Source organism: Pseudomonas guineae, from assembly GCF_900113745.1.
GTDB lineage: Bacteria > Pseudomonadota > Gammaproteobacteria > Pseudomonadales > Pseudomonadaceae > Aquipseudomonas > Aquipseudomonas guineae.
In genome coordinates this window covers 111,410-225,214 of the sequence record NZ_FOQL01000004.1, presented here as the reverse complement: position 1 = coordinate 225,214, position 113,805 = coordinate 111,410, and the positions used below count along the sequence as shown (strand labels likewise).

The following is a 113,805-nucleotide window of genomic DNA, read 5'->3' as shown; positions in this document are numbered from 1 at the left end:
CAAGAATACGTTTGACCTTGACCAAGCTGGCCAACGATACCAACTCACCACTGGCCGCCCGCACATAGACCTGGGACAAGTCCTCGGGCTTGCTACGGAACTCCGCCTCAGCCTGCAGACTGACCTGGAATGTGCGGCCATACAGGCTGAAATCATTGACGTAGTAGCTACCAAATGTGGCTTGCATCGCAGTGAACACATCATTCACAGGTACGCCCAAGGCACGGGCCTTCGTACGGTCGAGGTCGATGTAGTACTGCGGTACGTTGGCATTGAAGCTGCTCTGCACCCCAGCCAGCTCTGGACGCTTGGCGGCGGCGGCAAGGAAGGCCTGCACCTTGCTCGCCAAATCGGCCGTGCTGCCGCCGCTGCGGTCCTGGATATAGCCTTCAAAACCGCCGGTGGTGCTCATGCCGGTGATCGGCGGCGGGTTGAAGCTCATCATTACGCCGTCTTTTTGCGTCGAGGCCATGCCCATGAACTCACGCGTCAGGTTACGTGCATCCAGCTCAGGCGTGGTGCGTTCGCTCCAGTCCTTCAGTGGCACAAAGGACACCCCGGCATTGCTACGCACGCCCGACGTCAGAATATCGAAACCAGCAAAGGTCACGACATCCTTTACGGCTGGGTGCGCCATCAATTGCTGAGTCACCTCACCCGTCAACTTCTCGGTACGGGTGAGCGAGGCAGCCGGTGGCAGGAAGTAGGCATTGATGACATAACCTTGGTCCTCACTGGGCACCAGGGAGCTCGGTACACGGTTGAATAGCACCACCATCAGCGCAATCATCGCGCCAAACAGCAGCAACCCCACTGCCGTGCGCTTGAGAAAGAAGCGTACGCCAGCGGTGTAACCATCGGTCAACTTGTCGAATACACGGTTGAATGCACGGAACGGTGCTGCCGGCTCTTGATGCCCAGGCTTGAGCAGCAAGGCACAGAGTGCCGGGCTCAGGGTCAGGGCGACGATGCCGGAAATCACCACCGACACGGCAATGGTGATGGCGAACTGTTTATACATCTCCCCGGCTAGGCCACCGAGGAAGCCCACCGGCACGAATACCGCACAGAGCACCAGCACGATAGCGATAATCGGCCCGGTTACTTCCTCCATGGCTTTGATGGTCGCCTCGCGCGGGCCGACCTTGTCAGTGGCCATTACTCGCTCAACGTTTTCGATCACGACAATGGCATCGTCGACCACGATACCGATGGCCAGCACCATGCCAAACAAGGTCAGCAGGTTGATCGAAAAACCGAGCATGTACATACCGGCGAATGTGCCGATCAACGACACCGGAATCGCCAGCACCGGGATCAACGTGGCGCGCCAGTTCTGCAGGAAGAGGAACACCACCAACACCACCAGCACCATGGCTTCGAAGAAGGTGTAGATCACCTCATCGATCGACACGCGGACAAATGTAGTAGTGTCGTACGGCACCTTGTAAGTCATGCCACTGGGGAAGGTCTTCGATAGTCGTGCAAGCGTTTCGCTCACCGCATCGGCTGTATCCAGGGCGTTCGCACCCGGTTGCAGATAAACACCAAAAGCGGCGTTCTGCTGACCGTTGAGCGAGGTCATCAGCGAGTAGTCCTGCGCACCTAACTCAATCCGCGCCACATCTTTAAGTAGCAGGCTGGCGCCAGTGTCGTCGGTACGCAGAATGACGTTTTCAAATTCTTTCGGGTCGGTGAAGCGGCCCTGAGTAGTCACTGTGTAGGTGAAATCTTGCTCTTGCTTAAGCGGCTGCTGCCCAAAGCTGCCGGCGGCGAACTGCGAGTTTTGCTCACGGATCGAATTAACCACATCGGTCGGCGTCAGGTTGAACTGCGCCAGCTTGTCCGGCCTCAGCCAGATACGCATGGAGTAGTCTTTCGAGCCGAACTGGCTGACATCGCCCACACCAGGTAGACGCTTGAGTTCGTCGATCACGTTGATCAATGCGTAGTTGCTGATGTACACCGGATCACGCGAGCCATCCGGCGAATACAGGGTGACCACCTGCAGGATGTCCGAAGACTTCTTCTGCACTTTTACGCCCTGGCGGCGAACTTCTTCCGGCAATTTAGCCAGGGCAGCCTGCACTCGGTTGTTGACGTCGATGGTGGCTTGATCGGGATCGGTGCCAACCTCAAAGTACACCGACAGGCTCATGGCGTTGCCGCCGGAGTTGGACTGCTGGTAAATCATGCCCTGCACGCCGTTGATCGACTGCTCCAGCGGCGCGGCTACCGTTTCGGCAATCACCTGAGCACTGGCACCGGCATAGTTGGCACTGACCGACACTTGTGGCGGCAGGATTTGCGGGTACTGAGCAATCGGCAGCGAGCGCATTGCCATAAGGCCGGCCAGCACGAGAAGGATCGAAATGACCGCGGCAAATACCGGGCGATCAATAAAGAAGCGTGAGATCACTTGAGACGCTCCTTAGGACTGGCTAGCGGCGGGGGCAACAACTTCTACCGGATTGTCCGGGCGAACTTTCGGCAAGCCTTCAACGATCACCCGATCACCGGCGCTGATCCCGGAAACGATCACCCAGCGGCCCTTGGCCGTATGCCCGGTGGTGACCTGACGCATACGCGCCACGCCACCCTCATCCACCACATAGACAAACGTACCGCCTGGCCCTTGGGCAATCGCGCGCTCAGGCAGGGTCATGGCATTCGGTAGGCTGAGGCCCTTGACCTGTACACGGACGAATTGGCCGGGCATTAGTTTTTGCTCAGGGTTGGCCACCACCGCGCGGGCGCTAACAGAACCGGTACCGCGGTCCACCAGGCTGTCAGTGAAGTCCACCTTGCCTTCCAACGGATAAACACTGCCGTCACCTAGAGTGATTTGCACACTCATTTTGCCGTCCTCCGGCAGTACTAAGCTACCGTTCTGCAGGCCACTGCGGACGCTGGCCACATCGGAGTCGGGGGCAGCAAAGTTGACGTAAAGCGGGTCTAGCTGGGTGATATTGCTCAGCAAGCTAGCATTCGGATCACCAGCCACCATCAGGCTGCCTTCGGAGACGGTTTCCTTACTGGTAATGCCAGAAATCGGCGCTTTCACCGTGGTGTAATCAAGATCGATCTGCTTGGACAACACCTCGGCCTCAGCGGCCTGGATATTGGCTTTGCTCTGCTCAAAGTTGGAGACGGCGTTGTCCAGTTCGCTCTCGCTGGCAAAGCCTTTCTTCTGCAATTCACGGATACGTTTAAGGTCACGCGCGGTCTGGCGGTAGCGTGCCTGCTCCTGCGCCAACGCGCCCTTGGCCCGACTCAGCGCGGCCTGGTAGGTGCGCGGATCAATTCGGAACATCACCTGACCCTGTTTGACCTGACTGCCTTCTAGGTAGGTACGTTCCTGCAGAATGCCACTGACCTGGGCGCGTACCTGAACTTCACGAAAGCCGGCTGTGCGTGCGGAGTATTCAAACTCCAGCGGTAACGCTTCGACCTTTACGGTTTCTACCACCACTTCGGGCGCGCGCGGGGCATCAGCGGCATACAGCGGGCAAGCCAGAACAGCCAGCAACAAGGAACCGGCAAGCGCCGGCAGATGACGGGGAAAAAGCATGGGTGTCTCCGAAAGGACGCAGGGCGCAGCATGTAGGCCGGCAATGCTAGTTACATACATAAGTGTTTGTAAATAGAACATTGCCCTTAACTTCATTACACTTTGTGCTCAGCCTAGCCAGAAATACGCCTGCTGCCATGCGCCGAACCAAAGAAGATGCCGAGAAAACCCGGATTGCTCTGCTTGAAGCCGCCGAAACGCTGTTTCTGGAAAAAGGCGTGGCGCACACCAGCCTGCATCACATTGCCCGGCAGGCCGGCGTAACGCGAGGTGCCGTGTATTGGCACTTTGCCAATAAAGCTCACCTGTTCAACGCCATGCTCAATCAGGTGCGCCTGCCGCCCGAGCAATTAGCTGAGCGCATGCGCGGCTGCCCTAAACACGACCCGCTGCTGACCTTGCGTGAACTGTGCATCGATGCAGTCGCAGGCCTTGCCTTAGATGAAAAGAAGCGGAGGGTCTTCACCATCCTGCTGCGACGCTGTGAGTTCACCGAGGAACTGCGCGAGGCTGAAGAGCGCCACGAAAGCTTTATCAACCTGTTTATCGAACTCTGTGAACAGCAGTTCAGCAGCCCGTCGGTCAGCTTGCGCCTCTACCCAGGGCTCAGTCCGCGCCTGGCTGCGCGGTCTGTACATGCATTAATTGTCGGCCTGTTCCACGACTGGCTGCGTGATCCAGGACTCTTCGACCCACTGCAGGACACCGCACCAATGGTCGATGCCTGCTTTCGTGGGCTGATCCGTGACTGGCCAGCCCAGCAAACCTCACGTACCGATCAGGCTAAACCAGCGCTGTAGCCGGCTTCGGCAATCGCAATAATCAGCTGATCGCTGGGCAGGCTGCTGCCTACAGTTACCTCGCCGCCTTGCAGCTTTACCCTGACATCCGCCGCCGCATCACGCGCCAGCACGGCCTCGGTTACCGCTTTAATGCAATGGTCGCAGGTCATGCCCTCGACCCGGAAAGTATGAACGCGTGTTGCTTGCATCACTAATCACCTGAATTCACCTGTTGAGGTGCACAGTGTCCTCCCTCCCAGCGGGGTCAGGTCAAGCCATAAAAAATGAGCGAGAGGCATTTTTAGCCTGCTCAGCAAAAGCACTAAAGGACGCAGCCATGGATGAGCGTGGCATAAAACAACACTTGACCCTACCAAGGTGGCAAGGTTGATTATGCAGTGAAACCTAATGGAGGCCGTCGCATGTCTACTCTCACCACCTTCGATCTGCCGATTCGCGGCATGACCTGCGCCAGTTGCGCCGGCCGCGTTGAGCGCGCACTGGCCAAGGTGGCAGAGGTCACTGGCGTCAGCGTCAATTTGGCCAACGAACAGGTGCGCCTCGAAGCGCCGGCCGAGAGCCTGCAGCAACTGGTTGCGGCCGTCAGTGCTGCCGGCTACGAGGTGCCCAGCGAACGCCTCGAACTGGCCATCAGCGGCATGACGTGCGCAAGCTGTGCCGGCCGCATCGAACGCACACTGGCGCAGCAGGCTGGCGTGATGTCGGTCAGCGTTAACCTGGCCACAGAACACGCGCAACTGCAGGTACTCCACGGCACTGACCTGGACGCCCTCCTGCAGGCCGTCAGCCAGGCGGGCTACCAAGCCAGCCAGCTCAGCGCCACACAGAACGCGCCAGCCAGCGCCGGCAAACAGCTGCAGCGCGAGCGCTGGATGCTGCTTTTAGCCATCCTGCTGACCCTGCCGCTGGTCATCCCCATGCTCGTAGCGCCCTTTGGGCTGCACTGGATGCTACCCGCCTGGGCACAGTTCGCCCTCGCCACGCCAGTGCAGTTCATCTTCGGTGCACGCTTCTACCGCGCTGCCTGGAGTGCATTGCGCGCCAAGACGGGCAACATGGATCAACTGGTCGCCATCGGCACCAGTGCCGCCTATGGCTTGAGCCTCTATCAATGGTCGGTGGCGCCGGCCGGTGGCATGCCGCACCTGTATTTCGAAGCCTCGGCAGTAATCATTACCCTGATCCTGCTGGGCAAGTACCTGGAAAGCCGCGCCAAACGCCAAACCAGCAGCGCCATCCGCGCCCTGCAAGCGTTACGCCCGGAGCGCGCTCTGCGCCTGCGCGATGGCAGCGAACAGTGGGTGGCCCTCAACGAACTGCAGCTGGGCGACCGCATTGTCGTTAAGCCGGGCGAGCGTTTTCCCGTCGATGGCCAGGTCACAGAAGGTCGCAGCCACGCCGACGAGGCACTCATCAGCGGCGAGAGCCTGCCGCAACCCAAACAGCCTGGCGATACAGTAACTGCCGGGGCGATCAACGGCGAAGGACGCTTGCTGATCGAAACCACCGCCCTCGGTGCGGAAACCGTGCTGTCGCGGATCATTCGCCTGGTCGAAGACGCCCAAGCCGCCAAGGCGCCGATCCAGAAACTGGTGGATAAGGTCAGCCGCATCTTCGTGCCCAGCGTATTACTGATAGCCCTGGCCACACTGCTGGTCTGGCTGGCGCTCGGCGCAGGTATTGAAACGGCCTTACTTAACGCAGTGGCGGTGCTGGTGATTGCCTGCCCCTGCGCCCTCGGCCTGGCCACGCCTACTGCGATCATGGCGGGCACTGGGGTGGCCGCCCGTCACGGCATTCTGATCAAGGATGCCGAAGCCTTAGAGGTCGCTCACTCAGTCAGCCTAGTGGCATTCGACAAGACCGGTACCCTGACCTCCGGCTCACCACGCATCACCCATCTGCAGGCCGTCGACGGCGACAATAAGCAATTGCTGCAACTGGCCGGTGCTCTGCAACGCGGTAGCGAACACCCACTGGCCAAGGCAGTACTCGACCAGTGCACGGAACAGCAGCTGACACTGGCCGAGGTCAGCGATAGCAAAGCCCTATCCGGGCGTGGCATTGAAGGGCGCATTGGTCAGCGCCAACTGGCCCTGGGCAACAAGCGCCTGCTGGAAGAACATTGGCTACAGAATCAGACGTTGATTGCCGAAGCACTGGCCTGGGAGGCCGAAGGCCGAACCCTGTCTTGGCTGATCGAAGTTGCGCCGCAACCGCAGGTACTGGGCCTGTTTGCCTTTGGCGACACCCTTAAGGAGGGCGCCGCAGACGCCATCCGCGCGCTGACTGCGCAGGGTATCGACAGCCACCTGATCAGTGGCGACAACAAAGGCAGCGTCAATGCCGTGGCAAAGGTCCTCGGCATTACCACAGCACATGCCCAAGTGCTGCCGGCAAATAAGGCTGCAATCATCAGCGAGCTGAAAAAAGACGCCGTAGTCGCCATGGTGGGCGACGGCATCAATGATGCGCCGGCCCTGGCCGCCGCCGATGTCGGTATCGCCATGGGCAGCGGCACCGATGTGGCCATGCATGCCGCCGGCATCACCTTGATGCGTGGCGATCCGCGCCTGGTGGCAGACGCCCTGGACATCAGCAAACGTACCTACAACAAGATCCGCCAAAATCTGTTCTGGGCCTTCGCCTACAACCTGATTGGTATTCCACTGGCCGCGGCAGGCTTACTCAACCCGATGCTGGCCGGCGCCGCCATGGCCCTTTCCAGCGTCAGCGTGGTGAGCAATGCCTTGCTGCTGAAGACTTGGAAACCCAAAACCCGCGAAAAAATCGCAGAGTGAGGCGCACATGAATATCGGCCAAGCGGCGAAAAAAACCGGCCTGAGTGCCAAAATGATCCGCTACTACGAAAGCATCGACCTGCTGCCCGCCGCCGAGCGCACGGACAGCGGTTATCGTCAGTACAGCGCACAGGACCTGCACCGCCTGGCCTTTATCAAGCGCTCGCGCGATCTAGGCTTTTCCCTCGCTGAAGTCGGCCAGCTGCTGGCCCTGTGGCAAGACCGGCAACGCGCCAGCGCCGATGTCAAAGCCTTGGCTGCCACGCATATCAGCGAACTGGAACGCAAAATCAGCGAGCTCAGCGGGCTGCGCGATACCCTCAAAGACTTGATGGACAGCTGTCAGGGTAATGACCGCCCGGATTGCCCGATCCTCAAGGATCTGGAGTCCGGCTGCGGTCATGGCGCGGGGCGAAAAAACATCAACGACTCGATCACCTGTTAGCAAGGAGATGGGTAGACAAAGAGTCAACCCACGTCCCGCGCCAGCGCCGCACAGTCCACGGCAAAGTGATCGGTCAGCTCTGGCCAGGGATTCTCCGCCAGGTTGACCAATACGCTGCGCGCCCCAGCGGCGCGGGCGCACTCCAGATCAAAGCGGTAATCGCCGACCATCACTAACTCGCTCGGCGCCACCTGCCACGCCTTAGCGAAATGCAGCAGGCCGCCCGGATCAGGCTTGGGCGGCGCTTCATCACGGCCAATGACATCGGCGACGGCAAAGCAGTCATCCAGGCCGATCGCACGCAAGGTCAGCAGCGCCAGTTCGTGGGCATTGCGAGTGAGGATGCCCAAACGGCAACCACGCTCGCGCAACTCGCGCACCAGCGCAATCGCCCCAGGGGCCGGTGCGGAGGTCAGTGCCAGTTCGCGCTCATGCTCCAGCAACCAAGCATGTTTAGCGGCGGCAACTGCCTCAGGTAATGCGGCCAGATAGCCAAGAATGTCCTCGGCCAACGGAATATCCAGGGCGCGCTTGATCGCCTCGAAATCATGTACAGCCAAGGTCAGGGTGCCGTCCATGTCGAACACCCAATGACGCGCAGCACTCAAGCTCATTTCCAGTCCTCCCGCACACGGGCCAGGCCTTCTTGCGCCACCGAAGCGACCAGTTGGCCCTGACGATTGAAGATACTGCCGCGGGCGAAACCACGGGCATTACCGGACCAGGGGCTGTCCATGCTGTACAGCAGCCAGTCATCCATACGCAGGTTGCCATGGAACCACAGCGAGTGGTCGAGGCTGGCCACCTGCATAAATTTCTGCCACACGGAGACGCCATGCGGCAGCATCGAGGTGGTCAGCAAGTTGAAATCGCTGGCATAGGCCAACAGGTATTTGTGCAGCTGCGGGTCATCCGGTAGTTCGCCCGCGGCGCGAAACCACACATGCTTGACCGGCTCACAAGGCTTCGGGGCAAAAGGGTTGCCCACCGTCACCGGACGAATCTCGATTGGTTTTTCGCTCACTGCACGCTCACGCATGCGCTCTGGCAAGGCATCGGCGATCAGGCGCGCCAGCTCAGTTTCAGATTTAAGCTCTTCCGGCCCAGGTACGTCTGGCATCAGGTTTTGGTGGTGAAAGCCTTCTTCATCAAACTGGAAGGAGGCGCTGCAGGTGAAGATTGGCTTGCCCTTCTGGATTGCCGTCACCCGCCGCGTGCTGAAACTGCCGCCGTCACGGACCCGTTCAACCTGATAAACCACCGGCAGCGTGGCATCACCAGGGCGTAAGAAGTAACCGTGCATGGAATGCACATGGCGCGCGGCCTCGACCGTCTGGCTGGCCGCCGAAACGCACTGGCCAAGCACCTGACCACCGAACAGCTGACGAAAGCCGAGATCTTGGCTAACGCCGCGAAATAGATTCTCTTCGATGGTTTCCAGGGTCAGCAGGGCGACCAATTCATTCAACACCAGACTCATTTAACGCTCTCCTCTAAACCCAGGGACACCACCACGTACGACGGTGAAACATGGTACCCGATTGCACGCCAGCAGCGCCTAGCCGGCGCCACCACTTCCTGGCCAACCGACCCTTGACCCAGATCAGTACAATCGGCATTCAGGTCTACTGCCCCTTGATGATGGCGATCAGCCACGATATTTTGCTGATTTTTTTGTACCCGTTTTACCCCGAGAGCACAGTCCCAGACGGACCTAACTCGCCCCCACTCTTTCGTCATAGCGAATCAGCATGCCCTCTGCGCGCAACCTCTCGGAAATATTTATTCAAACCCTTGAACAGGCTGCCGACAGCGTGGTGGTCATCGACAGCAGCAATAATGTGCTGCTGTTCAATCGGGCCGCAGAGCAACTCTGGGGGCTGGATCGCACTAGCGTGATTGGTCATAACGTCAAGCTGTTGGTGCCTCAAGATATACGCGCACACCATGACGACTACATCGAGGCGAACCGGCGCACAGGCATCAATAAGATCGTCGGTAGCTCGCGCACGCTGCACATCGAACGCGCCGACGGCACGCAGCGCTGGGCGTCGATGTCCATCTCCAAGATCGAGGCCGATGACGAGGTGCTCTACACCGCGTTCGTTAAGGATATAACCGCACAGCACCTGCAAAATGAGCAGCTACGCCTGCTGTCACTGGTGGTCGATCGCACCGACAACGCCATCCTTATCACCGATGCTCCCGGTGAGGTCATCTACACCAACAGCGGCTTCAGCCACCTGTTTGGCTATTCGGCGGAGCATGCCATCAACAAAAGGCCGGCGAACCTGCTCGCCCCTTATATGCCGCCCGACGAAGTTTTGGGCATGCACACTCAGCTGGCTGCCGGGCAGCCCTATAGCAGCGAAACGTTGATCTACTGCGCAGACGGCCAACGCATTTGGTGCCATGTAACGATCAACCCGATATTTGATGCTCAGGGCGTACTGAGCAATACCGTCGCCATGTTCACCGACATTACCCACACCAAGATGCATGAGGTGCTGAACAACCGCATGCTCGAGGCGATCGTGCGCGAAGATCCACTGGAAAGCCTGATGGAAAAGGCCTGTCGCGAAGTCGAACGAATCGCCCCGGAAATCACCACATCAATCCTCGGCGTTAGCACTAACGGGCGTCTCCACCCACTGGCGGCCCCCAGCCTGCCGGCCAGCTTCAGCGAGGCTCTGGAGGGCCTAGCCATCGGCCCCGGCGTGGGTTCCTGTGGCACCGCCGCCTACCTGGGCGAAAGCGTACTGGTCACTGACATTGCCAACGACCCGTTGTGGGCCGACTTCAAAGCACTGGCCCTACCTATAGGTTTACGCAGCTGCTGGTCGACCCCGATCAAGGACAGCACCGGCCGAGTGCTTGGCACGTTCGCCTTCTATTACCGTGAGCCGCGCGGCCCGAGCGCTTTCCATCGGCGCCTGCTAGATGTCATCGTGCACCTGTGCTCGCTGGCCCTGCAGCGCGAGGAAAGCCGCAGCAAGATCCGCCAGCTGGCTTTTTACGACAGCCTGACCAACCTGCCCAACCGCAGCCTGCTGCACGCCAGGGCCGACCAGGCATTGGCCGAGGCCGAGCGCAACAAATCACAACTGAGCGTGCTGTTTGTCGACCTCGACCGCTTCAAGCAGGTCAACGACTCCCTCGGCCATCCGGCCGGCGACGAGCTGCTGCGTGTGGTGGCGCAACGCCTCAGCGTCAACCGCCGCAGCTCGGATATAGTCGGCCGCCTGTCCGGCGATGAATTCGTTCTGGTGCTGCCGCACTGCGACAGCGCGCATGTCACCGAAGTAGTCGAACAGTTACGCCAGACGCTTAGCGAGCCTTGCCAACTCGCCGGTAGCACCCTCTGCCCATCCGCCAGCATCGGCATCAGCCTGTTCCCCGGCGACGGCCACGACATGGGTACCTTGATACACCGCGCCGACATGGCCATGTACCAGGCCAAGAGCTTGGGTCGCGGCCGCTTTAGCTTTTTCAGCCACGAGCTCAACCAGCTCGCTCAAGAACGCTTGGCCCTGGAAACAGCCCTGCGTGAGGCCCTGGAAACCCAACAACTGCGACTGCACTATCAGCCGCAAGTGCGCATGCAGGACGGCCTCCTATATGGCGTCGAGGCCCTCGCGCGCTGGCACCATCCGCTATTCGGCGACATTTCTCCTGCGCGCTTTATTCCGCTGGCCGAGGAATGCGGCCTGATCAACCAACTGGGGCTCTGGGCCGTGCGCGAGGCCTGCCGGCAACTCGCCGCCTGGCGGCGACAGGGCCTGAAAATCCCGGCTATTTCGGTGAACCTCTCACCCACCAACTTCCATAATCTGGACTTGCCCGGGATGATCGCCAGCACCCTGCAGCAGCACAACCTGGAGGCCGGCGATCTGACCCTGGAAATCACCGAAAACGTGGTGATGGACACCAACCCCGCAACCATGAAGACCCTCCACGAAGTCCATGCGCAAGGCGTTCGACTTTCCCTAGACGACTTCGGCACCGGCTATTCAAGCCTTAGCTACCTGCGCCGCCTGCCCATCCAGGAGCTCAAGCTCGACCAAAGCTTTGTCAACGACCTAGAAGAAGACGCCACCAACCGCGCCCTCAGCGAAGCGGTGATTCTGCTGGGAGAGAGCCTGCACCTGACGGTCGTCGCCGAGGGTATCGAATCCATCGGCCAACAACGTATCCTCAAGGATCAGGGTTATCACGTGGCTCAGGGTTACCTGTTCTCTCGGCCCCTGAACGCCGCCGACCTAGAAGCCTGGCTGAGCACCGCAGTAAAGAACTAGCCCCACTCACAACCGCCGGCACCCAGGCGGTGCCGCGCGAGTTGTTACATGCCACTGCCATTGATCTACCACGATGACTACAGCCCGGCCTTCCCTACCGGACACCGCTTCCCAATGGAAAAATTTCGCCTGCTGCGTGACCACTTGGTGCACAGCGGCCTGTGCACAGATGCAGACTTACTGCGCCCTGAACTGTGCCCGCCAGAGGTACTGGCCCTGGCCCATTGCCCGACCTATATCCAGCGCTTTGCCAGCGGTGAACTGACGTATGAAGAACAGCGCCGCCTCGGCCTGCCCTGGAGTCCAGCCCTGGCGCAACGCACCATTCGCGCGGTGGGCGGTTCCTTATTGGCCGCCGAGCAAGCCCTGCAGCACGGCCTGGCTTGCCACTTAGCCGGAGGCACCCACCACGCGCACTTTGATCATCCGGCGGGGTTTTGCATTTTCAATGACCTGGCGGTAATCAGTCAGTACTTGCTGCAAAGCGGCAAGGCCCAGCGCGTACTGATTTTCGACTGTGACGTGCATCAGGGTGACGGCACTGCGCGTCTGCTGGAGAACACCCCGGACGCCATCACCGTGTCCCTGCACTGTGAAAAAAATTACCCGGCACGCAAAGCGCTTAGCGACTGGGACATTCCCCTGCCCAACGGCATGGGCGACGCCGACTACCTAAAGGTGGTGGATGACACCCTGAATTACCTACTGCCGCTGTATCAGCCAGACATCGTGCTTTACGACGCTGGTGTCGACGTGCATCAGAGCGACGCTCTCGGCTACCTCAACCTCAGCGATGCGGGCATCGCCGCCCGTGATGAAGCCGTGATCAATCATTGCTTGGGCCGCGATATTCCGCTGGTCGGCGTGATTGGCGGCGGCTATGACAAGGACCGCGCGGCACTGGCGCGGCGGCACGGAATTCTGCACCACAGCGCCGCCAAGGTCTGGCGGGAACTAGGCCTGGGCAGCGCCTCTTAACAACGAGCGCGGACTAACCAGGCTGGACGCGAAAACCATCCAGCAAGCTGGCCATGTCATCGGCGAGCGCGGCAATCTGCTCATCCGACACATCACGCGTGGCAAAGGCGCGCAGGCCCATGATTTGTGCCTGCAGTAGCCGCGCTAAACGGGCACAGTCCACCTCCGCGCGCAACTCCCCCGCCGCTTTCGCCTGCGTCAAGGCCTCGCACAGGCGCGCTTCAATCATCGCCAGCATGGCATCCACTTTCGCCAGCAGAGCGGCATCTTCGGCATTCACCTCAAGCAGGGTTTTAATCAACATGCAAGCCTGCGCCGGCGCTTGTGCAGCGCCCATACAACAGCCCGCAAGTGCATGTAGGTATCGCTGCAGCCCCTCGATAACACTCGGCGCGCTATCGAGTATTTGACGAAAATCCTCACCGCTGCGCGCGGCATAGGCGTCCAGCGCCTCGCTAAACAAGCCGCTTTTGCTGCCAAAGGTGGCGTAGAGGCTGCCCGGGCGCATGTCCAACGCCCGCTCGATATGCTTCATCGAGGAGGCGTAATAACCCCGCGACCAAAACAACTCGACAGCTCTTTGCAGAGCCACTGGTCGATCGAAACGTGCAGTGCGGGCCATCATCAGTTCTCGGATAAAAGTGGCAGTCTAACCGCCAGAGTGATTATTGAATGATCGCTCAATTTTGACTTGATTGTCTAAAAAACTTCCATTAGGGTGGGCACCTAGTTATTGAGCAATCACTCAAATAAGGATCTCCACCATGACCGCTTTCATTCTGCACGATCAAAACAGCGCACCCGAGGCAGCCAAGCCACTGCTGGAGAAATCAAAGAAAGCCTTTGGCCGAGTACCCGGCTTGCACGCGGTGATGGCCGAATCGCCTGAGCTACTCAACGGCTACCAAGTGCTGCATGGTTTATTCCTAGACAGCAGTTTTGACGCCGACGAAAAAACCGTGGTGTGGCAGACCATCAACGTCGAACACGCTTGCCACTACTGTGTACCGGCGCACACCGGCATCGCCAAGGCGATGAAAGTGTCAGACGAGATCAACAATGCCCTGCGTGATGAGACGCCGCTGCCAACGCCTAAACTGGAAGCCTTACGTGACTTCACCCTGGCCATGGTGCGCCAGCGCGGCGAGCTTGAGGCCGCGCAATTAGACGCGTTCTACGCCGCCGGTTACAGCCAACAAAATGTACTGGAAGTGATTCTCGGCCTGAGCCAGAAAGTCATGAGCAACTACACCAATCACATCGCGCAAACTCCGGTTGATCAAGCCTTCCAGGTATTTGCTTGGGAAAAGAAGTAATTCGATGATGGCCCAGGCACCTGCCGGTAAGCGGCAGTTGCCTGGTCTACTCTGACGCTCTCATTCTTCGCAGACAGTGGATGGCCTTAATGAACGCTGCAGTGGCATTTGATATCTACGGCACGCTGATCGACACCCAAGCGGTGCTCACTCGCCTGAGTGAATTAGTCGGTGACAAAGCCCCTGCGGTGTCCCAGCTGTGGCGGCAAAAACAGCTGGAATACAGCTTCCGCCGAGGATTGATGGGCGATTACTGCGACTTCTCAGTTTGCACCCGTCAAGCCTTACTGTTTGCCTGCCGCCAACAGCAAGTAGACATCAGCGCTGCCGCCGTTGAGCAAGCCATGCAGGCCTACGCCGAACTGAATGCCTTTACCGATGTACCAGCTGGCCTGCAAGCTCTGCAACAACAGGGCATACCGCTCTATGCATTCTCCAATGGCAGCCGTGCGGCCGTGCAGCACTTACTCAAGCGCGCCGGCATCGCTGACTCTTTTACTGGTGTGATCAGCGTCGAAGACGTGCGTTCGTTCAAGCCCGACCCCAAGGTTTATCAACACCTGGTGAACAGCTGCGGCGTAACGGCCAATGAGGTCTGCCTCGTCTCATCGAACTCGTTCGACATTCTCGGCGCTGCTCATGCTGGCCTGCGCACAGCTTGGTTGCGTCGCGACCCACAAACAATCTTCGACCCCTGGGATATTCAGCCCGACATCCTTCTCGACGACTTCAGCGCGTTGGCCAGCCAGCTAAGCGCAGCCAATTAACGACGCGTCGCTAACCCTACCCTTCACCCATTGCCATGGCCTAACAACGACTGGCATTCGGAGCTACTGATGAAAAACATTTCCTTGTTATTGCTGCGTATCTCGCTGGGCTGGCTGTTGGTTATCTGGGGCGCCGACAAAGTGTTCAATGTTGAACACGGCCTGGCCGTGGCCAACAAGTTTTACTTTGGCTTCCTAGCCGCCGAGAGCGCACTGCAAGTCGCCGGCGTGCTGCAGATGCTCGTCGGCCTTGCCGTAGTAGTGGGCTTTGCGCGCCGCTGGGTATACCCAGCGCAATTGCTGCTCAACGGCGCCTCTCTCTTTGCCGTGTTCAAATCGGTACTGGACCCATGGGGCTGGGTATTCACCGGCACCAATGCGTTGTTCTACCCATCGTTGATCATCTTCGCCGCCAGCCTGTTGCTGATTGCCTTGCGCGAAGAAGACACCTGGACGCTGGATAAGCCCTAAACCGCGCACGCCGATCAACGCACAGGCACCACGCTCGCTGCGGCGCCTGTGCGGTTGTGGTTAGATTGCTCACCCACGTCTCGCTTAGCCCCAATGACCACTCGAACGTTAATGCTGACAACCCTGGCCATGCTGGCCTTTGCCGGTAACTCGTTGCTGTGCCGCCTGGCCCTGCGCGACACCGACATCGATGCGGCCAGCTTTACCAGCCTGCGCCTGCTTGCTGGCGCGGTAACGCTGTGGCTGCTAATGCACCTGCGCAAGGCTAACCGCGGCGCTGCAGGCAGCTGGCCCGCAGCCACCGCGTTGTTTGTCTATGCCGCCGCGTTCTCCTTCGCCTATATCAACCTGGATGCGGGTGCAGGGGCTTTAATCTTATTCGGCGCGGTACAGCTGAGCATGCTCGCCTGGGGAATTTATCGCGGTGAGCGCCTGGGGCTCAAGGGCTGTAGCGGCCTATTGCTGGCGTTCGCCGGGTTACTCGTTCTGCTGTTACCCGGCGCCAGCAGGCCGCCTACCGGAGCCGCGTTGCTGATGCTGCTGGCAGGCGCGGCCTGGGGGATTTATTCCTTGCTGGGGCGTGGGGTGAACGACCCGCTGGCCGCAACAACGGGTAATTTTCTGCGAGCTGCACCCTTGGCGCTGTTACTCAGCGTCCTGTTTATCGGCCAAGCCAGTTGGGATACGCCAGGGTTGATCTATGCGTTGCTGTCTGGCGCATTGACCTCCGGCGTCGGCTACGCCATCTGGTACAGCGCCCTGCGTGGCCTGCAATCCTTTCAGGCTGCCTGCGTGCAACTTAGCGTACCGATCATCGCCGCGCTGGCCGGCAGCCTGCTGCTGGATGAAGCACTGAGCGGACGTCTGCTGCTCAGTGCCGCGGCGGTACTCGGCGGTATTGCCCTGGTACTCAGCGCCAAGTACCAGCGCGCCTAGAGCGGCGACTGAATTAGCCGGCCAACACCTTATCCAGCGCCTGCTCCAAGGTCGCCACACTGCGGTCGATATTGCCCAGTTTGTCCAGCCCGAACAGGCCAAGACGGAATGTCTGAAAATCCGCTGGCTCGTCGCATTGCAGCGGCACGCCAGCAGCGATCTGTAGGCCCTGAGCCGCAAATTTGCTGCCGTTCTTGATCTGCCCATCGTCGGTGTAACACACCACCACACCCGGGGCTTCAAAGCCAGGCGCGGCGACACTCTTAAAGCCCTTGCGGGTCAGCATGGCACGCACGCGGTCGCCCAGTTCCTGCTGCTGGTTGCGTACGGTGCTAAAGCCAATGGCCTCTGCCTCGCGCATGGCATCACGAAAACGCGCCAGCGCATCGCTGGGCATGGTGGCGTGATAGGCGTGACCGCCCTGCTCGTAGGCCTGCATGATCTGCAGCCATTTCTTCAGGTCGCAGGCAAAGCTTGTACTTTGCGTCGCCTCAACGCGGGCTTGAGCAGCCTCGCTGAGCATCACCAGGGCGCAGCACGGCGAGGCGCTCCAACCTTTTTGCGGGGCACTGATCAGCACATCGATACCGCAGGCCTGCATGTCCACCCACAGGGTGCCGGAGGCGATGCAATCGAGCACAAACAAGCCGCCGACTGCATGCACGGCATCCGCCACGGCGCGCAGGTAGCCGTCCGGCAGGATCATCCCCGAGGAAGTCTCCACATGCGGCGCGAACACCATCTGGGGCTTTTCTGCGGCGATGGTCGCCAGCACATCCGCCAGCGGTGGCGGGGTAAACGGCGCCTGGCTGCTCTCAGCGACCGGTCGGGCCTTGAGCACAATCGACTCAGACGGTATCTGGCCCATCTCGAAAATCTGCGTCCAGCGGTAGCTGAACCAGCCATTGCGCAGCACCAGGCACTTCTGCCCAGTGGCCAACTGGCGTGCCACCGCTTCCATGCCGTAAGTACCGCTGCCGGGCACGATGGCCATGGCGTGGGCGTTATAGACCTGCTTAAGGGTGCTGGAGATTTCTTTCATCACGCCTTGGAACGACTGCGACATATGGTTGAGGGAGCGGTCGGTGTAGACCACTGAGTACTCGATCAGGCCGTCGGGGTCGATGCTGGGGTAAAGGTCAGACATAAGGGGCTCCAATCAGAAAAGGCTTACCTTGACCGTGCCCGAAGCTCGCCGAAATGACAAGGCCGCAGCCGCCTCGGTTAGAATGCCAGCCCGTTGACCGCCGCGACCTCACCATGACCACAACCGCCCAACAGCCCACCCCTCGCGTTGCCATTATTGGCGGCGGCCCTGCCGGGCTGATGGCCGCTGAAGTGCTGGCGCAGGGAGGTGTGCAGGTGGCGCTGTATGACGCCATGCCCTCGGTGGGCCGCAAGTTTCTCCTGGCCGGGGTCGGTGGCATGAACATCACCCACGCCGAAGCCAAGCCGGCGTTTATCAGCCGCTACGGCCAGCGTCAGGTAGAAGTGGCTGAACTGCTGCAGGACTTCGATGCCGACGCCCTGCGCACCTGGATTAACGGCCTGGGCATCGACACCTTTGTCGGCACCTCGGGGCGGGTGTTCCCCACTGACATGAAGGCCGCACCGCTATTGCGCGCCTGGCTCAAACGCTTGCGCGAGCTGGGTGTGCAGATCCATACCCGCCATCGCTGGCTGGGCTGGGATGCACAGGGCGCATTACGCATCAGCTCACCGACGGGTGAGCTGGAGGTGAGTGCCGACGCCACCCTGCTGGCCTTGGGTGGCGGCAGCTGGGCGCGTTTGGGCTCGGACGGTGCCTGGGTGCCACTGCTGCAGGCGCGCGGGGTGCAGATCGCGCCCTTGCAAGCGAGTAACTGCGGCTTCGATGTCAGCGCCTGGAGCCCGTTTCTGCGCGACAAGTTTGCCGGCGCGCCGCTGAAGAATGTCAGCCTTTGTTTAGCCGGCGCAGCACCGCGCCTGGGCGAGTTCGTGCTCACCGCCGGCGGCATCGAAGGCAGCCTGGTCTATGCCCTATCGGCGGCTATTCGCGAAACCATCAACCAACATGACAGTGCCATCGTGCACCTCGACTTACTGCCACAGACGCCACTTACCAAACTGCAAAGCGCCTTGAGCAAACCCCGCGGCACTCATTCGATGGCCAAGCATCTGCACCGCCAAGCGGGCCTCGACGGCGCCAAGGCCGCCCTGCTGCGCGAACGGGCCAGCGCCGAATGCTTCAATGATCCACTGCAACTGGCCAAGGTGATCAAAGCCCTGCCTATCACACTGATCCTCCCACGCCCGCTGGATGAGGCGATCAGCAGCGCCGGCGGTGTGCCCTTCGAACAGCTGGACGCGCACCTGATGCTCAAGCCGTTACCAGGCACCTTCTGCGCCGGGGAAATGCTCGACTGGGAAGCACCCACCGGCGGTTATCTGCTCACCGCCTGCTTTGCCAGCGGTCGCCGGGCGGCCCAGGGCATGCTCAAGTGGCTGCAACGCCACGCCGAATAAGGCCACCACGCACAATCGCAAACGGCTATGCTAAAAAAACCGCCTAAGAGCGGTGCTCACCCACGCAAACAGGTAGCCCTCGACCTTGATACCTCTAGTGGTCTGCGACGACTCGAACATGGCGCGTAAACAATTGATCCGCGCCCTGCCGCCTGAATGGCCGGTGACCATCAGCCAAGCGACTAACGGCCAGGAGGCCCTTGCCGCACTGCGCCAGGGCTTAGGTCAGGTCATGCTGCTGGACCTGACCATGCCCGTCATGGATGGCTACGAAACCCTCGCGGCGATCCGCGCCGAGGGCCTGGCCTGCAAGGTGCTGGTGGTTTCCGGCGACGTGCAGGAGGAAGCGCTGCGTCGAGTCAAAGAGCTGGGTGCCTTGGCCTTTATCAAAAAGCCTGCCGATCCCGAAATACTGCGCAGTAGCCTGATTGAACTGGGGCTTTTTGATCCCGCGGCCACACCGACCGCGGTGACGCAAACCGCCGTACTCGACAGCCTGAAAGTGAACTTCCGCGACGCCCTGCGCGAGGTTACCAACATCGCCATGGGCCGTGCGGCCGCGCTGCTGGCCAAGGCCCTTGGAGTATTCGTGCAGCTGCCTGTGCCGCAAGTGAATATCTTCGAAGTCAGCGAACTGCACATGACCCTGACTGACGCCATGCACGGCGAACGCATGAGTGCGGTGTGCCAGGGTTTTATCGGTGACGGCATCGCCGGCGAATCACTGCTGCTGTTTCATGACTCAGAGGTGGCCGATATGGCGCGTCTGCTCAACTGGCAGCCCAAGGACGACCTGGAAACCTCCGAAATGCTCTTGGATCTGGCCAGCATCATTATCGGTGCCTGCCTCTCAGGCATCGCCGAACAGATCGACGTGCGCTTTTCCCAAGGCCACCCGCAACTGCTTGGCCAGCACTCCTCCATTGAACAACTGATTAAGCTCAATCAGCGCCGCTGGAAGAAGACACTGGCAGTGGAGGTCAGCTACAGCCTGGAAGCGCATAACGTCCACTTCGACTTGCTATTGCTGTTCACCGAAGACTCGATCAAGCGCCTGACCAACAAGATCAACTACCTGATGAACTAGGCGGTACGCATGCCCGCACAAATTGATATTAAAGAAGTGCACTGGCTGCTCGACATCGTGCAGTGCATCGACGTTGGTGTGATCGTGCTTAATCGCCAGTACCACGTTGAAGTGTGGAACAGCTTTATGGAAAACCACTCCGGCCTAGGCCCGGATGAGGTGCAGGGTAAAGCACTGTTCAGCCTATTCCCGGAAATCAACGAAACCTGGCTGCGCCGCAAGATCGATACCGTGGTGCAACTCGGCACCCGCGCGTTCAGCCTGTGGGAGCAACACCCTTACCTGATGCACTTCAAGAACTACCAGCCGATCACTGGCCAGGAAGACTTTATGTACCAGAATGTCACCCTGCTGCCGCTTGCCGGGGCGACCGGTGATGTCGAGCATATCTGCGTGGTGATCTACGACATGACCGCCGCCGCGACCCACAAGAAGCAACTGGCAGCAGCCCAAGCCGCCAGCCGCGCCTGAAGTTACTTAACGAACTTACCGGGCTTGCCTGCTTTTCCGCCGAAGCTTGGCACCTTGCGCACGGCTTTGACCGCCGGGGCTGCGGGGGCATCGGCTTCCATCCAACGGCCCAAGCTGCCGCCCTTGCCACCGCCGACCACTTTCGGCTTTTTGGCTTTCTTTGACTTTTTCACCACCTGACCACCAGGCAGCGTTTGCGGCACGCGGTGGTCGGGGATAAAGTCCGGCTCGTCGACGCGCGGCAGCACTTGCTGAGTCAAGGTTTCGATGGCGGACAGCAGTTGCACTTCATCGGCGCAGACCAACGACACTGCTTGCCCGACTGCGCCGGCACGGCCCGTACGGCCGATGCGGTGCACATAGTCCTCAGCGACGGTGGGCAGGTCGAAATTCACCACCAGCGGCATGTCGTCAATATCCAAGCCGCGAGCCGCCACATCGGTGGCCACCAGCACCTTGACCTCACCATCTTTAAACCGCTGCAAAGCCCGCTGGCGTGTGGCCTGCGGTTTGTCGCCGTGAATCGAGTCGGCGCTGATGCCGCGGCGCTGCAGCTCGGCATCCAGCTCATCGACGCCTTTGCGGGTTTTCACAAACACCAGCGCCTGGCTCCAGCGCTTGGTTTGATAAAGGTGCAAAAACAGCTCGCCTTTACGCTTTTTATCCACTGGAATCAGCCACTGCTTAACTGATTTGGCCGCCGCATTGCGCGGACTGACCTCGATACTCAGCGGATCATTAAGCATCTCGCCGGCCATGTCGCGGATAGCATCGGAAAAGGTCGCGGAAAACAGCAGGGTCTGGCGCGTTTTCGGCAATACGCGGAACACATTCTCCAACTCGCTGGCAAAACCCAGATCGAGCATGCGGTCGGCCTCATCCAGCACCAGCGTCTGCACCTGATTAAACTTGACCGCTTTCTGTCGGTACAAATCGAGCAAACGGCCCGGCGTGGCCACTAATACATCCACGCCTTTACGCAGCTTCATCATTTGTGGGTTGATACTCACCCCGCCATACGCGGCAAAACTGCGCAGCGGCAGATGCTGACCGTAGGTGATAAAGCTCTGCAGCACCTGCTCGGCCAGCTCACGGGTTGGTACTAACACCAGCGCGCGCACTGAATTACTCGCCACCTCTGGCCCCTCCATCATCAGCCGTTGCAGCACCGGCAGAGCAAAGCCAGCGGTCTTACCGGTGCCGGTCTGCGCAGCGGCCATCAGATCGCGGCCTTGGAGGATCGGCACGATGGCCTGCGCCTGGACGGCAGTGGGGGTTTTGTAGTCGAGGCTGTCGAGGGTACGCAGCAAAGGCTCGATCAGGCCAAGGGAGGCAAAAGTCATAGGGGCTACCACAAAGGGCTAAAAGTCGATGACGCAGAGTTTATCCTGCCTGAGCATGGCCGGCCCGTTTGTGTTCAGCGAACAGCCTAGGCCAAAGCCACAGCGCCCGGAGAAATCCAGGCGCTGTGAGCGTGCATCCAGGCGCCGAATTAAGGTTTGTGCGGCCGCGCAAGGAACTCGTGGGATTGCATTTCCAGCAAACGACTGAGGGTGCGCTGGAACTCGAAGGTCAGACGACCGCCGGTATACAGGTCTTTCAGCTCCACCTCGGCGGAGAGAATCAGTTTGACGTTACGGTCGTAAAACTCGTCCACCAAGTTGATAAACCGCCGGGCCATGTCTTCCTTGGCCACGCTCATCTGCTCGACGTTGGCCAGGATCACCGCGTGGAAGATCTTGCCCAGCTCGATGTAGTCGTTCTGGCTGCGCGGGCCGTCGCACAGCTCGCGAAATTCAAACCAGGCCACGTCATCGCCGACCTTGCGTGCGGTAATAGCCCGGTTCTCGATCATCAGCGGCTCGTTTTCCTGCACCGTGCAATGCTCGGGAAGCAGGCTGGCAAAGCTCTTTTGCAGGCTTTGCTCGGCCGCGGCATCCAGCGGCCAGTGGAACAACTCAGCCTGTTCCAGCGCGCGCAGACGGTAGTCAATACCGCTGTCGACGTTGACAATTTCGGTGTGCTGTTTCAGCAAGGCGATGGCTGGCAGAAAGCGCGCACGCTGCAAGCCATCTTTGTACAGGCCGTCAGGCACGATATTGGACGTCGCCACCAGGCTGACACCATTCTTGAACAACTCTTCCATCAAACTGCCAAGAATCATCGCGTCGGTAATATCGGAGACGAAGAATTCGTCGAAGCAAATCACCCGAGCCTCATCGGCAAAACGCTTACCGATGATCGTCAGCGGGTTCTTTTCGCCCTTGAGGGTGCTCATTTCTTCATGCACGCGCTTCATAAAGCGGTGGAAGTGCGTACGCACCTTGCGCTCGAATGGCAGCGCGTCGAAGAAGGTATCTACCAGGTAGGTCTTGCCGCGACCTACGCCACCCCAGAAATACAGCCCTTTAACAGGCCCCTGGGGCTTTTTGCCAAACAGCTTACCGAACAAACCGGTCGATGCATTTTCGCTGGCGACCAAGTCGTCATACAAGCGCTGCAGATGGCGCACCGCAGTTTCCTGGGCAGCGTCATGGAAAAATTCCGGCCGTTTGAGGTCAGCCTGGTAGCGTTCTAATGGCGTCATAATTCGTTAGCCGGGCAAGTAAAAACGGGGCGTCACTGTAGCGACGCCCCCGTTACTTGGCAATCGGCTTATCGACGTGGGAGGGGCTTTAGCCGCGACACAGCGACACCATCCGGCTGTCGCAACTAAAGCCCCTCCCACAAAGCCATCTACCTGCGCGTCACTCCTGAGGTGCCAACGCCTCACGTAGGCGCTGAATAGCCGCCTGACTGACGCTGCTATCGGCGAACGCTGGGCTTTGCGCCACGCACTCGTCGTCCAACCAGACACCGAAGCCGCCGTCCTGCTCGCGCACATCCAGCGCATCGCCAGACTGCAAGCGCTTGTTGGCCATGCCGGCAGCCTTGCCGTCGGCAAAGGATTTGGACAGCAACAACTGCTCGCCGGCGGCGTCCAGCAGACGGAAGCGGAAGCTGCCATCGTCGTCACGGAAGCTGACAAAACGCGCGCTCTTACCAGCTTTTTTCTTCTCGCTGGCGCCACTGACCGCCTCGCTGCGGAAGGAACGTAGGCCAACCGCCTCACGCAGTTCGCCAAGGAACGGCGTAGCGGTCTTGCGCGCCTTGGCGGCACCGGCAAGGAGGATGTCTTCCAGATCCGCAGGCTTGCTGATCAGCGCCTGGTAACGCTCGCGCGCCTCGCCCAGCTCGGCCTCCAGCAGGTTTACCAGCGCTTGCTTAGCTTCGCCCCAGGCCATGCCGCCTTCCAGCGCCGCACGAAAATCCGCCTGTTGGGTGGGTGCCGCAAAGGCTTGATAGAGGGTGAACAGGTGCGAGTTGTCGGGGTCTTTCGCCTCGCCCGGCAGCTTGGAGTCGGTGACAATGCGCGCCACGGCATCTTTGAGCTGCTTGGCGCTGCCGAATAACGGGATGGTGTTGTCGTAGCTTTTGCTCATCTTGCGCCCGTCGAGGCCGGGCAAGGTAGCCACGTCTTCTTCGATAACCGCCTCGGGCAGGGTGAACAGCTCTTTACCGTTGCCGAACAGGTGATTGAAGCGCTGCGCAATATCGCGGGCCATTTCCACGTGTTGAATCTGATCGCGACCGACCGGCACTTTGTGCGCATTGAACATCAAAATGTCCGCCGCCATCAGCACCGGGTAGCTAAACAGGCCCATGGTGATGCCCGCATCCGGGTCTTCGCCTTGCTCGACGTTCTTGTCTACCGACGCTTTGTAGGCGTGGGCGCGATTGAGCAGTCCCTTGCCCGCTACGCAGGTAAGCAACCAGCACAGCTCTGGGATCTCGGGAATATCCGACTGGCGGTAAAACGTTGCTTTGTCGGTATCCAACCCCAGCGCCAGCCAGGCAGCAGCAATTTCCAGGCGTGAGCGCTGAATACGCGCCGGCTCATCGCACTTGATCAGCGCGTGGTAGTCAGCCAGAAAATAGAACGAATCGGCATCGGCGGCGCGGCTAGCGACGATCGCTGGGCGAATGGCACCGGCATAGTTGCCCAAATGCGGGGTGCCCGTGGTGGTGATGCCGGTAAGGATACGAGTGGTCATGTTCAGGTTCGCTTTACTTGAGCCATCTTATGATCTCACGAGCTAGAGCCTGGCAAGGCAAAAACAGGCGAGGACACGGAGTTTACTGGTGTAAATGAGCATTGCTCGTTGTATTCGCCCTTTGGGCCGCGCTAAAGCGCGTCAGCAGCAAGCTGCTTTCCGAGACGCCGCGTCCCGGCCTGGTTTTAACAACGCCAGGCCAAGGCGCAGCAGATCAGAGTCGCGGCAGCAGCAGATCCTTGAGATCGGTGAGCTTGCCGTGAAAAAAGTGCCCGCATTCTGCCACTTTCAGCAGCTCATGGGCACGTCCGAGTGCCGCCGACCAGGTGTACACCACCTGGGGATCGATCACTTCGTCGGCTTCTGGCTGGATAATGGTCAGTGGACAATTGCTCGCTGGCGGATACTCCTCGGTCAGCCGATGCACCGCTGGGGCGACCATAAAGAGCTTATTAACCGTCGTCAGACCTTGAGCTTCCAGACGCGCGCCCAGGGCTGCTGCGACAAAGCCGCCAAAGGAGAAGCCCAGCAGGGTCAGCGGCAATTCGGGGTATTGCGCGCGCAACCAGTGGGCCACAGCCTCGGCATCATCCACCTCGCCACTGACCATGTCGTGACTGCCGGCGCTGCCAGCGACGCCGCGATAATTGAAGCGCAAGGTGGCCAGGCCACTGTCACGGGCAGTGCGCTGCAAGGTGGAAACCACCTTATTAAGCATGGTGCCGCCCTGCACCGGATTGGGGTGGCAAATCAGCGCTACGCCACGAGCATCAGGGGTATCCAGCCACAGGGCTTCGAGTTGGCCGCTGGGGCCGGCAATCATTAAGGGGGTTTCGCGGGTGAGCAACAGGGAACTCCGTGACCTCGCAGTGGGTCGACTCGTCTAGGCTACAGCCCGCGCCGCACACATCTCGGCTATACAGCGCAGGTTCGAGCCGTTAACGTAAAGCAAAGCCGTTTAGAGAGGAAGGACTCGTGGAACAGACGCTTACCGCCTGGTTGCTACCCGCCATTACCCTGGTAGCTGGTATTGCCATTGGCTTCCTGATTGCCCGCTTGGCACCCAATGCGGTCCCCAGCCGTACTCAGCGCCAGCTGGACGAAATTCAAGAACGCTTCGACACCTACCAGAGCGAGGTAGTTACCCACTTCAACACCACCGCCAATCTGGTGAAGAAGCTCAGCCAGACCCAACTGGATGTGCAACAGCACCTATCTGAAGGGGCGAACCGCCTGGCCCTAGATGAGTTGACCCGTCAGCGCCTACTGGCGACCCTGCACGCTGATGACAGTGGCGAGAAACGCGAACGCCTGAAAGCGCCAGCACACCACGAAATGCCCAAAGACTACGCGCCGAAAGGCGCCGATGTGCCGGGCATGCTGGATGAAAGCTACGGCTTAAAGAAAAAGTAAACGCAGCTCAAGCCGCCGGATCTGGTGCTTAAGCCGATAATAAAAAGCCCCGCACTTGGCGGGGCTTTTTATTGCGCAGCAGATTTAAATCGCGCCACGCTCGCGCAACAGTGCCAATACCTGTTTGACACTCTCCTCTACCGATAGCGCTTGCGTATCGATCACCAGATCGGCATTCAGTGGCACGTCGTAGGGGAAAGACTCTCCCGGGATGTTGTCACCGCCGGCCGCATACAGGCCTTGCGGGTCACGTTCGGCACAGACCTGCGGCGATGCCTGCACATAGACGGTGATCAGACGTTCAGCACCGATCAACGCCTTTACCTGCTCGCGGCCTTCGGCATCCGGTGCGACGAAGGCCGCCAGGGTCAGCAGGCCGGCTTCGTTAAACTGCCGCGCCACGTGAGCGGCACGCCGCCAGTTCTCGGTTCGCCCAGCACGATCCTGCGGCAGGCCCTTGTTCAAGTCATGACGTAGGTTCTGGCCATCTAGCACATACACCGCACGACCAGAGTCGAACAGCTTGCGCTCTACGGCATAGGCCAGAGTGCTTTTACCCGCGCCAGACAAGCCGCTGAACAGAACCGTCGCGGGCTGCTGACCGAAACGCGTGGCACGCTCTTCGGTAGAAACGTGGGCCAACTGGCCGTGATGACCACTGTTACCACCGACGGCCTCAGCAATGATCATACCGGCACCAACAGTGCCGTTAGTCAGCCGATCGATGATGATAAACGAGCCGGTGGTGCGGTTATGCGCATAGCCGTCCAGCGCAATCGGTGCATCCAAGGCGATGCGCACCTGGCCGATTTCGTTGAGTTGCAGGCTGCTCGCCGCGCCTTCTTCTAGGGTATTCACATCCACCCGGTGGGCGATGCTGGCAATCGAGCCCGGCACATAGCTGGTGGCGCGCTTGATGTCGTACTTTTTGCCCGGCAGCATCGGCTCTTCAGCCATCCACACCAGCATGGCGTCGAAGCTGTCGACCACCTGTGGACGGTTGTCGCCGTGCACCAGCATGTCGCCACGCGACACGTCGATTTCGTCTTCCAAGGTAATAGTAATCGCCTGGCCTGGGCCGGCCTGCTCCAACTCACCTTCGAAGGTGACAATCGATTTAACCTTACTGCCCTTACCCGATGGCAGGGCCACAACCTCATCGCCCTTACGCACGATGCCGCTGGCCAAGGTGCCAGCGAAACCACGGAAGTTCAGGTTGGGGCGGTTGACGTACTGCACGGGGAAACGCAGGTCGTCGAAATTACGATCGCCGGCCACTTCTACCGTTTCGAGAATCTCCATCAACGACTGGCCGGTGTACCAAGGCGACTGCTCGCTCTTGTTGACCACGTTGTCGCCCTTGAGCGCCGACATCGGCACGAAGTGCATCGAGCTTGGTTTGAAGGCAATACCCTCGACAAACGCCAGGTAATCGGCCTTGATCTGCTCAAACACGCCCTGATCAAAGCCCTTGAGGTCCATCTTGTTGACCGCAATGACGATGTGCTTGATGCCCAACAACGAGGCAATAAAGCTGTGGCGCTTGGTCTGGGTCTGCACACCGTAACGGGCATCGATCAGAATGATCGCCAGGTCGCAGTTGGAGGCACCGGTGGCCATGTTGCGCGTGTACTGCTCATGGCCGGGGGTGTCGGCAATGATGAATTTGCGCTTGGTGGTGCTGAAATAGCGGTAGGCCACATCGATGGTAATGCCTTGCTCGCGCTCGGCCTGCAAACCGTCAACCAGCAGCGCCAGGTCGATGTCTTCACCGGTGGTGCCGACTTTTTTCGAGTCTTTGGTGATGGCGTCTAGATGGTCTTCATAGATCATCTTGGAGTCATGCAGCAGGCGGCCAATCAGGGTGCTTTTACCGTCGTCGACGTTACCGCAGGTGAGGAAGCGCAGCAGCTCTTTACGTTCATGCTGGGCCAGATAGGCGAGGATGTCCTCGCTGATCAATTCGGATTGGTGCGACATATTAAAAGTACCCCTGACGTTTCTTCTCTTCCATCGAGCCGGATGAGTCATGGTCGATGACGCGGCCTTGGCGCTCAGAGGTCTTGGCCAACAGCATTTCCTGAATAATTTCCGGCAGGCTGGTCGCCGTGGACTCCACCGCGCCTGTCAGCGGGTAGCAGCCTAGCGTGCGGAAGCGCACCATCTTTTTATGGATGCTGGCTTTCTGCTCGGGAGTGAGGTGTTCGAGGATGCGCTCGTCGTCAATCATGATCAGCGCGCCGTTCATCTCGATCACTTCGCGCTCAGCGGCGAAATACAGCGGCACGATCGGGATGCTTTCCAGATAGATGTACTGCCAGATGTCCAGCTCGGTCCAGTTGGACAGCGGGAATACGCGGATCGACTCGCCCTTCTTGACGTTGCCGTTGTACACATTCCACAGCTCGGGACGCTGATTCTTCGGATCCCAGCGGTGCTTGCTGTCACGGAAGGAGTACACGCGCTCTTTGGCCCGCGACTTCTCTTCGTCGCGGCGCGCGCCACCGAAGGCGGCATCGAATCCGTACTGATCCAGTGCCTGCTTGAGCCCCTCGGTTTTCATCACGTCGGTGTGCTTGGCACTGCCGTAGGTGAAGGGGTTCATGTCCTGCGCCACGCCATCGGGGTTGGTGTGGGTAATCAGTTCAAGGCCATACTCGTTGACCATTTTCTCGCGGAAAGCGTACATCTCCTGAAACTTCCAGCGGGTATCGATGTGCATCACCGGGAACGGCAACTTGCCCGGAAAAAACGCCTTGCGCGCCAGGTGCAGCATCACGGCGGAGTCTTTACCGATGGAGTAGAGCATTACCGGGTTATCGAATTCGGCGGCCACTTCACGAATGATGTGGATACTTTCCGCCTCCAGCTGTTTCAGGTGGGTCAGTTTATCGAGCATGGCTACTCACGAATGGCGATGTGTTTAGGCCGGCGGGCCGTGGACGAGACGGCACTCTAGCACAGCACCTTCGTCTAATCAGGAGCCTAGTTAGATCGAAACGATCTAGCTTTATGCCAGCAAAATAGGCCACCCAGAACCCGCTCACGCTCTCGCGAGGCAGTGCCAGACCAGGCACAACGACCACCGAAAGTAACAGCCAGGACTGACCCGAAGAGTGAGCGCTGACGAATCAAATGACCGAGAAAGCGGCGTTTACGGGCTGTAAATGAGCAGTGCTCGTATCGCTCGCCCCAAGACTGCGCTAAAACGCGTTAGCGGCAAGCCGCTTACCGAGGTTATTTTTAACGCAGCCTGACCGACGCACAGCAGATCGTGTGCGGGCCCTCAGATGGGGTTGGGGCAATCGATAAACAGATGCTCAATCGCAAAGCGTCGCGCCAGGTAATCACCCAGCGCCTGCACACCGTAACGCTCGGTGGCGTGGTGGCCGGCGGCGATAAAGCTAACGCCATTTTCGCGCGCACTGTGGAAGGTCTGCTCTGAGGCCTCCCCGGTTAAATACAGATCAACCCCGGCCGCGATGGCCTGGTCGATATAGCCCTGACCGCCGCCCGTGCACCACCCCACGCGGCGGATCATGCCATCGCCTTCGACCAGCAGCGGTTCACGACCGAGCACCTGCTGCACATGCCGTGCGAAGTCCTGCGCGGTCATGGCCTCAGCCAGCGAGCCAATCAGGCCCACGGTACGCGGATTATCGGGTTCCAGCGGGCCTTCCACGGTGATGCCCAGCTGGGCGGCCAGCTGCACGTTATTGCCCACCTCAGGGTGCACGTCCAGCGGCAGGTGATAAGCCAGCAGACTGATGTCATTACCCAGCAGGGTCTGCAGGCGGCGGCGCTTCATACCAGTGACGCAGGGGTTCTCACCTTTCCAGAAATAACCATGGTGCACCAGCACTACGTCAGCATCGGCCTCCACGGCCGCGTCGAGCAACGCCTGGCTGGCGGTGACCCCACTGACGATGCGGCGCACGTGCGGCCTCCCTTCAACCTGCAAACCATTGGGGCAGTAATCGCTGATTTGCGCGGCATTGAGGTAGCGGTCTGCTTCCCCCACCAGAGTCATCAGGGCAATAGCCATAGGGTGTCCTTAATCAAGCGTTACGAGGCGCTGCTTTATTGTCAGTCGCGTCTCTATAATGGCGCACCTTAAGGGGCGCACTTGCCGCCCTGCAACCCTCAGGATTGTTTAATGTTCAAGGCCCTACGTCCCCTCGGCTGGCCCCTACTGGTCGGCGTGCTACTGGCATTGCTGATCATGCAGTATTTTCCGCAATGGGTCGGCTTGCCGGGGCAGGATGTGAACGTGCGCCAGGCCCCGTTCTACAGCCGCATGCAGGAAGGGCCCGTGTCCTATGCCGAGGCGGTAACCACCGCGTCCCCTGCGGTGGCCAACCTTTACACCACCAAGTTCGTTAATAAACCAGCGCATCCGCTGTTTGAAGACCCACAGTTCCGTAAGTTTTTTGGCGATAACCTGCCCAAACAACGGCGTATGGAATCGAGCCTCGGCTCAGCCGTAATCATGAGCCCCGAAGGCTATCTGCTGACCAACAACCATGTGGTGGCCGATGCTGACCAGATTGTGGTGGCGCTCAAAGACGGCCGCGAAACCCTGGCGCGGATGATCGGCAGTGACCCGGAAACCGATCTAGCGGTGCTGAAGATCGACTTGCAGGACCTGCCGTTTATCACTCTTGGTCGCTCGGATAATATCCGCATTGGCGACGTCAGCCTCGCCATCGGCAACCCGTTTGGAGTCGGCCAGACCGTTACCATGGGCATCATCAGCGCCACCGGACGTAACCAACTGGGCCTCAACACCTACGAAGACTTTATCCAGACAGACGCGGCAATCAACCCAGGCAACTCAGGCGGCGCGCTGGTGGATGCCTACGGCAACCTGATCGGCATCAATACCGCGATTTTCTCCAAGTCGGGTGGTTCTCAAGGCATCGGCTTCGCCATTCCGGTGAAGCTGGCGATGGAAGTGATGCAGGCAATTATCGAGCATGGCCAAGTGATTCGCGGCTGGCTGGGTATTGAGGTGCAACCGCTGACCCCGGAGCTGGCAGAGTCCTTCGGTTTGGACGGACGCCCCGGTATCGTCGTAGCCGGTATCTTCCGCGACGGTCCGGCGCAAAAGGCGGGGCTGCAGCCGGGCGATCTAATCCTGCGCATTGCCGGTGAAGCGGCCACTGATGGGCGTCGCTCGATGAATCAGGTGGCACGCGCTAAGCCAGGCGAGCGGATCCGCATCGACATCCTACGCAACGGCGAACCGCTGCAATTAACCGCCGAAATAGGCGTCAGACCCCCCGTTAACGACAAGTAATCCGCCTACGGTGATGCCCGCGCCACAGCACAGCCTGTCGCGCCAGACGGCGCTAGGAATTGGCCGAGATAAAAAAGCCGGAGCGTGATACTCGCTCCGGCTTAGTTAAAACACAGGCGTTACAACCCCTGCAAGGCATCCAGAAGCGCCTGATTCTGCTCCGGCGTACCGATGGTGATGCGCAGGAACTGAGCAATGCGCTGCTGCTTAAAGTGGCGCACGATTACCCCCTGTTCACGCAGCCCCGCCGCTAGCAGCGCTGCATCCTTATCCGGGTGACGGGCAAAGATGAAGTTCGCCGCTGACGGCAGCACCTCAAAACCTAGCGCCTGCAAACCGGCGACAACTGCCTCGCGGCTGTCGATCACGCGCTGGCAGGTCTGCTGAAAGTAGGCCTTGTCCTCGAACGCCGCCGCCGCACCGGCAATCGCCATACGGTCCAGCGGGTAAGAGTTGAAGCTGTTCTTGATCCGCTCCAGCGCCTCGATCAGATCGGGATGACCAACCGCGATACCAACGCGCAGGCCCGCCAGGGAGCGCGACTTGGACAGGGTTTGGCTAACCAGCAGGTTAGGGTATTTATCCACCAGGCTGATCGCCGTCTCGCCGCCAAAATCGATATACGCCTCATCCACCAGCACCACCGTATCGGTGTTGGCCTTGAGTAGACGCTCAATGGCCTCCAGGCCCAGCGCGCAACCGGTCGGGGCGTTGGGGTTAGGGAAGATGATACCGCCGTTGGGCCGCACATAGTCTTCGACGCGAATCTGGAACTGCTCATCCAGCGCGATCGTCTCGGCAGCAATGCCATACAGGCCGCAGTAAACCGGATAGAAGCTGTAGCTGATGTCCGGAAACAGCAACGGCTGACCATGCTGGAACAGACCATGGAAGGCATGAGCCAACACTTCATCGGAGCCATTACCGACAAATACCTGAGCGGGCTGCACGCCATAGTAGTCAGCCACAGCCTGCTTCAGGCGGTCAGCATTGGGGTCCGGGTACAGGCGCAGATTGTCGTTCAGCTCCGCCTGCATGGCCGTGATCGCCTTGGGCGATGGACCGTAGGGGTTCTCGTTGGTATTGAGCTTGACCAGTTTGGCCAGCTTCGGCTGCTCACCCGGCACGTATGGGACCAGGTCTTTGACGAAGGGGCTCCAGAATTTGCTCATCTGCCCTTCTCTCCTCGAATTCAATTCTTGTAGGGTGGACAACGCTTTTTTGTCCACCGTAATTACATGCACATCAGGTGGACAAGAACAGCGTTGTCCACCCTACGCTCAACCCTTGATGCGGTACTCAGCGCTGCGGGCGTGAGCGGTCAGCGACTCGCCACGGGCCAGCACGCTGGCGACCTTGCCCAGCTCGGACGCACCTTCGGCCGAGCAATGGATGATCGACGAGCGCTTCTGGAAGTCGTAGACCCCCAGCGGCGAGGAATACCGCGCAGTACCAGAGGTCGGCAGCACGTGATTGGGCCCCGCGCAGTAATCGCCCAAGGCCTCAGCGGTGTAACGACCCATAAAGATCGCGCCCGCGTGACGGATCAGCGGCAGGTACTGCTCGGGGTTCTCCACCGACAGTTCCAAGTGCTCTGGCGCAATGCGGTTGGCCACCTCAATGGCCTGTGACATATCGGCCACCTGGATCAGCGCGCCACGGCCTTCAAGCGACGTGCGGGCAATGGTTTCACGCTCCAGAGTCGGCAGCAGCTTGGCAATGCTCTCGGCGACGCGGTCAAGGAAAGCCGCATCCGGGCTGACCAGAATCGACTGCGCATCTTCATCGTGCTCAGCCTGGGAGAACAGGTCCATAGCGATCCAGTCCGGATCGGTTTGACCGTCGCACACCACGAGAATCTCCGAAGGCCCGGCGATCATATCGATGCCGACCTTACCGAACACGTGACGCTTGGCGGTAGCGACATAGATATTGCCAGGGCCGACAATTTTATCCACTGGCGGTACGCTTTCAGTGCCATAGGCCAGCGCCGCCACGGCCTGAGCACCGCCGATAGTGAACACGCGGTCGACGCCAGCGATGCACGCTGCGGCGAGGACGAGTTCGTTGATCTCGCCACGCGGGGTCGGCACCACCATCACCACTTCCAATACGCCGGCGACCTTGGCCGGGATGGCGTTCATCAGCACTGAAGAGGGGTACGACGCCTTACCACCGGGCACGTAAAGGCCGGCGCGATCCAGCGGGGTGACCTTCTGCCCCAGCACCGTGCCGTCGGCCTCGGTGTAGCTCCAAGAGTCCTGCTTCTGCCGTTCGTGATAGCTGCGCACGCGCTCGGCGGCGACTTCCAGCGCACGCCGCTGCTCAGGGGTGATACGGGTCAGCGCCAATTCCAGGCGCTCGCGCGGCAGAATCAAATCCGCCATTGAGGCGACATCCAGGCCATCAAACTGTTTAGTGAACTCGACCAGCGCCGCATCGCCACGCTCGCGCACGGCCTTGATGATCTCCAGCACGCGATGGTTGACCGCATCGTCCGAGACACTTTCCCAGCTCAGCAGATGATCCAGATGCTGGGCAAAGTCCTGGTCAGCGGCATTGAGTCGGCGGATAGCGATAGGAGCGGTCATAGCGGGCCTCTTAATTGGCAAATGCTCGGGCGTCGCTAGGCTACCAAGCCCACCGCATGGACGCCCGAGAAAATTGGCTATGACACGGATAGGCAAACGCGGCGTAACGCCGCGGTGAGGGTATTAGCGGGGGTGTCGTGCTTCGACCGCATCACGCAGGGTATCGATCAACGCTTGAATACGCGCGTGTTGCATCTTCATCGACGCCTTGTTAACCACCAAACGCGAGCTGATCGTGGCGATCAGCTCCTGAGCTTCCAAACCATTGGCGCGCAAGGTGTTGCCAGTATCGACCACATCGATGATCTTGTCAGCCAAACCCACCAGCGGTGCCAGCTCCATGGAGCCGTAGAGCTTGATGATGTCGACCTGACGACCCTGCTCGGCGTAATAACGCTTGGCCACATTGACGAACTTAGTCGCCACGCGCAGCCGACCTTTCGGTTCAGGCGCACCGACAGCACCGGCGGTCATCAGCTTGCACTGGGCAATACGCAGGTCCAACGGCTCGTATAAGCCTTGGCCACCGTATTCCATCAGCACGTCTTTACCGGCCACACCGAGGTCCGCCGCGCCATGCTCAACATAGGTCGGCACGTCGGTGGCACGCACGATCAACAGACGCACATCATCCATAGTGGTTGGAATGATCAGCTTGCGGCTTTTGTCCGGGTTTTCGGTAGGCACAATACCGGCCGCTTCAAGCAGCGGCAGGGTGTCATCGAGAATCCGGCCTTTTGACAGAGCAATAGTCAGCATCACAAAACCTAATGTCTAAAAGCGGTTTAAAACGTCGCGAGCGAAGGCCAGGTAGAACGCTACGTTAGTAACAGCCTTCGGCGGGTCAAAACGGCGAGGAAGCGGAGTTAACTGGTGTAAATGAACATTGCTCACTTCACTCGCTCTCCGGGCCGCGCTAGGCGCGTTAGCCGCAGCGGCTTCCGAGCCTATAAATGCAGCATCACACGCGCAGCCCGCAGTAGTTTTGAAACTGCTTCTAGCCCGGTACTCGGCGAATCTTGGCACCCAGCATCTGCAGCTTCTCTTCGATGCACTCGTAACCACGGTCAATGTGATAGATACGATCAATCAGGGTATCACCCTCAGCAACCAGCGCTGAGATGACCAGACTGGCCGAAGCACGCAGGTCAGTGGCCATAACCGGCGCGCCTTTAAGCGTCTCGGTGCCAGTGACGATGGCAGTGTTGCCTTCAACCTGAATCTGCGCGCCCATGCGGATCATTTCATGCACATGCATGAAACGGTTTTCAAATACGGTTTCGATCACCGTGCCGGTGCCCTCGGCAACCGCGTTAAGGGCGACGAACTGCGCCTGCATGTCGGTCGGGAAAGCCGGGTACGGAGCCGTACGCAGATTCACAGCCTTAGGCCGCTTACCGTGCATGTTCAGCTCAATCCAGTCGTTGCCACAGGTGATTTCAGCACCCGCTTCCTGAAGCTTGGACAATACGGCTTCGAGGGTGGTCGGATCAGTATCCTTAACCTTGACCCGGCCGCCGGTGATTGCAGCAGCCACCAGGTAAGTGCCGGTTTCGATACGGTCAGGCATTACGCTGAACCGCGCACCATGTAAGCGCTCAACGCCATCGATGATGATGGTGTCGGTGCCAGCACCGGTAATTTTCGCGCCCATGGCGATCAGGCAATTAGCCAGGTCGACCACTTCCGGCTCGCGGGCTGCGTTTTCCAGCACGCTGCGGCCTTTGGCTAGCGTGGCCGCCATCATGATGTTTTCAGTACCGGTCACGCTGACGGTATCGAAGAAGAAGTGCGCGCCACGTAGACCGCCTTCAGGGGCTTTAGCCTTGATGTAGCCCGCTTCGACATCGATGATCGCGCCCATGGCTTCGAGGCCACGAATGTGCAGGTCAACCGGACGCGAGCCGATGGCGCAACCGCCTGGCAGGGCCACTTCGGCATAGCCAAAGCGCGCCACCATCGGGCCCAGCACCAGAATCGAGGCGCGCATGGTTTTCACCAGCTCGTAGGGCGCGACCAAGGTTTTGATCGCCCGCGCATCGACTTCTACGCTGAGCTTCTCGTCGATGATCGGCTCGATACCCATACGACCGAACAACTCGATCATGGTGGTGATGTCGTGCAAGTGCGGCAGGTTGCAGATGGTGACGGGGGCGTCACCGAGCAGGGTCGCGGCAAGAATCGGCAGGGCAGAGTTCTTCGCCCCGGAAATGCGGATTTCGCCATCAAGGCGCACACCGCCGGTAATAATCAGTTTGTCCATGATTCTCTCGATCTAGGAGCGCGCGGCCCAATCGGCACGGCTAAAGAATTTCATACTCACGGCGTGAATGCTGCCATCAGCGATCCAGGCATTGAGGTGAGCGTAGATCTGCTGCTGACGCTTGACGGGGCTGAGAGCAGCCAACTCATCACTGATCAGGTTCAGCTGAAAGTTGCAGCCTTCGCCTTCAACTCCCACTTGGGTATTCGGCAATTTAGCCTCAAGGAGACTCTTTACTTCTAAGGCCTGCATGCTCAACCTCGATCAATGCATCAATTAACGACAGCGGAGCACACGCTCGCGGGTCGAGCATCATACAAAAAAGCCCCCCGCCTGCGAACCCCGCATTCCTGCCAACCGACCGAAGCCAGAACGACAGTTGCTCAAGATTGCAGTGGCAGAATTTCCAAAAGGCCACAGACGCCGGCAATCTCGTGCATATCTTTGGGCAGGCTGCGCACGCTCATTTTTTTGCCGGCGGCACTGGCGTCGCGCATAAAGGCCAGCAACAAGGACACACCCACGCTGCTGGATTTCTCCACGCCGCCGCAGTCGAGCACGTAAGCATCAGCCTGACTGGCCTTAAGCAAGCGTGCGCCCTCTACACGCAGCGCCGGAGCGCTCTGGTAATCCAGTACCCCAACTAGGCTAAATACACCGGAGGATGCCTCGCTAATGCTGGCCTGACTCACGATGCATTAGTTCCTTGACGGGCCTTGGCCACAGTTTCGGTCCAGCTATCGATAACCTTGTCCAGATCATTACGGTTGTTCTGCATGGCCTGGGAGAACTGGTCACGAAACAGCTTGCCGACGTTGATGCCATTGATGATCACGTTACGCATCTTCCAGGTACCGTCCTGGTTGACCATGGTGTAGGACAATGGATAGACCGCGCCATTACCGTCCTTGATCTCCATGTTGACCGCGGTACGTTGCGGATCCTGCTGGCCGCTTACCGGCAGCACGCGAATATCCTGGTTGTTGTATTCCAATAGCGCGTTGCCATAAAACTGCATCAGGCTACGCTTGAAGTTTTCCTGGAAGCGCTGCATTTGCTCCGGCGAGGCTTGGCGCGAGTAGCGCACAGTCATCACGCCACGGGAAATCCCGTCGACATCGACTACCGGACCGAGAATACTGTTCAGTGCGTCGTAAAACGCAGCCGGATCGGTACGATATTGCTCTTTGTTGGTTTTGAGGTCAGCCAACAGCGTGCTGGTGGTCTGCTGCACCACATCGTGAGCCGCCGGAGCGGCCAGCAGCGAAAAGGACATGGCAGCCAAGCAAACAAAAAGACTGTTACGCAGTGCTTTGATCATGTTCAGTACCTCTATTAATTAGCCTGGTCTTTATTGACTGAGTTGAGTAAAAACTTGCCAATCAGGTCTTCCAGTACCAGCGATGACTGCGTGTCATAAATGGTGCCGCCATCGCCTAGCACCTCCTCTTCGCCGCCCACACTGATGCCTATGTACTTCTCGCCGAGCAGACCCGCCGTCAGGATCGAAGCCGTGGAGTCGGCCGGCAAATTATCAACGGCCTTGTCCACCATCATGGTGACGCGCCCCATGTAGCTGTTGCGATCCAGATCAATCGCGGTGACCTTGCCGATAGTGACACCGGCCATGGTTACTTTTGATCTGACCGTCAAACCGGCGATATTCTCAAAGTGCGCATAAACTTTGTAGGTGTTGTCGGCACTACCAACCGTCAGGCCACTGACCCGCAGGGCTAACAACAACAAAGCCAACAATCCGGCCAACAGGAACAAGCCGACACCCACTTCTAGCGTGCGGTTCTGCATCAGAAATCTCCAAACATCAAAGCGGTCAGAATAAAGTCCAGCCCCAATACGGCGAGCGAGGCGTACACCACAGTTTTCGTGGTGGCACGACTAATCCCTTCCGACGTCGGCTCACAGTCATAGCCCTGAAACACAGCAATCCAGGTCACAACAAACGCAAATACGATGCTCTTGATCACGCCATTGAGCACATCTTCGCGAAACGAAACACTGCTTTGCATATTGGCCCAGAACGAGCCTTCATAAACTCCCAGCCAGTCGACGGCAACCATCGCGCCGCCCCAGATACCGACCACACTGAAGATCATCGCCAGCAGCGGCATCGAAATAAAACCGGCCCACAACCGTGGGGCGACAATGTATTTCAGCGGGTCAACGCCGATCATCGCCAGACTCGACAGCTGCTCGGTGGATTTCATATTGCCGATTTCTGCGGTCAACGCCGACCCGGCGCGCCCAGCAAACAATAAAGCGGTCACCACCGGCCCCAGCTCACGCAGCAAGGTCAGTGCCACCATCTGCCCCACGGCCTGCTCAGAGCCGTACTGGGCCAAAATACTGAAGCCCTGTAATGACAGCACCATGCCGATAAAGATACCGGACACGATAATGATGGCCAGCGACATCACCCCGATCGAATACAGCTGCTTGACCAGCAACTGAAAACCATTGCCCGTCGAGCCACGGCCGAACAGCGCACGCAGCAGAAACAGCCCCGAACGCCCCAGCGTGGCCACTACATCAATACCAGCACGCCCAAACAAGCGCACCCGCTCGAGCAAAGACGCCTTACGCATCAGCGCTCCCCCAGCAAATCATCGCGGTAATTGGTCGCAGGAAAGTGAAACGGCACAGGACCATCGGGGATGCCTTGCATAAATTGGCGTACACGAGGGTCCTCCGAGGCTTTCAACTCGGCTGGCGTGCCCTGCCCCAACACCTGAGTATCACCGACGATATAGATGTAGTCAGCAATGCTGGCGGTTTCCGCCAGGTCATGAGAGACCACAATACTGGTGATACCCAACGCATCGCTGAGCAGACGAATCAGTCGCACCAGAACGCCCATTGCAATTGGGTCTTGCCCCACGAATGGCTCGTCATACATGAGTATTTGCGGGTCCAAAGCGATCGCCCGCGCCAACGCCACGCGACGTTTCATGCCGCCTGACAACTCGTCTGGCATCAAATCCAAGGCGCCGCGCAGGCCCACGGCCTGCAGCTTCATCAGGACGATGTCGCGAATCATCTCTTCTGGCAGCTGGGTATGCACCCGCAACGGAAAGGCGACGTTCTCGAACACATCCAAATCGGTAAATAACGCACCACTCTGGAACAGCACGCCCATCTGCTTGCGCATGTCGAATAAATCGCTGCGCGACAGCGTCGGCAGGTTTACCCCGTTGACCCACACTTCGCCCTGGCTGGGCTTAAGCTCAGCGGCGATCAAACGCAGCAGCGTGGTTTTGCCACAGCCGGACGGCCCCATAATCCCTGTGACTTTGCCACGCGGGATGCGGATATCGATGTTTTTGAAAATATCCCGTTCACCACGCTTGAAACTCAGTTTTTTGAGCTCGACTGCATACGGGTTCTCGGCGCTCATCTGGACTCCTTGCTCAACGCGTGCGTGACTGACGTACAGCCCCGAACAAAGGGCACCACTAGTCGTCTAACGTACCGAAAATGGGCGCGAACTATAGCATCGCGGAACTCACCGCCCAAGATTGATCTTGTCGCCATGGAAAAGCGTCGCGCTGCGCCAGGACCTAACTTGGAACTGGAAAAACTGGGCAGACGCACCTTTACCGTTATAATCAGCTGCTTTTAGCCCGCCCGCCGCAGAGAAGTCATGAGCCAATCCACCGATCTGATTCAGTCCGCGCAGCGCACTATTCGCCTGGAACTCGAAGCCATTCAAGACCTGCTGCAACGCATAAACGGTGATTTCGTGCGTGCCTGCGAGCTGATTCTCGCCAGCAAAGGGCGTGTCGTGGTGGTTGGCATGGGCAAGTCCGGTCACGTCGGTCATAAGATTGCCGCCACCTTAGCCAGCACTGGCACTACCGCTTTTTTTGTCCACCCGGCCGAAGCCAGTCATGGCGACATGGGCATGATCACCCGCGACGACGTGGTGCTAGCACTGTCTAACTCCGGCTCCACTACAGAAATTGTCACCCTGCTGCCGCTGATCAAGCGCCTCGGCATCACCCTCATCAGCATGACCGGCAACCCCGAATCGCCACTGGCCAAGGCCGCTGAAGTCAACCTCGACGCCCGTGTAGCCCAGGAAGCCTGCCCCCTGAACCTGGCGCCAACCTCCTCCACCACGGTTTCTTTGGTACTGGGTGATGCACTGGCCATCGCCTTGCTAGAGGCTCGCGGCTTTACCGCGGAAGACTTCGCCTTCTCCCACCCCGGAGGTGCATTGGGCCGGCGGTTGCTGCTCAAGGTGGAAAACGTCATGCATGCCGGCGCCAGCCTGCCACGCGTCAACCGCGGCACCTCACTTCGCGATGCACTGCTGGAAATGACCCAGAAAGGCCTGGGTATGACCGTGGTCACCGAGGACGACGGTCGTCTTGCCGGAGTCTTCACCGACGGCGACCTACGCCGCACCCTGGATCGCAGCATCGATGTTCGCCTGACTATTATCGATGACGTTATGACGGCACATGGCAAAACCGCCCGCGCCGACATGCTCGCGGCAGAAGCCCTGAAAATCATGGAAGACCACAAGATCAGTTCGCTGGTGGTTATCGACAATAACGACCAGCCGGTCGGTGCACTGAACATGCACGACCTGCTGCGCGCCGGAGTAATGTGATGACCACTGACGTGACTAACCCGGACCTGATGCAGCGCGCCAAGGCCATCAAGCTCGCGATCTTTGACGTCGACGGCGTACTCACCGACGGCAAGCTGTATTTCCTCGTCGACGGCAGCGAGTTCAAAACCTTCAACACCCTCGACGGCCACGGCATCAAAATGCTGATCAACTCCGGGGTACGCACCGCGATCATCAGCGGCCGCAAGACCCCAGTGGTTGAGCGCCGCGCGCAGAACCTAGGCATTCAACACCTGTACCAAGGCCGCGAAGACAAGCTGGTGGTACTCGATGAGCTACTCGGCGAGCTGGGCCTAGACTATGCACAAGTCGCTTACTTAGGTGACGACCTGCCCGATCTGCCGGTGATCCGCCGTGTGGGCCTGGGCATGGCAGTCGCCAGCGCCGACGCATTTGTTCGCCAGCACGCGCATGGCGTGACCCGCGCTCGCGGCGGCGAAGGTGCCGCCCGCGAATTTTGTGAGCTGATCATGCACGCTCAAGGCACCCTTGATGCCGCTCAAGCCGCTTACCTATAAGGCCAATCATGCCCCGCAAGTTATTCAACATTGTCCTGCTTACTAGTGTCGCATTGCTGGTGGCGGCACTCGGCTATTGGAACCTCAGCCCGGAAGGCTTTAATCAACAGCCCGACAAGGCCGCGACCGACAACGCCGTCGACTTTTACGCCACTAACACCTATACCGTGCAGTACCAAGCCGATGGCAAGCTGCATTACGAGCTAACGGCCGACAAAGTCGAGCACATCAAGGCCAGCGACATTACCCTGATGGCCAGCCCGAATATGAATCTATTCCGCGGCACAGAACTGCCTTGGAAAATCCGTAGTGAGCGCGGTGAAGTCTCGCCAGGCGGCACAGAGGTCGAATTAATTGAGAACGTGCGCGTCGAACGCACCGACGCCAAAGGCCGCCCGACCATCCTCACCACCAGCCGTCTGACCGTATTCCCCGAGAAGGAATATGCGCAGACCCAGCAAGCCGTTAGAATCGTCGCGGCCAACGGGGTGACCACGGCAACAGGAATGAAAGCGTACATGAATGACGGCAGGATGCTCCTGCTGTCCAACGTAAGAGGTCAGCATGAGGCTCGTTAACACCCTCCCCCTACTACTCAGCCTCAGCGCCGCACTCGGAAGTGCGAGTGCCTGGGCCCTGCCGTCAGACCGCGAACAACCGATCCGCATCCAGGCCGACAGCGCAGAGCTTGATGATAAACAAGGCGTGGCGGTTTACCGCGGCGATGTTGTGATTACTCAAGGCACACTGAAGATCACGGGCAACACCGTGACCATCACCCAGAACGCCCAAGGCGATGTGGAAGTGTTCACCTCAGTCGGCAAGCCTGCCTACTACGAACAACTGCCATCGGCCGACAAGCAGGTCGTCAAGGCCTACGGCCTGACCATCCAGTACTTCATGGCCAATGATCGCGTGGTATTGATTGACCAGGCCAAGGTGATCCAAGAAGGCAACACCTTCGAAGGCGAGAAAATCGTCTATGACACCCAGCGCCAGATCGTTAACGCCGGCCGCGCAACAGGTACCAACATCACTGCGCCACGTCCGCGCATTGATATGGTGATCCAGCCGAAGAACAAACCAGCCGAACAGCAGGCGCAGTAATAATGGCCACATTGAAAGCCCAACACCTGGCCAAAAGCTACAAAGGCCGCCAGGTCGTACGCGACGTCAGCCTGAGCATCGACAGCGGACAAATCGTCGGCCTGCTGGGCCCCAACGGCGCCGGCAAGACCACCTGTTTCTATATGATCGTCGGCCTGGTGCAGGCCGATCAGGGCCGCGTGATGATCGACGACCTCGACGTCAGCCATCAACCCATGCATGGCCGTGCGCGCGCCGGTATCGGCTATCTGCCACAGGAAGCCTCGATTTTTCGCAAGCTCAGCGTGGCCGACAACATTATGGCCATCCTGGAAACCCGTAAAGACCTCGACGGCGCATCACGCCGCAAGGAGCTTGAGGGCCTGCTGCAGGAATTCCATATCAGCCACATCCGCGACAACCTCGGCATGAGCCTGTCCGGTGGTGAGCGCCGCCGCGTTGAAATTGCTCGCGCCCTGGCAACCAACCCCAAATTCATCCTGCTCGACGAGCCCTTCGCCGGTGTCGACCCCATCTCCGTGGGTGACATCAAGCAGATCATCCATCACCTTAAGGCCAAGGGCATCGGCGTATTAATCACCGACCACAATGTCCGCGAGACCTTGGACATTTGCGAAACGGCTTACATTGTCAGCGATGGCCAACTGATCGCCGAAGGTGATGCCGAGACCATCCTGGCCAACCAGACAGTAAAAGAAGTTTACCTGGGGCATGAGTTCCGACTGTAAACACAGCTTTTCTCAAGCCTGTTGCAGCCAAGGCTAGGCAAAAGCTTTAGAGTCAGGCATATAATTTGCTTCCTGGTGGCGTTTTTAAAAACGCCCTGTAGTGGACTGCGCACAGACGCCGGTAAATAAGGTCTGCAATGAAACCATCGCTCGTCCTGAGAATGGGCCAGCAGCTGACGATGACACCGCAGCTGCAACAGGCCATCCGTCTACTCCAATTGTCGACCTTGGATCTGCAACAAGAGATCCAGGAGGCCCTGGAGTCCAACCCGATGCTCGAACGCCAAGAAGAAGGCGATGATTTCGACAATTCGGACCCCATGGCTGATGGCGCAGAAAGCGCAACCCCCAACGAACAACCCGAAGCGCCTTACCAAGAAACCACCTACCAAGAAGCCACCCAAACCGTGGACAACTTGGAAGAAGGTGACTGGGGTGAACGTATTCCTAATGAGCTGCCTGTCGACACCGCCTGGGAAGATATTTACCAGACCAGCGCCAGCAGCTTACCGAGCAGCACTAACGATGATGACGAGTGGGACTTCACCACCCGCACCTCCAGCGGTGAAAGCCTGCAAAGCCATCTGCTCTGGCAGCTCAACTTGGCGCCCATGTCCGACAAGGACCGTCTTATCGGTATAACTCTGATTGACTGCATCAACGATCAAGGTTACTTGGAAGAAACGCTCGAAGAAGTGGTAGACGCTTTTGACCCCGAGTTAGATATCGAACTCGACGAAGTCGAAGCCGTGCTGCACCGCATTCAGCAGTTCGAGCCCACCGGCATTGCGGCACGCAACCTTGGTGAATGCTTGCTCCTGCAACTGCGCCAGCTGCCGGCAAAAACGCTGTGGCTAAGCGAAGCTCAGCGCCTGGCTAACGACTACCTCGACCTACTCGGCAGTCGCGACTATAGCCAACTGATGCGGCGCATGAAGCTTAAGGAAGATGAACTGCGCCAAGTCATCGACTTGATCCAGAGCCTCAACCCGCGCCCCGGCTCGCAGATCGAATCTAGTGAGCCGGAATACGTGGTGCCCGACGTGATTGTGCGCAAACACAACGAACGCTGGCTGGTGGAGTTGAACCAAGAAGCCATGCCGCGCCTGCGCGTCAACGCGCAATACGCCGGGTTTGTGAAGCGCGCCGACTCCAGTGCCGACAACACCTTTATGCGCAACCAGCTGCAAGAAGCACGCTGGTTTATCAAAAGTCTGCAAAGCCGCAACGAAACCCTGATGAAGGTTGCCACGCAAATCGTCGAACATCAGCGCGGCTTCCTCGATTACGGCGATGAGGCAATGAAACCCTTGGTACTGCACGACATTGCTGAAGCGGTGGGCATGCACGAGTCGACCATCTCGCGGGTGACCACGCAGAAGTTTATGCACACCCCGCGCGGCATTTACGAGCTGAAGTACTTCTTTTCCAGCCACGTCAGCACCTCCGAAGGAGGCGAATGCTCGTCGACCGCGATACGTGCCATCATCAAAAAACTGGTCGCCGCTGAAAATGCGAAAAAGCCGTTGAGTGACAGCAAGATCGCTGGTCTACTGGAGGCACAAGGCATTCAAGTCGCTCGCCGTACGGTTGCAAAATATCGTGAATCCCTCGGAATATCGCCTTCCAGCGAGCGCAAACGATTGATCTAAGGCGATACGAAAAAGGAAGACAGATCGCACTGCACAGAACGCTCCAGACCACACCTTTTGCTATGCGGCCAGACTGCCAGTCAATAATTGGCGCTCATACCAAATCAGTTCTGCCAGAGTTTTCCACGCCACAGTGTTCCGGCGGCAGGCCTCTTGCCTGCCTCTTACACTCGGTAAAAAGGAGAAAGCGGTATGCAAGTCAACATCAGTGGACATCAGCTGGATGTGACCGACGCCCTACGCGACTATATCGGTGAGAAATTCAGCCGATTAGAGCGCCACTTCGACAAGATCACCAACGTACAAGTCATCATGGAGGTCGAGAAGCTCAAGCAGAAAATCGAAGCGACCCTGCATATCGCAGGCGGTGAAGTCGTCGCCAATGCCGAACATGACGACATGTACGCCGCCATCGATTTACTCACCGACAAACTCGATCGACAACTCATCAAACACAAGGAAAAACAGCTCGATCGTCAACAAGGCGCTATGGCCCGCTGACGTCGTCTATCTCCTATGATCAGACTTGAAACCATCCTGACCCCCGGCCGTTCCTTAGTGAACGTGCCGGGCGGCAGTAAAAAACGTGTTCTCGAACAGATTGCCAACCTAGTGGCGCGTGAGCTGCCTGATCTGGATGGCCAAGACATTTTCGAAAGCCTGATTGCCCGTGAAAAGCTCGGTTCAACTGGCTTCGGTAATGGCATCGCCATTCCGCACTGCCGCCTGCCGGGTTGCACGGCGCCGATCAGCGCCCTTCTGCGCCTGGACGCCGCTGTCGACTTCGATGCCATCGATGGCGCACCCGTCGACCTGCTGTTTGTTCTGTTGGTACCAGAAGCGGCCACTGATGCTCACCTGGAGTTGCTTCGGCAGATCGCCAGCATGCTCGATCGCAGCGATGTGCGCGCCAGCCTGCGTCAAGCCGAAAGCAGCGAAGCCTTGTATCAAGTGGTAGTCGACATACAAAGCCAACTTACATAGAGCCTGAACATGCGCCTGATCATCGTTAGCGGTCGTTCCGGCTCGGGGAAGAGCACGGCCCTCGATGTACTCGAGGACAACGGTTTCTACTGCATCGACAACCTGCCCGCCGGGCTGCTGCCTGAGCTGGCCGAACGCGCCCTGCTGCATACTGAGTTGCTGCATCCGCAGGTCGCTGTGTCAATTGATGCACGCAACCTGCCGAGCCACCTCAAGCGCTTTCCTGAGCTGCTCGAAGAAGTTCGCGCCCGACATATTAAGTGCGATGTGCTCTACCTGGACGCCGACGAAGAAACCCTGCTCAAACGCTTTTCGGAAACTCGCAGACGCCATCCGCTGACTAACGAAAATCGCTCGCTGGCTGAAGCCATCGCCGATGAAAGCTCGCTGCTGGGGCCGATCATCGACTTGGCCGACCTGAAGATCGACACCACTCACCTCAACCTCTACCAGCTGCGTGACAGCCTCAAGTTGCGCCTGCTCAACCAGCCTGAGCCAGGCACCGCATTTCTACTGGAGTCCTTTGGTTTTAAACGTGGGATGCCAGTGGATGCGGACCTAGTCTTCGATGTGCGCTGCCTACCGAACCCCTACTGGAAGCCGGATCTGCGCGATTTTTCGGGGCTGGACCAGCCGGTGGTTGAGTACCTCAGCGCCCAGGCCGATGTCGAAGACATGTACCAGGACATCCTCGCCTACCTGACCAAATGGCTGCCACGCTTTGCCGCCAGTAACCGTGCCTATGTCACGATAGCGATAGGTTGTACCGGCGGACACCACCGATCGGTTTACCTGGCCAACCGCTTGGGTGAAACCCTCAAGCCCATCCTGAAAAACGTTCAGATCCGTCACCGCGACCTCAGTTAAGGAATTGCCGCGATGCCCGCCTGCGAAATCATCATCATCAACAAACTTGGCCTGCATGCCCGTGCCGCGGCCAAGTTTGTTGGCGTCGCAGGGCGCTTTCCTTGTCAGGTCAAAGTCGGCCGCAGCGCCGACAGCCTAGTCGACGGCAAAAGCATCATGGCGGTGATGATGCTCGCCGCCGGCAAAGGCACCACCGTGCACTTGCATGCCGAAGGCGAGCAGGATAGCGATGCCATTAGCGCCCTGAGCGACTTGATCAACAACTTCTTCGACGAAGGCGAGTAGCACACTGCCAGATAGAAAAGGGGCTGACCGCTAAAGCGACAGCCCCTTTTTCATAGCTGCTAATCAGCTGCCCGCTACCGTCATCCGCTCAATCAGCACCGAGCCAGTGCGAATGTTGCTGCGCAGTTCCAAGTCATTACCGACTGCAACAATCTGCTTGAACATGTCGCGCAGGTTGCCCGCGATAGTGACTTCCTGCACTGGGAACTGGATCTCACCGTTCTCCACCCAATAACCGCCGGCACCACGCGAATAGTCCCCCGTGACCATATTGAGCCCCTGCCCCATCAGCTCAGTCACCAACAAGCCGCGCCCCATGCGCTTAAGCAGTGCTCTCTGGTCTTCATCACCATGGCTGACAAACAAGTTATGCACACCGCCCGAGTTAGCGGTGCTAGGCATGCCCAGCTTGCGCCCGGAATAGGTGCCCAGCACGTAGGACAACAACTCGCCGCGCTCGACAAAAGACTTGGCGTAGGTCGCCAGGCCGTCGCCATCGAAGGCCGCGCTGCCCAGCGCACGTGGAATATGCGGGCGCTCATCAATGCTCAGCCACTCGGGGAACAACTGCTGCCCCAATGTGCCTTCCAGAAACGAAGATTTACGGTACAGATTGCCGCCGGAAATAGCCGCCAGGAAACTGCCAAACAGCCCGCCCGCCAGCTCAGCGGCAAACAGCACCGGAACCTCACAGGTTGGCACCGGGCGCGCGCCCAGGCGGCTGACGGCACGCTCGGCAGCACGTCGACCGATGCTGCCAGCATCTGCCAACAGCTCGCCCTGGCGGCTAACGTCATACCAGTAGTCACGCTGCATTTGCCCGGCGGCTTCGGCGATCATTACGCAGCTCAGGCTATGCCGAGTACTGGCATAACCGCTGACGAAGCCATGGCTATTGCCATAAACCCGGCAACCTTGGTGAGTATTGAGGGTAGTGCCATCGGCGTTCTTGATCCGCTGGTCCGCCGCAAAAGCAGCAGATTCACAACTCAGTGCTTGCTCGATGGCCTGCTCCGGCGTGATTGACCAGGCGTGATACAGATCCAGCTGCGGCAGCTCGCGAGCCATCAGCCCAGCATCGGCCAGCCCAGCGCACTCGTCTTCGGAGGCGTGCTTGGCAATCGCCAAGGCCGCCGCGACCGTTTCGCGAATGGCTGCTTCACCGCTGGCAGAGGTGCTGGCCGAGCCCTTGCGCTGACCGACATACAGGGTGATACCAAAACCTTGATCACGGTTGAACTCGACCGTTTCCACTTCTCCCTGGCGCACCGTAGTGGATAAACCCTGCTCCACCGACACAGCCACCTCACAGGCGCTGGCACCTTGCTTTTTAGCCTCGGCAATAATCTGCTCCACCTGCGCCTGTAATTGCGGCACGGCCTGGGGCCCGACTGTATCTACTGCACTCATAAAAACTCCTGAACGATAAGCGGCAAGCGCGACCATAAAGGCCAGACGCTTACAGCTGGAAACTTGCTGCTATCATGGCGGCGTTTTCCACTGGACCGCCACCATGTCTGAATACCTTGACGACTTCTCCGGCGAGAAGAGCAAAACCCAGGTCAAGCGCGAGTTTCATGCGCTACAAGATCTGGGGCAACGCCTGACTACCCTAAAGCTTGACCTGCTGAACAAGCTGCCGCTGACCGATGAGCTGCGCCGTGCACTCGCCGAAGCGCCCAAGCACACCGCCAATGCCGCAAAGAAGCGTCATGTGCAGTTTATCGGCCGGCTTATGCGCGATCAGGACATCGAATCCATCCTGAGCTTGCTTGACCAGCTAGATGCATCGACACGTCAGTACAACGAACGCTTCCACAACCTAGAACGTTGGCGCGATCGTTTAATCAACGGTAACGATGACACCTTGGAGGCCTTTGTCGGCGAGTATGCCGACGCTGACCGCCAACACTTGCGGCAACTGACCCGCCAAGCCCAACACGAGCTGGCACAGAACAAAGCGCCTGCCGCCTCCCGTAAAATCTTCAAATACATCCGCGAACTGGATGAAGCGCAACGCGGCCTGCGCTGAACGGGGCCCAAACAGCAGCCTATAGGTGGGATCAACGCAGCGAAGCCCAATGCAATATTGGGCTTCAGCGAGCTCCCAACCTAGAAGCGGTAAAGCCAGCAGACAAAACCACCCAGCGTCACAGTCACCACCTCAACAAACCCTAGGGTGCCTAGCCAGCGCACACTCCGCAGGGTCTTGCTTGGACGAACTCGCCCAAGCGAAAACGCGATAACCGTCCAGCGGCCCAGCGAAAAGCACAGCCACTCGAAGAACCAACCGAACAGCAGCCCACTAAGCAGTTCACCCACAATTTACGCGCCTGTGCCGCCCACCGTAATCGCATCGATTTTCAGCGTCGGTTGGCCGACCCCGACCGGCAGCGACTGCCCGTCTTTGCCGCACGTACCCACGCCGCTGTCCAACGCTAGGTCGTTACCGACCATTGACACCCTGCTCATGGCTTCCGGACCATTACCGATCAAGGTTGCACCTTTGACCGGCGCGGTGATCTTGCCGTCCTCGATCAGGTAGGCCTCGCTGGTAGAGAACACGAACTTGCCGCTGGTGATGTCGACTTGGCCGCCGCCTAGGTTGGCGCAATAGATGCCCTTCTTCACCGAGCGGATGATCTCCTCCGGGTCGCTCTCACCGGCGAGCATGTAGGTGTTGGTCATGCGCGGCATCGGCAGGTGCGCGTAAGACTCACGCCTGCCGTTACCCGTAGCGGCAACGCCCATCAGGCGCGCGTTCAACTTGTCCTGCATATAGCCCTTGAGCACACCGTTCTCGATCAACGTGGTGCATTGGGTTTGGGTGCCTTCATCATCCATACTCAGCGAGCCACGGCGCTCAAACAAAGTGCCGTCATCGACGATGGTGCAAAGGCTGGAGGCGACTTTCTCGCCCATTTTCCCACTGTAGGCCGAACTGCCCTTACGGTTGAAGTCGCCCTCTAGACCATGACCGACCGCCTCGTGCAACAGCACGCCAGACCAGCCCGCGCCCATCACCACCGGCATGCTGCCAGCGGGTGCGGGAATCGCCTCCAGGTTAACCAGCGCCTGGCGCAACGCCTCACGGGCATAGCCCATGGCGCGCTCTTCGTTATTGCTGGTCTGCTCAAGGAAATAGCGGTAATCGGTGCGCCCGCCGCCGCCATGACCGCCACGCTCACGCCGACCGTTTTGCTCGACGATCACGCTGACGTTGAAGCGAACTAGCGGCCGGATATCAGCCCCCAAGCTGCCGTCAGCGGCGGCGACCAAGATACGATCCCAGACGCCTGCCAGGCTGACCGTAACCTGCTGAATACGTGGATCAAGGGCGCGGGTGGCAACATCGATGCGCTTGAGCAGCTCAACTTTTTCCGCACGCCCCAGCACATCCAGTGGATTGTCCTGGGCATACAGCGGCTTGACCAGCGGGCTGTTGAACGCCTGCACACGAGCATTTTGCCCGGCCCGGGCAATCGAACGGGCCGCGCGAGCAGCCTGGCTCAGGGCATCCGCGGTGATCGCATTACTGTAGGCGAAGCCGGTTTTCTCACCGGACTGCGCACGCACGCCAACCCCCTGATCGAGGTTGAAGCTACCTTCTTTGACGATGCCATCTTCCAGCGCCCAGGTTTCGGAAACCTGGCTCTGGAAGTACAGGTCAGCCGCATCGATCCCCGGCCCGGCTAAGTCAGCCAAAACACCGGGTAGGTGGTCAATGGTCAAACCACCGGGGCCGAGCAGATGCTCGCTGACGGATACCAACATATCGCTCATAACTACTCCAAACCTGGCAGCCGCGGTTCGGCCGCTGCAAAAAATCGTTTATGTCGCACCACCGGCATACGCTGGCGAATCGCCGCTTGTTCAGTGGCATCGCGCTCAGCCAACACCACACCAGGGCCTTGCGGCAGCTCACCGAGTACCTGCCCCCAAGGGTCGACAATCGCCGAATGGCCAAAGGTCTCGCGTCCGCCTGGATGAGTGCCGCCCTGTCCGGCTGCCAGCACATAGCACTGGGTTTCAATCGCCCGCGCACGGGTCAATACCTGCCAATGCGCTTCGCCGGTCACGGCGGTGAATGCCGCCGGCACACTGATCAACTCCGCCCCGGCGCCGCGCAACGCGCTATAAAGCTCAGGGAAGCGCAGGTCATAACAAACCGTCAGGCCCAGACGGCCGAATGGCGTATCCGCCACCACCACTTGATTGCCGAACGCGTAATCATCGGATTCACGGTAGCGACCGTGATTGTCGCTGACATCCACATCGAACAGGTGCAGCTTGTCGTAACGCGCCACCTGCTGACCGCAGTCATCGATCAGCAGTGAGCACGCATGGGCTTTGGCTTCGGGCTGACCATCTGGCGGCAAAGGCAAGGTGCCCGCAACGATCCACAACCCCAGATCACGAGCGGTTTGCCGCAGCCAGGGCAGAATCGGCCCGTCACCCTGCGCTTCGGCACGCCCCAACGCGGCGAGATCCTGCCGCCCCATGGCTGCGAAATTTTCCGGCAGCACCACCAGGCGCGCGTCCTGCGCGGCAGCCTGCTCTAACAGCTGGCGCGCTTGGAGTAAGTTGGCTGCAACATCGGCCTGGCTGACCATTTGGATGACGGCGAGGGTCATGGCGGTTTTATCTCAATCCCTAAAATCAGCCTTCAGCTTACAAGCCATGCCGGCAGACTGCACGGCTGTCTATCCGCCGAACAGGATTTACTGAGGCTTTTCAAAGGGCTTATCGAAGCTGATATCCGGGCTCTGCCAAGGCCCCGTGACGTCGTATTGCACACTGGCAAAGCGCGCAACGCGATCACCCAGCAGCTTATCGGCGACAAATAGCGCCCCCCCGATGGCCGGCGCACCGACTATTAATGCCGCCAACGGCAGGTTGTTGGTCACCGGTAAGGTCACCAACAATTTGGCATCAATGCGGTCATTGGCCATGTCCAGCGTGCCCTTCAACTCCAAGTTGCTCGATGGCCCTTCCAGTGCGATCGGATCACGGGTGACAAACACTCCGCTCTTAGCCTCCAGGACGCCTTTGACCCGGTCATAGCTCAGGCCCTTACCCAGCAGGTCGGAGAAGTCCAACCGCAAGCGGCGGCCAATCGAATTAAAATTCAGCAAACCAAATACTCGCAGCGCCGAAGCCGGCCCTTCAACCTCGGAGAACTGCCCTTTGCGCAGGGAAGCATCCAGCGTACCGCTAAGGCGCTTCATACTGAACCAGGCCGGCGATCCTGGCCAAGCAGCATCCACATCCACATGAAAGTCTCGGCTGCTGGCGGTGGGGGCATAGCCCCAAGCAATCAGCACGTCGGCCAGATCCGCGCCACCCAGCCGACCTGTATAGGCCGTGCGCATGCCACTGGCAGTTTGCAGCCAGGTCGCTCGACCAGCCACTTTTAAGCCTTTAAGGTTGAGATCCAACTCGCTGAAGTGCACGCCCGTCTCTACCGGACGTGCCTTGAGCGACCAACTGCCCAGTGGCTCGATACCCTGAAAGACTTCGTCGATACGCACGTCCAGAGCCGGGAAACGACTTGGGTCAACCGCCGCCAGCGGGTCAGGCGCGTCCACCACAGGGGCGTCTTTAGCCTTGGGCACCGCTGCGGGAAAACGTAAGTAGTCGAGCGTCAGCGCAATCGGCGACCCGGCAGTATCCGGCAGGCCCACCTTGCCTTTCACCTGCGGGCTGTCGAGACTGACGGACCAAGTCGCCGCGTCGCGCTTAACCCCGACCTCCAGCGCCTCCAGGCTGACGCCGAAGCCGGTGAAGCGGGCAATACGCAACTGAGCATCTTTAAACAACCGCTGCGCCTCATTGACCGGCACATTGGCATAGGGCTGCAATACTTGTTGCCAGGCCGGCCAATCCAGCTCTGCCACGCGCCCACGCACACGCAGCCCCTGGCTGGTTGGCAACCGGGCAGGGCCGTCGGCTAAGCGAATCTCACCCCGCCCTTGATTAAACTGGCCGGGGCTCGCCGCGAAAGATAGGCTCAGTAAATCGGCGTAATCCAGCCAGTAACGCCGCTCGCGCCCGCCCAGGCTCATACGCCACTCGGTGCTGCGCGCGTCACTGGCCACCTTGCCGAAAGGTGCCGGCAGCGAAATCGTCGCTCCCTTGAGGGAGGAGTTCACGCTCAGCTGGCTGTCGGCGCCGTCCAGGGTCAGACGCAAGCGGTAGGGCAGATTGCCGCCAACGGGCAGAGGCTGAGTAACCCCGAGCCAGGTGCTCAGCTCATTTACCGCAATCTGCCCGCGGGCCTCAATGCGGCTGCGTGCTTTACCCGGAGAGCCCTCGGCCACGGCCTTACCGCGCACGGCATGGCCGAGCACCTGAGCACGAATATCCGGAGCACTTAGACCACTGGCGGTGTTGTAGCGAAATGCGCCCTGCAACTGGCTGAATTGCAGTGGCGGATTAGGCAGGCTGAGCTGCGCACCTGCGGTGGCGAAATCCACCACCACGGCAGGGGCCAGCCCCTTGCGCAAGGGTAGGTCAAGCTTGAGCTTGCCGGTCAACGCCCCCTCACCACTCCAGCCAGCAAAGGTTTCTGCAGTACCGATCGGCGTCTGCTGCAAGATGTGCAGGGCGTCCTCAACCGTGCTGCTCAACTCACTGGTTAACAGTAAGCGCGGTGGTTGACCCGGTAATGAAGGGGCGATAAAGGCCTCAGCATTGCGCACCTGACTATCAAGCAAGCGCCCCTCAGCAAGCGCCACACGCACGCCGGTGTGTTCAATTGACACCGTTCCGCGGGCCTCACGCAGCGCCGGCCAGCCTGGCTGAAAGGCCAGATCCGCGTCATGCACAGCAAAGAACAGGCTGATGCTGCGCGCGGCACTCTGTGCGCCCTTGTTCAGCGAGCCCTGGTACTGGAAATAGCCTTCATCGACCGCGCCGCCGCGGATGGCGCTTTTCAGCCAGGCATCCAGCTCGTGGCTAAAGCCCGGCGAGCGACTCGGCAGATACTTTTCGGTAAAGCGCGCATCGCCGTTACGCAGGCCGACGCGCAAGTCCATATAGTCTTCTTCGCTCGGGTCGAAACGCAGGCGGATGAGAAAATCCCCGGCCGCAGGGCCTTCTTCGCCCACCACCTGTAAGTACGGGCTGCGCAGGGTGAAGGCCTGCTCATCAATCTGCCAAGTCAGTAGCGCATTGGCGGTTTTGTAGCGCCAGGGGCTGGCAAACAACGTATCAAAATGCAGGGAAAAATCTTCGCTATCGAGCCGCAGCTCGCCCTGACCCAAATCACCACTGATGCTGCCGCTGACATTCTCCGCAGCCGGTGAGCCGTGCCATGCAGCAAAGCCAATGCGCTCGAGATTGGCCGAGAACTGCAAACGCTTGCTGTCGGTCAACCCTGGCCGATAGTCAAGCTGGATATTGTGTAATTCACCCTGCGGCTTAAGCTGCTCCAGTAACGCCAGCGCGTTATCCGGCAAGGGTGCAAGTGCCGCCACCAGCGGTTGTAACGGCGCCACATCAAGCTGCTCAGCACTGAGCAACCATTGCTCGTGCACCTCACTGCTTTCCGCCTGCTGGGTCAGCGCCAGGCGCACTTCGCCCCAGCGCTGCTCGCCCTGACTGAAAGCCAGGTCATCCAATAACAGCTTGAAACCTAAATCGGTGCGGGTGAAATAGGCATTCAGCGCCAGGTTATTCAGCGCAACCGACTCGCGCTGAGCATAGCCCGCCTTAAGCTGGGGCACATGCAAGCGGCTAACGGCGCGTTGCACACCGCCCTTGGCCCAACTCAGCCAGATTTCACCGCCCATTTGCAACTGTTCAAGTCGCCATTGCGCCAGCAGACTCGCGGGCACCCAGGCCGCCCAATCGCTCTGCGGCAGGCTCAGGTAAAGGTCGGCCTCTGCATCCTGCCAGCGTTCGGCACGAAGACGTGTGCGCAACTGCAGGGCCAGCGGCTGACCATCCGGTAACAGCAGCCGACCGTCCAAACGCTGGCGCGTGCTACCGTTGCGCAGGGTGAGGTTTACGTAGGTCAGCGTCCGCACCGGCTGATCGTAGGCTTGCACGGTCACTTGGCTGTTAATCAGCGTCAGGCGCTTAACCGCCTGCGACTGCGCCAGCAGCTGAGTCAGACTCAGCTGCGCGGGCTCGCTGCGTTGCGGCAAGCCCTTGAGCGACCAACGACCATCTTTGCTCTGCGCCACCACCAGTTGCACGCCATCCAGCTCAAGTCGGGCAATCCGTACCTGGCGCGCCAACAAACTGGCTAGCACGTCGGGCACCACACGCACTTGATCCAGCTGTAACGTCCCCGCCCCCTCGCCAATCACCACATCATGGGCTGTCAGCAGCGGTGAGAACCCTTGCCAAAGACCTTCAAGCGCGCCGATCTGTACTGGCAAAGTCAGCACTTGGCGAGCTTTGTCTTCGGCCTCCAAGCGGTATTCGGCGACCAGTGGTACCAGCTCGCGACCGAGGCTGACATACAGGGCGGCGAGCACTAACGACAAGGCGCACAGCCCCAGTGCCGTGCGCAGCAACAGGGAAAGTCCGCGCGCCAACGCTTCCATTCAGCTCATGCTCGGGCGGTAAACACGCATCTCAGAGCAACACCACATCGTATTGCTCCTGGGAATACATGGTCTCGACCTGAAACTTGATGGTGCGACCGATAAAGGCTTCGAGATCAGCGACATTGCCAGACTCTTCATCGAGCAGGCGGTCGACCACTTTCTGATTAGCTAGCACGCGATAACCTTCGGGCTGATAGGCGCGCGCCTCACGGAGAATTTCGCGGAAGATTTCGTAGCAGGTGGTTTCCGCCGTCTTCAGCTTGCCGCGACCCTGGCAGCAGCTGCACGGTTCGCACAGCACCTGCTCAAGGCTTTCGCGGGTGCGCTTGCGGGTCATCTGCACCAGGCCCAACTCTGTGATGCCGATGATATTTGTCTTGGCGTGGTCACGCTCCAGCTGTTTCTCCAGGGTGCGCAGCACCTGGCGCTGATGCTCTTCATCTTCCATGTCGATGAAGTCGATGATGATGATCCCGCCAAGATTACGCAGGCGCAATTGGCGAGCAATCGCCGTCGCGGCTTCCAAGTTGGTCTTGAAGATGGTTTCTTCCAGCGTGCGATGGCCGACGAACGCACCGGTATTCACATCGATGGTGCTCATCGCCTCAGCCGGATCGATGATTAGATAACCGCCCGACTTGAGCGGCACCTTACGCTCCAGGGCTTTCTGGACTTCGTCTTCGACGCCGTACAGATCAAAGATCGGCCGCTCGCCGGGATAATGCTCCAGGCGGTCAGCGACTTCTGGCATCAACTCAGCAACGAACTGGGTGATTTTCTGGAAGGTCTCGCGCGAGTCGACGCGGATCTTTTCGATCTTCGGGTTGACCAGGTCACGCAGGGTGCGCAGCGCCAGGCTCAGGTCTTCATAGATCACCAGCGGCGTCGGGCCAACCTTCATCTGCGTGGCGATTTGCCCCCACAGGCGGCGCAGGTAACGAATATCCGCGAGAATTTCATCGGCCCCGGCACCCTCGGCAGCGGTACGCAGAATAAAGCCGCCGGTTTCTTCGATACCTTCTGCCGCGACGCAATCAGTCACCACCTGCTTGAGGCGCTCACGCTCGCCCTCATCTTCGATTTTCAGCGAGATGCCCACATGCGCGGTACGTGGCATATACACCAGGTAACGCGACGGAATCGACAGCTGCGTGGTCAGGCGTGCACCCTTGCTGCCAATCGGGTCCTTAGTGACCTGCACCACCAGGCTTTGGCCTTCATGCACCAACGCACTGATAGTCTCGACAGCTGAGCCTTCGCGGCTGGAGATTTCCGCCGCATGGATAAAGGCTGCACGCTCCAAACCGATGTCGATAAAGGCCGCCTGCATCCCCGGCAGTACGCGCACCACCTTACCCTTGTAGATATTGCCGACGATGCCACGCTTTTGCGTACGCTCGACATGCACTTCCTGCAGCACACCGTTTTCCACCACCGCCACGCGCGATTCCATCGGCGTGATGTTGATCAGGATCTCTTCACTCATGCGCTCATCTCTTCTGAGATAAAGCTGAAAGCCCGGAATCAGAGCCGATAAAGACGCTCACTCACCCGCGACCCGCAACCTCTTGACTGTGATCTGGCAGCGACTGCCAGCACGGAATAGCAAATTCTGCGAGTAACGCAGCAGTTTCACACAAGGGTAAACCCACTACCGCCGAATAACTGCCTTGCAACTGACTGACGAACACCGCCGCCAGGCCTTGAATACCGTAACACCCAGCTTTGTCCTGCGGTTCGCCGCTGGCCCAGTAAGCGTCGATTTCGGCCAAACTCAACGCGCGGAACGAGACCTGGCTGGTGACCACTCGCGATATCACCCGCTCAGGACTGACCAGCGCCACGGCGGTCAGCACCTCATGGTTGCGCCCAGACAAGGCGCGGAGAGTGGCCAGGGCCTCATCACGGCCAGCAGGCTTACCGAGTATCCGCCCATCGAGCACCACCGCCGTATCGGCCCCCAACACAACCGCACCTTGCGTATCTGTATCGGCTAAGGCGGCCAGCCCTGCGTGCCCCTTGGCCCGCGCCAGACGCTCTACATAGGCGACTGGCGACTCGTCTGGCAATGTATTTTCATCAACCGGAGCGATTAGCGTAAGGAATGGCACGCCGATTTGCGTCAGCAGTTCACGCCGACGCGGTGATCCGGAGGCGAGATAGAGGGTGGCCATGCAGACTTCTCCCTGTCGGATAAAGGCAAGGCCAGGCGGCCTTGCTTAGTTGACGCCCAAACGTCTATGCAGCCCACGCAGGAGCATACAAACCCACGGCCAGAGCAACGCGCTGACCAGCGCCGGCAAGACAAACGCCAGGGTTGGCGGGCGACTGCCCGTCAGGGCATTCAGCCACAGCTGCACCAGCTGGGCTAGGCCGAACACCACCAACAACACCGTGCTTTGTTGCCACATAGGGAACATGCGTAAGCGCTGATGCAGGGTCAGCACCAAAAAGGTAATCAGGGTCAGGATCAACGCGTTCTGGCCGAGCAAGCTGCCATTCAGTACATCCGCTAACAAGCCGATACACCAGGCCGTGGTCATGCCCACGCGGTGCGGCAAGGCCAGCACCCAATACGTCAGAAACAGCCCAAGCCAGAGGGGTCGCCCCAGCTCCATAAATTTCGGCATGCTCGACACACTGAGCAGCAATGCCAGTGCGAAGGTCAGCCAGATAACCCAGGTATTGTTTGCACGCACGGCCATTATTGCGCTGCCTCCGGAGGATAAGCGGGTGCCGCAGGCGCGTTTTTCGCAGGCTGGGCTTGCTGCAAAATCTCCCGATCCAGGGCTTCTTGCGCCTGCGCCGACTCTGTGGCGCGCTGCTCCGCCGTACGCGGATCGGTAAATACCAGCAGCATGTAGCGGCTGCGGTTCAACGACGCCGTGGGCACCGCGCGTACAATCGCGAAGGGCTGCCCGGAGTCATGAATCACTTCACTGACTATGGCCACTGGGTAACCGGCGGGGAAACGCTGGCCCATACCCGAGCTGACCAGCAGATCACCCTCCTTGATATCCGCCGTATCGGCCACATGACGCAGCTCCAGACGCTCGGGGTTACCGGTGCCGCTGGCGATGGCGCGTAGGCCATTGCGATTAACCTGCACAGGGATGCTGTGGGTGGTGTCGGTGAGCAACAAAACGCGAGAAGTGTAGGGCATCACTTCGACCACCTGACCCATCAGGCCACGGGCATCAAGCACCGGCTGCCCCAAAACCACGCCATCCTTCTCGCCTTTATCGATCAGGATGCGGTGGGTAAAGGGGTTGGGATCGATACCGATCAGCTCGGTGGCCAGCACCTCATCATCGACCAGCGCGGCTGAGTTGAGCAGCTCGCGCAGGCGCACGTTTTGCTCGGTCAAGGCCGCTAGTTTTTGCAGGCGACGCTGCATGATCAGCTGCTCGGCTTTGAGTTTTTCGTTTTCGACAGTCAACTCACTGCGCGTGCTCAGTTCCTGCGTCGCACCGTCCCACACCCTTACCGGCAAACTGCCTGCCCAGTAAACCGGCTCAACAATTAAACCCAATTGCGCGCGCAGCGGCTGCAGCCAGGTGAAGCGCGCATCGACCACCATCAGCGCAGCCGACAACACGGTAAACACCAACAGGCGCACACCCAGCGAAGGTCCTTTGGCAAATAGCGGTTTAATCGGCAGCTCCTCACAGCATCAGGCAGCAAACAAAAGCTGCAAGCGGGAAGATACCCGGTTGCAGCTTAGGTTCAATAGCAAAGGTCGACGCGTGCAGCACATCTGTTGGCTGCACTGGGCGTTTAGCCGGCCACCTTACTCCGAGGACAGCAGGTCCATGGTGTGGCGGTCCATCATTTCCAGGGCCTTGCCACCGCCACGCGCCACGCAGGTCAGCGGGTCTTCGGCGACAATCACCGGCAGGCCGGTTTCTTGCGCCAACAGCTTGTCCAGGTCACGCAGCAACGCGCCGCCACCGGTCAACACCAAGCCACGCTCGGCGATGTCCGAGGCCAGTTCCGGCGGCGACTGCTCAAGGGCGCTTTTAACCGCCTGCACGATGGTCGCCAGGGACTCCTGCAGCGCTTCAAGCACTTCGTTGGAATTCAGGGTAAAGCTGCGCGGCACACCCTCGGCCAGGTTACGACCGCGGACATCAACTTCACGCAGCTCGCCGCCTGGGTAGGCCGTGCCGATTTCCTGCTTGATTCGCTCGGCGGTGGACTCACCAATCAGCGAACCGTAGTTACGGCGCACATAGGTAATGATGGCTTCGTCGAAACGGTCGCCACCGACACGTACGGATTCGGCGTAAACCACACCGTTCAAGGAAATCAGCGCGATTTCAGTAGTGCCGCCACCGATGTCGACAACCATCGAGCCGCGGGCTTCTTCAACAGGCAGGCCGGCACCAATAGCAGCGGCCATTGGCTCTTCGATCAAGAACACTTCGCGAGCACCGGCGCCGAGAGCCGACTCGCGGATCGCGCGCCGCTCAACCTGGGTGGATTTGCACGGCACACAGATCAGTACGCGCGGCGAAGGCTGCAGGAAGCTGTTTTCGTGAACTTTGTTGATAAAGTACTGCAGCATCTTCTCGCAGACGCTGAAATCGGCAATCACACCGTCTTTCATCGGACGGATAGCGGCGATGTTACCGGGCGTACGGCCGAGCATGCGCTTGGCTTCAGTACCGACCGCCACCACACTTTTCTGGTTGTTGGCGCTGGTACGAATAGCCACGACCGACGGCTCGTTCAAAACGATGCCGCGCTCGCGGACATAAATCAGGGTATTGGCAGTGCCCAGGTCAATAGAAAGATCGCTGGAAAACATGCCACGCAGTTTTTTGAACATGGGATAGGGACCCTAGGCAACGCGTGGGTAAAAAAGTGCGGCAAACTCTAACAACGGCAGGGATTTTGAGCAAGGCACCAATATGTTAGATTGCCGCTTTTCCGGGCATTACGGCCCATCATCGCGGCCTTTGACCACCACCTGTCACACTCTGTTCCCTGCGCACCCTGTGCATGGCAACTCGTTCACATTTGCAAAGGCGGCCGGTATGCACTGCCTTTATAGGGAGAAATCTGATGGCGCTTGATCGCTCCGACGTGGAGAAAATCGCTCATCTGGCTCGACTGGGCCTGAATGAAGCCGATATTCCGGGTACCACCGAGACCCTAAACAACATTCTCGGCCTGATTGATCAGATGCAGGCGGTCAATACCGACGGCATCGAACCGTTGGCACACCCACTGGAAGCCACTCAGCGTCTGCGCGCCGACCAGGTCACCGAACACAACCAGCGCGAGGCCTATCAAGCCATCGCCCCGGCCGTAGAAAACGGCCTGTACCTGGTTCCGCAAGTCATCGAGTAAGGGAAACGCCTAGCCATGCATCAACTGACTCTGGCCGAGATCGCCCGCGGACTCGCCGACAAGCAATTTTCATCCGAAGAGCTGACCCGCAGCCTGCTGGCGCGCATCCAGCAACTTGACCCACAGCTCAACAGTTTTATTACCGTGACTGAAGAGCTGGCGCTGAACCAGGCCAAGGCCGCTGATGCACGCCGCGCAGCCGGCGAGAACGGCGCACTGCTCGGCGCTCCGATCGGCCACAAAGATCTGTTCTGCACCCAAGACGTGCTGACCAGCTGTGCCTCGAAGATACTCGCCGGCTTCAAAGCCCCGTATAACGCCACCGTGGTCGACAAACTCGCCAGCGCTGGCACGGTGACCCTGGGCAAGCTGAACATGGACGAATTCGCCATGGGCTCGGCCAACGAATCCAGCCACTACGGCGCGGTAAAGAACCCCTGGGACCTGACCCGCGTTCCGGGCGGCTCATCGGGTGGCTCCGCTGCCGCAGTCGCGGCGCGTCTGCTACCTGCAGCCACTGGCACCGACACCGGCGGTTCGATCCGCCAGCCTGCGGCACTGACCAACCTCACCGGGATCAAGCCGACCTACGGGCGCGTTTCGCGCTGGGGCATGATTGCCTATGCCTCCAGCCTCGACCAGGGCGGCCCGTTGGCGCGTACCGCTGAAGACTGCGCGTTGATGCTGCAAGCAATGGCCGGTTTCGACACCAAGGACAGCACCAGCGTTGATCAGCCGGTCGATGACTACCTGGCAGCCCTTGCTCAGCCGCTGACAGGCATGCGTATCGGCCTGCCTAAGGAGTACTTCGGTGCTGGCCTGGACGCACGCATTGGCGAGACAGTCATGGCCGTGGTCGAAGAGCTGAAGAAGCTCGGCGCCACGGTTAAAGAAATCAGCCTGCCGAACATGCAACACGCCATCCCGGCCTACTACGTGATCGCCCCGGCCGAAGCCAGCAGCAACCTCTCGCGTTTCGACGGCGTGCGCTTCGGCTATCGCTGCGAAAACCCGGTGAATCTGGAAGACCTGTACAAGCGCTCGCGCGGTGAAGGCTTCGGCGCAGAAGTGAAGCGGCGCATCATGGTCGGCACCTACGCGCTGTCCGCCGGTTACTACGACGCGTACTACCTGAAAGCGCAAAAGATCCGCCGCCTGATCAAAAATGATTTTGTCGCCGCCTTCAACGACGTCGACGTGATCCTCGGCCCGACCACGCCAAACCTGGCCTGGAAGCTCGGCGAGAAGAACAACGATCCGGTCGCCGCCTACTTGGAAGACATCTACACCATCACCGCCAACCTGGCCGGCATCCCCGGCTTATCGATGCCTGCGGGCTTCGTCGACGGCTTGCCGGTCGGTGTGCAACTGCTCGCCCCTTACTTCCAGGAAGGCCGCTTGCTCAACGTCGCCCACCAGTACCAACAGGTCACTGACTGGCACACCCAAGCGCCGACTGGCTTCTGAGGAATAAACAGATGCAATGGGAAACCATAATCGGGCTGGAAATTCACGCCCAGCTCAGCACTCAATCGAAGATTTTCTCCGCCAGCGCCATCGCCTTCGGCGCCGAGCCCAACACCCAGGCCAGCCTGGTCGACCTCGGCATGCCCGGCACCCTGCCGGTGCTGAATGCCGAGGCGGTGCGCATGGCCTGCAAATTCGGCTTGGCGATTGACGCCGAAATCGCCGGCACCAACATCTTCGCCCGTAAAAACTACTTCTACCCAGACCTGCCCAAGGGCTACCAGACCAGCCAGATGGATCACCCCATCGTCGGCAAAGGTTTCTTGGATATCACCTTGGAAGACGGCAGCCAGAAGCGCATCGGCATCACTCGCGCGCACCTGGAAGAAGACGCCGGCAAAAGCCTGCACGAAGACTTCCACGGCATGAGCGGCATCGATCTCAACCGTGCTGGCACGCCGCTACTGGAAATCGTATCCGAGCCGGACATCCGCTCGGCCAAGGAAGCCGTGGCCTACGTAAAAGCCATGCACGCCCTGGTGCGCTACCTGAATATTTGCGACGGCAACATGGCCGAAGGCTCGCTGCGCTGCGACTGTAACGTCTCGGTGCGACCCAAGGGTCAGGCCGAATACGGCACTCGCGCCGAGATCAAGAACGTCAACTCGTTCCGCTTTATCGAAAAAGCCATCAACCATGAAGTGCAGCGCCAGATCGAATTGATCGAGGACGGCGGCAAAGTGGTGCAGGAAACCCGCCTGTACGACCCGAACAAAGACCAAACCCGCTCCATGCGCAGCAAGGAAGAAGCCAACGATTACCGTTACTTCCCCTGCCCGGACCTGCTGCCGGTGGTGATAGAGCAAAGCTTCCTCGACGAAATTCGCGCCACCTTGCCGGAGCTGCCGGTCGAGAAGCGCGCGCGCTTTGAAGCCGAGTTCGGCCTCAGCACCTACGACGCCGACGTGCTGGCTGCCAGCCGCGAACTGGCCGACTACTTCGAAGCCGTCAACGGTGTGTGTGGCGATGCCAAACTGGCCGCCAACTGGGTGATGGGTGAACTGTCCAGCCTGCTCAACAAGGACAACCTCGATATCGAGCAGTCGCCGGTTTCCGCCGCACAATTGGGCGGGATGATCCTGCGCATCAAGGACAACACCATCAGCGGCAAGATCGCCAAGATGGTCTTTGAAGCTCTGGCCGCTGGCGAAGGTGCAACGGCGGACGAGGTGATTGAGAAGAAGGGCCTCAAGCAGGTCACCGACTCCGGCGCCATCGAAGCCATGCTGGATGACGTGCTGGCGGCCAACGCCGAACAAGTTGAACAGTACCGCGCCAGCGATGAAGCCAAGCGCGGCAAAATGTTCGGCTTCTTCGTCGGCCAGGCCATGAAGGCCTCGAAAGGCAAGGCCAACCCCGGCCAAGTGAACGAACTGCTGAAGAAAAAGCTCGAAGGCTGAGCCGACTTACACCCAAACCGCAGGCCATGGACGGCTCGCACTGACAACGCCGGGCTCGCCCGGCGTTGCTTTATTGGCAACGTGGGTCGAGCAGAGCGACGCTCACCAACATACTCGACCCAGAGGAGGCCTTATGCGCCTGATCTTAATTGCCATCGTCAGCCTGCTACTGAGCGCCTGTGCCAGCCAGGGCTCAGTCGATCCGAACGGCTACCGCGCCGAGGGCCAGGCGTCCTATTACGGCGCGCGTCATCACGGTAATAAAACCGCCAGCGGTGAGCGCTTCGACCAACATGCCCTGACCGCCGCACACCGCAGCCTGCCCTTCGGCAGCCGGGTACAGGTGACCAATCTACGCAATGACAGGTCAGTGGTGGTGCGCATCAACGACCGCGGCCCTTATGCCAAGAAGCGCATTATCGACCTCTCGCACAGGGCTGCTGAGGAGCTGGGCATGCTGCGGGACGGCGTGGCACCGGTGCGCGTGGAGCAACTCGCAGAGTGAACACAGACGCTTACAAAGAAGGCTTAACCGCGCCCTAGCCCCCTCTGGCGCCGCGCACGCCGATGATTAAACTAGCGCCACTTTTCTGGAGCCCCCTGCAATGACCCTGATGACCTTTGTTTACCTAATCGCCGGCCTAGTGCTGCTGGTCGCCGGCGCTGAAGTGCTGGTGCGCGGCGCCGCTAAACTGGCTGCGCAGTTTGGCATTCCGCCACTGATCATTGGCCTCACTGTCGTCGCATTTGGCACCAGCGCACCGGAAACGGCGGTCAGCGTGCAAGCGGCACTGAACGGCAGCGGCGACCTGGCGATAGGTAACGTGGTCGGTAGCAATATTGCCAACGTGCTGCTGATTCTCGGCATGACGGCCTTAGTTGCGCCGCTGATCGTCTCGCGCCAGCTGATTCGCCTCGATGTGCCCATCATGATCGGCGCCAGCTTGGTGGTATACGCCCTGGCCTGGGACGGCAGCCTCAGCCGCCTGGACGGCGCGTTGCTGTTCACCGGCGTGGTGAGTTACACGGCCTTTTTGATCATCAGCTCGCGTCGCGACAAAAATGCCAACCCCGATGATGAGTTTGCCAAGGAATTCGGCCTCGACGAGCCCGTCAAACCTTATGCCTGGGCGATCAACCTGGGGCTGATTCTTGCCGGCCTGGTGCTGCTGGTCAGCGGCTCCAACTTCTTGGTTGAAGGTGCCGTGAGCCTGGCGCGCGCCCTGGGTTTGTCTGAGCTGGTGATTGGTCTGACCGTAGTCGCCATTGGCACCTCACTGCCGGAACTGGCCACCTCGATCATGGCCGCACTCAGGGGCGAGCGTGACATCGCCGTGGGTAACATCGTCGGCAGCAACATCTTTAACCTGCTCTGCGTACTGGGCCTGGCCTCAATGGTCTCGCCGCAAGCCATTAATGTGGCAGCCAACGCCCTGGCCTTCGACTTCCCGGTGATGATCGCGGTGGCCGTAGCCTGCTTGCCGATCTTCTTCGCGGGTTACCGCATCAACCGCTGGGAAGGCCTACTGTTTATCGCCTACTACGTGGCTTACACGGTGTACCTGGTGTTGTCTTCGACCGGCAAACCATTCGCCGAGGTGTTTGGTGAGGCCATGCTCGGTTATGCCTTGCCGCTAACCGCCGTGACCCTAATGATCATTGCCGGGCGGGCCTGGCATAAGCAAAAAACCTGACAGGCGCCATGTAGAAAGCTAGAACGAAGAAGCCGACGCGAGCGTCGGCTTTTTTGTGCCTGCGATTGTGTAACGACCGGTGCTATATCCAGCCAACAAGCTGCAAGACTAACAAGCCCAGGTTGGTGCTCATCACCGACGCCAGGGTGGTAATGACGATTATTGCGGCCGCCAGTTCATAGTTAGCGCCTACCGCCTTGGCCATCACAAAGCTGGCCGCTGCCGTCGGGCTGACGAAGTACAGAAACAGAATGCCCAGGTCCGCACCGCGAAAACCGCACAGCCCTGCGCCTAAGGTGGCCAGCAACGGTAGCCAAAGCACTTTCATCAAGCTTGAGCTGAGTGCCACACCGCTACCCTGACGCAAGGAATCCAGAGTCAGCGTGGCGCCAATGCAAATCAGCGCCAGCGGCAGGCTCATTTGCGCAAAATAACCACCAGATGTCAGCAGCCATGCGGGCAGTGGGATTTGCCAAGCGGCGAAGGGAATCGCCAGCAGCACTCCGACTATCAACGGATTGCTGGCAATGTTCTTGCTCAGGCTCCAAACATCGGTCTTGGCCTGCGGACTGTAGATCGCCAGGATGATGGCCGACAGCACGTTGTAGGTAAGGATCACCACACCGCCGAGCACCGCACCTACCGACAGCCCGTAGTCACCGTACATGCTGGTCGCCAACGCTAATCCGACAATGCCGTTATTGCCGCGAAAGGCGCCTTGGGTGTAGATACCGCGATCCGCCTCGGGGCAGCGTAAAATCGACCAGCCCCACGCCAGCAGAAAGCAGCCCAGGGTTGCCACCACAAAATACAGCAGCAACGCCGGCTGCAAGGCGGTGCTTAGATCCGCCTTGATGATGCCTAAAAACAACAGCGTCGGCAGGGTGCCACGAAACACCAGCGTCGATGCCGTGTTGATAAACCCCGCGTCAATCAGCCCAAAACGCTTGAGCGCCACACCGAGAAACAGCATGGAAAAAACTGGCGCGGTGACGCTGATGGTTTGCTGAACGATGGCAAGCATGCGAGCCCCTGACAAGCCAATTACTTAGGGGGCTAATGATAGCAAGGCCGCCGAGCAGAAAGCTTTCAACAGCCTTTCATGCACAAAAAAATACGCCCGCAGCGCCTAGCGCCGAACCGGCCGTTTCTGCAATTTGCGCTGCAAGGTGCGCCGGTGCATGCCGAGGGCGCGGGCCGTGGCCGAGATATTGCCTTCATGTTCGCTGAGTACGCGCTGGATATGCTCCCACTGCAGGCGATCTACCGACATCGGGTTTTCCGGCACCAAGGTGTCCAGGTCAGCATGCTGAGTCAGCAACGCGGCCAGCACATCGTCGGCATCGGCCGGCTTGCACAGGTAATTGCAGGCCCCGCGCTTGATCGCCTCCACCGCGGTGGCGATGCTCGAATAGCCGGTCAGAATCACCACGCGCATTTCGGCGTCCAGCTCCAACAGTTTGGGCAGCAGCACCAAGCCGGAGTCGCCTTCCATTTTCAGATCGACCACGGCGTAATCAGGTAAATCCTGTTCAGCCAGGGCCAGACCTTCTTCGGCGGAGCCGGCGGTGGAAACGCGCAGGCCACGGCGGCTCATGGCGCGCGCCATGACACGGGTGAAGGTTGGGTCATCGTCGACCAGCAATAGGTGAGGTTGTTCTTCACCTTCGAAAAGCACTTCGTCGCTCATTCGGGTACGTCCTTAAGCTCGGCCATAGGCACGCGGCAGTTTCAGCTCAGTGAGCGTGCCGCCTTCTTCATGGTTATACAGTTTAACCGTGCCGCCAGCACGGGTGACGCTGGCCTGACTGAGGAACAAACCCAGACCGAAGCCCTTGCCCTTGGTAGTAAAGAATGGCCGCCCGAGCTGCTCAGCAATCGCCAGCGGCACACCGTCACCAAAGTCACGGATACTCAGGCGCAGCCATTGATGATCCCAATCTAGTCGGATATCCAGCTTGTCTGGGCAGGCATCGGCGGCGTTATTGAGCAGATTAAGCAGCGCCTGGGTCAGGTCAGCAGGCGGCATCATCCGCGGCGGCGTGCCACGGCCCAGGCATTGATAGCGATAACTGGCCTCGGGGCGCATCAGGTGCCAGCGATTGAGTGCTGCCTCTAACCACTCCACCGACGACAACTCGACCACGGCCTGACGACGATCCGCCTCGGCCGCGCGCACCAAATGCTGCAGGGTTTCTTTGCATAACTTGACCTGCTCCTGCAGCACGGCCAGATCCTCTTGCAAAGTCGGCTCTTGGTGTTCGCGGCGCAGCTCCTTAATCAGCACGCTCATGGTCGCCAGCGGCGTGCCCAGTTCGTGCGCCGCACCGGCGGCCTGGGTAGCTACCGCCAACAACTGCTGATCACGCAAACCTTCCTCACGGCGCTCGGCGCGCAACTCTTCCTGATGCCGCAGCTCTTCGGCCATTTTCGCCACGAAAAAGGTGATCAGCCCAGCGGCCAGGGCAAAGCTCAGCCACATGCCATAGATCAACAGACTTTCGCGCGGCCCCTGCGGCAATGCCAACGGGTGCGACCAGACCAGCAGAAAGGTGTAACCACCCAGCGCCAGACCGGACAAGGTGATGGTGTAGAGCCAGGGCAAGATGGCTGCTGCGATGGTCAGCGGCACCAAGTAATAAGAAACAAAGGGGTTCGTCGAGCCGCCAGAGTAGTAGAGCAAGACGCTATGGATAATCAGGTCGCAGGCCAATTGCGCGGCGTACTCCTGCTCAGTCACCGGCCACGGCCCACGCAGGCGCAACGCGGTGAGCAGGCACAACACCAGGGAAATCCCGAGGGTGATGCTCAACTCCAGCCAGGGCAGCGGCAATGCACCGGATTTATAGGCCAAGCCCACCGAGCCGGCCTGCGCCGCCAACACCAGGATACGGATCAAGGTCAGACGCCAGAGGTTCTGTCGGCTCGCCGAAAGTAGCTGCACAGGTGCGAGCATAAAATCTCCAAGATGCTCATTTAGCGAGCTGCGGGAGTATAACCAAGGCCCTGGCCTGCCAACTGCGGCAACACGCCGCAGCTGATGGCCGCCCCTCCAAATAACTTAGGCAAATAATCTTGAACCGGATTTAACCCGCTTAGTCAGATAGCTACGTCTACCCTCTGGAAAGCCGCGCACCTGTCTTTGCGCCCATCACATAAAGGAATTGTCATGCTGCCATTGCCCCGCCTTGCCACCGCCCTGCTGCTGAGCGCCACCAGCCTATTGAGCGTCACGGCTACGGCCGAAGACGCGCGCTACAACCAGGTTGCGCTACGCGCTGAGGTTAATCAGGAAATCGCCCACGACCTGATGCACGTCACTCTTTACAGTGAAGCCCAAGACAGCGACCCGGCCGTCCTCGCCGCACAAATCAGCAAAACGCTTAACGCCAGTATCGCCCAGGCGCGCAAGGTCAAAGGCGTCAGCGTTTCATCGGGCAGCCGTAACAGCTACCCGGTTTACGACGGCAAGGGTCAGAAGATCACCGCCTGGCGCGAACGCGCTGAACTGAGCCTGGAAAGTGCTGACTTCAGCGTGCTGTCCAAGCTCACCGGGGACATGCTGCAAACCCTGAAGATGGGTGGGATGAACTTCAGCATTGCCGACGACACCCGCAAGACCCGCGAAGACGCCCTGCTCAAGGATGCCGTGGCAGCCTTCAAAGCCCGCGCCCAGCTGGCGACTGAAGCGCTGGGTGGCAGCGGTTACAAACTGGTCAGCCTAAATCTCAATACAGGCGGCTTCCAGCGGCCCATGCCGATGCGCATGGAGTCGATGAAAGGTGCGGCGATGATGGATGCATCGGTTACCCCAGAGATCGAAGCCGGCACCAGCCAGGTCAGCATAAGCGCCGATGGGATGATCGAAGTGCAGATGCCCTGAACTCTGCTACAAACAGAAGCAGCGCCGCTGCTTGACGATAGCGGCGCTTTGCCATGTTTTAACCGCGCATTTATAAAAATGCGACAACAACAGATAACTGCACCGCAATTCCCGCTCCTACTGCGACATGCCGCTTGCCTGCGGCATACGCCCTGCATAGCTTCTCCCAAGGTCTCCACAAGAGGCCCCTCTGGATCACAACCACAATAACCATGAGGTCACTATGCGTAAGAACGCCGTCATTCAGGCTTTACTCGCCGCTGGGCTGATCGCCAGCACCCCGCTTGCCAGCGCCGCCGGCAACCTGGTGTTTTGCTCCGAAGGCAGCCCTGCTGGGTTCGACCCAGGCCTGTACACCACCGGCACTGATTTCGATGCCGCAGCGGAAACCGTGTTTAACCGCTTGAGCCAATTCGAGCGCGGCGGTACCGCTGTAATCCCTGGCCTGGCCGAGAAGTGGGACATCAGCGAAGACGGTTTGAGCTACACCTTTCACTTACGCCCGAACGTGAAATTTCATACCACCGAGTACTTCACGCCGAGCCGCAGCTTTAACGCTGATGACGTGCTGTTCACCTTCCAGCGCATGCTCGACAAAGATCACCCCTTCCGCAAAGCCTACCCGTCGGAATTTCCCTATTTCACCGACATGGGTATGGACGCCAACATCGCCAAGATCGAAAAACTCGACGACATGACCGTCAAGTTCAGCCTCAACCAAGTCGACGCTGCCTTTATTCAGAACCTGGCGATGAGCTTTGCCTCGATCCAGTCCGCCGAATACGCAGGCAACCTACTCAAGGCCGGCAAGGCCGCCGACATCAACCAGAAGCCCATCGGCACTGGGCCGTTCGTGTTCAGCCGCTACCAGAAAGATGCGGTGATCCGTTTCAAGGGCAACAAAGAGTATTGGCAGCCTGATGAGGTCAAGCTCGACAACCTGATCTTCGCCATCAATACCGACGCCTCAGTGCGCATGCAGAAGCTCAAGGCCGGCGAGTGTCAGGTCACCCTGTTCCCGCGCCCAGCGGACCTAGAGTCCCTGCAAGAAGATCCGAACCTGAACATGCCCGAGCAGGCCGGATTCAACGTCGGCTATATCGCCTATAACGTGCAGCACAAGCCGTTCGACCAGCTCGAAGTGCGTCAAGCACTGGACATGGCGGTGAACAAGCAAGGGATCATCGATGCGGTCTACCAGAGCGCCGGCCAGCTGGCCGTAAACGGCATGCCTCCGACCCAGTGGTCGTACAACGACAGCATCAAGGACCCCGCCTACGACCCTGAGAAAGCTAAGGCCCTGCTCAAAGCTGCGGGGATCAAGGAAGGCACTGAGATCACCCTGTGGGCCATGCCCGTGCAGCGCCCGTACAACCCCAACGCCAAGCTGATGGCTGAAATGCTGCAAAACGACTGGGCCAAAGTAGGTATCAAGGCCAAGATCGTCACCTACGAATGGGGCGAATACCTCAAGCGCGCCAAGGCCGGTGAACACGATGCGATGCTGATCGGTTGGAGTGGCGACAATGGTGACCCGGACAACTGGCTCGGCACCCTGTATGGCTGCGACGCGGTGGACGGCAACAACTTCTCCAAGTGGTGCGATGCCGACTACGACAAGCTGGTAAAAGCCGCCAAACGGGTGACCGACACCGCCGAGCGCACCGAGCTTTACAAACAGGCGCAGGTGATCCTCAAGCGTGAAGTACCGATCACTCCGATCGCCCACTCCACGGTTTACCAGCCGATGAGCAAGAAGGTCGTGGACTTCAAGATCAGTCCATTCGCGCTGAACTCCTTCTACGGCGTCGGCGTCAAGTAACAGCAGCCCTCAACCATGCTGGCGAGCGGTTTATCCAACCGCTCGCCAGCCGGGCAACGGCAGCCTACCCGGCCACCGCTTGCACGCTGCGTATAACCCGAGGATTGCGTTAATGCCTGCACCTATCTGGCTACGTCCAACCGGCTGGCTCGCTGTTGCCTGCCACGTCCTACCTGCAAAGCGCACGCTCGCCTGGCACCCAGGTGCCGAGCGATACGCCGCCCTACAACAGCGCCAGGCCATGCAGCCTGACACACGCTTATTTTTGATGGAGCACTGACTCGCATGCTGGCTTTTATTGCACGCCGCCTGGGACTGCTGATCCCGACCTTTTTCGGCGTCACCCTGCTGACCTTTGCGTTGATCCGCATGATTCCCGGCGACCCGGTAGAAGTGATGATGGGCGAGCGCCGTGTCGACCCAGTGCTGCACGCGCAAGCCATGGAGCGTCTGGGCCTGAACAAGCCCCTGTATGCCCAGTACTTCGACTACATCGGCCAACTGGCCCAAGGCAATCTGGGCGAATCGCTGCGCACCCGCACCAGCGTATGGAGTGAATTCACCACGCTGTTCCCCGCCACTCTGGAGCTGGCCCTGGCCGCCCTGTTATTTGCCGGGAGCCTGGGGCTGATCGCCGGAGTGGTCGCCGCCCTCAAGCGCGGCTCATTGTTCGATCACGGCGTCATGGGTATTTCGCTGGCCGGCTACTCCATGCCGATTTTCTGGTGGGGCTTGCTACTGATCATGTTCTTCTCAGTCTGGTTAGGCTGGACGCCTGTTTCCGGGCGCATCGACCTGCTCTACGACATCCCCCCCGTCACCGGTTTTATGTTGATCGACACCTTGTTGGCTGACGAACCCGGCGCGTTTGTCGACGCCTTGCACCACCTGATTCTGCCGGCCATCGTGCTCGGCACCATTCCTCTGGCGGTGATTGCGCGCATGACACGCTCGGCGATGCTTGAAGTGCTGCGCGAAGATTACGTGCGCACCGCCCGCGCCAAAGGCCTGTCGCCGGCGCGGGTGGTATTCGTGCATGGCCTGCGCAATGCGCTGATTCCAGTACTCACCGTATTCGGCCTGCAGGTCGGCGCGCTGCTGGCGGGCGCGGTGCTGACTGAAACCATCTTCTCCTGGCCGGGTATCGGCAAATGGCTGATCGAGTCGATTGGTGCACGCGACTACCCGGTGGTGCAAAACGGTATTCTGCTGATCGCTTGTCTGGTGATCCTGGTCAACTTCGTCGTCGACATCCTTTACGGATTGGCTAACCCCCGTATCCGCCATCAGCGTTAGGAGCTGCGAACATGACTGTCGACACCACGCATCCGGCGCTGGATCAGGCGCTGCTTTACCCCTCCCCACTCAAAGAGTTTTGGCAGGCCTTCGCCCATAACAAGGGCGCGGTCGCCGGGCTGTTGTTTATGATCGTGCTGGTGATCTGCGCGCTGTTTGCGCCTTGGATCGCGCCGCACGACCCCAGCGAACAATTCCGCGATTTTATGCTGACCCCGCCGGCCTGGCTGGACGGCGGCCAGTTGCAGTTTCTCCTCGGCACCGATGAAGTGGGCCGTGATTTGCTCTCGCGGCTGATCCACGGCGCGCGTCTGTCACTGCTGATCGGCCTCGCCTCAGTGTTGATGTCGCTGATACCCGGTATTTTCATGGGCTTGGTCGCTGGTTTTTTCCCGCGCCTACTCGGGCCGTCGATCATGCGTCTGATGGACATCATGCTAGCCCTGCCCTCGCTGCTATTAGCGGTCGCCATCGTCGCCATACTCGGCCCGGGACTGATCAACACTATCTTCGCCATCGCCATCGTCTCGCTGCCGTCTTACGTACGCCTGACCCGTGCTGCGGTGATGGGCGAATTAAACCGCGACTACGTCACCGCTGCGCGCCTGGCCGGTGCTGGCTTGCCGCGGCTGATGTTTATCACCGTGCTGCCCAACTGCATGGCACCGCTGATCGTGCAGGCCACCCTGAGCTTTTCTTCGGCCATTCTCGACGCAGCCGCTCTGGGTTTTCTCGGCCTCGGCGTGCAACCGCCGACCCCCGAGTGGGGCACCATGCTGGCCTCGGCGCGTGACTATATCGAGCGCGCCTGGTGGGTGGTCAGCCTGCCTGGCTTAACCATTTTGCTCAGCGTGCTGGCGATCAATCTGATGGGCGACGGGCTGCGCGACGCACTCGACCCGAAACTCAAGAATGCGCAGTGAGGAATTCGGCATGAGCCTATTGGATATCAAGAACCTCAGCGTGCGCTTCGGCGACGTCACAGCGGTGCCCGTGGTCGATGGCCTCGACCTGTCGGTGGCCAAGGGCGAGGTGCTGGCGATTGTCGGCGAGTCCGGCTCGGGCAAGTCGGTGACTATGATGGCGCTGATGGGCCTCATCGACGCGCCAGGCATCGTTAGCGCCGACAGCCTGCAGTTCGACGGCACCGATATGCTGCGCCTTAAAGGCCGGCAGCGGCGGCATATCGTCGGCAAGGATCTGTCGATGATCTTCCAAGACCCGATGACCTCACTCAATCCCAGCTTTACCGTGGGTTACCAGATCGAAGAAGTGTTGCACCAACATATGGGCCTTAAGGGCCAGGCTGCCCGCCAGCGCGCCTTGCAGTTGCTCGACCGGGTTGAAATCCCTGCCGCTGCCAGCAGGCTGAATGCCTACCCGCATCAACTCTCAGGCGGCATGAGTCAACGCGTAGCGATTGCCATGGCGATTGCCGCCGAACCCAAACTACTGATTGCCGACGAACCGACCACCGCGCTGGACGTGACCATTCAGGCACAGATCATGGAGTTGCTGGTCGGGCTGCAACGCGAACAGGACATGGGCCTGGTACTGATCACCCACGATCTCGCCGTGGTCGCAGAAACCGCACAGCGGGTCTGCGTGATGTACGCCGGCCAAGCGGTGGAAATCGGCCACGTGCCGCAACTGTTCGACGCGCCGACTCATCCCTATACCGAGGCGCTGCTCAAGGCGATTCCCGAGCACAGCCAGGGCCAGCGCCGCCTGACCACCCTGCCCGGCATTGTGCCGGGGCGCTATGACCGGCCGCAGGGCTGCCTGTTGTCGCCGCGCTGCCCTTATGTACAAGCCCGCTGCCATCAACAGCGACCGCCGCTCGATGCCCATGAGCGCGGCGCGGCACGCTGTTTCTATCCGCTCAACCTGACTGCGGAGGTGGCCTGATGAGCGCCGTCCTGACTGCCCGAGACCTGACCCGCCATTACGCCATTTCCCGCGGGCTGTTTAAGCCCAACGCTCACGTCCAGGCGCTGAATGGAGTGTCTTTTGAGCTGCAAGCGGGCAAGACCCTGGCCGTGGTCGGCGAGTCTGGCTGCGGCAAATCCACCCTGGCCCGTGCGCTGACGCTGATCGAAGAGCCCAGCTCAGGCAGCCTGCAGATCGCCGGCCAGGAAGTAGCTGGGGCCAACAAAGCCCAGCGCAAACAGCTGCGCCGTGACGTGCAGATGGTCTTTCAAAACCCCTACGCCTCGCTCAACCCACGGCAGAAGGTCGGCGATCAACTGGGCGAGCCCTTGCTCATCAACACCTCGCTGTCGCGACTGGAGCGCCGAGAAAAGGTCCAGGCAATGATGCAACAGGTGGGCCTGCGCCCTGAGCACTACCAGCGCTATCCGCATATGTTCTCCGGTGGCCAGCGTCAGCGTATTGCGTTGGCCCGGGCGATGATGCTGCAGCCCAAAGTGCTGGTAGCGGACGAACCTACTTCAGCGTTGGACGTATCGATCCAGGCCCAAGTACTCAATTTGTTTATGGACCTGCAGGAAGAGTTCAACACCGGCTACGTGTTTATCTCGCACAACCTCTCAGTGGTGCGCCACGTGGCTGATGATGTATTAGTGATGTACCTAGGCCGCCCAGTGGAAATGGGCCCCAGCGAGCAGATTTACCAGCGCCCACTGCACCCTTACACCCAAGCGCTGCTGTCGGCGACGCCGACCATTCATCCTGATCCGAGCAAACCGAAGATCAAGATCAGCGGCGAGCTGCCCAATCCGCTGTCACCACCCAGCGGCTGCGCCTTCCACCAACGCTGCCCGCATGCCAACGAGCGTTGTCAGGCTGAGCAACCGGCACTGCGCCTGCTGGATGCGCGGCAGGTGGCCTGCCACCATGTCGAGTGGATCAATAGCTAAGGCTGCGCGGAAGTGCCCTGATAGAACAGCCTATAGGCCAGCAGGCCAAGGGTTTCATTGAGCAGTATGCCGTTCTGCCACACCGCTTTACTCTCCGGCAACCAGCCGCCCACCGGGCGGCCGTTACGTACACCAAGAAAACCCATCGGCGCACTGACCACCTGCAAACCCGCCTGCTCGAAACTCCAGCGTGACCTGGGCATATGCCAGGCCTGAGTCACCAGCACCACACGAGTAATCCCGGCCTTTTCCAGCAGCTCGGCGGTGTGGGTCGCGTTCTCCCACGTGGTGCGGCTCAAGCCTTCTTGCCAGCGCACCGGTAGGCCGTAATCACGCGCCAACACCTCAGCCATTAACGCCGCCTCACTGGGTGGTACGCCGTAGTGCAATCCGCCCGTGGTCAGCAGTGGCAACCGCGAAGCTTTGGCTAAACGGGCTGCATAACGCACCCGCTCTAGCGCCAATAGGCTGGGCTGGTCGGCGCCCCAGCCGGGGTCTGCAAGTTCTCGACCGCCGCCCAACACCACAATCACCTCAGCGTGCTGAGCCAATCCAGGCCACTGCGTTTCAGCTAATGCCGCTTCGCTCTCCAGTAGTCGCGCCGACCACTCGACCACCACGGGCAGACTGAACAGCCACATGCCGCCTAAAGCGAGCACCAAGCAGCCGGTCGCCAACCGCGGGAAACGGCGACGCAGCCACCAAGCGGCCAGCAGCAACAGTAGAAAAAGGCCTGGCGGAAGAAAAATTTGTTTAAGGATGTAGCGAATCGGCATTGAGCACCTCCACGGGTGCGCGCAGCCTAACGGTGGTTACTCGCCCGAAACAACTGCGAACCACAGGCCTTACACGCCGGCACAGCATTGCCCGACTGCCAGCCAGCCGACTCACCACACAAAGCGCAGCGTAGTTGTAAGCGGCGCTTGAGCAGCGGCTTGACCTTACTGGGTAGCGCAGCCGCGGTCTTGTGCCCACTGCGCCCGACTGCGCGGGGGTACTGAAGCTGCTCGATCTGAGTCATTTCTTGAGCCGCTGCATGCCAGCCACGCAGCCAGTCCAGATCCCGCTCGAGGTAAGCGCGAATTAGCTCCATTTCCGCCGAGGTCAGGCCGCGCAGCTCCAACTCAAGCGGCGCGTGCGCGGACAGCGCGCTCAAGTTGTCCGCCTCATCCAATGCAATGGCGAGGCGCTGTAACAGCCGCTCGTAGAGCCCACCGGTAGGTGCGCCGCGCCTTAATTCTGCCATCCACCACCTCACGCGATCCCTTTTTACCCTCTACTTCAAGCTTAGCGGTCAGCCCCTAACCAGCAGCCCCTGGCGACAAACGGCGAAAACACGCCTGAAGCCAACAGACCACTGATTAATCAGGGTTTCCCTGAGTAAGCGGGGCTCATGTATGCTACGGCGTTTCCCGCAAGCCCTCATTCCAAGCGCCGGTAGCCATGCAAGAACAGTATTCGCCCCGTGAAATCGAAACCGCCGCGCAGTCCCATTGGGATGCGCAGAATTCCTTTGTAGTGAGTGAACAACCAGGCAAGGAGACTTTCTACTGCCTGTCGATGTTCCCCTACCCGAGCGGCAAGCTGCACATGGGCCATGTGCGCAACTACACCATCGGCGATGTAATCGCCCGCTATCAGCGCATGCAGGGCAAGAATGTGCTGCAGCCGATGGGCTGGGACGCCTTTGGTATGCCGGCGGAAAACGCCGCGATGAAGAATAAAGTCGCCCCGGCCAAGTGGACCTACGAAAACATCGAGTACATGAAGACTCAGCTCAAGAGCCTGGGCCTAGCTGTGGACTGGACCCGCGAAGTCACCACCTGCAAACCGGATTACTACCGCTGGGAGCAGTGGCTGTTTACCCGCTTGTTCGAAAAAGGCGTGATCTACCGCAAAAACGGCAGCGTTAACTGGGACCCAGTGGACCAGACCGTTCTGGCCAACGAGCAGGTTATTGACGGCCGTGGCTGGCGTTCCGGCGCGCTGATCGAGAAGCGCGAAATCCCCATGTACTACTTCAAGATCACCGCTTACGCGGAAGAACTCTTGAGCAGCCTGGACGAACTGGATGGCTGGCCGGAACAGGTCAAGACCATGCAGCGCAACTGGATCGGCAAAAGCTTCGGCGCCGATGTGGTGTTTGATTACGACTTCGCCAGCGTCGGCATCGACGGCCAGCTGAAGGTCTACACCACCCGCCCCGACACCCTAATGGGCGCGACTTACGTCGCCGTGGCAGCCGAGCATCCGCTGGCCCAGCGCGCCGCCGTGAGCAATGCGGCGATCGCCGCGTTTATCGCCGAATGCAAAGGCGGCTCCGTGGCCGAGGCCGATATGGCCACCATGGAGAAGAAGGGCGTTGCTACTGGCCAGTTCGTCATCCATCCACTGAGCGGCGACAAGCTGCCGGTGTTTGTTGCCAACTACGTGTTGTGGGGCTACGGCGAAGGCGCGGTCATGGCCGTGCCGGCGCACGATGAGCGCGACTTCGAGTTCGCCAACAAATACAGCCTACCGGTTACCCAGGTGTATACCGGCGAAGGCAAGGCCTACGACGCCAGCCAATGGCAAGACTGGTACGGCGAGAAAGCCGGGCTGACCACCATCAACTCGGGTAAGTACGACAGCCTCGATTTCAGCGCGGCGTTCGATACTATCGTTGCTGATCTGGAAGCCAATGAGCACGGCGCGCGCAAGACCCAATTCCGCCTGCGCGACTGGGGCATCAGCCGCCAGCGTTACTGGGGCTGCCCGATCCCGATTATTCACTGCGAAACCTGTGGTGACGTACCGGTGCCTGAAGACCAGTTGCCGGTTGTGCTGCCAGAAGACGTAGTGCCGGATGGCGCCGGCAGCCCACTGGCGCGCATGCCTGAGTTCTATGAATGCAGCTGCCCGAAATGCGGCGCAGCAGCCAAGCGCGAAACCGACACCATGGACACCTTTGTTGAGTCGTCCTGGTACTTTGCCCGCTTCGCCTCGCCACACTACACCGGCGGCATGGTCGACCCTGCAGCGGCCAACCATTGGCTGCCGGTGGATCAGTACATTGGCGGTATTGAACACGCCATCCTGCACCTGCTGTATGCGCGCTTCTTCCATAAGCTGATGCGCGATGAAGGCCTGGTGTCGTCCAACGAGCCGTTCAAGAACCTGCTGACTCAGGGCATGGTGGTGGCCGAAACCTACTACCGCACCCTCGATAACGGCGGCAAGGACTGGTTCAACCCGGCCGATGTCGAGCTTGAGCGCGACAGCAAAGCCAAAGTCATCAGTGCCAAATTGAAGTCCGACGGTCTGCCGGTCGAAATCGGCGGCACCGAGAAGATGTCCAAGTCGAAGAACAACGGCGTCGACCCACAGTCGATGATCGACCAGTTCGGTGCCGACACCTGCCGCCTGTTTATGATGTTCGCCTCGCCGCCCGACATGAGCTGTGAATGGTCCGACGCAGGTGTTGAAGGTGCGCACCGTTTCCTGCGCCGCGTTTGGCGCTTGGCGCAGAACCACGTTAATCGGGGCGCAGCCGAGGCACTCGACCTTGCCAATCTGACTGACGAGCAGAAGGCCGTGCGCCGCGCTATTCACCTGGCAATCAAGCAGTCGAGCATCGATATTGGCCAGCACCACAAATTCAACACCGCCATCGCCCAAGTGATGACGCTGATGAACGTACTGGAAAAAGCCGCACACTCCAGCAGTCAGGACCGTGCACTGCTGCAGGAAGGCCTTGAGGCCGTGGCGCTGCTACTGGCCCCGATCACGCCGCACATCAGCCACCAGCTGTGGCAGGAATTGGGTCGCGACGGTTTGATTATCGATACGTCATGGCCGCAAGTGGATGAGTCGGCCTTGGTGCAGGACACCCTGACCCTGGTGATTCAAGTCAACGGCAAACTACGCGGGCAGATCGAAGTGTCCGCCAGCGCCAGCCGCGAAGATATCGAAGCCAGCGCCCGCAGCAACGAAAGTGTGCTGCGCTTCACCGAAGGCTTGAGTATTCGCAAGGTCATTGTCGTACCAGGCAAACTGGTCAACATCGTAGCCAACTGATTAAGCTCGGCGCGACCGCACAGCGGCGCGCCGCAAGACACGCCAAGGGGATAAAAGATGATCAAACGGAATCTGTTGGTAATTGGCCTGGCTACCCTGCTCAGCGCTTGCGGCTTTCAGCTGCGCGGTACCGGTGATGTGCAGTTCGCCTTAAAAGAACTCGATGTCAGCGCACGTAATGCCTATGGCGAAACCGTCAATCAGGTACGCGAAGTGCTGCAGAATAACGACGTCCGTGTCTATCCAGGCGCGCCATACAGCCTGGTCCTGAGCAACGAACAGGAAAACCGTCGCGCGGCCAGCTTCACCAGCTCGGCCCGTACCGCCGAATATGAGCTGAACAAGACCCTTGAATACGAGATCCGTGGCAGCAAAAACCTGCTGCTACTGAGCGACAAGGTAGAAGCGCAGAGTTTCTACACCCAAGACAGCAACAACCTGATTGGCGGTGACCAGGAAGCCGCGCAGATTCGCCGGGAAATGAACCGCGAACTGATCCAGCAACTGGTACTGCGCCTGCAACAGATCAGCCCGCAACAACTTGACCAACTGCAGCAAACTGCAGAAGCCAAGGCTAAGGCTGAAGCCGACGCCCTAGAAGCCGCACGCCAACAGCAAGCGGCGCAGCCTCAGCAGTCGCCGATTCAACTGCCGATCCCCGCTCAGTAAGCCTGCCGGGCCGCGCAAGCGGCCCCGCTTCGCATCGCGATGAAACTCAACCCCGCACAACTCGGCAAACACCTGCAGGGCACCTTGAGCCCGGTGTATGTGATCAGTGGCGACGAGCCGCTGCTTTGTCAGGAAGCCGCCGACGCCATTCGCGCCACCACCCGCCAGCAAGGCTTTAGCGAGCGCCAGGTGTTTAACGCCGACAACAATTTTGACTGGGGCCACTTATTACAAGCCGGCGCCAGCCTGTCGTTGTTTGCTGAAAAACGCGTGCTGGAATTACGCATCACTAATGGCAAGCCCAGCGACAAGGGCGCCGCGCTACTCGAATACCTGGCCCGGCCCGCCGAAGACACTGTACTGCTGATCAGCCTGCCCAAGCTCGACGGCAACGCGCAGAAAAGCAAATGGGGCAAGGCGCTGATCGAAGGCGCGCAGACTCAGTTTGTACAGATCTGGCCGGTTGATACCCACCAACTGCCACAATGGATTCGTCAGCGCCTGGCGCAGTCCGGCCTAAGTGCCAGTGCCGAAGCGGTAGACATGATCGCCATACGCGTCGAAGGCAACCTACTCGCTGCCGCTCAAGAGATTGAAAAGCTCAAACTGCTCGTCGATGGTACGCAGATCGACGTCGATACCGTGCATGCGTCAGTGGCGGACAGCGCACGCTTTGATGTGTTCGGCCTCATTGATGCAGCCCTGAATGGCGAAGCCACCCACGCCCTGCGCATGCTCGAAGGGCTGCGCGGCGAAGGCGTCGAACCACCGGTGATTCTCTGGGCGCTGGCCCGGGAAATCCGGCTACTGGCCACCCTCGCGCAACAACATGCCCAGGGCATGCCGCTGGATAAAGCGTTCAGCTCAGCCCGCCCACCAGTCTGGGATAAACGCCGGCCGCTGGTCAGCAAAGCGCTGCAACGCCTATCCGCCACCCGCTGGGCAGCCTTACTGCAAGATGCTCAACACATCGACGCGCAAATTAAAGGCCAGGCAATGGGTGACCCCTGGAGCGGCCTCAGCCTCCTAACCCTGAACCTCTGCGGCCAACGCTTAGGGCTACTCGGCTAAAACCCAGACGCTGGACTTTTCCCACCGTGCGGACCATGCTTCGCGCGCCTGCACATGGCAGGCTATTGCCCGAGGAACTGTCATGGCGAAGAAAACCAAGCACGGCCCGAACAAGGCCAAATCCCTGATTGCCCAACCACTGTTTCGCAGCCGCCAGGAAACGCCCAGCAAAGGCAAAGGCAGCTACCGCCGCGAAGCCTCCCAGCAAAACTGGGGGGCTTCATACTTTCTGGCCGCCTGAAACGCCCGCCACAGCCCGCATACGCACTCAATCATGCTAAGGTTACGGCCTGCAAAATGTGCCGAGACCACCATGCCTTACTTGCTTCTTCGGGGCTTGTCCCATAGCGCCACCGCCCTCTTCCTGCTGCTCTTGACTGCCTGCGCCGAAGTGCCTGCGCAGCCGCTTGCCGACGTGCCGGCTATCACGACCACCGCACCGGCCAGCCCGACCGCTAATGTTGTCAGCCCCCCCAGCCCGCTACTCAGCTTTACTGAATGGCGCATGCTACTGCGCAGCGATGCCATCGCCGCAGGTATCGATGCTGAACTGTTCGACCGCACCTTTGCCGGTATTACCCTTGACCCACGCGTGGTGACCTCTGATAGCAGCCAGCCGGAGTTTACTCGCCCGGTATGGGAGTACATCGACGGTGCCGTTTCCGTCTCGCGCGTCGCCCAGGGCCGCCTGCTTAAAGCGCAGCATCGACCGACGCTGAAAGCCATTCGCAGCACCTACGCCGTAGACCATGAAGTGCTAATCGCCATCTGGGGCATGGAAAGTAATTTCGGCAGCAATATCGGCAGCCATAGTGTGATCCGCTCTTTGGCGACGCTTGCTTACGATGGCCGCCGCCAGGTGTTCTGGCGTAGCCAGTTGTTAGCTGCACTGCAGATACTGCAGGCCGGCGACGCCCCCCCCCAGGGCCTGATTGGCTCATGGGCCGGTGCTATGGGACAGACCCAATTTATGCCGACCACCTTCAATCAACATGCCGTTGATTTTGACGGTGACGGCCGGCGCGACCTGTGGAGCTCCACCCCCGACGCCTTAGCCTCTGCAGCGCATTACCTGCAGGCATCAGGCTGGGAAAATGGCCAACCCTGGGGCTTTGAAGTTAATCTGCCGCAGGGCTTTGATTACGCCATGGCCGACCCGGAAGTACGTCGCAGCCTGATTCAATGGCGTGAGCTTGGGGTAAAACCAACCCGTGCCATCGATGCCAATGACACAAGCCTGGCCACGCTATTTTTACCAGCAGGCCACCGCGGCCCAGCCTTCCTGCTGCTGAACAACTTCCGCAGTATTCTTCGCTACAACAACTCTACCGCCTACGCCCTGGCTATCGGCTTGCTCAGCGATGCCTTGGATGGCAACCCTGGCGTGCAGGCCGCCTGGCCTCGTAACGACCGCCAGCTGGGGCGCAGCGAGCGCATCGAACTGCAGGAGCTGCTTGCGAACAAGGGCTATGAGCCGGGACCTGCGGACGGCATTATTGGGGCTAATACACGCAAGGCGGTACGCGCTTTCCAGCAAAGCCAAGGCCAGCCTGCCGATGGCTACCCCAGCCACCAATTGCTCGAACAGCTCAGATAACTGAGCGCATAACCCTTTTACGCGATCGCTTGGACGAAATGACTAGGCTGCTAGTCGCGTGAACACAGGGCACCCGACTGACTGCACGGTCAGCTCTTATGGTAGACTGCGCGGCGGCGAAAAGCCGCCTCGTCCCCCGGAGCCTCTAGCGGAGCCCAATTGCCGATGTCCGATACCTCCCCGCCAAAACCCGTTGCCAGCGGCGAAAAATTTCGCACCACTCAAGGCATCACTGCGATCAAGGACGGGCAGAAGCGCCGCGCCTCAAGCGAACCCCAGAAGTTTGAGCCCAAGCCCAAGTGGCTGCGGGTCAAGGCACCTGGCGGCAGCCGCTTCGAAGCCGTCAAACGCAACGTCAGCGAACACCGCCTGAGCACGGTGTGTCAGGAATCCCATTGCCCAAATATGGGCGAATGCTGGTCCAACGGCACCGCCACCATCATGTTAATGGGCTCGGTGTGTACCCGCGCCTGTCGCTTCTGCGCGGTGGACACCGGCAACCCTAACGGCTGGCTTGATCTGGAAGAGCCGCAAAATACCGCCAAGTCAGTTGAGCTGATGGCCCTGCGCTATATCGTGCTGACCTCGGTGGATCGCGACGACCTGGATGACGGCGGCGCGGCGCACTACGCCGCTAGCGTGCGCGCGATCAAGGAACGCACCCCACATGTGGTGGTGGAAGCCCTGACGCCTGATTTCGATGGTGACCTGCAAGCCATTGAGCGTGTGGTGGACTCTGGCCTTGAGGTCTTCGCGCAGAACGTCGAGACCGTCAAGCGCCTGACCCATGACGTGCGCGACCCACGCGCGGGCTACGAGAAGACCTTGCGCGTGCTTGAACACGCCAAACGCCACCGCCCGGATGTGCTGACCAAAACCAGCCTGATGCTCGGCCTCGGCGAGACCGATGAGGAAATTCTCGAAACCATGGATGACCTGCGCGCTATCGGCGTGGACATCCTCACACTCGGTCAATACCTGCAGCCGACGCGTAACCACCTACCCGTGCAGCGCTGGGTTAGCCCGGAAGCATTCAATCACTTCCGCGAGCTCGGCCTAGAAAAAGGCTTTATGGAAGTTGCGGCCGGCCCACTGGTACGCTCCAGCTACCGTGCCGATAAGGTCTTCGAGAAGAACAACCTAGGCCTGGCGGCACCTGTTCCCGTTCCCGGTCAGCCGCTCGACAACAGCCTGATTCCGACCCTGAATTTAAATTAATCGAGCCATTTAGAAACGCCTGACCCTGGCTTTACCTGGGGTCAGGCGTTTTCATATTTTGCCGATATCTAACTGTCGATTACGCCTGCCAGGCTTTGCTGCTGCGCATAGTCGAGGTGCTTGCTCAGCTGCTCACGTAACCGCGCACTGACCTCAGCAAAGACTATTGGCGACACTGCCTGATCAGCAAGCTGGGTCATGGCCATGCCGGCATAGCCGCACGGGTTGATGCGCTGGAAGGGCTGCAAGTCCATGTCCACATTCAGCGCCAGGCCATGAAAAGAGCGGCCGTTACGAATCCGCAGCCCCAAAGAAGCGATCTTCGCGCCATCGACATACACCCCAGGGGCGTCTGGCTTGGCATTGGCGCTGACACCGTAGCTGGCCAGTAGCTCAATCAAGCAGCGCTCCATGCGGCTGACCAGTTCACGCACCCCAATACCGCTGCGGCGCACATCCAGCAGCAGGTAAGCCACCAGCTGGCCCGGCCCGTGGTACGTCACCTGACCTCCCCGGTCGACCTGCACTACCGGAATATCACCCGGAAACAGCACATGCTCGGCCTTACCAGCCTGGCCCTGGGTAAACACCGGGGCATGCTCGAGCAGCCAGATTTCGTCAGGCGTATCCACGCCGCGTGTATCGGTAAAGCGCTGCATGGCATGCCAGGTCGGCTCGTATTCAACCTGTCCTAGCTCGCGAAAGCCAAGCGGCAGACTCATCACAGCACCATGTGCACAATACCGGTCGCACGCAAAGCACTGTTGATATCGCGCAGCTGATCTTCACCGGTGGCCTCGATATGCAGCTGCACCGTGGTGTACTTGCCATTACTGCTCTGGCGCTCGGCCAGCGTACTGAGATCGACCTTGGCATGCTTGCTTAGGACCTCGATCACCGTGTCTTTGTAACTGTCGCCGCTATCGCCAACCACCTTGATCGGGTAATCGGCGCAGGGAAATTCGATTTTATGCGATTTAACGTCAGGTTGACTCATGGCGGTAACGGCCTCGTAAGCCGTGGCAACAACAGCGCCCTTACGGTTCGGCAAGGGCGTGCTGGTCACGATATCAGTTGAATAAACCGAAGAAGAACAAGCTGATGCTGTCCCACAAACGGCGGAAGAAACTGCCTTCCTCGACGGCCTCAAGGGCAATCAAGTCAGCGCTGTGTACCAACTCCTCGCCCAGTTTTACCTGGACCGTGCCGATCACATCACCTTGAGCAATAGGCGCAGTAAGTTGCGGATTAATGACCATGCCAGCCTGCAGTTTATCCAGCTGGCCCTTTGGCAGGGTTAAGGTGAGGTCATTGGCCAAACCGGCTTTAACCTGACGCGAAGCACCTTTCCAAACCTGTGCCTGTGCCAGCTCCTGGCCTTTTTTGTAAAAGCTGCGGGTCTCGAAGAAGCGGAAACCGTAGGTCAGCAGCTTCTGCGTTTCCGCCGCACGGGCCGACTCGCTAACGGTGCCGAACACCGAGGTAATCATGCGCGCACCATCACGCACAGCCGAAGCCACTAGGCAGTAGCCTGCTTCATCGGTATGGCCGGTTTTCAGGCCATCGACGGTCTTGTCGCGCCACAGCAGCAGGTTGCGATTACCCTGCTTGATGTTGTTCCAGAGGAACTCTTTCTGCGCATAGATGGCGTAGTGTTCCTGATCTTCATTGATGATGGCACGGGCCAGAATGGCCATGTCGTGAGCGCTGGAGTAATGCTCCGGATTCGGCAGACCGGTGGCATTCATAAAGTGGCTGTTGCTCATGCCCAGACGCGCAGCTGCTTCGTTCATCATATCGGCGAAGGCATCCTCACTGCCGGCAATGTATTCAGCCAGGGCAATACTGGCGTCGTTACCGGACTGGATAATCACCCCGTGCAGCAGGTCATCCACGCTCGCCTGGCTGTTCAAGGGCAGGAACATGGTCGAACCACCAGAGGCCGCACCGCCGGTGCGCCAGGCGTGCTCGCTAACCGGCACCATGTCTTGCTGGCCGATCTTGCCCTTGCGAATTTCCAGGGTGGCGATGTAGGCCGTCATCAGTTTGGTCAGGCTAGCCGGGGGCAAACGCTGGTCGCCGTTGTTTTCCACCAGCACCTTGCCGCTGGCAGCATCCAGCAGCACATAGGACTTGGCCGCTAACTGTGGCGCGGAGGGAATAGCAGGTTGATTGGCCCAGACTGTCGGTGCGCTGAACAGGCAAAGTGAAAGGAAAACGCGTTGCGCAAAGCTGGTGATATTCATCCGTCTCTCTAGATTGCTGATGGTCGAACAGGCCCAGTGGGCATAAGTTGCTTACCCCAGTCCAGCGGCTGACCGGCCGGGGGTGTTTGTTTAGTCCCGCAAAAAAACCATAAGTGCCCCGTCAGTCTGCTTTGACCAGAGTTGGCTCGCCTAGATTGGCCAGGCGCACACTGTCTTGCAGTTGCTCAGCCTCGCTCTGGTTGCTCACCGGCCCCAGACGTACGCGGTGCAGTATCTGTTGGTTGCGCACCACTGAGCTGACGAACACCGGCGCAGCCACTGTTTCGCTCAGCTTCGAGCGGAGTAGCTCCGCAGCGTCCGGATTGGCGAAGGCTCCCACCTGGAGATACAGGCCAGAGGCTGCGACTGAAGCGTTTTTTTTTGCGTCAATCTGCACAGGTAGTACCGCGGAGGCATGCTGCTGCGGTGGCGGCGAATATTGTTCGAACGGTTGGGCTACGGGCTGCGGCGTGGTTTTAACCTGGGCCACCTGCTGCGGCGCTGCCAGCACCATGGGCACCGGACGGCCCTGCTGAGCCCACCATTCTTGCGGATCAATACCTTCAACCTTAACCCGCGCGGTGCCGCTTTCGGCGTAACCGAGCTTCTTCGCCGCCGCAAAAGACAGGTCGATAATCCGGTCGGAATAGAACGGCCCACGGTCATTAACCCGCAAAATCGCGCTCTTGCCGTTATCCAAGTTAGTCACCCGCACGTAGCTGGGCAGCGGCAGAGTTTTATGCGCTGCGGTCATGCCGTACAGATCGTAGGTTTCACCGTTAGCAGTAGCCTGGCCGTGAAATTTAGTGCCGTACCAAGACGCCGGCCCCACAGCCTGATAGCGCCGGGCATCGGGGATCGGATAGTACTGTTTGCCGAATACCGTGTAAGGGCTGGCTTTGACCGCACCGTAGTGCGGCATCGGCACGGCGTCGGGAATTCTCGAGACGTCAACGTCCCACCAAGGCGCGCCGTCCTTGTGTGGACGGTTAAAGTCATCTGGACCGGAAATCGATGCGCCCGGCTGCACCGGTGCTACCGGCTGCGGCGCTCGGCTGGACGAGCAGCTGGCCAACAGCAGTACCAAGCTGCCATACGCAGCCATTTTTAAAGGTAAACGCACCATCAATTCTTACCCCGTTCCTCAACCAGCAACTCGGCCAGCTGATTGACCGCCATGGCATACATCACGCTGCGATTGTAGCGGGTGATCACAAAAAAGTTAGGCAAGCCCAGCCAGTGCTCTGCACCCTCGGCACCTTCCAGACGGAAGGCGGTGACTGGCAATTCGTCCGCCAGCGGATTGGCACTCGCCCAACCCAGAGCACGCAATTCAGCGGCAGTCTTCACCGGATCAAGGCCCACAGTCAGACCCTGTTCAGCTTGTGCCCCCGTAACGGTGGCGGCGCTGACCACCGGCTGCCCGGGCTGCCAGCCGTGACGCTTGAAATAACTGGCTACGCTGCCGATGGCGTCCACCGGGTTGGTCCAGATGTTGATATGGCCGTCACCGTCAAAGTCCACGGCGTAGGCGCGGAAGCTGCTCGGCATAAACTGTGGCAAACCCATGGCGCCGGCGTAAGAGCCCTTCAGGCTCAGTGGTTCAACCTGCTCTTCACGAGTCAGCAAGAGGAACTCACGCAGCTCCTTGCGAAAGAATGGCGCACGCGGCGGATAATCAAAGGCCAGGGTCGACAGCGCATCCATCACCCGATAGCTACCAGTGTTACCGCCGTAAGAGGTTTCCACACCGATGATCGCCACAATCACTTGGGCCGATACGCCGTACTCTGCTTCAGCGCGAGCCAGGGTGGCTTCATGCTGCTTCCAAAATTCGACCCCTTTGTTGATGCGCGCATCGGTGATAAAGATCGGCCGGTAGTCTTTCCACTGCTTGACCTTCTCCGCCGGACGCGAAATGGCGTCGAGAATGGCCTGCTTACGCTCGACCTCGGCAAACATCCCAACCAGCTGCTCGCCGGCAAAGCCATAGTCGCGAGTCATTTCGCCGACGAATTCAGTCACCTGAGGCGACTGCTGATAATCCCCGGCCAGCACGGGCTGAACCATTCCGCACACCCCGGCGAACGCCAGCCAAGGTGCAGTACGTACCATCCATCCACGTGCGTTTTGCATTGAATTCATAATCCCAATCAAACCTGTGTCATCCACTTACGGTGAGTGTGGATCGACATCAAAATCCCAAATCCTGCGAGTAGCGTAATCAACGAAGTGCCGCCGTAGCTGATAAACGGCAGCGGCACCCCCACCACCGGCAACAAACCGCTGACCATACCGATATTGACGAAGACATAAACGAAGAACGTCATGGTCAGCGCACCGGCGAGAAGCTTACCGAACAGCGTCTGCGCTTGCACGGTAATCACCAGGCCGCGCGCGATCAACAGCATGTACACCAGCAGTAACAAACACACGCCAACCAGGCCGAATTCCTCGGCTAGCACCGCAATAATGAAGTCTGTGTGGCTTTCCGGGAGAAAATCCAGGTGCGACTGAGTGCCTTGCAGCCAGCCCTTACCCAACACACCGCCTGAGCCGATAGCGGCCTTGGATTGGATGATGTTCCAGCCACTGCCTAGCGGATCGCTTTCCGGGTTGAGGAAGGTCAGCACCCGCTGCTTCTGATACTCACGCATGACAAATAGCCACATGCCTATGGCTATCGGCACCACGGCAGCCACCGCACCAATCACCCAGCGCCACTGCAGCCCAGCGATAAACAATACAAAGCCACCAGAGGCGATGATCAGCAATGATGTACCGAGGTCCGGCTGCAGCATGATCAGCACAAACGGCACAATGATCATCGCCAGGCTGATACAGATATGTTTTAGCCGCGGCGGCAGGCTGCGGCTGGAGAGGTACCAAGCGATGGTCGCAGGCATGATGATCTTCATAAACTCCGAGGGCTGGAAGCGAATGACCCCGGGGATATTGATCCAGCGTGTGGCTCCCATAGCGTTGTGACCCATGACATCCACCACCACCAACAAGGCAACGCCGCCGACATAAGCCAGTGGCACCCAGCGCGCCATAAAGCGCGGCTCAAGCTGAGCAATGATAAACATGCCGACCAGACCAATACCGAAGGAGCTGGCCTGTTTGATCAGCATCTCGATGTTCTTACCGCTGGCGGAATACAGAATAAACAGGCTGCCCGTTGCCAGCGTCAACAGCAGCAGCAGCAGGATGCCGTCGATATGCAGCCTTTGCAGCAAGGAGGCACGACGGCGCAATAAGTCATCCGTGGATAGATTCCGATCGAAACTATTACTCATGGCGCGCTAACCTCAGCCGCCACGGGCGGAGCATATTCGGCTTTCAACTGACCGTTCTCATCCAGCAGCCAGGCATCAATCACCTGCTTGACCACGGGTGCGGCAACCCCGGAGCCTGACTCACCGTTTTCCACCATCACCGACACGGCGATTTGCGGGTTATCAACAGGGGCAAACGCTACGAACAAGGCATGGTCGCGATGACGCTCGGCCACCTTGCTGCGGTCGTACTTCTCGCCTTGCTTGATCGCCACCACCTGGGCAGTACCGCTTTTGCCGGCAATCCTATACAGCGCCGCATCACCAACCTTACGCGCGGTACCACGCGGGCCGTGCATCACCTGCTCCATGCCGTGGCGGCCGTTATCCCAGAATTTCGGATCACGCAGGACGATATCCGGCAGCGGATTAGGGTCGACAGGTACGCGCCCCTGAATACTCTTGGCCAAGTGCGGACGAATCCACTTGCCACGCGTCGCCATCAGCGTGGTGGCCTGCGCCAGTTGCAGCGGGGTGGTCTGCATATAACCCTGCCCAATGCCCAAGATCAGCGTCTCGCCCGGATACCAGGCCTGACGGTAGCGCGCGCGCTTCCAGTCACGCGAAGGCATCAAGCCGGCGGTTTCTTCAAACATGTCCAGCGACACACGCTGACCCAGACCGAAACGGCTCATGTAGTCATGCAGGCGGTCGATGCCCATCTTGTGCGCCAACGAGTAGAAGTAGGTGTCGTTGGAGCGCGAGATGGCCAGATCCATGTCGACCCAACCATCACCACTGCGATTCCAGTTACGGTACTTATGCTGCAAATTGGGTAGTTGGTAATAACCCGGGTCGAATACCCGCGTCTGCGCGGTTACCACGCCTGAGTCCAGGCCAGACACCGCGACCATCGGCTTGATCGTTGAGCCTGGCGGATAAAGACCGCGCAAGACACGGTTGTACAGCGGCCGATCAATCGAGTCGCGCAAATCGGCATAGGCCTTGAAACCGATGCCCGTCACAAACGGATTAGGATCGAAACTCGGCTGACTGACCATCGCCAGCACCTCGCCGGTTTGCGGCTGAATCGCCACAATCGCACCGCGTCGCCCCGCCAGAGCGGCCTCGGCGGCCTCCTGCAAGCGGATATCCAGGCTCAGCACAATGTCCTTGCCGGGGGTCGGATCAGTGCGCTTGAGCACGCGCAACACACGGCCGCGGGCGTTAGTCTCGACTTCCTCGTACCCCACCTCGCCGTGCAGCTCGTCTTCGTAGAAGCGCTCGATACCGGTCTTACCGATATGGTGAGTGCCACTGTAGGACACCGGGTCGAGCGTTTTCAGCTCTTTCTCGTTAATCCGCCCGACATAGCCAACCGAGTGGGCGAAATGCTCGCCCAGTGGATAATGGCGCACCAATTGCGCAGCGACCTCGACCCCCGGCAAACGGAACTGGTTAACCGCCACGCGAGCGATCTGCTCTTCGCTTAGCTCAAACAGCACCGGCACCGGTTCGAAAGGCCGCCGCCCCTGACGCACACGCCGCTCGAACAGCACGCGTTCATCCGGGCCCAACTCCAGCACCTCGACTATTACATCGAGCACCTGCGTCCAATCACCGGCACGTTCGCGGGTCAGGGTCAGGCTGAAACTAGGTCGGTTGTCGGCGATGATCACGCCGTTACGGTCATAAATCAGCCCGCGATTCGGCGGAATCGGCTGTACATGAATACGGTTATTTTCCGCCAAGGTGGTGTGGTGCTCGAACTGCACCACTTGCAGGTAATACAGGCGCGTCAGTAACACCGAAGTCAGCAGCAAAACCAACACAGCACCGACCACCGCCCGCTTGCGGATCAGGCGGCCGTCTTTCTCGTGGTCTTTAAGGCGGATAGGCTGCGGCATCGGTGGCTGCTGATTATCTGTGGGAAATCATTTGTGGTAGGGGTGGCCGGACAACACAGTCCAGGCGCGGTACATCTGCTCGCCAATCAGAATACGCACCAAGGGATGCGGCAGGGTCAGCGGCGACAACGACCAGCGCTGCTCACTGCGCGCCTGCACCTCGGGCGCCAGCCCTTCCGGGCCGCCGACCATGAGGTTGACGGTACGTGCATCCAGGCGCCACTTGTCCAGCTCGACCGCCAGTTGCTCGGTACTCCAAGGTCGCCCTTCGACTTCCAGGGTGACAATCCGTTCCCCTGGCTGCACCTTGCTCAGCATGGCCTCGCCTTCCTGGCGGATCATCCGCGCCACATCGGCATTTTTACCGCGGGTGGTCAACGGAACCTCCACGAGCTCTAAGGACAGCTCGCTGGGCATGCGCTTGGCGTATTCTTGCCAGCCGTCTTCAACCCAACGCGGCATCCGCGAGCCGACGGCGATCAGTTTAATCCGCACCGCTGCGCGTCCTTATTCCTGCTCTGGGCTCGGCTCGGCGCTAAACTGCGCGCGACTCTGCTCGGCACCCTGCCACAGACGCTCAAGGTCGTAGAACTGGCGGGCAGTCGGCAGCATAACGTGCACCACGATGTCGCCGAGGTCGAGCAATGCCCACTCGCCGGTATCCATGCCTTCGGTGCCGATCGGGCGCACGCCCTGCTCTTTTACTTTCTCCAACACGTTGTCGATCAGCGACTTAACGTGACGGCTCGACGTGCCGCTGGCGATCAGCATGAAATCGGTGATGCTGGTTTTGCCACGCACATCGATGGTGGTGATGTCCTGCGCTTTGATTTCTTCTAGAGCTGCGATAGCCAGTTTGACCAGGTCTTCGCTCGGCATGATTTTTTTTGCGTTCGTCATAAGTAACTCGTTTGCCTCGTGTTCAATTCGCGCCACGGTACAGTCCGTGCGCATGGATATAGGCCAGTACCGCGTCAGGCACTAAAAAGCGTGCCGACTTTCCGCTCGCCAGTAGCGCGCGGATCTGGGTGGCCGACACCGCCAAGGGTGTCTGCCAGATAAAAGCAATTTGCCCACTCGGCCCACTCAGGGCCGAAGGGTCACTCACACTGCGCGCGGCCAACAGGTTGCGCAGCGCTTCGGGCGCCTCACTGTCGGCATCCGGACGCTGCAACACCAAGATATGGCAATGCTCCAACAACTCATCCCAGCGCTGCCAACCGGGCAAGCCACAGAAGGCATCCCAGCCCAGGATGAGCAACAACTGATCATCGTCCGCCAACTCAGCGCGCAATGACTCCAACGTATCAATACTGTAGGACGGCTTGTCGCGTTTCAGCTCGCGATCATCCACCTGCAGCACAGCGGCACCCGCAAGCGCCAGTTCAACCATGGCCAGGCGATCCATCGCACTGACCTGCGGTGCGCTGCGGTGCGGCGGCCGCGCACTGGGTATCAGGCGTAGCTCATCCAATAACAACACCTCGGCGACTTCCACGGCGCTGCGCAAATGACCAATATGCACCGGATCAAAGGTGCCACCGAGCACACCGATGCGGCGGGCGTCGGTATGCCGAGCGCCGTCGCGGCGGGCCATCAGGTACGGATATGCCCGTCGCCGAACACCACATACTTCTCACTGGTCAGGCCATCCAGGCCGACCGGACCGCGGGCATGTAACTTGTCCGTGGAGATACCGATTTCCGCGCCCAAGCCGTACTCGAAGCCATCGGCGAAGCGGGTCGAGGCATTGACCATCACCGAAGCGGAATCCACCTCGGTAAGGAAACGCCGCGCATCGCTGAAGTTCTCGGTAATGATCGAGTCGGTGTGCTTGGAGCCGTAGTGGTTGATGTGCTCAATCGCTGCGTCCAGCGAATCAACGATACGAACCGCTAGGATCGGCGCGTTGTACTCGGCGAACCAGTCGTCTTCGCTCGCCTCCAGCACATCACTGCCCAGCAATGCGCGGGTCGCAGCATCGCCACGCAATTCAACGCCTTTGTCGCGGTAAATGGCGGCCAGCGGTGGCAACACCTTGGCGGCAACGGCGCTATGCACCAGCAAGGTTTCCATGGCGTTGCACGGCGAGTAGCGCTGAGTCTTGGAGTTATCGGCAACCCGAATCGCCTTATCGAGATCAGCGGCGACGTCGATGTAAACGTGGCACACGCCATCCAGATGCTTAATCACCGGCACCTTGGCATCACGACTGATGCGCTCGATTAAGCCCTTGCCGCCACGCGGCACGATCACGTCAACGAACTCAGGCATGGTGATCAGCGCACCGACAGCCGCGCGGTCAGTGGTCTCCACCACTTGCACGGCGCTGGCTGGCAAGCCGGCCTCGCTCAAACCAAGCTGAATGCAGCGGGCAATCGCCTGATTCGAATGAATCGCCTCCGAGCCGCCACGCAGGATGGCCGCATTACCAGATTTCAGGCACAGGCTGGCGGCATCGATGGTCACGTTTGGCCGCGATTCATAAATGATGCCGATCACGCCAAGCGGCACACGCATCTTGCCGACCTGAATGCCGGACGGCAGGAAGCGCATGTCACGGATCTCACCAATAGGGTCTGGCAGCGTGGCGACCTGACGCAGGCCTTCAATCATGCTGTCGATCACCACCGGGGTCAGCGCCAGACGATCAACCATGGCCGGCTCCAGACCGCTGGCGCGCGCGGCGGCCAGGTCCAGTTCGTTGGCACTGGCCAGCTCGCTGCGAGCCGCATCCAGCGCGGCAGCAGCGGCCTGCAGGGCACGATTTTTCTGCGCAGTACTGGCGCGCGCGAGCACGCGCGAGGCGCTGCGGGCGGCCTGCCCCAGGCGGGTCATATAGTCGAGCACGGACTCAGTCATAGTCTTGGCGGGTCTGGCGGTTGAAAAAAGTCGCTGAGTATAACGGTCGCGCTGCTCCACGCCCAGCGCTGCGCGGCGGACGGTAGGCGCGAAGCGGCTGACACGCGCACTTTCAGGCACGCTTCATGCGCTTATTGTTACTATCGCCCACCCTATGCACCGCCGAGCAGCCGTGACAGCGCATGCCACACGACCCCAGCCCTAGCTTGCCCTGGCCCGAAAATCGTGCCCTGCCGGCGAGCTTTTTCGACCGCGACGCACGCGTACTGGCCCGCGCGCTGCTCGGCAAGGTGATTCGCCATAAGCACGGCGAGCAATGGCTGAGCGCGCGGATTATTGAAACCGAAGCCTATTACCTGAGCGAGAAAGGCAGCCACGCATCTCTCGGCTATACCCACAAACGCCGAGCGTTGTTTATGGAGGGCGGGCACATTTATATGTACTACGCGCGCGGCGGTGATTCGCTGAATTTCAGCGCTCAGGGGCCAGGCAATGCGGTGCTGATCAAATCCGCCTACCCATGGCAGGACACGCACAGCGGCGCGGATGCAGTGGCGCAGATGCAGCGCAACAACCCCGACAGCCAAGGTCGAGCACGCACGCTAGACAAGTTGTGCAATGGCCAAACCCTGCTGTGCAAAGCCCTCGGCCTGAAAGTGCCCGACTGGGACGCACAGCCCTTCGATGAGCAGCGCTTGTTTGTTGAAGACCTCGACCAACGCCCCGCACACGTCGTGCAATGCATGCGTCTGGGCATCCCCCAGGGCCGCGACGAACAACTGCCCTACCGTTTTGTCGATGCCGACTTTGCCCGCCATTGCACACGTAACCCACTGCGCCGCGGACAAATAGCCGGCCAGGATTATCACTTACTCAGCCGCACGGACAATCATCGATGAGCCACTGGTTCGACACCCTGACCCTCTGGCTAAGCGCCAACCCGCAATGGCTGGGCCTGGCAATTTTTCTGCTCGCCTGCCTCGAATGCCTGGCGATTGTCGGCCTGTTGGTGCCCGGCACCGTGCTGCTGTTCGCGGTGGCCGCACTGGCGGGCAACGGCGCACTCGGCCTGAGCGAAACCCTGCTGCTAGCCTTTTCCGGCGGCATGCTGGGCGACTGCCTGTCCTATGCGCTGGGGCGTTATTTTCATCAGGACATCGGCCGCTTACCGATACTGCGCAATCACCCGCAATGGCTGAGTAGCGCGCACAGTTATTTCCTGCGCTACGGCGTCACCAGCCTGCTGATCGGTCGTTTTATCGGCCCGCTACGCCCTATGCTGCCGATGATAGCCGGCATGTTCGACATGCCCTTCGCGCGCTTTTTTATCGTCAGCCTGCTGGCAGGGGCCGGCTGGTCAGTCGCCTACATGCTGCCTGGCTGGGCTACTGGCGCGGCGCTGCGCCTGCCACTGCCGGAAGGCTTCTGGACGGAGGCCGGTGCCATTGCGGCCGGCGTTGCGCTGGTGGTCGGCGTCAGCGTACAAGGCAGCTTGCGCGGCGTGCGCCATACCAGCTTGCTGACGGCGGTTGCGTGCCTGGCGCTGCTGATCGGCCTGATGCTCAGCTGGCCACACCTCAGCCCGCTCGACCAAGGTTTGCTGAGCCTGGTTCAGGAGCATCGCGCCCCCGCACTGGATACGCTGATGGTGCTGATTACCCGCCTCGGCGATCTGACCACGCAACTGGCAGCGGCTTTACTGCTGTGCCTGGCACTGCTGGCAACGCGGCAATGGCGAACCCTGTGCCTGGCCATTGGCACCCTGCTTGGCACGGCCTTAGCCAACAGCGCGCTAAAGACGTTGTTCGCCCGCAGCCGCCCCGATGTGCTGCTTGAGCCCCTGAGTAGCTTTAGCTTTCCCAGCGGCCACAGCTCGGCAGCGTTTGCCTTCTTTTTGCTGCTCGGTGTGCTGGCGGGGCGCGGACAACCGCCGCGCATGCGTCTGACCTGGATGCTACTGGCAAGCTTTCCCGCTGCCGCGATTGCCGGCTCAAGGATTTACCTAGGGGTGCATTGGCCCAGCGACATCATCGCCGGCGCCATCCTGGCGGCCTGCATCTGCGCCCTGAGCCTGACGCTGGCGCAATGGCGCACGGCGCTGCCGGCCCTGCCTGAAAAGACCTGGTGGCTGTTGCTACCCGCGATTATCGCCCTACTGGGCGGCATCACCACCTGGCAGCTGTCCGCCGGGCTGCAGCTTTACCGTTACTGACGCTCGCCCTGCAACTGTTCAAGCAGTTGCTGCAACAGCTCCAAGCGTAACGGTGCATCGGCGGTTTCGAGCAGCGTCAGCTTTTGCTCAACGTCCAACGGCAACAGGTAGGCCAGTTGGTTAGCCAACGCATCCTGGCCGGCCGGCTCGTTCGACATGCCCAACGACGCCACCAGCGGATGCGCGTTTAGCGCCTCCAGCAAGGCAGCCAGGTCGGCATGCTCAGTGGTCAGCGGCTGCTCAGGCGGCTCGTCCAGCCATTCGACCTCAGCTACAGTCAGCTGATCCGACAGCAGCTGAGCACGCTGCACCCGAAAGCGCCGGCCACCCTCAACACGAATCCCCAGTAGCCCATTGGGCCGTTGCTGGAAGTCGCGAATCAACGCTTCGCAGCCGACTGCCGAGAACTGCCCAGCAGCCTCGCCCACCTCGGCGCCATCGATTATGCAGACCACGCCAAAACCTTGGCCCTGCTTCATGCAGCGGCTAACCATGTCCAGGTAACGCGCTTCGAATACCTGCAAATCCAGCATGCAGCCGGGAAACAACACGGTATTCAGTGGAAATAACGGCAAAGTCACAGGCATCTCCTTATAGCCACAACAAAATAGCCAGCGGCAGCAATACGGCTGTGAATACGCCCATCAGGCTCATTGCCAAGGCGGCAAACGCACCACACTCCTCACCCTCCTGCAGCGCTCGCGCCGTGCCGACCGCATGCGCGGTCAAACCCAAGGCCATGCCCAGCGCCGCAGGATGCTGCACGCCAAATCGCTTGAGCAATGAAGGCCCAACAATCGCACCGATGATCCCGGTGATCATCACGAACACCGCTGCCAACGCCGCAATGCCTCCAATCTGACTGGCCACCAGCATGGCAATCGGCGAGGTCACCGACTTGGGCGCCATGCTCATCAGCATGATGTGTTCCGCGCCAAAGGCCCAGGCCAGGGTCACCCCCAGCACCGTAGCGACCACCCCGGCCAACAGCAGCGTGATAAAGGTGGGCCAGAACAGCTGACGAATCCGCCGTAAGTTAACAAACAGCGGCACTGCCAACGCCACCGTAGTCGGCCCAAGGAACAACGTTAGTGCGGCGGCGCTGTCTTTGTACTCGGCGAACGTCAGGCCGCAGGCCAGGAGAATACCGATCACCGTAAGCATCGACACCAGCACCGGCTGCAGAAATACCCAGCGGGTCTTTTCGTACACAGCCATTGCCAGCTGGTAAGCCCCTAAGGTGATACCGACACCAAACAGCGGATGGTGAATTAACGCCTGCCAGGCTGAGCTCCACTCCACAGTCATGCACCCTTGCGACGTTGCTGGCGATCGATCAGCCGCTGCATCAGCCAGCCGGCGAACACAATCGAGAGCAACAGTGACAACAATAGCGCACCGGCAATCGCCCAAAAGTCGGCAGAAATGGCCTCGGCATAAGCCATCACCCCTACCGCCGGCGGCACCAACAGTAGTGGCAGGTATTTCAGCAGGCTGCCGGCGGCTTCGCGCAGCGGCTCACCCACTTCACCGCGTAACAAAAGAAAAGCAAACAGCAGCAGCATGCCGATAATCGGCCCAGGCAGCATCGGGATTAGCAAAACATTCAGCGCCGTGCCAAGCAACTGGCACAGCACCAGCCAGAAAAGGCCGCGTAACAACATGACGGGTAATCTCCGAATCGTATGATCCTAGGCGTAATGCCGCGCATTATAAGCAAAAGCCCCCTCTAAAGGCCGGCTTACAGCAGTTGCGCGGGATAAACCGCGGCCTGCAGCCGCGCCACAATAGCCACTTGACCCAGTGGCAAACCCATGATGATCTTAGGACAGAAGGATTTACGCCCCCAAAAAAAACAACACTCGCGTCTTCAAGGAGAAACCATGACATCAGTACCCGCCGCCGAACTGTCCAGCTACATCGGCAAAGAACTTGGCCGCTCCGACTGGCTGACCATCGACCAAGAACGCATCAACCAGTTTGCTGAGTGCACTGGCGACCACCAGTTCATCCACATCGATCCGGAAAAAGCCAAACTCACCCCTTTCGGCACCACCATCGCCCACGGTTTTCTCTCGCTGTCACTGGTGCCCAAGCTGATGGAAGGCATCATGATCATGCCCACCGGGCTGAAGATGGCCGTTAACTATGGCCTAGATAGCGTGCGCTTTATCCAGCCGGTAAAAGTCAATTCCAAGGTGCGCCTGGTCGCCACACTGACCGCAGTTACGGAAAAAAATCCGGGCCAGTGGCTGCTAAAAGCCAAGGTTGTGCTGGAAATCGAAGGATCGGAAAAACCTGCCTACATTGCTGAGCCGCTGACCCTCTGCTTCGTCTGAAGCACAGCGTCAGCAATGGCGCACCGCCAGTGGCGAGTGCGCCTTTTTTATGCATGAGTATTTTCATAGCGCTCTATCACGGCACGCACAGCGGTTTAAGGCATACTCAAAGCGACACTACAGCCCGGACCTTCTGCATGCGCTGCCTTTCCTTCTTGGCTCCCTTAGGCCTTGCTCTACTGCTTGTCGCCTGTGGCGATGGCGAACCGCTGCTGCCCGCCAATGCGCTGCTGCCCGATGGTGGCCGCTACCGCGGCGAGGTGCTTGACGGTCTGCTGCAGGGCCCAGGGCGCTTGGATTACAGCGACGGCCGTTATTACCAAGGGACGTTTAAGGATGGTCAATTCAACGGCCCCGGTGGATGGCACAGTGCACAGGGCGAGGTGTATACCGGCGAATTTAAGGGCGGCAATTTCCATGGCCAGGGCAGCCTCACTTACAGCGATGGCAGCCGCTATGTCGGCGGCTTTGCCAACGGCATGCCCAGCGGCGAAGGCCACCTCAAAAGCAGCGAGCTGGAATATCGCGGCGAATTCAGCAACGGCCTTTACAGCGGCCTGGGCTCGTTGCAGTGGCGCAATGGAGAACGTTTCCAGGGCCAGTTCCGCAAAGGTCAGCCCCACGGCCAAGGTGTACTGGGCGACGCTGAAGGTAATGAGTACGTCGGCACCTTCGACAACCAGCAACTCAATGGCCAGGGCAGTTTCAAGAACCTTGGTGGCGATCTCTACAGCGGGGAGTTTCGCGACAACCAATTCCACGGCAAAGGTCGCTTTCAGAGCGCTGATGGTGATGCCTGGAGCGGGCGCTTCGTCAATGGCAGCCTGACCGGTAAAGGTCAATTCAAGGCCGTCGACGGTAGTCATTACGCAGGCCAGTTTCGTGACTGGAACTACCATGGTGAAGGCCGCTTGAGTCTCGCCGACGGCAGCATTTATCAGGGCCACTTTGCCTACGGTAAATACCACGGCAGCGGCAGCCTGACCCTGGCCGACGGCAGTCAGCAAAGCGGTACCTGGCGGCAAGGTCGACTGATTCGCGATAGCGATGGCCAAGCAGTACCAGACACCTTGGCCATCGGCTTGCTGGAGCAAGGCCGACTGCTCGATGCCGCGATTGCCCAGCTACCCGCCTCGACCCCCGCTATCGAGTTGTACGCGCTGACCCTGGCTGGTGACGGCAAACAGAGCGTGTTTATGCGCGAGGCCGACTACGTAGGTGATCTGCTGCAGAAACGCTTCGCCGCCTATGGCCGGATTACCTTGGTCAATCACCGCGACCACTTGGCGGATCGCCCGCTGGCCACCAGCGCCAGCCTGGGCCGCTCACTGCAAGCCCTGGCGGTGCGCAGCGGGCCAGAGGATCTGATCTTTATCTACCTGACCAGCCATGGCTCCGCGCAACACGAACTGCACCTCAACCAGCCACGCCTGCAGCTCGGCGACCTGCCCGCCAGCGAACTGGCCACCCTGCTGAAACCGCTCAAAGAGCGCTACAAGGTACTGGTGATTTCGGCCTGCTACTCGGGCGGTTTTATCCCCAAGGTGCAGGATGAAAAAACCCTGGTAATCACCGCTGCCCGCGCCGACCGGGTGTCATTTGGCTGCTCGGAGGAAAACGATTTCACTTACTTCGGCCGTGCGTTATTTGCTGAAGCCCTGCAACAGACCGATGACCTGCAGCGTGCCTTCACACTGGCCCAGGCCAGCGTCGCCGCGCGCGAAAAAGCCGATGGCTTCGAGCCGTCCGAACCGCAAATCTGGCCTGCCAAGGCGGTCCTCGCGCAGTGGAACAAGCTGCGTGAGCAGCAAGCGGCGCTCGCTCTCAACACCCCACGCGCAGCGCAACCTGCGATCAATCCATAACCATTACAGCGACCTGCAAGCGCAGAGTGCGCAGTTCCTTCAGCCTGTTAAGCTGATTGATATCAGCGGAGAACCCCACGTTATGTATTTGACGCCCCAGCACATCCTCCTCGCCGGAGCCACCGGCCTGACCGGTGAACACCTGCTGGACCGCCTGCTGAATGAGCCCACAGTCGTCCGCGTACTGGCCCCAAGCCGACGGGCGCTGGCTGCGCATGCACATTTAGAAAACCCACAAGGCGAACTGCTCGCGCTGTTGCCGCAACTCGATGGCAATGTCGATACCGCCTTCTGCTGCCTGGGCACCACGATTAAGCAGGCCGGCTCGCCGGAAGCTTTTCGCGCAGTCGACCACGACTTAGTGATCGCCTTCGCTGCACGCGCACGCGCACTCGGCGCGCGTCATCTGCTGGTGATCAGCGCCCTCGGTGCAGACGCTAATGCCTCAGTGCTCTACAACAAAGTTAAAGGCGAAATGGAACAGGCTCTGCGCGCGCAGGATTGGCCGCAGCTGACCATCGTCCGCCCCTCGCTGCTGCTCGGCGCACGTCAGGAATTTCGCTTGGGCGAACGCCTGGCCGCACCCTTTATGCGCTGGCTGCCGGGCAAATACCGCGGCATCGACGCCACCGTACTGGCGCGCGCCCTGTGGCGCCTGGCCCTGGAAGAAGACGCCGGCACCCGCGTGATTGAATCTGACCAACTGCGCCGTCTCGGCCGCTAACAGAAGAACCCACCTATGAGCACCACCCCGCACGACCTAATCAACGCTTTGAGCAACGCCGACATGCTGGAGATCGACGACTTGCATGCCTGGCAATTTCAGCTCGACGACGAACAGCTCGCGCAACACCTAGCGGGCACACAACCAAGCAGCGAAGCGCCGCTGCTGAACATTGAATGCATGGACGGCCGCGCCCTGCGCAAATGGCACTTCAGCCTGGCCCAGGTGGTGGCTGCCCGCTTCGATGGTGAGGCCGATGCGTGGCGCATTAATGGCACAGCCGGCACTCACCTGATCAAGTGCTTTACCGCCATTAGCGGTGACAACGACGACCTGCCGGACGACGCCAGCAACGACGTCGCGTAAATGCCAAAAAAGGACAACCGCGTGGGCTTCTATGACCGTTACTTACTGCCGCACCTGATCGACTTCGCCTGCGGCATGGGCGCGGTGATGAAAGCCCGCTCGCAACTGGTGCCTCAGGCTCACGGCCGAGTGCTGGAAATTGGTATTGGCAGCGGCCTCAACCTGGCCTTCTATGACTCCAGCAAAGTCAGCGCGATAGTCGGTGTCGACCCCAGCGCCGACATGCAGAAGCTGGCTCAGCAACGTGCCGAAGCGATCAGCATCCCGGTGGAGATGATTGCCCTCGAACTGGGGCAAATCCAGGCGGAGGACGCCAGCTTCGACAGCATTGTCTGCACCTTCACCCTGTGCACCATCCCCGATGCCGTAGCCGCATTGCGCGAGATGCGCCGCGTGCTCAAACCCGGCGGGCGTTTGCTGTTTTGCGAACATGGCCTCGCGCCTGAGTTGCCGGTAGTTCGCTGGCAGAATCGGCTGACGCCTATGTGGAAGCCGTTTTCCGGTGGTTGCCACCTCAACCGCGATATCGCCGCGCTGATCCGCGCCGGCGGCTTTGAAATCGGCGAGCTGAATAACCGCTACCTCAAAGGTCCTAAGCCCATGACCTATATCTACCAAGGCTGGGCTAACTAGGCCGGTGCTTTACAGCCGTTTCCGCCTATGGGCGCTGCACGGTGCTCTTGCGGCGAGGACGCCGTAACCACTGCTGTGAGCCTCAGTTAGCGGGCAGCGCAACGATCACACTGACGCACACACCTGCATGGCTTCGAAAACATCAATGGCAATCGGTTTGCTGAACAAATAACCCTGAAAGTGCTGACAACCGTTCGCCAGCAGCACGTCATGTTGCGCCTGGGTTTCCACCCCCTCAGCGATGGCTTCAAGCCCCAAGCTCTCGGCCAAAGCCAAAATCGCCCGGACGATCGCTAAATTGCTGGAACTGCCGGGTAGATCACGCACAAACGACTGGTCGATCTTCAACTGATCAAGCGGTAACTGCTGCAGATAGGCCATTGATGAATAGCCGGTACCGAAATCATCGATGGAGAAACGAATACCGATGGCCTGCAGGGTTTGCATGCGCACAGCCGCCTCGTTCTTGTCGGTCAGCAACAGCGACTCAGTTATTTCCAGCTTCAAGCGCTGCGGGTTGGCGCCGCTGTCAGCCAAAGCCTGGTGCAATATGTCGATGAAGCCATCCTTAAACAGCAGCCGACTGCTGATATTCACCGCCAGGCTCAACCCGGCCAACCGCGGCTCTAAGGCCCAGCGCGCCAGCAAACTGCAGCCTTGTTTAAGCACGTAGAGATCAAGCTCGGCGATCAACCCGCTGCGCTCGGCAATTTCGATAAAGGTGCCCGGCCCCAGCAAGCCACGCTGCGGATGCTGCCAGCGAACCAGCGCTTCCGCGCCCTGCGACTCACCGTGCTGGTTAATTTGCGTTTGTAGATACAAGACAAATTCGCCGGCAGCCAAGCCTCGGCGCATGTCTTGCTCCAGCTGCAGGCGCTGGCTGACCACCTCCTGCATGCGCGGGTCATAAAAGCTCAAAGTGTCCTTGCCGGCTGATTTGGCGCTGTACATGGACAAGTCAGCGCACTGCATCAGCTCATCCACCGACTGTTGCTCATCATTGAACAACACGGCGCCTAGGCTGGCGCTATTGAAGAAATGCTGGCCATTGACCTCATACGGCTCTCGCAGCGCGAGCATCAGCTTGCTACCGATGTGTTCAACCTGGGAGCCGGCCTCTTCGGCGATGAACTCCAAGCCCTCAAGCATGATGACAAACTCATCGCCACCCAGGCGTGCCACCGTATCCAGCTCACGCACAGCGTGCCTTAAGCGATCTGCGACCTGACACAGCAGCTCATCCCCGACCTGATGCCCATAAACGTCATTAACGTTTTTAAAGTCGTCCAGATCGAGAAAAATCAACGCCGCATACTGGCCCTTCCTGCGACACAGGGCAGTTGCTTGCTCAAGCCGATCGCGCAACAGACGGCGGTTGGGCAGACCGGTCAAGGGGTCATAAAAAGCCAGATGGAGGATTTTCTGTTCGGCATTTTTGCGTTCACTGATATCCATCAACGATGCCACGTAGTTAGTCACCAGCCCTTGCTCATCATGCACGGCACCAATGGTTAACCACTCAGGGAAAACCTCGCCGCACTTGCGCCGATTCCATATTTCCCCCTCCCACAACCCGGTTTCTTGCAGGCTGCGCCACATGGCCTGATAGAACTCAGGGCCTTGGCGCCCCGAACCGAGCATGCGCGTGGGCTGCCCAACGACGTCCTCCAGGCTGTAGCCAGATATCTCGCTAAATGCACGGTTGGCTTTGAGGATCCGCGTACTGGCATCGGTAATCAGCATGCCCTGCGGCGACTCAAAGGCAATGGCGGCGATGCGCCGATCCAACTCAAGGGCGACCCGCTCGGTAATGTCGCGCGCCATAAAAACCAGGGCCCGCTTGCCATTCACCTTAATATCCAGACGCCGCGCACGGCCTTCAAAGACCCGCCGACCGGCCGGTGTTTGCATGTCATATTCAATGGTTTGCGCCTGGTCACTGGCTAGGGTTCGCCCAATCAACTGCATAAAAAGCTCGGCCTGACTGGTTGGCAGCACATCTGCCATAAGCCGACCCAGCAAACATTCACCCTCGGAAAACAGCAGGGTGCTGTCGGGGGACTTGATCTTCACATAGCGGCCATCCTCATCCAGCACCATGGACAGGTCAGGCACCGCCTCGGTAATGGCCTGCAACTGCGCCTCACTCTGGCGCAGCGCTTCACGATCACGCTTCTGCCGGCGAATATCCTTCAGCAGATAACCGAGTACCAAGGTCGAGGGGATCAAGACCAAGACCAGGGGCCACAACGCAAATGCATATTGCTGGGACGCGGCGAACTGGTCAGATGCCAACACGGTCAGAATGGCGACCTGCAAGCCCTGTACAAGCCCGGCAAAGACCAAAAGCGAGAGAAAAGTGAATGGCACGCGGCCAGACATGTGCAGGCGGCGATAAGCCAGCCCCATGAGCACTGGCATCAGGATGTTGAGCAGCCCTGGCATCGCGCCCACACCGCCAAGCCACAAGCGATAAACCCCGGCGATAGCACCGGCGATCAACCCCACCAGCGGCCCACAGAAGAAGGCCGCCATGCTCAGCACCACGGTGCGACCATCGAAGATCAAGCCTTGCTCAAGCGTGAGCGGAAATGTCATGCCAATTACACAGGCCGCGCCAAACAATGCGCCGGAAAACAGCTTGCCGGTGGTCGAACGCTCATCTAGGTAACGTGTAATCAAGCCATGCATCCAGCACAGGGTAATCAGCAGGGTGGCATTCTTGATCAGTTCCAGGAGCATTCAGTTATCCAGACAGCAAATATAGGCGGGGGAAATTGGCGGGGCTTAACCATAAATGATAACAACTCAGCATAACTCACGAATGAGTAATGCTTTAGGTACGCAGCCCACGGTCCGCCAAGCTCAGATCAAGGCTGCTCGCCGCGCAGTTGCAAGGCGTCCACCAACCCAGCAGCAATCGCCATCCCCACCAGATCGGCGAGGGTTTCCGCTTGCATGCGCTTCATCACCCGCGAGCGGTAGAGGTCGATGGTCTTGACGCTGATATCCAGTTGCTCGGCCATTTCGCGGTTGGTGTAGCCACGCACTAACGGCAGCAGCACATCACGCTCACGCGGGGTCAGGCTAGCCAGGCGCGTTTCCACGGCCTGCAAGCGCGGGTCCGCCTGCACCGCCGCCGGCGCATGGCTCAAGGCGTGCTGCACGCTGTCGAGCAGCAACTGCTCGTTGTAGGGTTTTTCGATAAAGTCCACGGCGCCGGCACGGAAGGCGCGCACCACGATGGGCACATCAGCATGCCCGCTGACAAAGATCACCGGCATCTCAATGCCGCGCGCGCGCATCGCTTCCTGCACATTCAGCCCGCCCATGCCGGGCATCCGCACATCCAACAGCACACAGCCTTGGCTGTGCACATCACAGGCCTCGAGAAACGCCTGGCCGCTGGTGAACGGCAGTGCCTTGAGCCCCACGGATTCCAGTAGCCAGACGGTGGAGTCGAGCATGCCCTGATCATCGTCGACCACATAAACCTGGTGTTGCATCTGCAGGCTCATGCCCTGCTCCTTTTCTTGTTATGCATTGGCTGTATTGCGGCTAAAGCCCTACAAGGCGCTCAGCGTCCTCGCCGCGCAGTAGCGGCAAGCGGCACTCCAGGCACAAGCCGCCGGCCGTGCCAGGGTGCGCCTCCAGCGCCCCGCCAAAGCCTTCTATGATACTGCGGCTCATCGACAGGCCCAGCCCCAGCCCTTCGGCCTTGCTGGTGTAGAACGGGGTAAAAATATGCTCCAGCTCACCCTGCACCACACCCGGCCCCTGATCCCACACGCGCACACAGAGCTGGCCATCCTGCTCGGCGGCGCTGAGTTCGATACGCGAAGAGTGGCCGGGGTGAGCCTCACGGTTGGCGTCAATGGCATTGCGCAGCAGGTTGAGCAGCACCTGTTCCAGCAGAATCCGGTCGGCATACACCGGTGGCAGATTGTCCGCCAATTGCTCATCGATGGTCACCTGCCAATTGCTCGCCTCCCATTGGCACAGCCGCACTGCCTCGCGTGCCACGCTGGCAATATCCAGCGCCTGAGTGCGGCGCTGCCCCTTGCGCAGAAAAGCGCGCAAGCGTTTGATCACTTCCGAGGCGTGGTTGGCGTGCTCGTTGATCCGCTCCAGCCCTTGCGCCACCTTGCTCGCCGCCTCAGGGTTAGCGCCCAGCGCCTTGAGGTAGCGTTGGCTGGCGCTGGCATAGTTGACCACCGCCGCCAGCGGTTGATTGATCTCATGGGCGATACCGGATGCCAGCTCGCCGAGGGTGACCAGCCGCGCCGTGTGCGCCAGCTCATCCTGATGGCGCCGCTGCTCAGCCTCACGCAATTCACGCTCGGTCATGTCGCGCGCCACCAGCGAGTAGTAATGCTCGCCATCGCGGCCGCGGTGCGCCAGCAGCACCAGCGACACCGGCAGCGGCGCACGCGGCCCCTGCGGCAGCAGGCGCACCTCGGCGCTCCACACCCCGGCTGCATCGGCGGCCGCCCAACCATGGCGCTGCAACTGCTGAAAATCGCTTGGCGCCAAGAGCTTTTCGAGCGGCGGTAACGGCTGCTGATCCTCAATATTCAACGCATGCCGCGCAGACGGATTGAGGTGTGTGAGGTGCCCATTAGGGTCGATAAACAGCACCAGGTCGGTATTGGCTTCCACCACCTCAGCCAAGCGCCGCTTGTTCTCTTCGGCCAGCACCCGCGCGGTGATATCGCGCGACACGCTGACCACTTCAACCACCGCGCCGGTATAGGTTTCACGGATCGCGCGGCTGGCGGTCTCAAACCACAAATAATGACCATCGCGGTGGCGAATACGGTAGGTCATGGTGTGATAGCCGTCTTGCTCGAGGGCTTCACGGGTGCTGTCGACCAGATGCTGTTGGTCCTGCTCATGAAACAGCGCCTGCACCAAGGTCCCGCGCAACACTTCCGGCCAGTAACCGAGCAGCGTCCAACTGGCCGGCGAGGCGTCGAGAAAACAGCCATCGGGGGTGTGCCGGGAGATCAGGTCGGTGGTGTTCTCGGTAATCAGCCGGTACAGGCGGCTGGCCTTGGCCGCTTCACGCTCGGCCTGCAACTGGGCGGTCGCGGGTCGACAGCGCGCCAGCACCTGCTGCTCGGCAGCATCGGGCATAAAGGTCCACATCAGCACTTGGCCGGCATGCTGCGCCTCAACCGCTTCGATGGCCCGCCCTTGCTGCAAACAGGCGCGCACCAGTTGCGGCGCGTTGACCGGCAACAAATCGGCTACCAGCGCCAGCGATTGCTCACCCAGCAGTGCCTGCATGGCGGCATTTAGTTGCAGCGGCCGCGCGTCGATATCCAGTAACAGGCTGGGCTGCGGATCACTGCCCAGCAACAGACTGCCACGCGCCTGCTGCGGCAGGCTGGCGAGCACCGCTAGCAGCAGCTGATGCACCAGCCCGAGCCAGTCGCTCCCGGCGTGTTCCTGCAACTCAATCAGCAGTAGACCGGGCTGCCCCTCATCCAGCGCCAGGGCGAGCGCCTGGCCGTGGTTGAGCCCGGCACGCCGCACTCGCCCCGCCAGCCAGCACGGCAATTGACGTAGCGCGGCCAAGTCCAGCCGAGGCTCTTGCTGCAAGCGCTCAAACAGCAACTGATCACTGGCTTGCAGCGGGTCACCAAAGCCCGGCGGCAGATGCGGCGCATTGCCTTCATGGCTGTAGATCGCCGTGCTCGCTTGCCAGCGCAAAAAAAACGCCTGGCGCACTTCCGGGCAGGCATGCAGGGCGCGCAACAGCGCATCGGCACGCACCGCCAGCGGCAAGCACTCACGCTGCATACACAACCAGCTGTGCAGCTGCACGGAGATCTCATTCATCCAGTTTCATTCCTATCGGCCACTCATTGCGCGAGGCGGCGCAGCATCAGGCCGGCGGCCGGCAAATGCAAAGCGACCAAGGGCTAATCGTCAGAAAATAATATAGTATAATTACTATACAACTATGGTTTAACTTCCATATAAAACCCATCAGATATATAAATAGACCCAGAACAATACCGGGCCTATGCGTAAGACTACCCGCACAATGGCCCGAGCATCCAATCTGCCGTGGGTACTTGCATGTCGATCTATGAACAGGGCCTTGAGCCTGCCGCTGTTAACCATATCGCCCTCTCGCCACTGAGCTTTATCGAGCGTACCGCCAGTGTTTACCCGCACTACCCGGCCGTGGTGCATGGTTCGATTCGTCGTGACTGGGCCGAGACTTACGCGCGCTGCAGGCGCCTGGCTTCGGCGCTGGCCGGCCGTGGCATCGGTAAAGGCGATACGGTGGCGGTGATGCTGCCGAACATACCGCAGATGCTCGAAGCGCATTTTGGCGTGCCGATGATCGGCGCAGTGCTCAACACCCTCAACGTGCGCCTGGATGCCGAGGCCATCGCTTTTATGCTGCAGCACGGCGAAGCCAAGGTGCTGATCACCGACCGCGAATTCTATGACGTGATCCACGCTGCCGTGGGTATGCTCGATCATCCGCCGCTGGTGATCGACGTCGATGACCCCGAGTACGGCGAAGGCCAAGCCGTCAGCGACCTCGACTACGAGGCCTTTTTGGCCGAAGGCGATCCGCAGTTTGCCTGGCAGTGGCCGGCAGACGAGTGGCAGGCGATCAGCCTCAACTACACCTCCGGCACCACCGGCAACCCCAAGGGCGTGGTTTACCACCACCGTGGCGCTTACCTGAACTCGCTGGGCAACCAGATGACCTGGGCCATGGGCAACCACCCGGTGTACCTCTGGACCCTGCCGATGTTCCACTGCAACGGCTGGTGCTACCCCTGGACCATCACCGCCCTGGCGGGCGTGCATGTGTTCCTGCGCCGCGTCGACCCGGCGAAGATCCTCACCCTGATTCGCAGCGAGCAGGTCACCCACATGTGTGGCGCCCCGATCGTGCTCAATGCCCTGGTGAATATGCCCGCCGAAGCTAAGGCCGCCATCGATCACCCAGTCAAGGCCATGGTGGCCGGGGCTGCGCCGCCCGCCAAAGTGATTGGTGCGGTAGAAGAAATGGGCATCCAGGTCACCCACGTTTACGGCCTGACCGAAGTGTACGGCCCGGTGACCCTGTGCGCCTGGCACGCCGAATGGGACGCCTTGCCGCTGGACGAGCGCGCGGTACTCAAATCTCGTCAAGGCGTGCGTTACCCCACCCTGGAAGGGGTGATGGTAGCCGACCCGAAAACCCTGGAGCCGACCCCGCGCGATGGCGAAACCATCGGCGAAATCTTTATGCGCGGTAACACCGTGATGAAGGGCTACCTGAAGAACCCCAGCGCCACCGCCGAAGCCTTTGCCGGCGACTGGTTCCACACCGGCGACTTGGCCGTGTGTCACCCGAACGGCTACGTGGAAATCAAGGACCGCCTGAAAGACATCATCATCTCCGGCGGCGAGAACATTTCCACCATTGAGGTGGAAGGCGTGCTCTACCGTCACCCCGGCGTGCTCGAAGCCGCCGTGGTGGCTCGCCCAGACGAGAAATGGGGCGAAACCCCCTGCGCTTTTATCACCCTCAAGGCCGACCAACAGCAGGTCAGCGAGGCGGACATCATCAGTTTCAGCCGCGAACACCTGGCCGGTTTCAAAGTACCAAAAACCGTGGTCTTCACCCAACTGCCGAAGACCAGCACCGGCAAGATCCAGAAGTTCGTCCTGCGCGATATGGCCAAGGCCCTCTGACGCCTTGTGAGAGGGGCTTAAGCCGCGACTGTCGCCGTTCAAGCGCCTTCCACAACCAGCAACGCACAGAAAACACACCGTTTACACAACAACAAGAACCGGCCCTGGCGGCCGACGGAGAATCTTTATGCAAATTTTCAAGCGCCGTGACGGCGACGAACAACCGCACTGGCCAGTCGGCCCGTTCAAAGTGCGCCTGCCCTTTGTCCACTACCGCTGGGAAACCGCGGAGATGCTGCAAGCGTTGATCATGTTCGTGGTCAGCCTGGCGATGATCCCGCTGCTGGAAAAATACCTCGGCCTACCCTACGACGTAGCCCTCGCCTATGTCGTGGTGTGTGGTGTCGGCTTTATGCTGCCGGCGCTGCTCGGTGTGCCCTTCGTGCCCGGCTGGATCACCCCCGGCATTCCGGTTGTATTGCTGTTTCTCGGCAATTTCAAACCCGGCCCCGAAGCCATTCAGGCACTGTTTGCCCTGCAATTTCTGGTCTGCGTGATCTTCCTGTTCCTCGGCGTCACGCGCCTGGGCAGCACCCTGGTGAAGTTGATTCCCAACTCGATGAAAGGCGGGATCATCATCGGTGCGGGTATTGCGGCACTGATGGGCGAAATCTCCACCGGTGGCCGCCTGGCCAACACGCCGATTTCCCTGGTGCTGGGCAGCCTGATCTGCCTGTACCTGATGTTCTCGGTGTCGTTTAAAGGCCTCACCGAGCGCGTGCCGTTGGCGCGCAAAATCGTCAACTACGGCATGGTGCCGGGTATGTTGATCGCGATTTTCATCGGCATTGCCGTGGGCGAATACAAGATGCCCGACGTGAAATTTGGCATCACCGCGCCAGCCTTCGCCGAGATGTGGAACTACCTGCCGTTCAGCGTTGGTTTCCCGGGTTTGGATGTGTTCCTGCTGGCCGTACCCACGGCGGTTATCGCTTATGTCATCGCGTTTGGCGACATCATCGTCGGCCAGTCGCTGATGCAGCGCGCCGATGAACTGCGCACTGACGAAGTGATCGAGAACAACATCGACCGCGTGCATTTGGTCACCGCCCTGCGCAACGCGCTGCATGCCTTCTTCGCCCCGTATCCGGGCTTGGCTGGGCCGCTGTGGACAGCCGTCGCGGCAACCATGGCCGAGCGTTACAAGTACGGCCGCAAAGCCATGGATTCGATCTACAGCGGCGCGGGCACGTTCTGGATCACCGGCTTTATCGCCCTGTTCGCCTTGCCGCTGGTGAGCTTCTTCCAGCCGGTGCTGCCGATTGCCCTGTCGCTGACGCTGATCCTTACCGGCTATATCTGCCTGATGGTGGGGTTCGAGCAACTGAGCAACAACACCGAGCGCGGCGTGGCCGGCACCATGGGTGTGGTACTGGCCGTCTACGGCGCAGGCTGGGGCCTGGCTGCAGGTGCCGCGCTGTACATCCTGGTCGAGCGCACCCACCTGCTCAAATTCACCACTAAAAACACCGTCAAAGGCCCGGCCGAGGCCGAGTGACCATACCCGGCCCGCCGCGCTGCGGGCCGTGTTGCTTATTCCTGCAACGCCCCGGGTGCAATAACGCCAGGGGCGTTTTAATCGCCGCGCTCTGCGCGGCATCTGTGCGAGAAACTGCCGATGCCTGAGTACAACGCCCCGCTGCGCGACCTGCGCTTTGTCCTCCATGAAGTGTTCGATGCCCCGAGCCTATGGGCTCGCCTGCCGGCACTGGCTGAAACCATCGACGCCGATACTGCCGATGCCATTCTGGAAGAAGCCGCCAAGGTTACTGGCGGCCTGATCGCCCCGCTCAACCGCAGCGGTGATGAAGAAGGCGCGCAATGGATTGCAGGCGATGTACGCACCCCGGCAGGCTTCAAAGAAGCCTATGCCACTTACATTGAAGGTGGCTGGGTCGGCCTGTCCGGTAACCCTACCTACGGCGGCATGGGCATGCCAAAGATGCTCGCCGTGGCATTTGAAGAAATGCTCTACGCCGCTGGCTCCAGCTTCGCTCTGTATTCGGCGCTGAGCTCCGGTGCCTGCCTGGCCATCGACGCGCACGCCAGTGAAGAACTGAAAAACACCTACTTGCCGCCGATGTATGAAGGCCGCTGGGCCGGCTCCATGTGCCTGACCGAAGCCCATGCCGGCACCGACTTAGGGCTAATCCGTACCAAGGCCGAACCGCAAGCCGATGGCAGCTACCAGATCAGCGGCAGCAAGATTTTTATCACCGGCGGCGAGCAGGACCTCACCGAAAACATCATCCACCTGGTGCTGGCCAAGCTGCCCGACGCCCCCGCTGGCGCGCGTGGTATCTCGCTGTTTCTGGTGCCCAAGGTGCTGGTCAATGCCGACGGCAGCCTGGCGGCGCGCAACACGGTGAGCTGCGGTTCGATCGAACACAAGATGGGCATCAAGGCCTCGGCCACGTGCGTGATGAACTTCGACGGCGCCAGCGGCTACCTGATCGGCGAGCCGAATAAAGGCCTGGCGGCGATGTTCACCATGATGAACTACGAGCGCCTGTCCATCGGCATCCAGGGCATCGGCTGCGCCGAAGCGTCTTACCAGGCGGCCCGCGACTACGCCCGCGAGCGCCTGCAAAGCCGTTCCGCCAGCGGCCCGGAAGCCCAGGACAAAGCCGCTGATCCGATCATCGTGCACGCCGATGTGCGGCGCATGCTGCTGACCATGAAGGCCCTCACCGAAGGCGGTCGGGCGTTTGCCTGCTATGTCGGCCAGCAGCTTGACCTCAGCAAGTTCAGCGACGACAGCAGCGAGCGCCAGGCCGCCGATGCCTTGGTCGCCCTGCTCACTCCGGTGGCCAAGGCGTTCTTTACCGACACCGGGTTGGACAGCTGCATCCATGGCCAACAGGTGTTCGGCGGCCACGGCTACATCCGCGAATGGGGCCAGGAGCAACTGGTGCGCGACGTGCGCATCGCGCAGATCTACGAAGGCACCAACGGCATCCAGGCCCTCGACCTGCTCGGGCGTAAGGTCATCGCCAACGGCGGCGTAGCGCTGCGCCAGTTCACCCAGGAGATTCGCCGTTTCGCCGAGCAGCCCGATGCGCCGTATGCCGCCGCTCTGCTGGATGCCGTTGAGCGCCTGGAGCGCACCAGCAGCTGGCTGCAGGAGCGTGCCGCGGGCAACCCGCACGAAACCGGCGCGGCGTCGGTGGAGTACCTGCACCTGTTCGGCTACACCGCCTACGCCTGGATGTGGGCGCGCATGGCCGCCGTGGCTCAGGCCAAGTGCAGCGAAGATGAAGCGTTTTACAGCGCCAAGCTGGCCACCGCCGAGTTCTTCTTCGCCCGCCTGCTACCACGCAGCCTGACCCTGGAAGCCAGCATTCGCGCAGGCAGCGACGCGCTATACGGCCTGCGCGCCGAGCAATTCTGACGCCAACCCGCCCCAACCTGGCGGGAACTGCGAACACCGGTTGAGCGTTTGCGCGGCGCCCTTATTGGGCGTCGCGTTTTTTATTCGAGCCACTGGCTGCCCCGGCAGCACGAGGAAGCACATGCAAGAAGTCGCCATAGTCGCCGCCACCCGCACCGCCATCGGTGCCTTTCAGGGTGCATTGAGCAGCGTGAGCGCTGTTGATCTGGGCGCTGCCGTTATCCGCCGCCTGCTCGCCGACACCGGCCTGCCCGCCGAACAAGTCGACGAAGTCATACTCGGCCAGGTTCTGACCGCCGGTGCCGGGCAGAATCCGGCCCGCCAGAGCACACTCAAAGCCGGCCTG

The 113,805-nt window shown here is 59.8% G+C and carries 109 protein-coding genes (2 of these 109 only partly in view); 53 read left to right on the top strand and 56 right to left on the bottom strand.

The features are described 5' to 3' along the window. Together BMZ32_RS15275 and BMZ32_RS15270 are read right to left on the bottom strand one after the other, a co-directional pair. Positions 1–2,419, bottom strand: the 5' portion of a protein-coding gene (locus BMZ32_RS15275) for an efflux RND transporter permease subunit (RefSeq protein ID WP_090243500.1). Its footprint begins 710 nt before the window's first position; only the first 2,419 of its 3,129 coding nucleotides appear in the window; it begins with the start codon at positions 2,417–2,419; the stop codon falls past the left edge of the window. Between the two features lie 12 nt (positions 2,420–2,431). Then, positions 2,432–3,571 (bottom strand): efflux RND transporter periplasmic adaptor subunit, encoded by a 1,140-nt coding sequence (locus tag BMZ32_RS15270; protein WP_090243498.1) that lies wholly within the window; start codon positions 3,569–3,571, stop codon positions 2,432–2,434. 137 nt (positions 3,572–3,708) lie between these two features. On the opposite strand from BMZ32_RS15270, the gene BMZ32_RS15265 reads away from it, so the two are divergent. Beyond that, positions 3,709–4,371 (top strand): TetR family transcriptional regulator, encoded by a 663-nt coding sequence (locus tag BMZ32_RS15265; RefSeq protein WP_090243496.1) that lies wholly within the window; start codon positions 3,709–3,711, stop codon positions 4,369–4,371. Here the strand turns inward: BMZ32_RS15265 and BMZ32_RS15260 are convergent. After that, positions 4,350–4,562, bottom strand: coding sequence for a heavy-metal-associated domain-containing protein (locus BMZ32_RS15260; protein ID WP_090243493.1), 213 nt, complete (start codon positions 4,560–4,562; stop codon positions 4,350–4,352). The genes BMZ32_RS15265 and BMZ32_RS15260 overlap by 22 nt on opposite strands. Before the next feature lie 213 nt (positions 4,563–4,775). Here BMZ32_RS15260 and BMZ32_RS15255 point away from each other — a divergent pair, with 213 nt between their 5' ends. Together BMZ32_RS15255 and cueR are read left to right on the top strand one after the other, a co-directional pair. Then, positions 4,776–7,175, top strand: a complete 2,400-nt coding sequence (locus BMZ32_RS15255) for a heavy metal translocating P-type ATPase (protein ID WP_090243491.1) — start codon at positions 4,776–4,778, stop codon at positions 7,173–7,175. 7 nt (positions 7,176–7,182) lie between these two features. Beyond that, positions 7,183–7,620 carry a Cu(I)-responsive transcriptional regulator gene (gene cueR, locus BMZ32_RS15250; protein ID WP_090243488.1) on the top strand — a complete coding sequence of 146 codons (438 nt, stop codon included), beginning with the start codon at positions 7,183–7,185 and terminating at the stop codon, positions 7,618–7,620. Between the two features lie 23 nt (positions 7,621–7,643). Here cueR and BMZ32_RS15245 read toward each other — a convergent pair whose 3' ends face one another. Both BMZ32_RS15245 and tesB read right to left on the bottom strand, forming a co-directional pair. Further along, the gene (locus BMZ32_RS15245) at positions 7,644–8,234 is read right to left on the bottom strand and encodes an HAD family hydrolase (RefSeq protein ID WP_090243486.1); all 591 of its coding nucleotides are present in this window, start codon (positions 8,232–8,234) and stop codon (positions 7,644–7,646) included. Continuing rightward, positions 8,231–9,100 carry an acyl-CoA thioesterase II gene (tesB, locus tag BMZ32_RS15240; protein ID WP_090243484.1) on the bottom strand — a complete coding sequence of 290 codons (870 nt, stop codon included), beginning with the start codon at positions 9,098–9,100 and terminating at the stop codon, positions 8,231–8,233. The genes BMZ32_RS15245 and tesB overlap by 4 nt, the downstream gene beginning before the upstream one ends. Before the next feature lie 271 nt (positions 9,101–9,371). On the opposite strand from tesB, the gene BMZ32_RS15235 reads away from it, so the two are divergent. Both BMZ32_RS15235 and BMZ32_RS15230 read left to right on the top strand, forming a co-directional pair. Next, positions 9,372–11,915 (top strand): EAL domain-containing protein, encoded by a 2,544-nt coding sequence (locus tag BMZ32_RS15235; RefSeq protein ID WP_090243482.1) that lies wholly within the window; start codon positions 9,372–9,374, stop codon positions 11,913–11,915. Positions 11,916–11,963: 48 nt separating this feature from the next. After that, positions 11,964–12,893, top strand: coding sequence for a histone deacetylase family protein (locus tag BMZ32_RS15230; RefSeq protein WP_090243480.1), 930 nt, complete (start codon positions 11,964–11,966; stop codon positions 12,891–12,893). 13 nt (positions 12,894–12,906) lie between these two features. Here BMZ32_RS15230 and BMZ32_RS15225 read toward each other — a convergent pair whose 3' ends face one another. Next, positions 12,907–13,515 carry a TetR/AcrR family transcriptional regulator gene (locus tag BMZ32_RS15225; protein ID WP_090243899.1) on the bottom strand — a complete coding sequence of 203 codons (609 nt, stop codon included), beginning with the start codon at positions 13,513–13,515 and terminating at the stop codon, positions 12,907–12,909. 142 nt (positions 13,516–13,657) lie between these two features. Between BMZ32_RS15225 and BMZ32_RS15220 the strand changes: the two genes are divergently transcribed. From BMZ32_RS15220 to BMZ32_RS15205, 4 genes are all read left to right on the top strand, one after another. Continuing rightward, positions 13,658–14,209: a carboxymuconolactone decarboxylase family protein gene (locus BMZ32_RS15220; RefSeq protein ID WP_090243477.1), complete on the top strand. Its 552-nt coding sequence runs from the start codon at positions 13,658–13,660 to the stop codon at positions 14,207–14,209. Between the two features lie 89 nt (positions 14,210–14,298). Beyond that, the gene (locus BMZ32_RS15215; protein ID WP_090243476.1) at positions 14,299–14,976 is read left to right on the top strand and encodes a haloacid dehalogenase type II; all 678 of its coding nucleotides are present in this window, start codon (positions 14,299–14,301) and stop codon (positions 14,974–14,976) included. A 69-nt stretch (positions 14,977–15,045) separates the two neighbouring features. Continuing rightward, on the top strand, positions 15,046–15,447 hold the full coding sequence (locus BMZ32_RS15210) for a DoxX family membrane protein (protein ID WP_090243473.1): 402 nt from the start codon (positions 15,046–15,048) through the stop codon (positions 15,445–15,447). Between the two features lie 93 nt (positions 15,448–15,540). Beyond that, positions 15,541–16,383, top strand: coding sequence for a DMT family transporter (locus BMZ32_RS15205; protein ID WP_090243471.1), 843 nt, complete (start codon positions 15,541–15,543; stop codon positions 16,381–16,383). Between the two features lie 13 nt (positions 16,384–16,396). On the opposite strand, the gene BMZ32_RS15200 is transcribed toward BMZ32_RS15205, so the two are convergent. Continuing rightward, the gene (locus BMZ32_RS15200; RefSeq protein WP_090243469.1) at positions 16,397–17,530 is read right to left on the bottom strand and encodes an aminotransferase class V-fold PLP-dependent enzyme; all 1,134 of its coding nucleotides are present in this window, start codon (positions 17,528–17,530) and stop codon (positions 16,397–16,399) included. Between the two features lie 113 nt (positions 17,531–17,643). Between BMZ32_RS15200 and BMZ32_RS15195 the strand changes: the two genes are divergently transcribed. The 3 genes from BMZ32_RS15195 to BMZ32_RS15185 all read left to right on the top strand — a co-directional run bounded on the left by BMZ32_RS15195 (position 17,644) and on the right by BMZ32_RS15185 (position 20,446). Beyond that, positions 17,644–18,888, top strand: a complete 1,245-nt coding sequence (locus tag BMZ32_RS15195; RefSeq protein ID WP_090243467.1) for a TIGR03862 family flavoprotein — start codon at positions 17,644–17,646, stop codon at positions 18,886–18,888. 118 nt (positions 18,889–19,006) lie between these two features. Beyond that, positions 19,007–19,975, top strand: a complete 969-nt coding sequence (locus tag BMZ32_RS15190) for a response regulator (protein WP_244154000.1) — start codon at positions 19,007–19,009, stop codon at positions 19,973–19,975. A gap of 9 nt (positions 19,976–19,984) precedes the next feature. Next, the gene (locus tag BMZ32_RS15185; RefSeq protein ID WP_090243462.1) at positions 19,985–20,446 is read left to right on the top strand and encodes a PAS domain-containing protein; all 462 of its coding nucleotides are present in this window, start codon (positions 19,985–19,987) and stop codon (positions 20,444–20,446) included. A gap of 2 nt (positions 20,447–20,448) precedes the next feature. Here the strand turns inward: BMZ32_RS15185 and rhlE1 are convergent, their stop codons facing one another. From rhlE1 to BMZ32_RS15165, 4 genes are all read right to left on the bottom strand, one after another. Further along, positions 20,449–21,789 carry an RNA helicase RhlE1 gene (gene rhlE1 / locus BMZ32_RS15180; RefSeq protein ID WP_090243460.1) on the bottom strand — a complete coding sequence of 447 codons (1,341 nt, stop codon included), beginning with the start codon at positions 21,787–21,789 and terminating at the stop codon, positions 20,449–20,451. A gap of 149 nt (positions 21,790–21,938) precedes the next feature. Beyond that, complete coding sequence (gene zapE, locus BMZ32_RS15175) at positions 21,939–23,033, bottom strand: cell division protein ZapE (protein ID WP_090243458.1); 1,095 nt, start codon at positions 23,031–23,033, stop codon at positions 21,939–21,941. A 160-nt stretch (positions 23,034–23,193) separates the two neighbouring features. Next, positions 23,194–24,540 (bottom strand): tryptophan--tRNA ligase, encoded by a 1,347-nt coding sequence (locus BMZ32_RS15170; RefSeq protein ID WP_090243456.1) that lies wholly within the window; start codon positions 24,538–24,540, stop codon positions 23,194–23,196. A 214-nt stretch (positions 24,541–24,754) separates the two neighbouring features. After that, positions 24,755–25,387: an alpha/beta hydrolase gene (locus BMZ32_RS15165; RefSeq protein ID WP_208598730.1), complete on the bottom strand. Its 633-nt coding sequence runs from the start codon at positions 25,385–25,387 to the stop codon at positions 24,755–24,757. Positions 25,388–25,515: 128 nt separating this feature from the next. Between BMZ32_RS15165 and BMZ32_RS15160 the strand changes: the two genes are divergently transcribed. Continuing rightward, positions 25,516–25,953, top strand: coding sequence for a Z-ring associated ZapG family protein (locus tag BMZ32_RS15160; RefSeq protein ID WP_090243453.1), 438 nt, complete (start codon positions 25,516–25,518; stop codon positions 25,951–25,953). 84 nt (positions 25,954–26,037) lie between these two features. Here the strand turns inward: BMZ32_RS15160 and cysN are convergent, their stop codons facing one another. From cysN to BMZ32_RS15145, 3 genes are all read right to left on the bottom strand, one after another. Next, the gene (gene cysN / locus BMZ32_RS15155) at positions 26,038–27,933 is read right to left on the bottom strand and encodes a sulfate adenylyltransferase subunit CysN (RefSeq protein ID WP_090243451.1); all 1,896 of its coding nucleotides are present in this window, start codon (positions 27,931–27,933) and stop codon (positions 26,038–26,040) included. 1 nt (position 27,934) lies between these two features. Then, positions 27,935–28,852 (bottom strand): sulfate adenylyltransferase subunit CysD, encoded by a 918-nt coding sequence (gene cysD, locus BMZ32_RS15150; protein WP_090243447.1) that lies wholly within the window; start codon positions 28,850–28,852, stop codon positions 27,935–27,937. A gap of 387 nt (positions 28,853–29,239) precedes the next feature. Next, on the bottom strand, positions 29,240–29,998 hold the full coding sequence (locus BMZ32_RS15145; RefSeq protein WP_090243445.1) for a Nif3-like dinuclear metal center hexameric protein: 759 nt from the start codon (positions 29,996–29,998) through the stop codon (positions 29,240–29,242). Positions 29,999–30,109: 111 nt separating this feature from the next. Here BMZ32_RS15145 and algW point away from each other — a divergent pair, with 111 nt between their 5' ends. Continuing rightward, positions 30,110–31,252, top strand: a complete 1,143-nt coding sequence (gene algW, locus BMZ32_RS15140) for a Do family serine endopeptidase AlgW (RefSeq protein ID WP_090243443.1) — start codon at positions 30,110–30,112, stop codon at positions 31,250–31,252. A gap of 119 nt (positions 31,253–31,371) precedes the next feature. Here the strand turns inward: algW and hisC are convergent, their stop codons facing one another. From hisC to BMZ32_RS15090, 10 genes are all read right to left on the bottom strand, one after another. Further along, a complete protein-coding gene (hisC, locus tag BMZ32_RS15135) occupies positions 31,372–32,424 on the bottom strand; it encodes a histidinol-phosphate transaminase (protein WP_090243441.1) in 1,053 nt (350 codons plus the stop codon). A gap of 108 nt (positions 32,425–32,532) precedes the next feature. Next, on the bottom strand, positions 32,533–33,843 hold the full coding sequence (gene hisD, locus BMZ32_RS15130) for a histidinol dehydrogenase (protein ID WP_090243438.1): 1,311 nt from the start codon (positions 33,841–33,843) through the stop codon (positions 32,533–32,535). Between the two features lie 123 nt (positions 33,844–33,966). Next, entirely contained in the window at positions 33,967–34,602 is a 636-nt protein-coding gene (gene hisG / locus BMZ32_RS15125; RefSeq protein ID WP_090243436.1) for an ATP phosphoribosyltransferase, read from the bottom strand. A gap of 238 nt (positions 34,603–34,840) precedes the next feature. Further along, positions 34,841–36,106: a UDP-N-acetylglucosamine 1-carboxyvinyltransferase gene (gene murA / locus BMZ32_RS15120; RefSeq protein ID WP_090243434.1), complete on the bottom strand. Its 1,266-nt coding sequence runs from the start codon at positions 36,104–36,106 to the stop codon at positions 34,841–34,843. Positions 36,107–36,118: 12 nt separating this feature from the next. Further along, positions 36,119–36,358 carry a BolA family protein gene (locus BMZ32_RS15115; protein ID WP_090243433.1) on the bottom strand — a complete coding sequence of 80 codons (240 nt, stop codon included), beginning with the start codon at positions 36,356–36,358 and terminating at the stop codon, positions 36,119–36,121. A gap of 131 nt (positions 36,359–36,489) precedes the next feature. Then, positions 36,490–36,798, bottom strand: a complete 309-nt coding sequence (locus BMZ32_RS15110) for an STAS domain-containing protein (RefSeq protein ID WP_090243431.1) — start codon at positions 36,796–36,798, stop codon at positions 36,490–36,492. Beyond that, the gene (locus BMZ32_RS15105) at positions 36,795–37,427 is read right to left on the bottom strand and encodes an MlaC/ttg2D family ABC transporter substrate-binding protein (RefSeq protein ID WP_090243429.1); all 633 of its coding nucleotides are present in this window, start codon (positions 37,425–37,427) and stop codon (positions 36,795–36,797) included. Before BMZ32_RS15105 ends, BMZ32_RS15110 begins: the two co-directional genes overlap by 4 nt. A gap of 14 nt (positions 37,428–37,441) precedes the next feature. After that, positions 37,442–37,912, bottom strand: a complete 471-nt coding sequence (gene mlaD, locus BMZ32_RS15100; RefSeq protein WP_090243427.1) for an outer membrane lipid asymmetry maintenance protein MlaD — start codon at positions 37,910–37,912, stop codon at positions 37,442–37,444. Next, positions 37,912–38,709, bottom strand: a complete 798-nt coding sequence (mlaE, locus tag BMZ32_RS15095; protein WP_090243424.1) for a lipid asymmetry maintenance ABC transporter permease subunit MlaE — start codon at positions 38,707–38,709, stop codon at positions 37,912–37,914. The genes mlaD and mlaE overlap by 1 nt, the downstream gene beginning before the upstream one ends. Next, positions 38,709–39,518, bottom strand: coding sequence for an ATP-binding cassette domain-containing protein (locus BMZ32_RS15090; protein WP_090243422.1), 810 nt, complete (start codon positions 39,516–39,518; stop codon positions 38,709–38,711). Before BMZ32_RS15090 ends, mlaE begins: the two co-directional genes overlap by 1 nt. A 246-nt stretch (positions 39,519–39,764) precedes the next feature. On the opposite strand from BMZ32_RS15090, the gene BMZ32_RS15085 reads away from it, so the two are divergent. From BMZ32_RS15085 to BMZ32_RS15040, 10 genes are all read left to right on the top strand, one after another. After that, positions 39,765–40,739: a KpsF/GutQ family sugar-phosphate isomerase gene (locus tag BMZ32_RS15085; protein WP_090243420.1), complete on the top strand. Its 975-nt coding sequence runs from the start codon at positions 39,765–39,767 to the stop codon at positions 40,737–40,739. Further along, positions 40,739–41,278, top strand: a complete 540-nt coding sequence (locus tag BMZ32_RS15080) for a KdsC family phosphatase (RefSeq protein WP_090243418.1) — start codon at positions 40,739–40,741, stop codon at positions 41,276–41,278. The genes BMZ32_RS15085 and BMZ32_RS15080 overlap by 1 nt, the downstream gene beginning before the upstream one ends. A gap of 8 nt (positions 41,279–41,286) precedes the next feature. After that, on the top strand, positions 41,287–41,856 hold the full coding sequence (lptC, locus tag BMZ32_RS15075) for an LPS export ABC transporter periplasmic protein LptC (protein WP_090243417.1): 570 nt from the start codon (positions 41,287–41,289) through the stop codon (positions 41,854–41,856). Further along, positions 41,843–42,385 carry a lipopolysaccharide transport periplasmic protein LptA gene (gene lptA, locus BMZ32_RS15070; RefSeq protein ID WP_090243416.1) on the top strand — a complete coding sequence of 181 codons (543 nt, stop codon included), beginning with the start codon at positions 41,843–41,845 and terminating at the stop codon, positions 42,383–42,385. The genes lptC and lptA overlap by 14 nt, the downstream gene beginning before the upstream one ends. A gap of 2 nt (positions 42,386–42,387) precedes the next feature. Further along, the gene (lptB, locus tag BMZ32_RS15065; protein WP_090243414.1) at positions 42,388–43,113 is read left to right on the top strand and encodes an LPS export ABC transporter ATP-binding protein; all 726 of its coding nucleotides are present in this window, start codon (positions 42,388–42,390) and stop codon (positions 43,111–43,113) included. 137 nt (positions 43,114–43,250) lie between these two features. Further along, positions 43,251–44,765, top strand: a complete 1,515-nt coding sequence (locus BMZ32_RS15060; protein WP_090243412.1) for an RNA polymerase factor sigma-54 — start codon at positions 43,251–43,253, stop codon at positions 44,763–44,765. Between the two features lie 192 nt (positions 44,766–44,957). Beyond that, positions 44,958–45,266, top strand: coding sequence for a ribosome hibernation-promoting factor, HPF/YfiA family (gene hpf, locus BMZ32_RS15055; RefSeq protein ID WP_090243410.1), 309 nt, complete (start codon positions 44,958–44,960; stop codon positions 45,264–45,266). A gap of 15 nt (positions 45,267–45,281) precedes the next feature. Next, positions 45,282–45,749: a PTS IIA-like nitrogen regulatory protein PtsN gene (ptsN, locus tag BMZ32_RS15050; protein ID WP_090243407.1), complete on the top strand. Its 468-nt coding sequence runs from the start codon at positions 45,282–45,284 to the stop codon at positions 45,747–45,749. 9 nt (positions 45,750–45,758) lie between these two features. Then, positions 45,759–46,616 (top strand): RNase adapter RapZ, encoded by an 858-nt coding sequence (gene rapZ / locus BMZ32_RS15045; protein ID WP_090243405.1) that lies wholly within the window; start codon positions 45,759–45,761, stop codon positions 46,614–46,616. Positions 46,617–46,628: 12 nt separating this feature from the next. After that, the gene (locus tag BMZ32_RS15040) at positions 46,629–46,901 is read left to right on the top strand and encodes an HPr family phosphocarrier protein (protein WP_090243404.1); all 273 of its coding nucleotides are present in this window, start codon (positions 46,629–46,631) and stop codon (positions 46,899–46,901) included. 63 nt (positions 46,902–46,964) lie between these two features. Here the strand turns inward: BMZ32_RS15040 and pmbA are convergent, their stop codons facing one another. Then, positions 46,965–48,311 carry a metalloprotease PmbA gene (gene pmbA, locus BMZ32_RS15035; protein ID WP_090243402.1) on the bottom strand — a complete coding sequence of 449 codons (1,347 nt, stop codon included), beginning with the start codon at positions 48,309–48,311 and terminating at the stop codon, positions 46,965–46,967. A gap of 103 nt (positions 48,312–48,414) precedes the next feature. Between pmbA and yjgA the strand changes: the two genes are divergently transcribed. Further along, positions 48,415–48,933: a ribosome biogenesis factor YjgA gene (gene yjgA / locus BMZ32_RS15030; RefSeq protein WP_090243400.1), complete on the top strand. Its 519-nt coding sequence runs from the start codon at positions 48,415–48,417 to the stop codon at positions 48,931–48,933. 80 nt (positions 48,934–49,013) lie between these two features. Here yjgA and BMZ32_RS15025 read toward each other — a convergent pair whose 3' ends face one another. The 9 genes from BMZ32_RS15025 to mreB all read right to left on the bottom strand — a co-directional run bounded on the left by BMZ32_RS15025 (position 49,014) and on the right by mreB (position 60,290). After that, positions 49,014–49,223, bottom strand: coding sequence for a hypothetical protein (locus BMZ32_RS15025; protein WP_090243398.1), 210 nt, complete (start codon positions 49,221–49,223; stop codon positions 49,014–49,016). 3 nt (positions 49,224–49,226) lie between these two features. Further along, entirely contained in the window at positions 49,227–50,684 is a 1,458-nt protein-coding gene (gene tldD / locus BMZ32_RS15020) for a metalloprotease TldD (protein WP_090243396.1), read from the bottom strand. A 2-nt stretch (positions 50,685–50,686) separates the two neighbouring features. After that, a complete protein-coding gene (locus BMZ32_RS15015; protein ID WP_090243394.1) occupies positions 50,687–51,535 on the bottom strand; it encodes a carbon-nitrogen hydrolase family protein in 849 nt (282 codons plus the stop codon). A gap of 87 nt (positions 51,536–51,622) precedes the next feature. Next, positions 51,623–55,456, bottom strand: coding sequence for a YhdP family protein (locus tag BMZ32_RS15010; RefSeq protein ID WP_090243392.1), 3,834 nt, complete (start codon positions 55,454–55,456; stop codon positions 51,623–51,625). A 31-nt stretch (positions 55,457–55,487) separates the two neighbouring features. Beyond that, entirely contained in the window at positions 55,488–56,945 is a 1,458-nt protein-coding gene (gene rng / locus BMZ32_RS15005; protein ID WP_090243390.1) for a ribonuclease G, read from the bottom strand. A 61-nt stretch (positions 56,946–57,006) separates the two neighbouring features. Next, the gene (locus BMZ32_RS15000) at positions 57,007–57,633 is read right to left on the bottom strand and encodes a Maf family protein (protein ID WP_090243388.1); all 627 of its coding nucleotides are present in this window, start codon (positions 57,631–57,633) and stop codon (positions 57,007–57,009) included. 45 nt (positions 57,634–57,678) lie between these two features. After that, positions 57,679–58,164 carry a rod shape-determining protein MreD gene (gene mreD / locus BMZ32_RS14995; protein WP_423815389.1) on the bottom strand — a complete coding sequence of 162 codons (486 nt, stop codon included), beginning with the start codon at positions 58,162–58,164 and terminating at the stop codon, positions 57,679–57,681. Continuing rightward, on the bottom strand, positions 58,164–59,078 hold the full coding sequence (gene mreC / locus BMZ32_RS14990; protein WP_244153998.1) for a rod shape-determining protein MreC: 915 nt from the start codon (positions 59,076–59,078) through the stop codon (positions 58,164–58,166). Before mreC ends, mreD begins: the two co-directional genes overlap by 1 nt. 171 nt (positions 59,079–59,249) lie before the next feature. Then, on the bottom strand, positions 59,250–60,290 hold the full coding sequence (mreB, locus tag BMZ32_RS14985) for a rod shape-determining protein MreB (protein WP_090243382.1): 1,041 nt from the start codon (positions 60,288–60,290) through the stop codon (positions 59,250–59,252). A gap of 236 nt (positions 60,291–60,526) precedes the next feature. On the opposite strand from mreB, the gene gatC reads away from it, so the two are divergent. The 5 genes from gatC (at position 60,527) to BMZ32_RS14960 (ending at position 65,435) form a co-directional block, all read left to right on the top strand. Then, on the top strand, positions 60,527–60,814 hold the full coding sequence (gatC, locus tag BMZ32_RS14980; RefSeq protein ID WP_090243380.1) for an Asp-tRNA(Asn)/Glu-tRNA(Gln) amidotransferase subunit GatC: 288 nt from the start codon (positions 60,527–60,529) through the stop codon (positions 60,812–60,814). Between the two features lie 15 nt (positions 60,815–60,829). Continuing rightward, a complete protein-coding gene (gatA, locus tag BMZ32_RS14975; protein ID WP_090243378.1) occupies positions 60,830–62,281 on the top strand; it encodes an Asp-tRNA(Asn)/Glu-tRNA(Gln) amidotransferase subunit GatA in 1,452 nt (483 codons plus the stop codon). An 11-nt stretch (positions 62,282–62,292) separates the two neighbouring features. Continuing rightward, positions 62,293–63,741 (top strand): Asp-tRNA(Asn)/Glu-tRNA(Gln) amidotransferase subunit GatB, encoded by a 1,449-nt coding sequence (gene gatB / locus BMZ32_RS14970; RefSeq protein ID WP_090243376.1) that lies wholly within the window; start codon positions 62,293–62,295, stop codon positions 63,739–63,741. A 133-nt stretch (positions 63,742–63,874) separates the two neighbouring features. Continuing rightward, the gene (locus tag BMZ32_RS14965) at positions 63,875–64,246 is read left to right on the top strand and encodes a septal ring lytic transglycosylase RlpA family protein (protein ID WP_090243374.1); all 372 of its coding nucleotides are present in this window, start codon (positions 63,875–63,877) and stop codon (positions 64,244–64,246) included. A 100-nt stretch (positions 64,247–64,346) separates the two neighbouring features. Then, a complete protein-coding gene (locus tag BMZ32_RS14960; RefSeq protein ID WP_090243372.1) occupies positions 64,347–65,435 on the top strand; it encodes a calcium/sodium antiporter in 1,089 nt (362 codons plus the stop codon). Positions 65,436–65,517: 82 nt separating this feature from the next. On the opposite strand, the gene BMZ32_RS14955 is transcribed toward BMZ32_RS14960, so the two are convergent. From BMZ32_RS14955 to BMZ32_RS14945, 3 genes are all read right to left on the bottom strand, one after another. Next, positions 65,518–66,459, bottom strand: coding sequence for an AEC family transporter (locus tag BMZ32_RS14955; protein WP_090243371.1), 942 nt, complete (start codon positions 66,457–66,459; stop codon positions 65,518–65,520). A 105-nt stretch (positions 66,460–66,564) separates the two neighbouring features. Then, on the bottom strand, positions 66,565–67,125 hold the full coding sequence (locus BMZ32_RS14950; RefSeq protein WP_090243369.1) for a response regulator transcription factor: 561 nt from the start codon (positions 67,123–67,125) through the stop codon (positions 66,565–66,567). Positions 67,126–67,137: 12 nt separating this feature from the next. Continuing rightward, positions 67,138–68,391, bottom strand: coding sequence for an ATP-binding protein (locus BMZ32_RS14945; protein ID WP_090243367.1), 1,254 nt, complete (start codon positions 68,389–68,391; stop codon positions 67,138–67,140). 213 nt (positions 68,392–68,604) lie between these two features. On the opposite strand from BMZ32_RS14945, the gene BMZ32_RS14940 reads away from it, so the two are divergent. From BMZ32_RS14940 to BMZ32_RS14915, 6 genes are all read left to right on the top strand, one after another. Beyond that, positions 68,605–69,318 carry an SIMPL domain-containing protein gene (locus BMZ32_RS14940; protein ID WP_090243365.1) on the top strand — a complete coding sequence of 238 codons (714 nt, stop codon included), beginning with the start codon at positions 68,605–68,607 and terminating at the stop codon, positions 69,316–69,318. Positions 69,319–69,541: 223 nt separating this feature from the next. After that, a complete protein-coding gene (locus tag BMZ32_RS14935; protein ID WP_090243363.1) occupies positions 69,542–71,140 on the top strand; it encodes an ABC transporter substrate-binding protein in 1,599 nt (532 codons plus the stop codon). 285 nt (positions 71,141–71,425) lie between these two features. Beyond that, complete coding sequence (locus BMZ32_RS14930) at positions 71,426–72,436, top strand: ABC transporter permease subunit (RefSeq protein WP_090243361.1); 1,011 nt, start codon at positions 71,426–71,428, stop codon at positions 72,434–72,436. An 11-nt stretch (positions 72,437–72,447) separates the two neighbouring features. Beyond that, on the top strand, positions 72,448–73,359 hold the full coding sequence (locus tag BMZ32_RS14925; protein ID WP_090243359.1) for an ABC transporter permease subunit: 912 nt from the start codon (positions 72,448–72,450) through the stop codon (positions 73,357–73,359). A 10-nt stretch (positions 73,360–73,369) separates the two neighbouring features. Next, positions 73,370–74,344, top strand: a complete 975-nt coding sequence (locus BMZ32_RS14920) for an ABC transporter ATP-binding protein (RefSeq protein WP_090243897.1) — start codon at positions 73,370–73,372, stop codon at positions 74,342–74,344. Further along, positions 74,344–75,315 carry a peptide ABC transporter ATP-binding protein gene (locus tag BMZ32_RS14915; protein ID WP_090243358.1) on the top strand — a complete coding sequence of 324 codons (972 nt, stop codon included), beginning with the start codon at positions 74,344–74,346 and terminating at the stop codon, positions 75,313–75,315. Before BMZ32_RS14920 ends, BMZ32_RS14915 begins: the two co-directional genes overlap by 1 nt. On the opposite strand, the gene BMZ32_RS14910 is transcribed toward BMZ32_RS14915, so the two are convergent. Together BMZ32_RS14910 and BMZ32_RS14905 are read right to left on the bottom strand one after the other, a co-directional pair. Further along, entirely contained in the window at positions 75,312–76,091 is a 780-nt protein-coding gene (locus BMZ32_RS14910) for a YdcF family protein (RefSeq protein WP_090243356.1), read from the bottom strand. The genes BMZ32_RS14915 and BMZ32_RS14910 overlap by 4 nt on opposite strands. A 26-nt stretch (positions 76,092–76,117) precedes the next feature. After that, entirely contained in the window at positions 76,118–76,561 is a 444-nt protein-coding gene (locus tag BMZ32_RS14905) for a hypothetical protein (RefSeq protein ID WP_090243354.1), read from the bottom strand. Between the two features lie 197 nt (positions 76,562–76,758). On the opposite strand from BMZ32_RS14905, the gene leuS reads away from it, so the two are divergent. From leuS to lipA, 6 genes are all read left to right on the top strand, one after another. Beyond that, a complete protein-coding gene (gene leuS, locus BMZ32_RS14900) occupies positions 76,759–79,371 on the top strand; it encodes a leucine--tRNA ligase (protein ID WP_090243352.1) in 2,613 nt (870 codons plus the stop codon). 57 nt (positions 79,372–79,428) lie between these two features. Further along, positions 79,429–80,040, top strand: a complete 612-nt coding sequence (locus tag BMZ32_RS14895; RefSeq protein ID WP_090243350.1) for an LPS-assembly lipoprotein LptE — start codon at positions 79,429–79,431, stop codon at positions 80,038–80,040. A 39-nt stretch (positions 80,041–80,079) separates the two neighbouring features. Next, the gene (holA, locus tag BMZ32_RS14890) at positions 80,080–81,111 is read left to right on the top strand and encodes a DNA polymerase III subunit delta (RefSeq protein WP_090243348.1); all 1,032 of its coding nucleotides are present in this window, start codon (positions 80,080–80,082) and stop codon (positions 81,109–81,111) included. Positions 81,112–81,193: 82 nt separating this feature from the next. Continuing rightward, positions 81,194–81,352, top strand: a complete 159-nt coding sequence (gene arfA / locus BMZ32_RS14885) for an alternative ribosome rescue factor ArfA (protein ID WP_090243346.1) — start codon at positions 81,194–81,196, stop codon at positions 81,350–81,352. Between the two features lie 72 nt (positions 81,353–81,424). Then, positions 81,425–82,708, top strand: a complete 1,284-nt coding sequence (locus BMZ32_RS14880; protein ID WP_090243344.1) for a lytic murein transglycosylase — start codon at positions 81,425–81,427, stop codon at positions 82,706–82,708. Between the two features lie 165 nt (positions 82,709–82,873). Next, complete coding sequence (gene lipA / locus BMZ32_RS14875; protein WP_090243342.1) at positions 82,874–83,926, top strand: lipoyl synthase; 1,053 nt, start codon at positions 82,874–82,876, stop codon at positions 83,924–83,926. A gap of 68 nt (positions 83,927–83,994) precedes the next feature. Here lipA and lipB read toward each other — a convergent pair whose 3' ends face one another. The 11 genes from lipB to BMZ32_RS14820 form a co-directional block, all read right to left on the bottom strand. Further along, entirely contained in the window at positions 83,995–84,648 is a 654-nt protein-coding gene (gene lipB / locus BMZ32_RS14870; RefSeq protein ID WP_090243340.1) for a lipoyl(octanoyl) transferase LipB, read from the bottom strand. Further along, positions 84,648–84,923, bottom strand: coding sequence for a DUF493 domain-containing protein (locus tag BMZ32_RS14865; RefSeq protein WP_090243895.1), 276 nt, complete (start codon positions 84,921–84,923; stop codon positions 84,648–84,650). Before BMZ32_RS14865 ends, lipB begins: the two co-directional genes overlap by 1 nt. Before the next feature lie 73 nt (positions 84,924–84,996). Next, positions 84,997–86,172 (bottom strand): D-alanyl-D-alanine carboxypeptidase family protein, encoded by a 1,176-nt coding sequence (locus BMZ32_RS14860; RefSeq protein WP_090243337.1) that lies wholly within the window; start codon positions 86,170–86,172, stop codon positions 84,997–84,999. 121 nt (positions 86,173–86,293) lie between these two features. Further along, positions 86,294–87,298, bottom strand: a complete 1,005-nt coding sequence (locus BMZ32_RS14855; RefSeq protein ID WP_090243335.1) for a septal ring lytic transglycosylase RlpA family protein — start codon at positions 87,296–87,298, stop codon at positions 86,294–86,296. Next, positions 87,298–88,308 carry a lytic murein transglycosylase B gene (gene mltB, locus BMZ32_RS14850; protein ID WP_090243333.1) on the bottom strand — a complete coding sequence of 337 codons (1,011 nt, stop codon included), beginning with the start codon at positions 88,306–88,308 and terminating at the stop codon, positions 87,298–87,300. Before mltB ends, BMZ32_RS14855 begins: the two co-directional genes overlap by 1 nt. Before the next feature lie 17 nt (positions 88,309–88,325). After that, complete coding sequence (gene rodA / locus BMZ32_RS14845) at positions 88,326–89,429, bottom strand: rod shape-determining protein RodA (RefSeq protein ID WP_208598737.1); 1,104 nt, start codon at positions 89,427–89,429, stop codon at positions 88,326–88,328. A gap of 38 nt (positions 89,430–89,467) precedes the next feature. Further along, positions 89,468–91,357: a penicillin-binding protein 2 gene (gene mrdA / locus BMZ32_RS14840; RefSeq protein WP_090243328.1), complete on the bottom strand. Its 1,890-nt coding sequence runs from the start codon at positions 91,355–91,357 to the stop codon at positions 89,468–89,470. A gap of 27 nt (positions 91,358–91,384) precedes the next feature. Continuing rightward, positions 91,385–91,852 (bottom strand): 23S rRNA (pseudouridine(1915)-N(3))-methyltransferase RlmH, encoded by a 468-nt coding sequence (rlmH, locus tag BMZ32_RS14835; protein WP_090243326.1) that lies wholly within the window; start codon positions 91,850–91,852, stop codon positions 91,385–91,387. 12 nt (positions 91,853–91,864) lie between these two features. After that, a complete protein-coding gene (gene rsfS / locus BMZ32_RS14830) occupies positions 91,865–92,236 on the bottom strand; it encodes a ribosome silencing factor (protein WP_090243893.1) in 372 nt (123 codons plus the stop codon). A gap of 43 nt (positions 92,237–92,279) precedes the next feature. Then, a complete protein-coding gene (gene nadD, locus BMZ32_RS14825) occupies positions 92,280–92,954 on the bottom strand; it encodes a nicotinate-nucleotide adenylyltransferase (RefSeq protein ID WP_090243324.1) in 675 nt (224 codons plus the stop codon). Then, positions 92,954–94,219: a glutamate-5-semialdehyde dehydrogenase gene (locus BMZ32_RS14820; RefSeq protein ID WP_090243891.1), complete on the bottom strand. Its 1,266-nt coding sequence runs from the start codon at positions 94,217–94,219 to the stop codon at positions 92,954–92,956. The genes nadD and BMZ32_RS14820 overlap by 1 nt, the downstream gene beginning before the upstream one ends. A 182-nt stretch (positions 94,220–94,401) precedes the next feature. Between BMZ32_RS14820 and BMZ32_RS14815 the strand changes: the two genes are divergently transcribed. Both BMZ32_RS14815 and BMZ32_RS14810 read left to right on the top strand, forming a co-directional pair. Next, on the top strand, positions 94,402–95,118 hold the full coding sequence (locus tag BMZ32_RS14815; RefSeq protein WP_090243322.1) for a DNA-3-methyladenine glycosylase: 717 nt from the start codon (positions 94,402–94,404) through the stop codon (positions 95,116–95,118). Then, complete coding sequence (locus tag BMZ32_RS14810; RefSeq protein WP_090243320.1) at positions 95,115–96,431, top strand: bifunctional DedA family/phosphatase PAP2 family protein; 1,317 nt, start codon at positions 95,115–95,117, stop codon at positions 96,429–96,431. Before BMZ32_RS14815 ends, BMZ32_RS14810 begins: the two co-directional genes overlap by 4 nt. Here the strand turns inward: BMZ32_RS14810 and BMZ32_RS14805 are convergent. Genes BMZ32_RS14805 through BMZ32_RS14795 form a run of 3 tightly spaced genes read right to left on the bottom strand, consistent with a single transcriptional unit; the run spans position 96,425 to position 98,095 of the window. After that, positions 96,425–97,012, bottom strand: a complete 588-nt coding sequence (locus BMZ32_RS14805; RefSeq protein WP_090243318.1) for an LON peptidase substrate-binding domain-containing protein — start codon at positions 97,010–97,012, stop codon at positions 96,425–96,427. The two genes, BMZ32_RS14810 and BMZ32_RS14805, sit on opposite strands and share 7 nt — an antisense overlap. A 10-nt stretch (positions 97,013–97,022) precedes the next feature. After that, positions 97,023–97,739, bottom strand: coding sequence for an LrgB family protein (locus BMZ32_RS14800; protein ID WP_423815437.1), 717 nt, complete (start codon positions 97,737–97,739; stop codon positions 97,023–97,025). Further along, a complete protein-coding gene (locus BMZ32_RS14795) occupies positions 97,736–98,095 on the bottom strand; it encodes a CidA/LrgA family protein (RefSeq protein ID WP_090243317.1) in 360 nt (119 codons plus the stop codon). The genes BMZ32_RS14800 and BMZ32_RS14795 overlap by 4 nt, the downstream gene beginning before the upstream one ends. Positions 98,096–98,314: 219 nt before the next feature. On the opposite strand from BMZ32_RS14795, the gene BMZ32_RS14790 reads away from it, so the two are divergent. The 5 genes from BMZ32_RS14790 (at position 98,315) to BMZ32_RS14770 (ending at position 102,358) form a co-directional block, all read left to right on the top strand. After that, positions 98,315–98,770 carry a MaoC family dehydratase gene (locus BMZ32_RS14790; RefSeq protein WP_090243314.1) on the top strand — a complete coding sequence of 152 codons (456 nt, stop codon included), beginning with the start codon at positions 98,315–98,317 and terminating at the stop codon, positions 98,768–98,770. A gap of 137 nt (positions 98,771–98,907) precedes the next feature. After that, entirely contained in the window at positions 98,908–100,635 is a 1,728-nt protein-coding gene (locus tag BMZ32_RS14785) for a C13 family peptidase (RefSeq protein ID WP_090243312.1), read from the top strand. An 82-nt stretch (positions 100,636–100,717) separates the two neighbouring features. After that, complete coding sequence (locus BMZ32_RS14780; RefSeq protein WP_090243310.1) at positions 100,718–101,359, top strand: NAD(P)H-binding protein; 642 nt, start codon at positions 100,718–100,720, stop codon at positions 101,357–101,359. 15 nt (positions 101,360–101,374) lie between these two features. Beyond that, positions 101,375–101,725 carry a DUF5629 family protein gene (locus tag BMZ32_RS14775; RefSeq protein WP_090243307.1) on the top strand — a complete coding sequence of 117 codons (351 nt, stop codon included), beginning with the start codon at positions 101,375–101,377 and terminating at the stop codon, positions 101,723–101,725. Between the two features lie 21 nt (positions 101,726–101,746). After that, a complete protein-coding gene (locus tag BMZ32_RS14770) occupies positions 101,747–102,358 on the top strand; it encodes a class I SAM-dependent methyltransferase (RefSeq protein WP_090243887.1) in 612 nt (203 codons plus the stop codon). Between the two features lie 105 nt (positions 102,359–102,463). On the opposite strand, the gene BMZ32_RS14765 is transcribed toward BMZ32_RS14770, so the two are convergent. The 3 genes from BMZ32_RS14765 to BMZ32_RS14755 form a co-directional block, all read right to left on the bottom strand. Next, entirely contained in the window at positions 102,464–105,100 is a 2,637-nt protein-coding gene (locus BMZ32_RS14765; protein ID WP_090243305.1) for an EAL domain-containing protein, read from the bottom strand. A gap of 128 nt (positions 105,101–105,228) precedes the next feature. After that, positions 105,229–105,876: a response regulator transcription factor gene (locus BMZ32_RS14760; protein ID WP_208598729.1), complete on the bottom strand. Its 648-nt coding sequence runs from the start codon at positions 105,874–105,876 to the stop codon at positions 105,229–105,231. A gap of 40 nt (positions 105,877–105,916) precedes the next feature. Then, a complete protein-coding gene (locus BMZ32_RS14755; protein ID WP_090243303.1) occupies positions 105,917–108,202 on the bottom strand; it encodes a PAS domain-containing sensor histidine kinase in 2,286 nt (761 codons plus the stop codon). Between the two features lie 243 nt (positions 108,203–108,445). On the opposite strand from BMZ32_RS14755, the gene BMZ32_RS14750 reads away from it, so the two are divergent. The 4 genes from BMZ32_RS14750 to BMZ32_RS14735 form a co-directional block, all read left to right on the top strand. After that, the gene (locus BMZ32_RS14750) at positions 108,446–110,068 is read left to right on the top strand and encodes an acyl-CoA synthetase (protein ID WP_090243301.1); all 1,623 of its coding nucleotides are present in this window, start codon (positions 108,446–108,448) and stop codon (positions 110,066–110,068) included. A gap of 127 nt (positions 110,069–110,195) precedes the next feature. Continuing rightward, positions 110,196–111,566: a solute carrier family 23 protein gene (locus BMZ32_RS14745; RefSeq protein ID WP_090243299.1), complete on the top strand. Its 1,371-nt coding sequence runs from the start codon at positions 110,196–110,198 to the stop codon at positions 111,564–111,566. A 120-nt stretch (positions 111,567–111,686) separates the two neighbouring features. Continuing rightward, positions 111,687–113,459, top strand: coding sequence for an acyl-CoA dehydrogenase C-terminal domain-containing protein (locus BMZ32_RS14740; protein ID WP_090243297.1), 1,773 nt, complete (start codon positions 111,687–111,689; stop codon positions 113,457–113,459). Between the two features lie 121 nt (positions 113,460–113,580). After that, on the top strand, positions 113,581–113,805 hold the beginning of the coding sequence (locus BMZ32_RS14735) for an acetyl-CoA C-acetyltransferase (protein ID WP_090243295.1). Its footprint extends 954 nt past the window's final position; the window shows 225 of its 1,179 coding nt (coding positions 1–225); the start codon lies at positions 113,581–113,583; its stop codon lies beyond the right edge, outside the window.

What these genes read in the sequence shown, in the direction of transcription:
- BMZ32_RS14940 (WP_090243365.1), top strand. Translation starts at nt 68,605, where the DNA reads ATGCTGCCATTGCCCCGCCTTGCCACCGCCCTGCTGCTGAGCGCCACC.
- BMZ32_RS14765 (WP_090243305.1), bottom strand. Translation starts at nt 105,100, where the DNA reads ATGCTCCTGGAACTGATCAAGAATGCCACCCTGCTGATTACCCTGTGC.
- leuS (WP_090243352.1), top strand. Translation starts at nt 76,759, where the DNA reads ATGCAAGAACAGTATTCGCCCCGTGAAATCGAAACCGCCGCGCAGTCC.
- BMZ32_RS14810 (WP_090243320.1), top strand. Translation starts at nt 95,115, where the DNA reads ATGAGCCACTGGTTCGACACCCTGACCCTCTGGCTAAGCGCCAACCCG.
- BMZ32_RS14815 (WP_090243322.1), top strand. Translation starts at nt 94,402, where the DNA reads ATGCCACACGACCCCAGCCCTAGCTTGCCCTGGCCCGAAAATCGTGCC.
- tldD (WP_090243396.1), bottom strand. Translation starts at nt 50,684, where the DNA reads ATGAGCGATATGTTGGTATCCGTCAGCGAGCATCTGCTCGGCCCCGGT.
- lptB (WP_090243414.1), top strand. Translation starts at nt 42,388, where the DNA reads ATGGCCACATTGAAAGCCCAACACCTGGCCAAAAGCTACAAAGGCCGC.
- BMZ32_RS14945 (WP_090243367.1), bottom strand. Translation starts at nt 68,391, where the DNA reads ATGCTCGCACCTGTGCAGCTACTTTCGGCGAGCCGACAGAACCTCTGG.
- mlaD (WP_090243427.1), bottom strand. Translation starts at nt 37,912, where the DNA reads ATGCAGAACCGCACGCTAGAAGTGGGTGTCGGCTTGTTCCTGTTGGCC.
- BMZ32_RS15215 (WP_090243476.1), top strand. Translation starts at nt 14,299, where the DNA reads ATGAACGCTGCAGTGGCATTTGATATCTACGGCACGCTGATCGACACC.
- hisD (WP_090243438.1), bottom strand. Translation starts at nt 33,843, where the DNA reads ATGACCGCTCCTATCGCTATCCGCCGACTCAATGCCGCTGACCAGGAC.
- mrdA (WP_090243328.1), bottom strand. Translation starts at nt 91,357, where the DNA reads ATGCCGCAGCCTATCCGCCTTAAAGACCACGAGAAAGACGGCCGCCTG.
- rapZ (WP_090243405.1), top strand. Translation starts at nt 45,759, where the DNA reads ATGCGCCTGATCATCGTTAGCGGTCGTTCCGGCTCGGGGAAGAGCACG.
- BMZ32_RS14760 (WP_208598729.1), bottom strand. Translation starts at nt 105,876, where the DNA reads ATGAGCCTGCAGATGCAACACCAGGTTTATGTGGTCGACGATGATCAG.
- lptC (WP_090243417.1), top strand. Translation starts at nt 41,287, where the DNA reads ATGCCCCGCAAGTTATTCAACATTGTCCTGCTTACTAGTGTCGCATTG.
- BMZ32_RS15015 (WP_090243394.1), bottom strand. Translation starts at nt 51,535, where the DNA reads ATGACCCTCGCCGTCATCCAAATGGTCAGCCAGGCCGATGTTGCAGCC.
- BMZ32_RS15105 (WP_090243429.1), bottom strand. Translation starts at nt 37,427, where the DNA reads ATGATCAAAGCACTGCGTAACAGTCTTTTTGTTTGCTTGGCTGCCATG.
- BMZ32_RS15080 (WP_090243418.1), top strand. Translation starts at nt 40,739, where the DNA reads ATGACCACTGACGTGACTAACCCGGACCTGATGCAGCGCGCCAAGGCC.
- BMZ32_RS14865 (WP_090243895.1), bottom strand. Translation starts at nt 84,923, where the DNA reads ATGAGTCAACCTGACGTTAAATCGCATAAAATCGAATTTCCCTGCGCC.
- BMZ32_RS15145 (WP_090243445.1), bottom strand. Translation starts at nt 29,998, where the DNA reads ATGGCTATTGCCCTGATGACTCTGGTGGGGGAAGCAGACCGCTACCTC.
- BMZ32_RS14855 (WP_090243335.1), bottom strand. Translation starts at nt 87,298, where the DNA reads ATGGTGCGTTTACCTTTAAAAATGGCTGCGTATGGCAGCTTGGTACTG.
- rng (WP_090243390.1), bottom strand. Translation starts at nt 56,945, where the DNA reads ATGAGTGAAGAGATCCTGATCAACATCACGCCGATGGAATCGCGCGTG.
- BMZ32_RS15060 (WP_090243412.1), top strand. Translation starts at nt 43,251, where the DNA reads ATGAAACCATCGCTCGTCCTGAGAATGGGCCAGCAGCTGACGATGACA.
- BMZ32_RS14925 (WP_090243359.1), top strand. Translation starts at nt 72,448, where the DNA reads ATGACTGTCGACACCACGCATCCGGCGCTGGATCAGGCGCTGCTTTAC.
- BMZ32_RS15115 (WP_090243433.1), bottom strand. Translation starts at nt 36,358, where the DNA reads ATGCAGGCCTTAGAAGTAAAGAGTCTCCTTGAGGCTAAATTGCCGAAT.
- BMZ32_RS15210 (WP_090243473.1), top strand. Translation starts at nt 15,046, where the DNA reads ATGAAAAACATTTCCTTGTTATTGCTGCGTATCTCGCTGGGCTGGCTG.
- pmbA (WP_090243402.1), bottom strand. Translation starts at nt 48,311, where the DNA reads ATGAGTGCAGTAGATACAGTCGGGCCCCAGGCCGTGCCGCAATTACAG.
- BMZ32_RS15000 (WP_090243388.1), bottom strand. Translation starts at nt 57,633, where the DNA reads ATGGCCACCCTCTATCTCGCCTCCGGATCACCGCGTCGGCGTGAACTG.
- zapE (WP_090243458.1), bottom strand. Translation starts at nt 23,033, where the DNA reads ATGACGCCATTAGAACGCTACCAGGCTGACCTCAAACGGCCGGAATTT.
- BMZ32_RS15230 (WP_090243480.1), top strand. Translation starts at nt 11,964, where the DNA reads ATGCCACTGCCATTGATCTACCACGATGACTACAGCCCGGCCTTCCCT.
- BMZ32_RS14780 (WP_090243310.1), top strand. Translation starts at nt 100,718, where the DNA reads ATGTATTTGACGCCCCAGCACATCCTCCTCGCCGGAGCCACCGGCCTG.
- BMZ32_RS15170 (WP_090243456.1), bottom strand. Translation starts at nt 24,540, where the DNA reads ATGACCACTCGTATCCTTACCGGCATCACCACCACGGGCACCCCGCAT.
- BMZ32_RS15270 (WP_090243498.1), bottom strand. Translation starts at nt 3,571, where the DNA reads ATGCTTTTTCCCCGTCATCTGCCGGCGCTTGCCGGTTCCTTGTTGCTG.
- cysD (WP_090243447.1), bottom strand. Translation starts at nt 28,852, where the DNA reads ATGCTCGATAAACTGACCCACCTGAAACAGCTGGAGGCGGAAAGTATC.
- BMZ32_RS14775 (WP_090243307.1), top strand. Translation starts at nt 101,375, where the DNA reads ATGAGCACCACCCCGCACGACCTAATCAACGCTTTGAGCAACGCCGAC.
- BMZ32_RS14880 (WP_090243344.1), top strand. Translation starts at nt 81,425, where the DNA reads ATGCCTTACTTGCTTCTTCGGGGCTTGTCCCATAGCGCCACCGCCCTC.
- murA (WP_090243434.1), bottom strand. Translation starts at nt 36,106, where the DNA reads ATGGACAAACTGATTATTACCGGCGGTGTGCGCCTTGATGGCGAAATC.
- BMZ32_RS14935 (WP_090243363.1), top strand. Translation starts at nt 69,542, where the DNA reads ATGCGTAAGAACGCCGTCATTCAGGCTTTACTCGCCGCTGGGCTGATC.
- BMZ32_RS14860 (WP_090243337.1), bottom strand. Translation starts at nt 86,172, where the DNA reads ATGAATATCACCAGCTTTGCGCAACGCGTTTTCCTTTCACTTTGCCTG.
- BMZ32_RS15220 (WP_090243477.1), top strand. Translation starts at nt 13,658, where the DNA reads ATGACCGCTTTCATTCTGCACGATCAAAACAGCGCACCCGAGGCAGCC.
- holA (WP_090243348.1), top strand. Translation starts at nt 80,080, where the DNA reads ATGAAACTCAACCCCGCACAACTCGGCAAACACCTGCAGGGCACCTTG.
- rsfS (WP_090243893.1), bottom strand. Translation starts at nt 92,236, where the DNA reads ATGCCGAGCGAAGACCTGGTCAAACTGGCTATCGCAGCTCTAGAAGAA.
- cueR (WP_090243488.1), top strand. Translation starts at nt 7,183, where the DNA reads ATGAATATCGGCCAAGCGGCGAAAAAAACCGGCCTGAGTGCCAAAATG.
- nadD (WP_090243324.1), bottom strand. Translation starts at nt 92,954, where the DNA reads ATGGCCCGCCGCGACGGCGCTCGGCATACCGACGCCCGCCGCATCGGT.
- BMZ32_RS14920 (WP_090243897.1), top strand. Translation starts at nt 73,370, where the DNA reads ATGAGCCTATTGGATATCAAGAACCTCAGCGTGCGCTTCGGCGACGTC.
- lipA (WP_090243342.1), top strand. Translation starts at nt 82,874, where the DNA reads ATGTCCGATACCTCCCCGCCAAAACCCGTTGCCAGCGGCGAAAAATTT.
- BMZ32_RS15265 (WP_090243496.1), top strand. Translation starts at nt 3,709, where the DNA reads ATGCGCCGAACCAAAGAAGATGCCGAGAAAACCCGGATTGCTCTGCTT.
- mreD (WP_423815389.1), bottom strand. Translation starts at nt 58,164, where the DNA reads ATGGCCGTGCGTGCAAACAATACCTGGGTTATCTGGCTGACCTTCGCA.
- cysN (WP_090243451.1), bottom strand. Translation starts at nt 27,933, where the DNA reads ATGTCGCACCAATCCGAATTGATCAGCGAGGACATCCTCGCCTATCTG.
- BMZ32_RS15190 (WP_244154000.1), top strand. Translation starts at nt 19,007, where the DNA reads ATGGCGCGTAAACAATTGATCCGCGCCCTGCCGCCTGAATGGCCGGTG.
- BMZ32_RS15235 (WP_090243482.1), top strand. Translation starts at nt 9,372, where the DNA reads ATGCCCTCTGCGCGCAACCTCTCGGAAATATTTATTCAAACCCTTGAA.
- yjgA (WP_090243400.1), top strand. Translation starts at nt 48,415, where the DNA reads ATGTCTGAATACCTTGACGACTTCTCCGGCGAGAAGAGCAAAACCCAG.
- BMZ32_RS15040 (WP_090243404.1), top strand. Translation starts at nt 46,629, where the DNA reads ATGCCCGCCTGCGAAATCATCATCATCAACAAACTTGGCCTGCATGCC.
- gatC (WP_090243380.1), top strand. Translation starts at nt 60,527, where the DNA reads ATGGCGCTTGATCGCTCCGACGTGGAGAAAATCGCTCATCTGGCTCGA.
- BMZ32_RS14745 (WP_090243299.1), top strand. Translation starts at nt 110,196, where the DNA reads ATGCAAATTTTCAAGCGCCGTGACGGCGACGAACAACCGCACTGGCCA.
- BMZ32_RS14820 (WP_090243891.1), bottom strand. Translation starts at nt 94,219, where the DNA reads ATGACTGAGTCCGTGCTCGACTATATGACCCGCCTGGGGCAGGCCGCC.
- BMZ32_RS14750 (WP_090243301.1), top strand. Translation starts at nt 108,446, where the DNA reads ATGTCGATCTATGAACAGGGCCTTGAGCCTGCCGCTGTTAACCATATC.
- BMZ32_RS14910 (WP_090243356.1), bottom strand. Translation starts at nt 76,091, where the DNA reads ATGCCGATTCGCTACATCCTTAAACAAATTTTTCTTCCGCCAGGCCTT.
- BMZ32_RS15245 (WP_090243486.1), bottom strand. Translation starts at nt 8,234, where the DNA reads ATGAGCTTGAGTGCTGCGCGTCATTGGGTGTTCGACATGGACGGCACC.
- algW (WP_090243443.1), top strand. Translation starts at nt 30,110, where the DNA reads ATGTTCAAGGCCCTACGTCCCCTCGGCTGGCCCCTACTGGTCGGCGTG.
- BMZ32_RS15255 (WP_090243491.1), top strand. Translation starts at nt 4,776, where the DNA reads ATGTCTACTCTCACCACCTTCGATCTGCCGATTCGCGGCATGACCTGC.
- ptsN (WP_090243407.1), top strand. Translation starts at nt 45,282, where the DNA reads ATGATCAGACTTGAAACCATCCTGACCCCCGGCCGTTCCTTAGTGAAC.
- hisG (WP_090243436.1), bottom strand. Translation starts at nt 34,602, where the DNA reads ATGCTGACTATTGCTCTGTCAAAAGGCCGGATTCTCGATGACACCCTG.
- rhlE1 (WP_090243460.1), bottom strand. Translation starts at nt 21,789, where the DNA reads ATGACTTTTGCCTCCCTTGGCCTGATCGAGCCTTTGCTGCGTACCCTC.
- BMZ32_RS14790 (WP_090243314.1), top strand. Translation starts at nt 98,315, where the DNA reads ATGACATCAGTACCCGCCGCCGAACTGTCCAGCTACATCGGCAAAGAA.
- BMZ32_RS14895 (WP_090243350.1), top strand. Translation starts at nt 79,429, where the DNA reads ATGATCAAACGGAATCTGTTGGTAATTGGCCTGGCTACCCTGCTCAGC.
- BMZ32_RS14915 (WP_090243358.1), top strand. Translation starts at nt 74,344, where the DNA reads ATGAGCGCCGTCCTGACTGCCCGAGACCTGACCCGCCATTACGCCATT.
- BMZ32_RS14965 (WP_090243374.1), top strand. Translation starts at nt 63,875, where the DNA reads ATGCGCCTGATCTTAATTGCCATCGTCAGCCTGCTACTGAGCGCCTGT.
- BMZ32_RS14785 (WP_090243312.1), top strand. Translation starts at nt 98,908, where the DNA reads ATGCGCTGCCTTTCCTTCTTGGCTCCCTTAGGCCTTGCTCTACTGCTT.
- BMZ32_RS15205 (WP_090243471.1), top strand. Translation starts at nt 15,541, where the DNA reads ATGACCACTCGAACGTTAATGCTGACAACCCTGGCCATGCTGGCCTTT.
- BMZ32_RS15185 (WP_090243462.1), top strand. Translation starts at nt 19,985, where the DNA reads ATGCCCGCACAAATTGATATTAAAGAAGTGCACTGGCTGCTCGACATC.
- BMZ32_RS14755 (WP_090243303.1), bottom strand. Translation starts at nt 108,202, where the DNA reads ATGAATGAGATCTCCGTGCAGCTGCACAGCTGGTTGTGTATGCAGCGT.
- hisC (WP_090243441.1), bottom strand. Translation starts at nt 32,424, where the DNA reads ATGAGCAAATTCTGGAGCCCCTTCGTCAAAGACCTGGTCCCATACGTG.
- BMZ32_RS14740 (WP_090243297.1), top strand. Translation starts at nt 111,687, where the DNA reads ATGCCTGAGTACAACGCCCCGCTGCGCGACCTGCGCTTTGTCCTCCAT.
- BMZ32_RS15090 (WP_090243422.1), bottom strand. Translation starts at nt 39,518, where the DNA reads ATGAGCGCCGAGAACCCGTATGCAGTCGAGCTCAAAAAACTGAGTTTC.
- BMZ32_RS15085 (WP_090243420.1), top strand. Translation starts at nt 39,765, where the DNA reads ATGAGCCAATCCACCGATCTGATTCAGTCCGCGCAGCGCACTATTCGC.
- BMZ32_RS14930 (WP_090243361.1), top strand. Translation starts at nt 71,426, where the DNA reads ATGCTGGCTTTTATTGCACGCCGCCTGGGACTGCTGATCCCGACCTTT.
- lptA (WP_090243416.1), top strand. Translation starts at nt 41,843, where the DNA reads ATGAGGCTCGTTAACACCCTCCCCCTACTACTCAGCCTCAGCGCCGCA.
- tesB (WP_090243484.1), bottom strand. Translation starts at nt 9,100, where the DNA reads ATGAGTCTGGTGTTGAATGAATTGGTCGCCCTGCTGACCCTGGAAACC.
- lipB (WP_090243340.1), bottom strand. Translation starts at nt 84,648, where the DNA reads ATGAGTCTGCCGCTTGGCTTTCGCGAGCTAGGACAGGTTGAATACGAG.
- BMZ32_RS14960 (WP_090243372.1), top strand. Translation starts at nt 64,347, where the DNA reads ATGACCCTGATGACCTTTGTTTACCTAATCGCCGGCCTAGTGCTGCTG.
- gatA (WP_090243378.1), top strand. Translation starts at nt 60,830, where the DNA reads ATGCATCAACTGACTCTGGCCGAGATCGCCCGCGGACTCGCCGACAAG.
- BMZ32_RS14795 (WP_090243317.1), bottom strand. Translation starts at nt 98,095, where the DNA reads ATGTTGTTACGCGGCCTTTTCTGGCTGGTGCTGTGCCAGTTGCTTGGC.
- BMZ32_RS15195 (WP_090243467.1), top strand. Translation starts at nt 17,644, where the DNA reads ATGACCACAACCGCCCAACAGCCCACCCCTCGCGTTGCCATTATTGGC.
- BMZ32_RS15260 (WP_090243493.1), bottom strand. Translation starts at nt 4,562, where the DNA reads ATGCAAGCAACACGCGTTCATACTTTCCGGGTCGAGGGCATGACCTGC.
- mltB (WP_090243333.1), bottom strand. Translation starts at nt 88,308, where the DNA reads ATGCAAAACGCACGTGGATGGATGGTACGTACTGCACCTTGGCTGGCG.
- mlaE (WP_090243424.1), bottom strand. Translation starts at nt 38,709, where the DNA reads ATGCGTAAGGCGTCTTTGCTCGAGCGGGTGCGCTTGTTTGGGCGTGCT.
- BMZ32_RS15225 (WP_090243899.1), bottom strand. Translation starts at nt 13,515, where the DNA reads ATGGCCCGCACTGCACGTTTCGATCGACCAGTGGCTCTGCAAAGAGCT.
- BMZ32_RS14950 (WP_090243369.1), bottom strand. Translation starts at nt 67,125, where the DNA reads ATGAGCGACGAAGTGCTTTTCGAAGGTGAAGAACAACCTCACCTATTG.
- BMZ32_RS15200 (WP_090243469.1), bottom strand. Translation starts at nt 17,530, where the DNA reads ATGTCTGACCTTTACCCCAGCATCGACCCCGACGGCCTGATCGAGTAC.
- BMZ32_RS14955 (WP_090243371.1), bottom strand. Translation starts at nt 66,459, where the DNA reads ATGCTTGCCATCGTTCAGCAAACCATCAGCGTCACCGCGCCAGTTTTT.
- BMZ32_RS14800 (WP_423815437.1), bottom strand. Translation starts at nt 97,739, where the DNA reads ATGACTGTGGAGTGGAGCTCAGCCTGGCAGGCGTTAATTCACCATCCG.
- mreB (WP_090243382.1), bottom strand. Translation starts at nt 60,290, where the DNA reads ATGTTCAAAAAACTGCGTGGCATGTTTTCCAGCGATCTTTCTATTGAC.
- arfA (WP_090243346.1), top strand. Translation starts at nt 81,194, where the DNA reads ATGGCGAAGAAAACCAAGCACGGCCCGAACAAGGCCAAATCCCTGATT.
- hpf (WP_090243410.1), top strand. Translation starts at nt 44,958, where the DNA reads ATGCAAGTCAACATCAGTGGACATCAGCTGGATGTGACCGACGCCCTA.
- BMZ32_RS14905 (WP_090243354.1), bottom strand. Translation starts at nt 76,561, where the DNA reads ATGGCAGAATTAAGGCGCGGCGCACCTACCGGTGGGCTCTACGAGCGG.
- BMZ32_RS15010 (WP_090243392.1), bottom strand. Translation starts at nt 55,456, where the DNA reads ATGGAAGCGTTGGCGCGCGGACTTTCCCTGTTGCTGCGCACGGCACTG.
- gatB (WP_090243376.1), top strand. Translation starts at nt 62,293, where the DNA reads ATGCAATGGGAAACCATAATCGGGCTGGAAATTCACGCCCAGCTCAGC.